We start from the raw sequence: 111,000 nt of genomic DNA on the forward strand, positions 1-111,000 counted from the left end.
TTGTGTGCTCAGTGGCTGCCGAGCGTGGCGGCCGCGACTACGAGGAGCAGGGTTCCGGAGACGGCCGAGATCCGGCGGGCGGCCTTCGGGGTTCGAGTCAGGGCGTGGCCGGCCCGTGCCGTGGCCAGGAGGCGTACGTCGTGGAGCACCTTTCCGGTTCCGGTGTCGATGGTGACCAGCCGGGCCGGGCGGATGTCGGCACCGTCGGCCGGGAAGTTCCTGGAGACGATCTGCGCGGCCTGACCCGTGCCGTTCGGGGTCAGGGTGCCGGTCGCCTCGACGGCGCGGAGCCGGGCCGGTAGCGGTGTCGTGGTGGTCCCCGAAGCGTCGATCACCGAGAACGACTTGTCACTCGCGACCAGGACCCTCGACCCGTCGTCGTCCAGCCTGATCAGCTGTGAGTTCCCGGGCAGCCGCCACACCGTCCGGCCGGTGGCGGCGTCCACCACGAAGCCGGGAGGCTCCTCCACGTCGTCCTGTCACACGGCGTACCCCACGTACAGCCGGCGCCCCTTGTCCAGCAGCATGGGCCGGTACGCGAGCCGGTCCCCGTCCACCCCTGGCGCGGCCTCCTGGGCCGCGCGGACGCTCCCGCCCACCAGGTCCCGGACCACGAGGCGACCGTCGCCGGCCCGCTGGTAGGCCAGGTAGCGGCCGTCCGCGGTGAGGTCGACGTAGTCACCCTTCACCGCGTCCGTGAGCTGCCAGGTCTTCCCGCCGGACGTCACCACGAACCAGTGGTCGCACTTCTCGTCCTCGCTGTCGCACAGGTACGCGTAGGCGGCGGGCTCGCCGGCCTGCGGGGCGGGCCGCGCGCGTACCGGCTGATCCGGGGCGCGGGCGGCGGTCCACACCAGGATCGGGGCCGCGCACGCCGCCACCGCGGCGGCGATCACTGCAAGTCTTCTCATGACATCCCTCCCGTCAGGTTGGATGCCGCCGAGGTTCTAGCGGTTTTCGAGGAGGGGTTCGACGCGGTAGGGGATCTGGGTGGACAGGGCGATGGTCGTGTCCGTGCGTCGCACCGCCGGGGACGCCAGGATGCTGGCGATGATCTCCTGCAGGTGTTCGGTGGTGTGCGCGACCACCCGGCACAGCAGGTCGTGCTGGCCGCTCGTGCCGTGCACCTCCAGGATCTGCGGCACGGCACGCAGCGCTTCCACCGCCTCCGCCAGCCGCCCCTGGGCGATCTGCAGCCACACGAACGCCAGGATGGGGTAGCCGGCCCGGGCCGGCGACACGTTCGGGCCGAAGTCCTCGATCACCCCGCGCGCCGTCAGCTTCTCCACCCGGGCCTGTACGGTGCCGCGCGCCACTCCCAGCAGCCGGGCCAGCTCCGTCAGTCCGACGCGGGGATGGGCGCGCATGGTCACCAGCAACCTGACATCGAGATCGTCCATGGCGGACCCTCCCCGGACTGTGCGATTCGACCAGAAGATGCGGGCTTCGGGGTGCAGAATCAAGCGTATCGCGCAGCAAAACTGGGCGCTCTTGCCAGGAAAACCCAGAGTTGCTGTCATTTGGAGCATGTTTGAGGAAGCACAGTACTTCGCCCCGGTCGCTGCCCAGGAGGACGGGTCGGTGGTGGTCGAGCTGTCCGCGTCCCACCCGGGGTTCGCGGACGAGGTCTACCGGGCGCGGCGGAACGCGATCGCGGGGCTGGCGGTCGACTACCGTCCGGGGACGCCCATCCCGGCGGCCGAGTACACCGAGCAGGAGCACGGGGTCTGGGCCCTGGTCACCAGGGAGCTGGCGGTCAAGCACAGCAAGTTCGCCACCGCCGAGTACCTCGACGGCGCCGCGCGACTGGGGCTGCCGCAGGAGCGGATCCCGCAGCTCGAAGAGGTGTCGCGGCTGCTGGAGCCGCTGACCGGGTTCCGGTATCTGCCGGCCGCGGGGCTGGTGCCGCTGCGGGCCTTCTACGGGGTGCTGGCCGACGGCCATTTCCACTCGACGCAGTACATCCGGCACCACTCCGTGCCCTTCTACACGCCGGAGCCCGACGTCATCCACGAGGTGATCGGCCATGCCAACGCGCTGGCCGGTGATCGGTACGCCGCCCTGTACCGCCTGGCCGGGCAGGCCGCGCGGCGGGTCCGGTCCGACGAGGCGCTGGAGTTCGTGTCGAAGGTCTTCTGGTTCACGATGGAGTTCGGGGTCATGGCGGAAGGGGGCGAGCTCAAGGCGTACGGTGCCGGGATCCTGTCGTCGTACGGGGAGATCGAGGAGTTCCGCGGGATGGACATCAGGCCGCTGGACGTGTCCGCCATGGGGACGACGCACTACGACATCACGAAATATCAGGACGTGCTGTTCCGGGCCGAGTCCCTCCAGCACCTGGAGGACGTCGTGGGGGACTTCTGGGCCACGTGCGACGACGACTCGATCGCGAAACTTACCGCCGCTGCCGTCTAGCGGCCTGTCACGATTTTTCGTGATAATGCGTCAATGATCGCGGGCCGCGGCCAGGCGATACCACGAGCGGTCATCGCCCTCGCCCTGCTCACAGCTCTCGTACCGATGCCTGCCCGGGTCCAGGCCCGGTCACCGGCGCCCGCGCGGCGGGAGCCCCAGGCGGCCCTGGGCGTGCGCGAGGCGGCCTTCGGGGCGCGGCTGGAGGAGATCTCGGCCGAGGAGAACCTGGCGCCGATCCCGGCCAAGCGGATCGGCGAGCGGCTCGACCGGTATCTCGCGGGCCGGTCCGGGCGGGTCACCGCCATGGTCAAGGACCTGGCGACCGGCCGGCTCTATCGCTACCACCCGGGCGAGCGCCTGATCACCGCCAGCACCGCCAAGGTGCAGATCCTCATGGCGCTGCTCCTGAGGACCTCGTGGAAGAAGCTGCCGGCGGCCGTCCGGCACGACGCCGACCTCATGATCCGCTACAGCGACAACCACGCCGCCGACCGCCTCTGGTTACGCGTCGGCGGCGCGCCCGGCTTCACCAGGGCAGGCAGGACGTTCGGCCTCAAGGACACGCAGGGCGTCCCGGGTGAGTGCGTGGACCTGTACTGCTGGGGAATCACCCGGACGTCGGTGGACGACCAGATCCGCCTCATGCGGGCCCTGGTGTCCGGCAAGAGCCCGCTGAAGGCCAAGGAGCGCGGCCACGTGCTGAATCTCATGGGGCGGGTCGTCGACGGCCAGAACTGGGGCATCAGCGCCGCCGCGTGCGCCGGCGACCGCGTGGCCCTGAAGAACGGCTGGCTCAAGCGCGTCTCGACGAAGCTCTGGGCCACGGTCAGCGTCGGCCTGATCAGGGGCGACGGCCACGACTACGCCGTTGCCGTACTCACCGAGGGAAGTCCCGAGGTGGGGTACGGCATAGCGACGGTCGAAGGCGTGACAAAGCGGATCATGCAGGATTTTCGGAAGTGCCCGGGGTGACCAGGCGGTAGCCGACGCCCCGCACGGTCTGGATGAGCCGGTCGTCCTCGTCGCCCAGCCGGGCGCGCAGGCGTTTGACGTGCACCGCGATCGTGTTCGTCGAGGTGTTGGCCGCGGCATGCCATACATGGCGCATGATCTGCTCGCGGGTCACCGTGCGATCGGCGTTGCGCATCAGGTACTGCAGTAACTCGAATTCCCGCAGGGGGAGGTGGACGGCCCGGCCGCCCACCCGTACCTGGTAGGCCTGCACGTCCAGCTCGACCCCGCCCACGGACAGCACCTGGCGGGTGCCGGGCGAGGCCGCGTGGATGAACGGCAGCAGCTCGGCGATCCGGTAGGGCCTGGCCACGCAGGCGGCCGCGCCGGCGGCGAGCGCGCGTACCGCCTGCTCGGCGTGGCCCTCGCCGACGCCGAGCAGGACGGGCACGGCACGTGCGAGCCGTACCGCGCGGACGAACTCCACCGCGTCTATGACCGGCAGAGTGGCCGAGACGAGCACCACGTCAGGCTGCAGGGCTCCCGCCTGGAGGAGACCCTGGGCCCCGTCGGGCGCGCCCGTGACGGACACGCCCTCCCTTTCGAGAGCCGTGGCGAGGTCTTCCACGACCGCGCCGTCGGGGTCGGCGATAAGCAGTACGGGCTTCGTCCGCGCGTCCCCGAACACCGTGGATGCCGCCTGCTGTTGGGTCATCAGCCGAAGCGCCCCGTGATGTAATCCTCTGTTGCCTTCTGGGACGGATTCGTGAACATACGGGACGTCTCGTCCATCTCGATCACCTTGCCGGGCTTGCCCTGCTCGGCGAGGTTGAAGAACGCGGTCCTGTCGCTGACCCGGGCGGCCTGCTGCATGTTGTGGGTGACGATGACGATGGTGTAGTCGTCCTTGAGCTTGGCCATCAGGTCCTCGATGGCCAGCGTGGAGATCGGGTCGAGCGCGGAGCACGGCTCGTCCATCAGCAGGACCTGCGGTTTGACCGCGATGGCCCGGGCGATGCAGAGACGCTGCTGCTGACCGCCCGACAGGCCGGCGCCCGGCTTGTTCAGGCGGTCCTTGACCTCGTTCCAGAGGTTGGCGCCCTTGAGCGACTCCTCCACGATCCCGTCGAGCTGCGACTTGCCGACCCGGCCGTTGAGCTTGAGGCCGGCGGCCACGTTCTCGTAGATCGACATCGTCGGGAACGGGTTGGGGCGCTGGAAGACCATGCCGATCGACCGGCGCACCGAGACGGGCTCGATGGTGGGGGCGTACAGGTCCTCGCCGTCGAGCAGGACCTTGCCCTCCACGCGCGCGCCCGGGATCACTTCGTGCATGCGGTTGAGCGTGCGCAGGAACGTCGACTTGCCGCACCCTGACGGGCCGATGAACGCGGTGATCGAACGGGGTTCGATGGTCATCGACACGTCTTCGATCGCCTTGTGCGACCCGTAGTACGCGTCGAGACCCGAGACCTGGATCTGCTTGGACATTGCGGCGGAAACCCCCTATCGGCCCCTGGCGGGCGCGCGCCACCAGGCGATCAGGCGCGCCACCAGGTTGAGCAGCATGACGATCAGGATGAGCGTGAGGGCGCCGGTCCACGCCCGGTCGATGGCGGTGTCGTTGGGGCGAGCCGCCTGGTCGAACACGAAGAGCGGCAGGCCCATCTGCGGTCCGGTGAACGGATCGTTGTTGATGGAGTTGGTGAAGAACACCGTCATCAGCAGCGGCGCGGTCTCGCCGGCGACGCGGGCCACGGCCAGCATGACGCCGGTGACGATGCCGGTGAACGCCGTCGGCAGCACGACCTTCATGATCGTGCGCCACTTGGCCACACCCAGCGCGTACGAGGCCTCTCGCAGGTCGTTGGGCACCAGCCGGAGCATTTCCTCTGCCGATCTGACCACGGTCGGCATCATCAGGATCGACAGCGCGAGCGCGCCCGCCCAGCCGGAGAACTGGAAGCCCAGGACGAGGATCCAGAACGCGAAGACGAACAGACCGGAGACGACCGAGGGGATGCCGGTCATGACGTCCACGAAGAAGCTGATCGACCGGCTCAGGCGGCCGCCGTTGCCGTACTCGACCAGGTAGATCGCGGTGAGCAGGCCGATGGGGACCGAGATGGCCGAGGCGAGCAGGACCTGCTCCAGCGTCCCGATGATCGCGTGGTACGCGCCGCCACCCGCGTCGCGGGCGCCGATGCCGCGCATCGAGTGGGTCAGGAACTCGAGGTCGAACCGGGCCATGCCGTTGGAGATGACCAGCCAGAGCACCGAGATGAGCGGCACCACGGCCAGCGCGAACGCCAGGTAGACCAGCCCCTGGACGATCTTGTCCTTGATCCGGCGGCTGGTCGAGATGTGCTGGAGTGCTGTCATGCGCCGGCCCTCGAGTATTCCTTGCGGCGGTTGATGATCAGGCGCGCTCCCATGTTCACCAGCAGCGTGATGATGAACAGCACCAGACCGGAGGCGATCAGCGCCCCGCGGCCGATCTCGGTCGCCTCGCCGAAGCCGTTGGCGATGTTCGCCGCGATGCTGTTGGCGTGGGGCGTGAGGATCTCGAAGGAGATGTCGAAGGTAGCGGGGAAGATCAGCGCGACCGCGATGGTCTCGCCCATGGCGCGGCCGAGGCCGAGCATGGCGGCGCTGATGACGCCCGGGCGGCCGAACGGCAGCACGGCCATCCTGATCATCTCCCAGCGGGTGGCGCCGAGCGCCAGGGCCGCCTCTTCGTTCATCTTCGGCGCCTGGAGGAAGACCTCACGAGAGATCGCCGCGATGATCGGCAGGATCATGATCGCCAGCACGATCGAGCCCGCGAGCATGGTCTTGCCGCCGATGGCGCCTTCCCCGGCGAACAGCGGGAACCAGCCGAAGGTCTCGTTGAGCCACTGGGACGGCTCTCGGATCAGCGGCACCAGGAACGCCAGGCCCCACAGGCCGTAGACCACGCTGGGCACGGCGGCGAGCAGGTCGACCAGGTAGCCGAGCCCCGCGGCCAGGCGGCGGGGCGCGTAGTGGGAGATGAACAGCGCCACGCCGACCGCGATCGGGGTCGCTATGACGAGCGCGAGTGCCGAGCTGAGCACGGTGCCGAACGCCAGGGCGGCGATGCCGAACACCTTCTGGCCGTTGGGGTCCCAGGTCAGCTCGGTAAAGAAGGATGCCTTGTTCGCCTGCAGAGCGGGGATCGCCTCGCTGATGAGGAACACGGCGATGGCCGCCATGATCCCCAGCAGGACGACGCCCGCCGCCGTGGAGAGGAAACGAAAGGGTCCTTCACCGTGGCTGCGCCGCGAGGCGGACCGGCTCTTGGCCGGTCCGCCGTCGCGGGTCTTCAGATCGGTGGTCATCGGTTGTTAGGAGATCGCCTCGACAGCGGTGCGGACCTTGACGAGCAGGTCGCCGGCCAGGGGAGCGTAGCCCAGCTCCTTCAGGGCCGCCTGACCCTCGTCACTGGCGGTGTAGGTGAGGAAGCCCTTGACCAGCTTCGTCTCCTCCGCCGACAGGCCCTTCTCGCAGGTGATCTCGTAGGTCACCAGGACGATCGGGTAGGCGCCCGGGGTCTTGGTCGCGTAGTCGATCGACAGGGCGAGGTCGTTGCCGGTGCCCTTGATCGTGGCGGTCTCGATGGTCTTCGCCGCGCTCTCGGGGGTGAGCTCGACGAACTCGTTGGCGCCGTTGGAGACCTTGGCCTTCTGCAGCGCGGAGTTCTCGGCGTAGGAGAGCTCGACGTAGCTGATGGCGCCCTCGGTGTCCTTCACCGAGGAGGCGATGCCGTCGGAGCCCTTGGCGCCCTGGCCCTTGGCCTCGGCGGGCCACGCCTTGGCGGGCTCGTAGGCCCAGCCGGCCGTGGCCTTGAGGAACTTGGTGAAGTTGTCGCTGGTGCCCGACTCGTCCGAGCGGTGGAACGCCTGGATCGGGGTGGCGGGCAGCTTGGCGCTGGGGTTGTCGGCCTTGATGGCGGCGTCGTCCCACTTGGTGATCTTGCTGTCGAAGATGCCCCCGAGGGTCTTCGGCGACAACTGCAGGCCCTCCACACCGGGCAGGTTGTAGACCACCGCGATGGGGCCGGTCACCATGGGGATGTTGATCGCCTTGCCGGTCTTGCAACGGGCGTCGGCCTGCGCGGGCTGGTCATCCTTCAGCGCCGAGTCGGAGCCGGCGAAGGCCACCGTGCCCTGAATGAACGACTGCACACCCGCGCCGGAGCCGCTGGGCTGGTAGTTAATGGTGACACCGGGGTTCGTGGCCGTGAAGTTCTTCGTCCACTCGGTGATCGCGTTGGCCTGGGCCGAGGAGCCCGCGGCGTTGATCGTACCGCTCAGACCATTGTCATTGCCTGCGGCGGGCGCGCTGGCGGACGAGGTGCTCCCCGCAGGGGCATTGTTGTCTGTGCCGCACGCAGCGAGGGAGAGCGCGCCGACGACGGCGACGGCGGCGAGCCGGCCTGCATACTTCACGGTTGGGTTTCCTCCCACTTGGTCCTTAGTCGCCATGAAAGCTATGCAGCCAAGGTGACCGCAGCCCCCTGACAAGGGTGAACGTTCGGTGAACGGGCCCGGTCGCCCCCATGATGGGAGTTATGACTTATCGCGTATGCCTGGTGTGCATGGGCAACATCTGCCGATCCCCCATGGCGGAGGTGGTGCTCCGCCAGACGCTCGCCGAGCGTGGTCTGGGTGACCGCGTCACCGTGGAGAGCGCCGGAACCGGCGGCTGGCACGCCGGAGACCCCATGGACGAGCGGGCCCTGGCCATCCTCGAACAGCACGGCTACGACGGCTCGGCGCACCGGGCCCGGCAGTTCACCAAGGACTGGTTCGACCGCTACGACCTGGTGCTGGCCATGGACCGGGACAACCTCGCCAATCTCCGGCGGATGGCGCCCGTGGGGGTGGAGGTGCGGCTGTTCCGCTCGTTCGATCCCGCGGCGGAGGACGGGGCCGAGGTGCCTGATCCGTACTACGGGGGCCGCGAGGGGTTCGAGGAGGTGCTCGGGCTGGTCGAGTCGGCCTCCGAGGGCGTGGCCAAGCACATCGCCGATGAGATCGGCTGAGGAACTTGGCGCGTCGCACGGCTGGCGGCTGCTGCGGGGCGTGCTGGACGACGGGCGCGAGGTGTTCGCCAAGACCGGGGCGGCCTCCGAGGTGTTCGCCTCGGAGGCCGCCGGGCTGCGGTGGCTGGGCGAGGCCATCGAGGTGCCCGAGGTGGTGGAGGTGGGGCCCGATCGGCTGGTGTTGTCATGGGTACGGGAGGAGGCGCCCAGCGCGGCGGCGGCCGAGCGGTTCGGGCGTTCGCTGGCCCGGTTGCACCGGGCGGGGGCCGCGGACTTCGGGGCGCCGTGGCCGGGGTTCATCGCCGAGCTGTCGATGGACAACTCGCCCGCGCCGGGCTGGCCCGCCTTCTACGCCTCCCGGCGGGTGCTGCCCTTCGTGCGGCAGGCGCGGCTGCCGGCCGCGGACGTGGCGCTCATCGAGCGGGCCGTGGAGCGGTTCGCCGAGATCGCGGGGCCTGCCGAGCCGCCCGCGCGCATCCACGGGGACCTGTGGAACGGGAACGTGCTGTGGTCGGGCGGGTCGGGTGTGCTGATCGATCCGGCGGCCCATGGTGGGCACCGGGAGACCGATCTGGCCATGCTGGCGCTGTTCGGGCTGCCGTACCTCGATCGGGTGCTGGGGGCGTACGAGGAGGAGTTCCCTCCAGCGGAGGGGTGGCGGGGGCGGGTGCCGCTGCACCAGCTGCATCCGCTGCTCGTTCACGTGGTGTTGTTCGGCGGGTCCTATCGTGACGGGTTGATGAACGCGGTGCGGGCGGTGCTGGCGCCCTAGCCGTTCTGGCGCTTGCGGTAGGCGCGTTGCCGGCAGGCGCGGGAGCAGTAGACGCGGGGACGGCCGGACGGCGCGGGCTCCAGCGGCGTGCCGCACTCCGGGCAGCTGGAGTTTTCGTCACGGCTTTCGTCACGCTTGTGGATGAGGGCCTCGATGCCGTCGAGCTGGCGGCGCAGGCCGAACTCGAATGAGTCCTCCGGATGATCCCAGCCGCCCTCCTCCCAGAGGCGGGAAAGGGTGGGGAAGCGGTCGAGGCGCTCGTAGAGGGCGTCCTGCGCGCCCCACCACTCCTGCTCGGACACGCCGCTGCGCCGCTCCTCGCGCCGGGTCTCGACCAGGGTCAGGGCCTCGGCGTCCACGAACCGGCCCAGCATGTTCACGACGGCGATCACCTCGGAGGGGGTGAGGCCGGTGCCGGTGAGGGTGCTCAGCATGTGGTCGAAGTGGGCGATGACGTTGGGGCCGGGCAGGTGGCGGGTGCCGCGCACCTCGGCCAGCCAGGGGTGTCGCCGGCGCAGCCGCCATCCCTGCCTGGCCGCGGCCTCCAGCCGCTCCCGCCACCCCTGCCCTTCTCGGGGCGGGTTCGGCCGCTCGCCGTAGGCCTCGTCGAGCATCAGGTCCACGAGCTGGTCACGGCCGGGGACGTGGCGGTAGAGGGACATGGTCGTGAAGCCGAGCCGGTCGGCGACCTTGCGCATCGACAGGCCCTCCAGGCCCTCGGCGTCGGCGATCTCGATGGCGGCCCGCACGATCCTGCCCACGCTCAGGCCGGGTCTCGGCTCGCGATCCTGCTCCCGCCAGAGCAGTTCGACGTCGGGGTCGGTTGTCATCATCGCCTCCTTCTGTTTATAGTGTCTACTACGTGTACGCCATAAACAGCAAAGGCGGTCTTCGGTGTTCCACTTCCATGTCTCACCCTCCGGCGACGACTCCGGGCCCGGCTCGGCCGATCGCCCGTTCGCCACTCTTTCACGCGCGCGCTCCGCGGCCCGCGAGGCGGCCGGCGGCGTCCTCGTACACCTCCGCGGCGGGACCCACGTGCTCACGGAGCCGTTCTCGCTCGGCGAGGCCGACTCCGGGACGGTGTATCAGGCGTACGGCCACGGCACGCCCGAGCAGGAGGAGGCGGTGGTGAGCGGCGGCCGGCCGATCATGGGGTGGCAGGTGCGGGACGGCGTCTGGACGGCGGAGGTCGGCGACCTCGACACGCGCCAGCTGTACGTCGACGGCCGCCGGGCCGAGCGCGCCTGGATCCCCGGCCTGCCCGGCGACGCGAAGCCGACCCCCACCGGTTACGTCACGGACGAGCCGCTCGGGTGGCGGAGCCCGGGGGACGTCGAGTTCGTCCACCGGGGCGTCTACCCGTGGACCGAGGCCCGCTGCGGGGTGGCGTCGGTGTCCGGGGCCACGGTGATCACGATGGCGCAGCCGGCGTTCGGGTGGGCCGCCGAGCTGTACAACTCCACCTGGGAGGGGCAGACGTCGAGCGGCCCGGGGCTGCCGACCAGGATCGAGAACGACCCGAGCTTCCTGCGCGAGCCCGGGACCTTCGTGCTCGACCGCTCGCGTCCCGGACGGCACGTGCTGCTCTACCTGCCCCGGCCCGGGGAGGATCCCGCTCGTACGCGGGTGGTGGCGCCGGTGCTGGAGACGCTGGTGAGCGTGGTGGGGGCGCGGGACGTGGCGTTCAAGGGGCTGGTGTTCGCGGACGCGACGTGGCTGCGGCCGAGCCGCCCGGAGGGGTTCCTGCACTATCACGGGAACGGTTACTACGAGGGCGGGGGTGTCGAGACGGCGGTCCTCGGCGAAGGGGCGTCCGTGACGTATCCGGCTGCTTCCGTGACGATTCCCTCCTGCGTCACGTTCGAGGACGCGGTCGGGGCCGAGATCGAGGGCTGCCGGTTCACCCGGCTCGGGGCCACGGGGCTGGGGGTCTCCGGCGGCGCCGATCTGGTGGTGCGGGCGTGTGACTTCGACGCCCTGTCGGGCGGCGGCGTCGTGGTGTCCGGGGCGCGGAACGCCTCGATCGAGGACAACAGGGTTCACCACATCGGGCTCGAATACAGCGGCTCACCAGGGATCGGCGTGACGGGCACGTACGGATGCGTGGTCGCGAACAACGAGGTCACGGACGTCCCGCACTGCGGCATCGTCGTCGGCCCCGGAGAGGGCGCGCGGGTCCTCCGCAACCTCACCAGGGACACCATGGGGGTGCTGGCCGACGGTGGCGGCGTCTACCTGTCCGGGCCGCAGGGCGACTCGCCGGAGAACCAGGCCCTGGTGCAGGGGAACGTCATCAAGGACACGCGGACGCCGTACAACTTCGCGCTCTATGCCGACTACGGCGCCTCGTGGGTGACGATCGAGGGGAACGTCGTCATGCGGGCCGACAACACCGCCGTCCTGGAGGTCGGGCCGCCGCTGGAGAACGTGGTCTTCCGGGGCAACTTCTGGGACGCCGACCCCGTCGGTCACGACAACCCGCCGAGCGGGGTCAGCTACGAGGGTAACACGACGATCAAGGACGGCACTGAGCTCGACGCCGCCACCGCCGACATCCAGTCCCGGGCGGGGCTCAGGAGAGCAGCGAGGTCCCGTTGAGGCGGTCGATCACCTCGGTGTGCAGGATGCCGTTCGTGCAGACCAGGCTGCCGCCCTCCAGGCCCTTCACGCCGGAGACGTCGGTCCACTTGCCGCCGGCCTCCTCGACGATCACGGTGAGCGCCGCCATGTCCCACGGCGACAGCTCGGGCTCGGCCGACAGGTCCACCGATCCCTCGGCGACCATCATGTGCGACCAGAAGTCCCCGTACGCCCTGGTACGCCAGCAGGCTCGGCTGAGGTCGAGGAAGTTGTCGAGCTTGCCCGTCTTCTCCCACCCGCCGAAGCTGGAGTAGGAGAACGACGCGTCCTCCAGCCTCGACACCGAGGACACCTGCATCCGGGACGCCTTGGTCAGGCTCTTGCCGGTCCACGCGCCGCCCTCGGACGCCGCCCACCACCGCCGGCCGAGCGCGGGGGCCGACACCAGGCCGACGACGACCCTGCCGTACTCCATGAGCGCGATGAGGGTCGCCCAGACGGGGACGCCGCGTACGTAGTTCTTCGTGCCGTCGATGGGGTCGATGATCCACGAACGGGCGCCCCAGCCGGTCTTCCCGAACTCCTCGCCCACCACGGCGTCGCGCGGCCTGGCGCGGCGCAGCGTGCCGCGGATGGCCTCCTCCACGGTGCGGTCGGCGTCGCTGACCGGGGTCAGATCGGGCTTGGTGTCGACCTTGAGATCGACCGCCTTGAACCGCCGCATGGTCAGGTCATCGGCGGCGTCCGCCATGACGTGCGCCAGCCGAAGATCGTCGTTGTAACCCTGCACGATCGCCCACGCTACCGTGTCGGCCATACAGAACATCAGTCACCAACGCCCCTTTTCTGGTAACGGTGTCCATCTCGCGCGTGTCGTCACCGCTCCGGAGCGTGGCGCTGTGGCGGGATGGGACGGCGCTTCGACCGCTCCCGGCGTGGCGCTGTGGCGGGATGAGACGGAGCTTCGCCTGCTCCCGGTGCCGCGCTGCACGCCGTTCCGGCCGCCGACCTCTTGCGTCGCGTGGCTCCTCATCGGCTCGGTGCTCATACTGCGTGAGAGCCGCGCGGTCGTGCCTTCGGGACGCGCTGGTTGGTGCGCGGAGGGCGTGCGCGATGTCGGCGAGAGCGCCGTGATCGGCGTGGTGCGAGCGGCGCATTGCCCCCGAGCGCATTGCGTCGGTGCGACGCCCCCTGCACGACAGACGTGGGTCGGTGGCTGGTGTCCCGGATGTTGTTCGGCGGGCTGGGCGTGGGCGGGTGGATGTCCCGGAGGTGACTGGTGGGTGGGGCATGGGTGGTGGACGGCTCGGAGGTGACCCGTGGGAGGGCCCTGGTCGGCGGGGTCAGGGGGTGTCGTCGAGGGTGCCTTCGCGGCTGGAGAGGAGGCGGCGGAGGGATTCGAGGCGGGCGGGGCCGGCGTTGCCGGCGGCGACCCAGGCGTCGAGGGCGCACTCCGGGCCCAGGTGCGTGCAGCCCTTCGGGCAGTCGACCGTGCCCTCCACCAGGTCCGGGAACGCGGCCAGCACCGTTTCCATGGACACGTGGGCCAGGCCGAAGCTGCGCACGCCCGGGGTGTCGATGATCCAGCCGCTCTCCGGCAGCTCCAGGGCCACGGCCGAGGTGGAGGTGTGGCGGCCGCGACCCGTTACGGCATTGACCTGGGAGACGGCGCGGTTGGCGTCCGGGACCAGGGCGTTGACCAGGGTGGACTTGCCGACGCCCGAGTGGCCGACCAGAACGCTGACGCGGCCCTTCAAATGGTCGCGGAGCTCCTCCAGGGAGCCGCCCTTGTGCACCACGACGTGCGGGACGCCCAGGGGCTCGTACAGGGCCACCAGCTCGTCGGGCGGGGCGAGGTCGGACTTGGTGAGGCAGAGCAGGGTGTCGATCTCGGCGTCGAAGGCGGCCACCAGGATGCGGTCGATCATGCGGGGCCTGGGCGGCGGGTCGGCCAGGGCGGTGACGATGACGAGCTGGTCGGCGTTGGCCACGACCGGGCGCTCGATGCCGTCGGTGTCTTCGGTGTCGTCGGCCGAGCGGCGCAGCATCGACGTGCGGGGCTCCACGCGGACGACCCTGGCCAGGGTGTCGGGGCGGCCCGAGACGTCGCCGACGAGGGCCACCCGATCGCCCACCACGATGCCCTTGCGGCCCAGCTCACGAGCCTTCATGGCCACCACCAGGCGGCGCTGCGGCTGCTGCTTGCGTTTCTGCGCGGACCCCTTCGAGCGCTCCGGCTCGACCAGCGTCGTGTAGCGGCCGCGGTCTACGGCCACCACGAAGCCCTCCACGGCGTCCTCGTGCGCAGGGCGGATCCGGGTCCGCGGCCTGGAGCCCTTGCCCGGCCTGACCCGTACGTCGTCCTCGTCGTACTCCCGCTTCCTCAGCGGTCTGCTCCCATGCCCTCGCTCGCTTTCCCTCGCTGACCTGTGCGGTGTCCCCCGGCTCGGCCAGGGGGGACGTCGGCCGGTCGGTGCTGATGGGGGATCGAGCGCCGCCGCGGGCAGGCCGGGGTGGCGCCGTGCTGGTGGATCTCTGCCTCGCCGTACGGGTGGCGGACCCTCACGGGTCGCCCATTTCCGACGTGCCCGGCGTTTCCAGCGCGAAACCCGCGCCAGAGGGCAGGCGCCGCCGGGTCACCGCGCCTCCAGCATGCCTGCCCACATCTGGACGAACTCCGGCAGGGTCTTGGCGGTCGTCGCGATGTTCTCCACCTCGACGTCGGGCACCCTGAGGCCGATCACGGCTCCGGCCGTGGCCATGCGGTGGTCGTCGTAGCTGTGGAAGGTGCCGCCGTGCAGCGGGCGGGGGCGGATGATCAGGCCGTCGGCGGTCTCCTCCGCGTCGCCGCCCAGCCGGTTGATCTCGGTGGCGAGCGCGGCCAGCCGGTCGGTCTCGTGGCCGCGCAGGTGGGCGATGCCCCGGATGCGGCTCGGGGTGGTCGCGAGCGCGGCCAGGGCGGCGATCGTCGGGGTCAGCTCGCCCACCTCGTGGAGGTCGGCGTCGATGCCGATGATCTCGCCCGTGGGCCGCCCCGTGACCACCAGGTCGGCACCGTCGGGGGAGCGGGTCACGGTGGCGCCCATCGCGGTGAGCAGCCCGCGCAGCGCGTCGCCGGGCTGCGTGGTGTGGATCGGCCAGGTGGGGATCGTGACGGTGCCGCCCGTGACCAGGGCGGCGGCCAGGAACGGGGCCGCGTTGGACAGGTCGGGCTCGACCGTCATGTCCCTGGCCGCGATCGGGCCGGGCTCGACGCGCCACACGTCGGACTCGCTGTCGTCCACGGTGACGCCCGCCGTCCTGAGCATCTCCACGGTCATCTCGATGTGCGGCTGCGAGGGCACCGGCGGGCCCACGTGGCGGATCGTGATGCCCTTCTCGAACCGCGCCGCCGTCAGCAGCAGCCCCGACACGAACTGCGACGAGCCCGACGCGTCCAGCGTGACCTCGCCGCCCGCCAGCGGCCCGCTGATCGTGAACGGCAGCGCGTCGTTGTCGATCCTGGCGCCCAGCGAGCGCAGGGCGTCGAGGATGGGGCCCATCGGGCGCTTGCGGGCGTGCGGGTCGCCGTCGAAGGAGACCGGCCCGTCGGCCAGGGCGGCCACCGGCGGGACGAACCGCATGACCGTGCCGGCCAGGCCCGCGTCGATGCTCGCGCCGCCCCGGATCGGCCCCGGCGTCACATGCCAGTCGACCGCCGTGGCGCTCTCGTCGGCGGGCGCCAGGGTGGCGCCCAGGGCTCGCAGGGCCGACGCCATCAGGTCCGCGTCGCGGCTGCGCAGCGCCCGGCGCACCACGCCGGGGCCGTCGGCGAGCGCGGCCAGGACGAGCGCGCGGTTGGTCACCGACTTGGAGCCGGGCAGCGGGACGGTGGCGGTGACCGGAGCGGTCGCCGTGGGCGCGGGCCAGTGCGGAGCGGGCATGGTCAAAGAGTACTGGGAGTGGTAGGGCGAGGGTCACAGCCTGTGGACAGCGCGCGATCGTGCCGTCTTGCCTGTGGACAACACCCTCCCGGGGTGGCGCGGGTCGGTGAGGCGAACATGCGGGCGAAAGCCGTACGTGGCAGTGTGGGGTCATGTGCGGTAGATACGCGTCGGCGCGCAAGAAGCACGAGTTGCTCGAGGAGTTCCAGGTCGAGCAGGACGGCGACCCCGACAAGGAGCTCGGGGCCGACTACAACGTCGCGCCGACCAAGAACGTCTACGCCGTGCTGAGCCGGGTGCCCAAGGACGCACAGCGGGCGGTGCGGCAGCTCAGGATCGTCAAGTGGGGCCTGGTGCCCGCGTGGGCGAAGGATCCGTCGATCGGGTCCCGGCTGATCAACGCCAGGATCGAGACGGTGGCCGAGAAACCGTCGTTCCGCCAGGCGTTCGCCAAGCGCAGGTGCCTCCTCCCGGCCGACGGCTATTTCGAGTGGATGCCGGTCGAAGGCGAAAAGAAGAAGAAACAGCCGTACTTCATCCATCCGGAGGACGGCGGGGTGCTGGCGATGGCGGGCCTGTACGAGTTCTGGAAGGACCCGTCGCGGGCCGACGACGATCCCCTCAAATGGCTGGTGACCTGCACCGTCATCACAACGGACGCCGAGGACGAGCTCGGCCGCATCCACGACAGGATGCCCATGATGATCGAGCGGGATCGCTGGGCCGAATGGCTCGACCCCAAGGTCACCGACGTCGAGCAGGCCTCGCGGCTGCTGGTGCCCGCCGAGCAGGGGCGGCTCACGGCGTACCCCGTCTCCGCGGACGTCAACAACGTCAGAAACAACGGCCCGGACCTCATCAAACCTCTACCGGAAGAAGGGGAAACCGCACTTTTCTAAAGGTGTAAGAAGCGCGGTAAGTGGGCATTCGGTGAGGAAAGCGATGCATCCGTTTACTCGGTGTCACCGCCATAAATGCCCCCAAATTGCACCGGGCGGGACAACCGGGGAGTCCTAGCCGCGGGTTGCCGTGATTCACCCGGAGGTGCGGATTCGTGGACGTCACGACCGCTCGTGAGCGGCTGGAAGACATGCTCGCGGAACTGGACCGATCGATCGGGGTCCTCCAGGGCGACCCCGTCGCCGTCCGCGAGCATTCGGCGGCCGACGCAGGCTCGGACCTGACGGACGCCGATCGGGCCCAGGCCATGCTGACCGTGGCCACATCACAGCGGCGCGCTGTGGTCGAGGCCATCAAACGCCTGGAGCAAGGCGTGTACGGCCGGTGCCTCGACTGCGCCAAGCCGGTGCCGGAAGGGCGGCTGGAGGCCCGTCCGGAGGCCGCGCGGTGCGTGCAGTGCCAGGGCAAGCGCGAGCGACGCCGCTGACCGGGCCGGGAACCTCGCCGGACACGAAGAGATGCCGCCGGACACGAAGAACGGCGGCACACCTCTCTACAGGCGGGCGGAGTCAGCTTTTGCGGCAGCTGGCGACCAGATGGATGCCGACGGTGTCGTCGTCGTCCGGATGGGCCTCCAGCTCCGTACGCACCAGATAGTTCAGGGCGCGTGCGTCGGCCCCGAGCACGTGGTCGACCGTGGACGGCGACAGCACCGTGCGCGGCCGCATCCACTCCACCTCGAGCCCGGCGCCCACCAGCAGCTCGCGCAACTGCCCGCTGCTGAAGCACCGCGTGATGCTGCCGTCCGGCCACGGCACGAGCATGACCTCGCCGGTCTGCCGCAGGTGCTGCCACTGCTCCTGCTCGGCCAGGATCGCCATGCCCAGCACCAGCGAGTCGACGCACACCAGCGCCCGCCCGCCCGGCCGCAGCACCCTGGCCACGTCGCTCATCGCCGACTCGGCCATCAGCTCGATCGACATCACGCGCTCCTCGGCGAGCACGGCGTCCACGCTCGCGTCGGGCAGGAACGCCAGATCGTCGGCGCGTACATGACGGACCCGGTCGGCGTCCCGCAATCCGGACCGGACCTCGACGGTGCGGCGGAAGTCGAGCACCTCGATCACCTTGTGCCCTGCCTTGGCCACCTGGCCGGACCAGCGCCCCCGGCCGCCGGAGAGGTCGAGGACGACGGAGGGCTCGCCGGGGAGCCAGCGGTTGAGTTGTTCGGCGGCGACGGCGCGGTAGAAGGTCCAGTACGGCCCAAGCGTCCCTGAGCCGTTCAGTTCCTCGGCCGGAATGGGCAGCACACGCGACTCCTGAGTTCCGGGTAAAGGGCTACCAGCCGGTACGTATGGACGTTCCCCGCACCGGGTCCTTCGTACCTTCTATCTTGCGGGAACAGACAAGGGCGCGGGCGTGTTGCGACGAGCATGCTCACTATGGCGAGATCCCTCCCCACTGACCGGCAAGGCACCGGCCAGCGGGTATCCTCCCCTGAGTACGGTGTTCCGCAACAGCCGGCCACCGGTGATCTTAGGGGGGTGGGTCCGGTGCCCGCGACAGGCGCGGAGACGCTGGAGCAGCGAAGCGAGCGATTCGAGCGCGATGTCATGCCGTATCTCGAGCAGCTCTACTCCGCCGCGCTCCGGATGACCCGGAATCCCGCGGACGCGGAGGACCTGCTACAGGAGACCTTCGCCAAGGCGTTCGCGTCGTTCCATCAGTTCCAGCAGGGCACCAACCTCAAGGCGTGGCTCTACCGGATCCTGACGAACACGTTCATCAACAGCTACCGCAAGAAGCAGCGTGAGCCGAAGCAGTCCGGCACTGAGGAGATCGAGGACTGGCAGCTCGCGCGGGCGGAGTCGCACACCTCGACCGGGCTGAAGTCGGCCGAGGTCCAGGCCCTTGAGCACCTGCCCGACGGCGACATCAAGCAGGCGCTGGCGGCCCTGCCGGAAGAGTTCAGGATCGCGGTTTACCTGGCCGACGTCGAAGGCTTCCCCTATAAAGAGATCGCCGACATCATGGGCACTCCGATCGGCACTGTGATGTCGAGGCTGCACAGAGGACGCAGGCAGCTCCGGGGCCTCCTTGAGGACTATGCTCGTGAGCGGGGTCTGGTCCCGGCGGAGGGATCGAAATGAGCTGTGGCAACCCGCACGACACCGACTGTCGTGAGGTGCTCGACAAGGTCTACGCCTACCTCGACGGCGAGCTGACCGAGAACGACGTCGTCGAGATCCGCGTGCATCTCGAGGAGTGCGGTCCGTGCCTTGAGGAATACGACCTGGACAAGGCGATCAAGGCCCTCGTGCACAAGCACTGCGGCTGCGACCCGGTCCCCGGCGATCTGCGCTCCAAAGTGCTGGCGCGCATCGCGCAGGTGAGGGCGGAGCTGGCCGACTAGGATTCCCCCATGCGCGTGTTGGTCACCGGGGGTGCCGGGTTCATCGGGTCCAATCTCGTCGATCGCCTGCTGTCCGAGGGGTACGAGGTCGACGTGGTGGACGACCTGTCGTCGGGATCCAGGGAAAACCTGGCCGGGGCGGCCTCCAGCGATCGTTTCCGGCTGCACGTGCTCGACGTTCTCGACCCCGCGCTGACCGGCCTGGTGGCCGAGCTGCAGCCGGAGGTCGTCTGCCACCTGGCCGCGCAGATCAGCGTGCGCAAGAGCGTGGCCGATCCGAGGCGCGACGCCAGGATCAACGTCGAGGGCACCGCCTCCGTGCTCGCCGCCGCGCACGAAGGGCGGGCCCGCAAGGTGCTGTTCGCCTCGTCCGTGGCCGTCTACGGCAGGCCCGCCACGATCCCCGTGCCCGGTGACGCGCCCACGGACCCGCGCTCGCCGTACGCCGCCTCGAAGCTGGGCGGCGAGACCTACCTCGCCGCCTTCCGCGCGCTGCACGGCATCGAATACACCACGCTGGTGCTCTCCAACGTCTACGGCCCGCGCCAGTCGCCCGAGGGCGAGGCGGGCGTGGTGTCGATCTTCACCGACGCGCTGCTCGGCGGCACGCCCACGGTCGTCTACGGCGACGGCACCCAGACCCGCGACTACGTCTACGTCGAGGACGTCGTCGACGGCTTCGTCAAGGCGCTCGGGCAGCGCGGCAACGGCTGCCGGTTCAACCTCGGCACCGGCATCCAGACCACCGACCGCCGGCTCCACTCGCTCATCGCCGACGCGGCGGGCGCTCAGGACAAGCCGGGGTTCGCGCCGCCGCGCCTGGGCGACCTGCCCGCGATGGCGGTCGATCCGGTGCCGGCCCACGAAGGGCTCGGCTGGCAGCCGCGTACGGACCTGCCGACAGGTGTGAAGAAAACAGTCGAATGGGCCCGAAATCGTCGCGTGAAGTAGTGGCTTGATTACGCTTTGCTTGCGATTTCCGACTACGCCCATGCGGCGACGTCGTCTTCTGTAGCGTTGAACCCCAGAACTCGACGTGGAGGCATGTGGATGTTCAAGGCACTGGTCGCCCGGCTGTTCACAGCCGCCGTCATGCTCACTCCTGTGGTCATGCTGATCGGGGGAGCGGTTCCCCCAGGGGTGTCCTGGACCTGATGTCCGTAGGGGGCCGCAATGCGTGATCTGCCGTGGCCTGCGAGGGTCTATCTGGTCGCCGTGATCGGCGCGGCGGTCGCTCTCCTGGTGCGCAGCGTCATGGTCTCCGGGGCCCCCGTGGCCCCGGAGGACCTTGACGTCCTGCTGGTGCTCGCCCTGCTGTTCCTGGTGTGCGAGTCGATGCCGACGTTGCTCAACGTGGAGCAGTTCGCGGTGTCGGTCAGCTTCTCCGCCTCGCTGGCGGCGGTGGTGCTGATCGGCCCCGAGGGCGCGGCACTGGTGGGGCTGACCGCGGTGGTGAGCGTTCGGCCCGGGCTGCCGCTGATCAAGCGGCTGTTCAACGGCGCGCAGTTCGCCATCTGCGGCTACGTGGCCGGGCGGGTCTACGAGGCGCTCCACGGTCAGGTCGGCGTGCCCCTGGTCAACGCGTTCGACGATCTCATCGGCCCCTACGCCGCCGCCATGGCGGTCTTCGTGCCGCTCAACATCGCGCTCACGCTGACCATGATCGGGCTGGCCACGCGGGTGCGGGCCACCGAGGTGCCGCTGCGCGGCATGGCCCAGTTCCTGCTGTCGTACCTGGGATACGGCACGTTCGGGCTGCTGGTGGCCGGGCTGTGGGCGACCGTGCAGTCGATCTCGGCGGTGCTGGTGCTGCTGCCGCTGTTCGTGGCGCGGTGGGCGTTCGGGCAGTATCACGCGCAGCAGCGCTCGTACGACGCCACGATCGCCGCGCTCTGCCAGGCCGTCGAGACGAAGGACTACTACACCCGGGGCCACTGCACGCGGGTCTCGCTCGCCTCCTCCATGATCGCTCAGGAGATCGGCATGGGCCCCGAGCGCGTGCGGGCCATCCGCTACGCGGGCATGCTGCACGACGTGGGCAAGCTCGGGGTGCCCACCAAGGTGCTGCAGAAGGACGGGCCGCTCACCGAGGAGGAGTTCGCCGCGATCCAGCTCCACCCGATGCGGGGCCTGGAGATCGTGCGCGGCATCGGCTTCCTCGACGAGGCGTACGCCGGGATCATGCACCACCACGAGCGCCACGACGGCACCGGCTACCCGATGGGGCTGGCCGGTGACGAGATCCCCGAGTTCGCCAAGGTCATCGCGGTGGCCGACGCGTTCGACTCGATGACCTCCGACCGCTCCTACCGGGGCGCCAGGCCCGTCGCGGAGGCGCTCGACGAGCTGCGCAAGACCGCGGGCACCCACTTCGACCCCGTCATGGTCGCGGCCTTCATCCGCGTGCTCGACCGGGAGCCGTGGCAGCCGCCGCGCAAGGTCGAGGCGCCGCCGCCCGACGAGACCCCGATCAAGGACCACGACGACCCGACCATGCCCATCGAGGTCGTGACCGGGCAATGATCACCACGGAGCGCCCGAGGCGCGCAGAACGCTCCCTGAACACGGTCTTCCGCCGGCTCGACTCCGGCCAGCTGCTGCTCATCTGCGCGGCGGGGCTGGTCGCGATCGCGGGCGTCGCCCACACCGCCGCCGTCGGGCTCGACCGCACGGAGATCGCGGTCGGGTTCGGGGCGCTGATCGCGGTCGGCGAGCTGGCCAGGCTCACCATGCCGGGCAACAGGGAGGTCGCGCCCATCGGCGCCGCCGCCGCGCTGGGCTACACGCTGCTGCTCGATCTCAGCCAAAACCCGCTGCGCCACTCCGCGCTGCAGGTCGTCGCCGTGATCGCGGTCGGCATGGCGGCCGGCGCGCTCCCGCACCTGGCGGTCGGCCGCCCGCCGCGGCTGGACGCGATGGCGCGGCGGCTGCTCACCGGCGCGCTGCTGGCCTTCGCGTTCCGGCCGCTGGCCGACCCGCTCTACCTGCTGACCAAGCCGCCGACCAGCACCTGGTGGCCGGCGCTCGCGGTGATGGTCACGCTCATCGCGATCACCCTGATGATCGACGTGCTGATCGCCGCGCTGCTGCGGGCCGAGCAGCTGCGCACCTCGTTCCGGGTGGCCGTGCGCGACGAGGTCAACATGGCCTTCCCGCTGGGCGCGGCCGTGGCCTCGTCGGGCGTGCTGCTCGCGCTGGCCACGCACAGCATGGACCTGGTGGCGCTGCTGGTGTTCGCGGCGCCGCTGCTCGTCACGCAGGTGGCCTTCCGGAAGTACGCCGGGATCCGCGCCACCTACCTGCAGACCGTACGCGCGCTGTCGCGGGTCACGGAGGTCGGCGGCTACGTCGAGCCCGGCCATTCGCGCAGGGTGAGCCGCCTGGCCGTGGCGATCGGCAGAGAGCTGGGCATGGCCGAGCCCGAGCTGCTGGAGCTGGAGTACGCCTCGCTGATGCACGACATCGGCCAGCTTTCGCTGCGCGACCCGATCCCCGGCGGCGCCACCGTGCTCACCGAGCCCGACCAGGCGCGGCGCATCGCCGAGCTGGGCGCCGAGGTGATCAGGCAGACCGGCGTGCTCGACCGGGTGGCCGACGTGGTGCGGCGCCAGTGCGACCCGATCACCGACGACCCGCCCCTGTCGAGCCGCATCATCAAGGTCGCCAACGCCTACGACGACCTGGTGGGGCCCTCGACCGACCGCGACCGCGCCGGGGCCGCGCTGGAACGCATCCGGCTGTCGTCGGGCAGCGCGTACGATCCACATGCGATCGAGGCGCTCACCCGGGTGATCGGCCGCGGGCGCGTCTAGCCCGCACCAGTGCTGCGGGGTTTTTGTCCGTTCACAATTGTGGGGTTCCTACAGATCATGATCTCCGGATCGGTGGTTTAGGGGGAAAGGAGCCGCGGCGGTCGCGGCCGTAGGGTGGTCGGCGTGCTTACTGAGACGCTCGGACCCGTTCTGATCGCGAACCGGGGGGAGATCGCGCGGCGGGTCATCCGTACGGTCAAGCGGCTGGGGCTGCGCGCCATCGCCGTCCACTCGGATGCCGACGGCGAGTTGCCGTTCGTGCGGGAGGCCGACGAGGCCGTGCTGATCGGTCCGGCCAGTCCTGCGCAGAGCTATCTCGACGCCGACAAGGTGCTGGAGGCGGCCCGCACGACCGGTGCCAGGGCGATTCACCCGGGTTACGGGTTCCTCGCGGAGAACGCCGCGTTCGCCAGGGCCGTGATCGATGCCGGGCTGGTATGGATCGGTCCCGCGCCCGAGGCCATCGACAGGATGGGCGACAAGATCAACGCCCGGAACCTCATGGAGAAGGCCGGCGTGCCGGTCGCCGCGGGCACCCGCGAGCCGGTCACCGACCTGTCGCTGGCGCTCAAGGCCGCCGACGCCATCGGCTACCCGGTCATGGTCAAGGCCGCGGGCGGCGGCGGTGGCATCGGCATGAGCGTGGCCCACGACGACGAGGGCCTGGCCAAGGCGTTCGAGCAGGCGGCCAGGGCGGCCGCGAGGTTCTCGGGCGACGCGCTCGACGGGCCGGCGGTGCTGCTCGAGCGCTACATCGAGCGGGCCCGCCACGTCGAGGTGCAGATCCTCGGCCTGCCCGACGGCCGGGTCGTGGCGCTGGGCGAGCGTGACTGCTCGGTGCAGCGCCGCCACCAGAAGGTCGTCGAGGAGTCGCCGTCCCCGGGCATCACCCCCGAACTGCGCGAGCGCATGCTGGCCGCCGCCGTGCGCGCCGGCGAGGCCGTCGGTTACCTCGGTGCGGGCACCGTCGAGTGCCTGGTCGACGCCGACGCGCAGGACTTCGTGTTCCTGGAGATGAACACCCGGCTGCAGGTGGAGCACCCGGTCACGGAGCTGGTCACCGGGCTCGACCTGGTCGAGCTGCAGCTGCGCGTGGCGGCCGGGGAGAGCCCCGAGGTGCGGCCCGCGACCACCGGGCACGCGATCGAGTTCAGGGTCTACGCGGAGGATCCCCAGCGGTTCTTCCCCGGGCCTGGCACGATCACCGCATGGGTCGAACCGGACGGAGAGGGCGTACGCGTCGACTCCGGCTATGCGGCCGGTAACACGGTCACCCCGTTCTACGACCCGCTGATGGCCAAGCTCTGCGTCCACGGTGAGACCCGTGCCGACGCGCTGGAGAAGGGGCGCAAGGCCGTGGCGGCCTTCGTCGTCGAGGGGCCCAAGAACAACCTGCCGTTCTGCGCGGAGCTGCTGAACAACGCGGAGTTCGTCACCGGCGACTACGACACTGGACTTGTCGGCCGGATGCGAGCCTAAGGTGAGTACATTGACGACAGATGGGAGTCCCGGTGGCTGAGGTACGCGCTGAGATGGTGGCGAACGTGTGGAAGGTCGTCGTCAAGGAGGGCGACACCGTTTCCGACGGCGACACGCTGGTCATCCTCGAGTCCATGAAGATGGAGATCCCGGTGCTCGCCGAGGACGACGGCGTGGTGGCGCAGCTCAAGGTGGCCGAGGGCGACGTGATCCAGGAAGGCCACCTGATCGCCGTCATCGAGTAGGGTGTGGCGCTCTCCTCAGCGACGTTGCGACCTTGCCAGGAACCTGGCGCGGTCGACCACGACGCGTTCGATCGTGCCGCGGCCCACGACGGCGTGCTTGTCGTGGGCCTCGAAGGCGAAGACCAGGCGGCGCCCGTCGACCTCGGTCAGCTCGACGCCGATCTGCACGTGCGTGCCCAGCGGGCTGGCGGCCAGGTGTTCGAGCGTGACCCTGGTGCCGACCGACGTCTCGCCCGGCGCGAGGTGCTTCTCCAGGGCCCGTACGGTCGCCGCCTCGGCCAGCGCGAGCAGCCGGGGGGTGGCGAGCACGGGCACGTCCCCGCTGCCGATCCTCTTCGCGGTGTCCTCCATCTCGACCATGATGAGCAACTGGGCGCGGAGACCGGGAGCGAGCGTCATGGGGGTCAGCCTACGGCGGGCCGGGTTCCGTGACGGAGATCGCACCTCTCTAATGGGCCCGCTGACTTCCCGGAAACGCGGACAAGTGCGGGCATAAGGCCCCAGGATAGGGTGTGTACGGCTTAAGACATTTGAGTGGCATGTGAGACAGGTGAGTCGTACACTCTCTGAGTTCCGTGACCACTGTGTGACCTGACCGCGACAAAAGTTCGCTTTGTTGGAGAGCCGCGGGGTGCAAGAGGTTACAGGTATAGGGGGGTAGCGGGGGAGTCATGGTGGCCCAAGGGACGACGCTGGCGGGGCGGTATCGGCTGGATACCCGCATCGGCGCCGGCGGCATGGGCGAGGTGTGGCGCGGAGAGGACATCGTCCTGGCCCGCACCGTCGCCGTCAAAGTGCTGCTTCCCGGCCGTACGCAGGACCCTGGGTTCGTCGCTCGCTTTCAGGGGGAAGCGCGGGCGATGGCCACGATCAATCACGCCGGTGTCGTGGACGTCTACGACTACGGTGTCAGCGGTGACACCGTCTATCTGGTGATGAAGTTCGTCGACGGGGAACCGCTCGACCGGCTGCTGGCCAGGCTGGGGCGGATCCCGCCACAGGCGGCCATGGAGCTGATCGCGCAGGCCGCGTCGGCGCTGCAGGCCGTGCACGATCAGGGGATCGTGCACCGCGACGTGAAACCGGGCAACCTGCTCGTCCAGCGCGACGGCACGCTGGTGCTGACCGACTTCGGCATCGCCCGATCCGACCTGGCCAACCGGCTGACCGACGCCGGCATGGTGCTCGGCACGGCCGCCTACTGCGCCCCCGAGCAGGCCGAGGGCGCCCCTGTCACGCCCGCGGTCGACATTTACGCGCTCGGCGTGGTCGCGTACGAGTGCCTGGTGGGGCAGCGGCCCTTCGACGGCGACAGCGCGGTCACGATCGCGCTCAAGCACATCCGCGAGGCCCCGCCGCCGCTGCCCGCCGACATCCCCCAGGCCGTGCGCACGCTGGTCGAGGTCGCGCTGTCCAAGGACCCGGCCAGGCGCTTCCCGACCGCCAGGGCCATGAGCGAGGCGGCCAAGGCCATCGCCAGCGGGCAGGCGCCCGCCGCGCTCCCCGAGCCGCCGGTGCTGTCCACCGGGGCCACCATGGCGCCGCCGGTGGACGCGTACCAGACGGGTGCCCACCAGGCGCGTCCCGCCGAAGAGACGACCACCGTGACCGAACGGCGCCCGGGCGGCCGTCGCGCGGCCAAGGCGCCGCGCAGGACCGGGCTCATCGCGGGCATCGCCGTCGCGGCGGTGCTCGGCGCGGGCGCCACCGCGGTCGCGCTGACGGGCATGACCACCACGGGCGAGCCCGTACCGACGAGCACCACTTCTCAGATGGCTGACGGCTCGCAGAGCAGCCCCAAGCCCCCCAAGCCCAGGCCCACGAAGACCAAGCCCCCCTCGGAGGAGCCGACCCCGGACCCCGAGCCGACGACCACGAGGCCGAGGCCCACGGTGACCGAGGAGACCAAGCCGCCGACGAAGACGCCCTCCAGCACGCCGACCGTCACCAAGACGCCGACCAAGACCCCCACGAGCACCCCCACGTCGACCGTCAAGAAGGTGCGCGTGCCCAAGGTGGTCGGGTTGCCGTTCCAGCAGGCGCAGGAGATGGTCGAGGCGGCCGGCTTCGAGGAGATCATCCCCGACGACCGGACCGCCACCTCCAACGGCATGCGCTGTGGCAAGGTCACCCAGATCGTGCCGGGCGCCGGGACGGTGCAGGAGGTGACCAAGCCGGTCAGGCTGGTCATCATCGACGGCGTCTGCCCGGAGGACAGCACGGGCAGCCCCTCGCCCAGCGCCACGCCCAAGTCGTAGCTCTCACACCCCCGTGGTGTTGCGGGGATAGGCGATCTGCGGGTCGGTGGCGATGTTCACCATGTACGGGATGCCGGAGTCGAACGCCCTGCGCAGCGCCGGCCCGATCTCCGACGGCTTGGTGACCAGCTCGCCGCCCCCGCCGAGCGCGGTCACGACCTGGTCGTAACGGCACTGCGACTGGAGCTCGGCGGCCACGTCGTAGCCGTACAGGAGCTGCATGGGGTGCTTCTCCAGGCCCCAGATGCCGTTGTTGCCACAGATCATGACGACGGGCAGCTTGTGGCGTACGAGGGTGTCGACGTCCATGAGCGAGAACCCGGCGGCGCCGTCGCCCAGCAGCAGCACCACCTGTGAGGACGGCCGGGCCAGGCGGGCGGCGATCGAGTAGCCGAGGCCGGTGCCGAGGCAGCCGTACGGGCCGGGGTCGAGCCAGTTGCCCGGCTGCTTCGGCTCGACGTACTTGCCCGCGTAGGAGACGAAGTCGCCGCCGTCGCCGATCACCACGGCGTCGTCGGCCAGGACCTTGCCCAGCTCGCCGTACACGCGCATGGGGTGGATCGGGTCGGAGTCGGAGGCCAGCAGCTCGGCGTCGTCCGCGACGGCCGCGGCGGCCGTGTCGGCCAGCTTCGAGACCCAGGAGGCGTACGCGTCGGGCTTGACCCCGGCGTCGCCGCAGGCGGTGCCGAGGCTCCAGAGCACCACGGACAGGTCGCCGGCGGCGGACGCGGCGGGCTGCATGTGGGTGGCCAGCTGGGACGGCGCGTCGGCGATGTGCACGACGCGGGCCAGCGCGTCCCTGCTCCCGAACCACCCGTAGCCCAGGCGGAAGTCGAGCGGCGTGCCGATCACGATGACCAGGTCGGCCTGCTTGAACGCCAGGCCGCGGGCCCGCGTGACCAGCAGCTCGTGGCCCGAGGGCAGGATGCCGCGGCCCTGGCCGTTGGGGATGACCGGCAGCCGCCACGTCTCGGCGAAGTCCCGGGCGGCCTCCTCGGCCCGGTCCATCCACACGTCGGACCCGTAGACGAGCACGGGCCGCTCGGCCTCGGCCAGCAGCCGCGCGATGGCGGCCAGGTCGTCGGGGTCGGGTTCGAGCGGCGACGGCGTCTGCGTCCGCACCTCGTGCTCGGGCGAGGAGGAGAACAGGTGGTCCATGTAGAAGTCGAGGAAGACCGGGCCGCGGTGGGGGGCGACCGCGGTGCGGAAGGCCATCTCGACGTCCTGGCCGACGGACTCGGCGTCGGTCGCGGTGAACGACAGCTTGGTGATCGGCTTGAGCAGCGGCGGGTGGTCCAACTCCTGGAGGGCGCCGCTGCCCCAGCGCGCCTGGGGCGCCCGGCCGCCCATGACGACGACGGGGGAGCCGTTGAAGTGGGCGGTCGCGACGCCGCTGACGCCGTTGGTGATGCCGGGGCCCGCTGTCAGCACGGCCAGGCCCGGTCTTCTGGTCAGGCGGGCCGTCGCCTCGGCGGCGAAGACCGCGCTCTGCTCGTGGCGTACGTCGAGGATGCGCATCTCCTCGTGCACGGCGCCGTCGTAGAGGGGGAAGACATGCCCTCCCGACAGCGTGAACATGGTCTCGACGCCGTAGGCCTTGGAAACGGCGACGGCGGCGTCACCGGCGTGCTTCGCAGACTCCATGCCGGGAACTTACCAACCAGTCACCAGAGTAAACAGATCTTAAGGATCTTCAGTCGCAGCAGACGGACACCCTGCCCTTCGGCGCCCTCGCGATGATCTTCCGCGGTGACGTGGGGTTCCGGTCGACGTCGACATCGGCGTCGACCCCCTCCGCCGTCACGTCGTAGACCGTCCTCGGCAGGTCGAGGTTGACGCTGCCCGCGGTCCGCACCACTGCCTTGACGGTCGTCGGGGCGCTGATGAACGACAGATCGACGTTCCCCGAGCCGATCTCCACGTCGGCCGCCTCGACGTCGAGCCCCTTGGCATCGACATCGCCCGTACCGCTCCTGGCCCAGATGGCGCCGGAGAGGTTCCTGACATTGACGTCGCCGGCGACGGTGGACAGGCGTACCTTGCCGAAGAGATCGCTGACGTTGAGCAGGCCGCTGCTCGTGCCGGCCTCCAGGTCGGTCTCCGGCGGCACGAAGATCATGTAATCGGCCAGGCAGATGGGGCCGTTCGGCTGCTCCTCGCCAGGGCAGACGGCGTCGAGCCGCAGGGTGCTGGAGCGGGCGTCCCAGTCCTCGGTGACGGTCGGCCGGTCTCTCGACCAGCGCAGCGACCTATCGATGAGCAGCTCGCCGGCCCTGCCCGGCATGACGGTCAGGTCGACCTGGGTGCCCTTGCCCGTCTTGATGCGGAGGTTCTTCTGCTCGAAGGCGATGGACCTCTGCGTGTGCTCCTCCGGAACCCTGGCCCGCGCGAACCCGCGCCAGAGCGCCGTGGTGGAGATGATCAGCGCGATCACGGTCGCCACCGCGCCCGCCGCCAGCCAGGCGGCTCTCATGGCAGGCTCCTGATCTTGAGGAACTGCAGGACGGCCAGTACGCGCCGGTGGTCGCCCTCGGCCGGTGACAGGTCGAGCTTGGCGAAGATGTTGCCGATGTGCTTGCCGACCGCCCCTTCGCTGAGCACCAGGGCCTGGCCGATGCCGGCGTTGGACCGGCCCTCCGCCATCAGCTGGAGCACCTCGTGCTCCCTGGGCGTGAGCCGTTCGAGCGGGTCGCTGTTGCCGCGCAGCAGGAGCTGGGCCACCACCTCGGGGTCGAGCGCGGTGCCGCCGGCGGCCACCCTGCGCAGCGCGTCGATGAACTCCGTCACGTCCGCCACCCGGTCCTTGAGCAGGTAGCCGACCCCGCCCGTCGCGGCCGAGGCGAGGAGCTGGGCGGCATAGCGCTCCTCGACGTACTGCGAGAGCACCAGGACGGGCAGCCCCGGTTGCTGGCGGCGCAGCACGAGCGCGGCCCGCAGGCCCTCGTCGGTGTGCGTGGGCGGCATCCTGACGTCGGTGATGACCAGCTCGGGCTTGTGCTCCTCGGCCGCCCGCAGCAGCCCCTCCGCCTCGTCCACGGCCGCCACCACCTCCATGCCGGAGGCGTCCAGGAGCCTGATCAGCCCCTCGCGCAGCAGTACGGAGTCCTCGGCGAGCACTACTCGCACGGCAGCTCCACCTCGATCGTCGTAGGGCCGCCCAGCGGGCTGGACAGCCGGAGCGCCCCGTCCACCGAGTCGATCCGCTGGGCCAGGCCGCGCAGCCCCGTGCCGCCGTCCAGCCGGGCGCCGCCGCAGCCGTCGTCGTACACGAGCATGTGCAGGCGGTCGCGCTCGCGCCGCACGCTCACCTGGGCCTTGGTGGCCGCCGCGTGCTTGGCGATGTTGGTCAGTGCTTCGGACACGATGAAGAACGCCACCGCCTCGATGGTCGGAGAGGCACGCCGCTCGATGTCGACGTGAAGTTTCACGGGGAACGGCGCGCGGGCCGCGACGCCGGACAGCGCCGCGTCCAGGCCCTGGTCGTTCAGCACGGCCGGATGCAGGCCCCGTACGAAGTCGCGCAGCTCCTTGAGCGCCTGCTTGGCCTCCTCGTGCGCCTGCGCGATGGCCTCGCGGGCCGGCTCGGGCAGGTCGGTCAAGGTGGCCCTGGCCAGGCCGAGGTTCATGGCCAGGGAGACGAGCCGCTGCTGGGCGCCGTCGTGCAGGTCACGCTCGATCCTGCGCCGCTCGGCGTCGGCCGCGTCGATGACCCCCGCCCGGCTCTCCGTCAGCGTCTCGATCCGCTGGCCCAGCTCCGAACGGCTGGGCCCGAGCAGCGTACGCGCCACCGACAGGTCCAGCGCCGCCATGCCGCGCGCCAGCACCGGCGCGAGCAGCAGCAGCACGAGCCCGATCGCCATGAAGACCGCCACGACCTTCCCGTCCCTGAGGTCGAACTCGAACTCCAGCGGCGGAGGCTGCATCGTCCGCGGCAGGAACGACAGCAGCCCCACGATCGCCCCGCCCCACGCCATCGCCACCAGGAACGCGCCCGCGGCCCCCACGAACGGCGACAGCAGGTGATAGCTGATCTGCCGCCACGTGGCCGGGCTGCGCCAGCTGCTCGGGGAGCGCACGGGCGGGATGCGCGCGCCCAGGAACGCCTCGAACCTGGACCGCTGCACCCTCGTGAACAGCGGCACGCTCCGCATCAGCAGGGGCGGCCACGCGGCCAGGACGAGCGTCAGCCCGCCGAGCAGCACGGCGACCGGCAGACCGATCATCACGTGGGCCGTGTCGAGCCACGCCCGCGCCGACCACGGACGGGGGACTTTCATGCCCTCAACGGTATTGAGCAGCGGGGGAGACGCGAAATAGCCCTGGTGTGCCGATGAATGGTGGGGTTTTCCCCACCTCCCCCTTTCGGCCCGCGGATGCCCTCTCACCACGGGCGCCCTTTCATAGGGCGGCCTCTCACAGGGCGGTTTTGAACCCCGCCGGATCGAACACGCCCCCCAACATCACCCCCAACCCCTGACGAGCCACCTCGGCGAACTCCTCCCTGCCCAGCCCCCCGGCCCCTTCCGGCAGCACCCCGGCCAGCGGCCGCGCGGCCAGCATCTCGAGGTCACACACGCAACTCCGCTCGACGACCCCGGGCTCACCGGGCCAGCGCCCGATGACGATCCCCGTCGGCTCCAGCCCTCGATTGGCCATCGCCTCCAGGGTGAGCGCGGTATGGTTCACCGCCCCCCGCCCGGGCCGGACCACGACGACCACCTGCGCGCTCAGGGCCCGGGCCAGATCCCCGATGGTCCCGCCGTCCTCGTCGAACCGCTCCAGCAACCCTCCGGTGCCCTCCACGACCACCATCCGATTGCTCTCGGCAAGCTCCCGCACGAGCAGCGCCACCTCGGCCAGCGACACGGGCGCCACCCCGGCGACCCGGGCGGCGGCGGCAGGCGGCAGCGGCTCGGCGAACCGCCGTACCTCAAAGGTCGTGCTGACGCCGGCCAGCCGGATCACCTGATCCACATCCCCGGCCTCCCCGGGCGAGACCCCGGTCTGCGCGACCTTCACCACGGCCACGGACGCCCCACGCCGCCTGGCCAACACCGCAAGCGCCGCTGTCACGACGGTCTTGCCGACCCTGGCATCGGTACCTGTGACGACGAGGATGCTCACATGACCAGCCTAGATGCGGTAGCCGCTAACGGGCTTTCATCGGGCCTCGCCGCGCAAGATCTGCTCGAAGGTATGTCTGGCGACCGCGCTCAAGGTCCACGAAGTTTCGTGGATAGTCTGCTTGTCGCGGTCAGTACGGCGGACGAATCCCTGGCCAGCGGCACTACACAGCTCGTACGTCGTCGGCAGGCATTCGCAGGTGTGCGAGACCACGCGGATGCGCGGCGCCCGGCGGTCTGGTTGGTACCAGGTCAATATCAGGTGGCCCGGCAGGAGCGGCGCGGCGTGCGGGCCGTGGAAGTCGAGGATCTCGCACGCCATCTCAGCAGATCCTTCCTTCGAAGATCTCGACGAGGTTCTTGAGTGCGATGTCGACGCGGGCCATGACGAGTTCGCGGATGTGATCGCCGCCTGGAGGCAGCTGGTACCCGTGCTTCTCGAGAACGGCTCTGATCTCGGCTGTCAGGCGAGGATCGAATCGTAGGTCTGTGGTTGTGTTTGCAGCCATGGGCCGGACCTCCATTGTCCGATCAAGGGCCCGACCAGCAGGGCCTGTTGGTGGGGCCCCGACTTCGAAGACCGAGGGATGAAAACATGGTAGCTAACCAGGCCCTGGCTGGCCATGGCCGGGCCTGCCTATCTTGGGATGATCCTGGCCGCCTAGCCTTCAAATCGTGAGAATCGATCCGGATGGGCTGCGAGCGCCCTACCTCCAGCTTGCGGACGCGCTCCGTGCCCGCATCGAGGCAGGCGAGATCCCACCTGGCCGCAAGGTGCCATCTCAGACGGAGTTGGAAGAAGAGTCCGGGCTGTCCCGGAACACCGTGAAGAAGGCGCTCGACGTACTCAAGAACGAGGGTCTTCTTATCACCGCGCCTGGCCGCGGGCTGTTCGTCGCTGAACGCCACGACACCAAACCGGCCTGATGTCGAGGGCTCGTGGCCGTCGGAGTTCTCTGATCGGCCGGACCCAGTAGCTATGCCAGCACTTGAGGCATTTACCTGTATTGCCCGCTGTGTTTAACTCCCGCCCTGTAACCCACACCCTCTGGGAGGAGACCCATGGGGGAGTTCGTTGGGATCGACCCCGGTAGAGCCGATCAGCTCATCCAGCAGATGGAAGCCGGCAAGAGAGTCCTGGCCAGCACGCGACCTGGACTCGAAGCGGCCATCGACGAGGCGAGGGAGGCATGGACCGGTCAGCAAGGCGTAATCGTCATGCACAGGTCCTGGGCGTTCTTCGACGAGAGCCAGCGAGACCTTAAATGGCGGATCGACACGATCCGGCGCATGGTTCCGAGCGGGGCACAAGGCCTGGTGACCGCGTTCTTCACCTTCGCCACCGAGTCCGAGGCTGCCCAGCAGGGAAAGACAGACGCCGCGACTGTTGCCGAGGTGCTAAAGCGGCACAACGTTGAGAACACCGTGGAGAGTTGGCGCAAGGTAGCCGACGCGCTGGCGGCTACCGGCGAGAAGGTCGACGATCCCGCTTACGCCGCTGCTCTGCTGGAATCTCTCGGTCCGGACAGGTTCCGGGCCACGTTTATGCATTGGATGAAGGACAAAGGACCGGCTGCCATGCAGAAAGGCGTGCCGCCGGGCACCCTCGCGCAGGTGCAGGGCAGCCTGGGCCAGCTCGCTCGGGCCTACAGCAGTGCGGAAGGTGTCGGGCGGTTGGGCGAGGAGTGGCGCGAAAAGCTAGTGGAAACAACTGAGCTTAGTGTCCTGACCTCGCTGCTCACGCTGGCCAAGCAGTCTGAGACGTTCCTCAACCAGGTGGCGACGCGTCTGCTGAGCCGCCCTCTTACCGTCGAATCCTCGGCTGGGCAGAACTGGAACTTGAACGCGCTGGTAGACGCCTACGACGCCAACCCGCAAGCGCTGCAGAGGCTGCTCGCCGAGAGCAAGCTGGTCCCGGGCTGGTTGCTGCACCCTGGGCGATTTCGTACGACTGGAATTGCCGGCTTCGAAGAGAAGCTGGCGGGCGTGCTGGACAAGGCGTTGAAACCAGGCGCTGGTGTCGCTGACCTGCGCGACCAAGCGTGGCTCAACCTCGTCAACAGCCTCGGCGCCGAGGACACTCCCTGGATCGGCGGGCAATGGGGAACCTTCAAGGACTCTCCGGTCAGCCGATCATTGGCCGAGAACGTCACGCCCTATCTTGACCAGCTCGCCCGAGGCCAAGCCAAGCTCTCTTCGCCGGATCTCGTCACGCTGTATCCAACTTCTCCCTGGGACAAGGTCGATCCAGACGTGGCTTCCCGGTTCATGGGGGCGTTGATGCAGGACAAGGCGGCCGCGAGCGCTCTGATGAGGGCATCACAGAACTACATGCTTGGGCTCGACATCGGGCGCTTCCGGCCGTTTGGTGACGAAGGCATGCAGGCGGAGTACACGTCGCGGAGCGCGCTCGCGGGCGGGGTCGCGAACCTGATGTTGAGCGGGTCCACACATGCGGAGTGGAGCGATGACGAGTACGCGGACTGGCTTGCGGACACCATGGCGCTGCCCATCGATTGGCTTTCCAATAAGTACTGGCCGATCAACGATCCGACGACAGCCACGGCTCGAGACAAGGGCTTGGACGACGCCAAGGACATCTTCAAAGACATAATCACGGGTTACTTCGACGAAAAGACCCCCGAGAATGCGAGAAATGTCGCAGACAGGCTCGTGGAGCAGCAGGCCCAGTGGGTGATGAGTTCGTTGGAACAGCACGGCCAGAAGCCGCTGACCATCTATCAGCAAGATGAGGTGCGCATGGCGTTCCGAGGAAGGCTTTACAACGCGCTGATCGACGCGCTGGAAAAGAGGGGAGGGTGAGTTGACGGTACCAACGCATGGGCAAATTTCCCGTCAGGCCGCCGAAAGGGACCTCCTTGCTGCCGCCTTCATCCGGTATGCCAAGGAGTTGGAGGAAGTCTTCGGTGGAAACCTAGCAAAGCCGCGAGATATCGACACGTTTTGGAAGGGGGCGACTGCTGACCGATTCATCACCCAGGCCATGCAGTTGCAGCGAGAGGTCGTCCAACTGCGGGAATCCTGTATGGCGACGGCTGAGCACCTACGCAGACAAGCCGACCTTCTACGAAGGGAGGCGGCCCAACTGCCGCCCGGCTAAGGCTAGGACTCATTCGCTCCGCTCATAGCAATTGGTCTTTCCGACAATCATGATATTGGGTTCCGGCGACCTGCGCACAGCTACCAGGAAGATGATCCCCGTCTTCGGATTCTGCGCCAACGTCACACTTAGATTCTCGTCGCGAATATCTAGGCTATCCATAATCTTGTCATAGCCTAGATTTCGGAGCGCGCTAAGCATCAAGCCAGCCGAGTTGCCTGCTGAATGCGCGCTCGGTGATCCTGCGAGATCTCCTTGAGCCCGGAAGAAGCGCTGAACTTGGCCTTTCAGGCACCCCAATTCGCCATCCTGGTCCGCGCGTTCGGTTACGGTTACCGTTCCTGCGGCGGTCAACTCCCGGGACGCCACCAACTTCTCACCGTCGGCAACGAGCTGTGCCGCCGCCGCCTTCAGCGAGGGTCTCTCGGGCTCTGCCGAACAGGCTGACATGACGGCGAGACACGCAAGCAACGCAGCAACAGACACACAACGGCCACGAAGTCGCACGCCCCGGACCCTACCGAATCCTCACCCTGTCGTATACGCGCTATGCCGATTGCGGTTTCATCCGTTGGCCGGCCGAGACTTCAGGCTTGGACAGAGTTGGTCCTCCTCCGGCCCGGCTGTGTCGGCCCACGTGCCCGGTCATACGACCACGTGGGCACACTGCCCCACAGGCCGCTCCGCCAGGCCACCAGAACGCCCCGTCGGTAGGCCCGAGAAACTCTACGGCCGCCGCAGGCGGGTGACGAACTTGTACCGGTCGCCGCGGTAGAGGGATTGGGCCCACTCGACGGGGTTGCCGTCGGCGTCGAAGGCGTGGCGGGTCAGGAGGAGCATGGGGAGGCCGACGTCGACGCCGAGGGCCTTGGCGTCGTACGGGGTGGCCAGGACGGTCTCGATGATCTCTTCGGCGTCCGTGAGCCGGACGTTGTAGGCGTTGTGCAGCGTTTCGTACAGGGACGCGTGGACCTCGAGCTCCCGCCGCAGCCGGGGGAAGCGGCGTGCGGACAGGTGGGTGGTGTCGATGGAGACCGGTTCGCCGTTGGCCAGCCGGAGGCGGTGGATGCGCAGCACGCGGCCGCCAGGGTTGATGGCCAGGCGCCTGGCCAGGGCCTCGTCGGCGGTGATGTAGCCGATCTCGAGTATCTTGGTGTCCGGTTCGAGGCCCGCCGTGCGCAGGTCGCCGATGTACGAGGTGAGCTGCAGCACCTGCGCCACCTTCGGCTGGGCCACGAACGTGCCCTTGCCCTGGATGCGCAGCAGCCGGCCCTCCACCACGAGCTCGGTCAGCGCCTGCCTGACCGTGGTGCGGGAGGTCTCGAACCGTACGGCGAGCGTGCGCTCCGGCGGCAGCGCCGTGCCCGCGGACAGGGTCTTCGTGAGCTCCAGCAGGCTGCGTTTGACGTCGTAGTACTTCGGTACGCGGGGGCTGTCGTCTGTCACGCGCTCACCTTCACTTCTGCCACGGCGGTGAGGGCGTGTCTGATCACCGCGAGATCATCGGAACTCACATCGGCCCGAGCGGTCAACAGCCGACTGTGGCGGCAGACCGGCACCGGGCGGGTACGGTTGCCGGCACGCACGGATCCGGGCAGCTCAGGCTGATTGTGAAGGATATCCACAGCGGCGTGCGCGATCACAACCGAGGCCGGTCCGTGAGCCGTGTCGCGGCGGAACCACCTGCCCGTGTCGATCACCTCCGAATCGCCCGGCTGCGGTTCGGGCAGCTCTCATGATGTGACGGTTCTCACAATATGAGATTCCCGATATGTCGAGTTGGGTGCACGATGCCGTATATGCCGTCACTGTGCGAATGAGCGGGTGTGCGGCTCCGTCATGCGGAGTCCTGCCCCCGCATCCGGGCGCGCATTCAGCCAGGGAGCCGGTTTGGTTGTTGCGGGGAAAAGCACGCATGATGCACCTGTGCCGACTCTCAGCGACCTCGTAGCCCGCCACACCGCCCTCGACGAGGCGGATCTCGACTGGCTGCACTCGCTGGTCTCCGACTGGCAACTGCTGGCGGACCTGTCGTTCGCCGATCTCATCCTGTGGGCGCCGCTGCTGGGCGAGAGCGGCTGGATCGCGATCGCGCAGATGCGCCCGACCACCGGCCCCACCGTCTACCACGACGACATCGTCGGCAGCGTCGCCGCCAAGGGCGAGCGCCACCTCATCGACACCGCCTGGAACGAGCGCCGCATCTGCCGCGAGGGCGACCCCGACTGGTCCACGGGCGTGCCGGTGCGCGAGGAGACCATCCCCGTGCGGCGGACCGTCGAGGGCGGCGAGGGGCGGTTCCTGGCGGTGATCCAGCGCTCCACGAACCTCTCCTCCGCCCGCACCCCGTCGCGGCTGGAGCTGACCTATCTCCAGAGCGCCTCCGACCTGGCGCAGATGGTGGCCGAGGGCCGGTTCCCGTTCTCGGGCGAGGAGCCGATCCTGGTGCGCTCGCCGCGCGTCGGCGACGGCCTGCTGCGGCTCGACCGGGCCGGGCGCGTCACGTACGCCTCGCCGAACGCCCTGTCCGCCTACCGGCGGCTCGGCCTGCACGCCGACCTGGTGGGGGCCGAGCTGGGCCGCGTCACCGCGACGCTCTGCTACTCCGACGAGCCGATCAACGAAGACCTCATGATCGTGGCCAGCGGGCGCGCGGCCAAGGAGACCGAGGTCGAGTCGGGCGGCACGATCGTGCAGCTCAGGGCCATCCCGCTGATCGTCGGGGGCGGCCGCATCGGCGCGCTCGTGCTCATCAGGGACGTGACCGAGCTGCGGCGCCGCGAACGCGAGCTGATGACCAAGGACGCCACGATCCGCGAGATCCACCACCGGGTGAAGAACAACCTGCAGACCGTCGCCGCGCTGCTGCGCCTGCAGGCCAGACGGCTGCAGGTGCCCGAGGGCCGGGAGGCGCTGGAGGAGGCGGTGCGCAGGGTCGGGTCGATCGCGATCGTGCACGAGACGCTGTCCCACGCGCCCGAGGAGTTCGTGGACTTCGACGAGATCGCCGACCGGGTGTTCGCGATGGCGGGGGAGGTGTCGGCCGCGGAGGTGGGGGTCACGCCGCGGCGCGTCGGCGGCTTCGGCGTGCTGCCTTCGCTCATCGCCACGCCGCTGGCCATGGCGCTGACCGAGCTGCTGCAGAACGCGATGCAGCACGGGCGGCCCAAGCGGCTGGAGGTGGTGGTCGAGCCCACGCTCGACCGGCTCAACGTCACGGTGTGGGACGACGGCCGCGGGCTTCCTGAGGGCTTCGACCTCGACAGCTCCACCAGCCTGGGGCTGCAGATCGTCCGTACGCTGGTCGAAGGGGAGCTTTCCGGCCGGCTGTCCATCGAGCCGCGGCTTGAAGGGGGTACGGAGGTCACGCTGTCGATCCCGCTCCCGGCGGCCTGATCCCGGTCCGTACGCGTCCGTCGGGGTTCGACGGGAGTACGGGGGCCCGGCGCGTCGGGTGCGGGCACGTCGAATGGCGGCGGTGCGTCGGCCGAGGTTACGGCTTGGGCGGTGGCGCGTCCGGCGGGTGGCGCGGCGGCCGGCGGCGACGCATCTGGCGGGGAGGGGTGCGGCGGCGCGGGAGCCGATCGGGGCTCGGGCGTCGCAGGGTCAGCTGAAAGTCGCGGCCAGATGAGAGGTCGCGGTCAGATGAGAAGTCGCGGCCAGATGAAGGTGGCGGTCAGATGTAAGGTGGCGGGTCAGGCGGTGAGGCGTGCGCGGTGGCGAGCGGTGCGGCGCTTGAGAGCGCGGCGCTCGTCCTCGCTGAGGCCGCCCCAGACGCCGGCGTCCTGCCCGGACTCCAGCGCCCACTTCAGGCAGGCTTCGACGGCCGAGCAGGAACGGCAGACCTGCTTGGCTTCTTCGATCTGCATGAGTGCCGGGCCGGTGTTGCCGATCGGGAAGAACAGCTCGGGGTCCACGTCACGGCAGGCAGCTCGGTGGCGCCAGTCCATGCGTCCACTCCTTAGTAGATGGAGCCTCTGGTCGGCTCCGTGCGGCTACTACTTTGTGAAGAGTTTCACTAACTCGCGCGAACAATTACCCGGACCTGTGTGGACCGGGATTGCCCGCTGACACTCGGGGAGAACCTTGGGGTTGTTAAAGGTCCTACGTTCCGACGTCAGTCTTGAGACTGTCAGCCACGCTGAGTGCACGCAAGAGGGTTGACGGGAAGTTTTGGCTGTTATGGATGTCGGATGCGTCACACAATGACCGAATGTAACCGTCTAGACCAAAACTTGTAACGCGTTCGGTGTAGACCGAAACGTTACGGTCTCGCATTCGCCCAGGTAGTCCCCGTCCAGTTGGAAGGCCACGGGCCGGTTTGCGGTGAGCGTGAACTCGGCCTCGTCATGCAGCTGTACGAGGTGCCGGCCGCCCGGAAGCGCGTCACTCTCCGTGAGAATCTGCCGGATCACCGACCCGATCGACATCGGCCCCATCCGGCGCAGCCCGAGAAGGTCGAGCCCGGTCTCGAAGCTCGCCCACGGGGTCGGGTGCACGGGCCTGCTGCCGACGTACGTCCATGGTGAGGTGTTCGAGATGATCGCCATGAACAACCCCCGGGCCGTCGGGATCCCGGGACCGGTCAGGGTCATCGGTGGATGCCGCTTGTCCGTGGCCAGATAGTGCCGTAGGGCGGTGTTCACGTACCGTGCAGGTGTTGCTTTACGGCCGGTGCCTCTGAGGCCTTCCACGGCCCGTACAACCTCGGCGTCGTAGCCCATGCCCGAGCAGAAGGTGAAGTATCGGCTCCGGCCCTCCCAAAGGGCTTGCCCCAAACCCACGGTCCTGCGCCGGCCCTCCCGGAGCGCCTCCAGCACCGCCCCCGTGGACTCCACCGGGTCGTTCGGCAGCCCCAGCGCCCGGGCGAACACGTTCGCGCTGCCGCCGGGGATGACGATCAGCGCGGGCCGGCCCTCGCTGCCGGTCGGGACGTCGTCGCCGTTGACCGGGTTGAGCAGGCCGTTCACGGCCTCGTTGATCGTCCCGTCGCCGCCGAGCACCGCCACGACGTCGTACCCCTTGGCCCGCGCGGTGGCGGCAAGCGCCGCGGCGTGCCCGCGGTAACGGGTCTCCTCCACCGTCAGCTCCACGGCCGCGCCGAGTGCGCGGATCAACACGTTACGCGTACGGGCGTTCGTGGTCGTGGCCTTGGGATTCACCAATAGCATGGTGCGCATATCGCCAGCGTATCCGCTGGACTTGTGGGCGTTATCGGCCGAACGTCCTATTTCTCGGACCGGCTTGCCCGGGAGGTAGGGTACGGGCGTGAATCGTCGTCCGGTCACCCTCGTCATCGCCGCCGCCATCGTCGCCCTGGAAGGCCTGGTGGCGGTCGGGCTCGGCATCTACGTCGGCGTGGAGACCCTGGTCAGCACCCCGGACAACCTCACCACCGCCATCGCGGAGTCGGCGTTCGGCGTGCTGATCGGAGCGGGGCTGCTCTGGGTGGCGTGGGGCGGGCTGTTCAAGATGGAGCGCTGGGGGCGGTCGCCCGGCGTCCTGACGCAGATCTTCATGGTGCCGATCTCCGTCACGCTCATCCAGTCGGGCCAGCCCCAGCTCGGGATCCCGCTGATCGTGATCGCGCTGGCGGGGTTGGCGACGCTGCTGGCGCCGCCCACCACCCACGCCCTCTACGGAGACGGCTAGTCTTCGGCGGTCAGGCCCTCGCGCAGCTGCGCGAGGGTGCGGGCCAGCAGGCGCGAGACGTGCATCTGTGAGATGCCCAGCTCTGTGGCGATCTGCGACTGCGTCATGTTGCCGAAGAAGCGCAACAGCAGGATGCGCTTCTCCCTTGGCGGCAGCCGTTCGAGCAGCGGTTTCAGCGACTCGCGGTATTCGACGCCCTCAAGCGACTCGTCCACGATGCCGAGCGAGTCGGACACCGCGGGGGCGTCGTCGTCGCCGGAGTCGGGCGCGTCGAGCGACACCGTCGAGTAGGCGTTGGCCGACTCGAGGCCCTCGAGCACCTCCTCCTCGGTCATCTTCAGGTAGGAGGCCAGCTCGGCCACGGTCGGCGCGCGGCCCTCGCGCTGCGAGAGATCGCTTATCGCCTTGGTCAGCGAGAGCTTCAGCTCCTGCAGGCGGCGCGGGACGCGGACCGCCCAGCCCTTGTCGCGGAAGTGGCGCTTGATCTCGCCGACGATCGTGGGCGTGGCGTACGTGGAGAACTCCACGCCGCGGTTGAGGTCGAACCGGTCGATCGACTTGATCAGGCCGATGGTGGCGACCTGGGTCAGGTCGTCGAGCCACTCGCCCCTGTTCCGAAAGCGGCGGGCCAGGTATTCGACCAGGGGAAGGTGAAGCTCGACCAGCTCGTCTCTGATGCGCTGGCGGCGCGGCTCCTCGGGGCCCAGCTCGGCCAGCTCGGCGAAGAGCATGCGGGCGCGCACCCGGTCGGGCACGGCGTGTTCGCTGGTGGCCATGGCTCCAGTCCTTTCCGTCACGCCGGCCTCGCTGCGCCTCGGCGCTTACGCAGGACGATAGCCATGCGATCTGGGGAGTCGGTCACCGCGTCGACGTCGTCGGCCAAGGCGGTCAGCACCATCCAGGCGAAGTCATCGCGTTTGGGCGCGGAGCTGCCGACGGTGGCCACTTCGACCCTGACCTGCATCTCATGGCCGGTCAGCTCGAACTCGGCGGTGAGGTCGGTGCCGGGCACCGCCTCGCTCAGCAGCATGGCGCACGCCTCGTCGACCGCGATCCGCAGATCCTCGATCTCGTCGAGCGTGAAGTCAAGCCGCGCCGCCAGCCCGGCGGTAGCCGTACGCAGCACAGACAGGTAGGCACTGGCGGCGGGGAGCCTGATGCTCACCACGTCGCGGATGCCGGCCACGCCCTCCGCGCGCGTCTCGGTTTCCTCGGTCACGTTCCTCCTCGCGTTTCCGACGCCAACTGCAACTTACCGCCCCGGGGAGGTGCTTGGACGATTCAGACTCGCCATCAACAGAAAAGGCTCTGTGCGACCTGCTGCCGCACAGAGCCTTATGTGCCGTTTTAGGCGGCCTTGGTCTCCCAGAAGATCTTGGAGATTTCGTCGATCTTGCCCAGCAGGTCCTCGGCCTTGGCGACGTCGACCGTGCCCTTGGCGCCGGCGGCGCCCGCGAGCTTGGTGGCGTCCCAGAAGAGCTGGTGAAGCTGAGGGTACTGCTCCAGGTGCGGAGGCTTGAAGTAGTCGGTCCACAGCACCCACAGGTGGTGCTTGACCAGCTCGGCCCGCTCCTCCTTGATGGACAGCGCGCGGGCGCGGAAGACCGCGTCCTCGTTGGCCGCGTACTTTTCCATGATCGCCTTGACCGACTCGGCCTCGATGCGGGCCTGAGCGGGGTCGTAGACCCCACAGGGCAGGTCGCAGTGTGCGGAAGCGACATGCTTGGGTCGTAGCAGTCGTGCGAGCATCAGAAAGTCCTTCCTTGATGCTGAATCAGCTTGGTCCACAACCGACCTTACTCGGGTCCGAACGCCTGCGGAGTAGGGGGTCATTGCCCATGAGAGTGCGTGTCGAAGGCGATTCGATGCGCCCCGCGCTGGTTCCCGGCGACTGGCTCCTCGTAAGGCGGGGCGCCACCGTCCACCCGGGCGATCTCGTGGTGGCGAGGCTTCCCGGCGATCCCGGCCGGCTCATCGTGAAACGGGCGCAGTGGCACGGGCGGGACGGGTGGTGGCTGGAGAGCGACAACCAGCGGGCCAGTGGCCGGCGGGACAGCTGGGACTTCGGGCCGGTCCACGACATCGTGGGACGGGTCGTGCTGCGTTACTGGCCCCTCCTGCGGCGGCGGCGTTAGGAGCCGGTGCGCCGGCGGGCGCGGAAGGCGGCGACGTTCGCGCGGCTGGCGCAGCGGGCGGAGCAGTAGCGGCGGGAGCGGTTGGACGAGGTGTCCAGGAACGCCTTCCCGCAGTGCGGCTCCTGGCACCGGCCGAGCCGGTCCGCGCCCAGCTCCGCCACGACCGCGGCCAGGCCCATGACGGCGCAGGCGGCGGAGTCGTCGGCCAGGTGGAGGTGCCAGCCCCCGCCGTCGTGGTCGGTGAGTTGGGGGCGTACGGGATAGCGCACGAGCAGGGCGTTGAGCCGCTCCGCCACGGCCCGCTCGTCGTCGGCCCCGTCGAACGCGGCGGCCAGCTCGTCCCGCAGCGGCCTCAGCTCCGGCGGCGGGTCCGGATCGTTGACCAGCCGGACGGCCCACTCGGCGTAAGAGGTGAGGTCCATGCGGGTGTATTACATCACGGGTCCCGGCGGCCATGGCCCAGGTTCCGCCGTGGGCGAGCCGCGGGCGGGCTTCGAGAAGTGCGGTCAGGCGCGGCTGAGACGGCGCTTCAGGCGCGGCGCGCGCCCCCGGGCTCCACGAGACGCCCGGGCGGGGCCGTGACGCGTGCTGGGGCCACGAGACGCCGGGGCGGGGCCGTGACGTGTGCTGAGGCCACGAGGCGCCGGGGTGGGGCTGCGACGCGTGCTGGGGCGCTGGAGCCCGGTGGGCGGGGCGCTCCCCGTACCAGGCGGGCGCCCCGCACGGGTCACTCCTCGGGGTGCAGGACGCGGTGGAGGAAGGTGCGCGTGCGTTCCTGCCGCGGGTCGCCGATCACCTGCGCCGGCTCGCCGTCCTCGACGATCACGCCGCCGTCCATGAACACCACCCGGTCGGCCACCTGCCGCGCGAACCCCATCTCGTGGGTGACCACGAGCATGGTCATGCCCTCCTCCGCCAGCTTCCGCATGACGGTGAGCACGTCCCCGACCAGCTCGGGGTCGAGCGCCGAGGTGGGCTCGTCGAACAACATCAGCTCGGGGTTCATGGCCAGCGCCCTGGCGATCGCCACCCGCTGCTGCTGGCCGCCCGACAGCTGCGCCGGGTAGGCGTCGCACTTGGCGCCGACGCCCACCTTGTCCAGGTTCTCCCTGGCGACGATCTCGGCTTCCTTCCTGCCCCGCTTCAGCACCCGCTGCTGGGCGATCATCACGTTCTGCAGCGCGGTCATGTGCGGGAACAGGTTGAACTGCTGGAAGACCATGCCGATGCGGCGGCGTACGGCGTCGATGTCCACGTCGGGGTCGGTGAGCTCGACGCCCTCCACGAACACCTTGCCCTTGGTGGGCACCTCCAGCAGGTTCACGCAGCGCAGCAGGGTGGACTTGCCGGAGCCCGACGGGCCGATGACGCAGACCACCTGGCCCGGGTCGATGGTGAAGTCGATGCCCTTGAGCACCTCGTTGGCGCCGAAGTGCTTGTGCAGGTCCCTGATCTCGACGGCGTGCGTCATCGCGCCCTCTCCGCTCGTGCCTCCAGCCGCCGCACCAGGTAGCCCAGCGGAATCGTGACGATGAGGTACGTCACGCCGGCGACCATGATGGGCGTGGCGTTGGACTGCTCGGAGGACAGGTCGTTGCCGAACTTGGCCAGCTCCACGTACTCGCCGGAGACCCCCAGGAAGAGGATCAGCGACGAGTCCTTGAGCAGCGCGATGAACTGGTTGGTGGTCGGCGGGATCACGATGCGGACCGCCTGCGGGATCACCACGGTGAACAGCGCCCTGGTCGCCGACATGCCGAGCGACCTGGCCGCCTCGGTCTGCCCCTTCGGCACGGCCTGCAGACCGGCGCGGAAGACCTCCGCCTGGTAGGCCGAGCCGACCAGGGTGAGTCCGAGGATGCCCTCGCCGTACTTGCCTCCTGGCACCTCGAACCCGGGAAGCGCGATGGGGAGGAAGAGGATCAGCAGGAAGATCAGCAGCGCGGGGAGCCCGCGGAAGATCTCGATGTAGATGCCGGCGATCCAGCGGTAGGGGCGGACCTGTGACAGCCGCATGAGCGCGAGCACGAGGCCGAACACGAAGGAGAAGAAGAAACCGCCCACCGAGTAGATGATCGTGTTCTTCAACGCGATCGTGAACAGCTCGGGGAAGGCCTTCTCCGCGATGTCGGGCCTGGCGAAGTTCTCCGCCAGGCTCGTCCAGTCCGCGTAGAGGACGAGCGCGACGACCGCGACGACCAGGACGGCGTACTGGACGCCGCGGATGACGCGTTGTCTCTTCCGAGGGCTGAGCCCGGCGTGCGCAGGCTCAGCCGTCTTCGGCTGGTCGGCCATGGATCAGCCCAGCTCGCCGGGCTTCTTGCCGAACCACTTCATGTAGATCTTCTCGTAGGTGCCGTCTTGCTTGGACTTGGCGATCTCTTCATTGATCGTCTTGAGCAGCACCGGGTCGGCGCCCTTCTTCAGGCCGAGGCCGTACTGCTCGCCGGTGTCCAGGCTGCCGATCAGCTCGAACTTCGCGGCGATCTCCGGCTTCTTCAGCCAGGTGAGCACCACGGGCAGGTCCTGGACGATCACGTCGGCCTGCCCGGCCTGCAGGGCCAGCAGTTCCTTGGCGGAGTCGGCGTACTCGGTCGGGTCGAAGCCCTGCTTCTTGACGTAGTCGAGGCCGGTGGTGCTGGCCTGGGCGCCCAGCTTGAGGTTCTTGGCCTTGACGTCGGCCAGCGACGTCGCGCCGGTGCCCTTCTTGGCGAGCAGCGCCTGGGTGGCGTCGAAGTACGGGTCGGAGAAGTCGATGTTCGCCTTGCGCTCCGGCGTGATCGTCATGCCGGCCGCGGCCAGGTCGCACTTCTTCGCCGCCATGGCGGCGCCGCTCTTGATCACCGCGAAGTCGATGTCCACGATCTCCTGGGTCACGCCCAGCTTCTTCGCGACAAGGTCGACCATGTCCACGTCGAACCCGACGATCTTGCCGCTCGCGTCCTTGAACTGGAACGGCTCGTACGGGATGTTCGTGCAGACCGTGAGCTTGCCCGGCTGCACCAGCTGGGCGCCGCCGGCGGCGGAGGCGCTCGCGCTCGTGGTGGAGCTCGTGCCGGCGCCACCGCTGTTCCCGCACGCGGTCAGCGTCAGGGCGGCGGTCAACGCGAGCGCGCCGGCGGCGTAGCCACGGCGGCCCTTGGGGCTGAGGGCCATGTACGGCCTCCTCGATCTGAAAAGCAATGAAACTTGCGTTTTGTGCAGTTTAAATGGGGTTTTGCACCGCTCCGTCATCAGACATTTAACGATGCGTCAACGGAACGGCGTCGGCACTGAGACCGACCCCATCTCAGCATGTGGCACGATAGGGAGACGGGTGACCCCCGTACCCCTCTGAGACGACTGACGAGGGGATCCTGGCAGCTACCGAAGCCAGCCCGCTCGCGCTCGTTCGCCGAAGGTTACTTCCGCTCCCGATGACTACAGGGGTCGCTGTGGCTGTCACGCCCGCTTCTGCTTCCGTCTCCGTCGAGAAGCTCGATCTCGATCCGGCCTTCGCGCTGCACCGCGGAGGAAAGCTCGAGATCCGCTCCACTGTTCCCGTCCGCGACGCGGACGACCTCTCCCTCGCCTACACGCCCGGGGTCGCCCGGGTCTGCACCGCCATCGCCGACACGCCCGAGCTGGCCAACGACTACACCTGGGTCTCCAACGTGGTCGCCGTCGTCTCCGACGGCACGGCCGTGCTCGGCCTGGGCGACATCGGCCCCTCGGCCGCCATGCCGGTCATGGAGGGCAAGGCGCTGCTGTTCAAGCAGTTCGCGAACGTCGACGCCGTCCCGATCTGCCTCGACTGCACCGACGTCGACGCCCTGGTCGAGACCGTCGTGCGCCTCGCGCCGTCGTTCGGCGGCATCAACCTCGAGGACATCAGCGCCCCGCGCTGCTTCGAGGTCGAGGACCGGCTCCGCGAGCTGCTCGACATCCCCGTCTTCCACGACGACCAGCACGGCACCGCCATCGTGGCCCTCGCCGCGCTCAAGAACGCCGCCCGCCTGACCGGGCGCTCGCTCGGCGACCTGCGCGCCGTCGTGGCCGGCGCGGGCGCGTCCGGCGTCGCGGTCTCCCGCATCCTCCTGGAGGCGGGCATCGGCGACATCGCGGTCGCCGACTCCAAGGGCATGATCTACGAGGGCCGTGAGGGTCTGAACCCCGTCAAGGAGGCCCTCGCCCGCGACACCAACCGCGCCGGCCACACCGGCTCGACGGAGGACGCGCTGGCGGGCGCCGACGTGTTCGTCGGGCTGTCCGGATCGACCGTGTCCGAGGCGGCCATCGCCTCCATGGCACCCGACGCCATCGTCTTCGCCCTGTCCAACCCCACCCCCGAGGTCCACCCCGAGGCGGCCGCCAGGCACGCCAAGATCGTGGCCACCGGCCGCTCCGACTTCCCCAACCAGATCAACAACGTGCTGGCGTTCCCCGGCGTGTTCAGGGGCGCCCTGGACGTGCGCGCGTCCGCCATCACCGAGAACATGAAGGTGGCCGCGGCCGACGCGCTGGCCGGGGTCGTCGGCGACGACCTCTCGCCGACGTACATCATCCCGAGCCCGTTCGACGAGCGCGTCGCGCCCGCCGTGACCGCCGCGGTCGCGACCCAGGCCCGCGTGGACGGCGTCGCCCGTAGCTGACCTCTTCGCACGGGGGCCTTCCGATTACTTGAGGGAGGCCCCCGTTCGCCATTAGTTGGGGTGTCCTTTGAGAACCGGCCTGAAACCTTTACTCAAGGTGCTATAACAGTAGCTCTCTGTAAGGTGTGGGCGCCCACTCCTGTGATGAGGAGAGCGATGGAACGCGAGCCGAACCGACCGCTGCAGCAGCTCATCGCGGAAGCGGGCTTCTCCCACAAGGGACTGGCCAGGTGCCTGAACGATTGGGGAGCCGCCCGTGGCACTCCGGGCCTCAAATACGACCACAGCTCAGTGTTGCGCTGGATCGGTGGTCAGAGGCCACGTGACCCGGTGCCCTACCTGCTCGCGGAGATCTTCGCGATGCGGCTGGGCCGACCGGTTACCTCGGAAGATCTGGGAATGCCGGCGATCCTCACACCCCTCGATCTCGGGCAGGAGTTCACGCACACGTGGCAGGAGGGGGTCGCGACCGTGACGGCGCTTTGGCGGGCCGACGTGGAGAGACGGAGGTTCCTGATCGACTCGACGTTCGCGATAGGGGCGGGCTCCGTGGGAGCCGTCCGCTGGCTGACGTCCCCTCCTGGGGGACACCTGAGCGGCACGGGCGCGCGGCGGGTGGGCCGCGCGGACATCGCCGCCATCCATGAGGTCACCCGATCGTTCGGGGAGCTCGACAACCGCTTCGGGAGCGGGCGGGTCCGCTCCTCCGTGATCAAATACCTCGACACCGCCGTCTCGCCGCTGCTCAAGGACGGCCAGTACGGCGAGTCCACCGGCCGCCGGCTGGCCGCCGCGGCCGCCGAGCTGACCCGCCTGGCCGGCTGGATGGCGTACGACATGGAGCAGCACGGTCTCGCCCAGCGCTACCTCATCCAGGCGCTGCGCCTGGCCAGGGGCGCCGACGACCACACCCTGGGCGGCGAGATCCTGGCCGGCATGGCACACCAGGCCATCTACATGGGCCAGCACTCCCATGCCCTCGACCTGGCCAGGGCCGGCCAGATGGCGGCCCGCCGCGCCGGCGTGCACACGCTCCTGGCCTCCGCGCACGTCCTGGAGGCGCACGCCCACGCGGGCCTGGGCGACGCCCGGTCCTGCGGGGCCGCCCTGCACGAGGCGGAGCGCGCCTTCGACGCCCGCAGGCCCGCCGACGAGCCCGCGTGGCTCAGTTACTTCGACGAGGCCTATCTGTCGGCCAAGTTCGCCCACTGCTTCCGTGACCTGGGGGAGGGAGAGCGGGCCGTGCGTCAGGCCCGGCGCTCGCTCGACATGGACTCCCGCTACGTCCGCGGGCGGATGTTCAACCTGTCGCTGCTGGCCGCCGGGCTGCTGCAGTGCGGGGAGCTGGAGGAGGCGTGCACGACCGCGGGCACCGCCTTCATGCTGGCGGGGGAGCTGCAGTCGGCCCGGTCGCGGTCGTACGCGGCCGACCTGCGGCGGCGGTTGGAGCCGTACAAGAACGAGCGGCCCGTGCTGGCGCTGCGCGAGCGGACGCGCGAGCTCACGTCGGTGTGACGTGGAACGGCCCGGGTGCGCTCGACGTGAGCGCGCCCGGGCCGTCCTTCTTCGTGCGGTGGTCTACCTTCGTACGGTCCGCAACTTTCGTACGGTCCGCTACCTTCGTGCGGTCGGCTACTGGAGGAGCTCGCCGTTCGGGCCGACGATCTTCTTCGTCTCCGCGTAGTTGGCCTTGTTGTAGACGTCGGCCACCTCACCGTCGAAGATCGCCGAGCTGATGTAGTCGACCCGGCCGTTGCCGTCGTTGTCGTGGAACAGGCTGGTCACGCCGTTGACGTAGCCGGTGCGCTTGTTGTTGTCGTACTTGATGAGCCACGGGCCACCGTCGGCGCCGGGGGTCATCGAGCACTTGAGCAGCTGGTGCGTCTCGACCCTGAACGTGTTGACCTGGTAGCTCTTGGTGGCGGTCTTGCCGGAGCACCACTTAGGCGTCACACCGGTGAAGGGGCGGTCGCCGTCGGGGTGGGGGGCGGAGGGGTAGCCGAACGCGGTCACCGCCTGGCCGAGCGGCTGGTTCCAGGCGACACCCTGCCCGCCGACGACGTCACCGAGCCGGCCCATGTCCTTGGCGATCCCGATGATGTAGTGGGCCTCGTAGTACTTACGCGACGTGCCGGGCTTGACCCACTTCTGCGTGTAGTAGTGGGTGATGGTGTAGTTACCCAGCTTGTCGGTGCCCGTGGTGCCGGGGCCCTTGTAGGCGTCCTGCTGAGGCTTGGTGACCTGCTCCACGATGGGCTCGCCGAACTTGAAGCCCTGGCCCTTGCCGACCTTGGCGGCTTCGTACGCGGACTTGCTGACCTCGAGCTTCTCCAGGACGGCGTCGGGGTGGTCGGGCCCTACGAGGTCGCTGGGCTTGTCCTCGCCCTCCGACCAGCAGTCGCCGAGGGTGAGCTGGCACTTGAGGAACTCCGCGGAGCTGATCTCGCGCGGCTTGACCCACTTGTCACCGGCCCACGCCTTGAACTGGTCGCGCGAGACCTCCTTCTCGCCCGCCAGCCCGAAGCCGTTGTGCACCGCCACGAAGGCGAAGTCGCCGTCGTAGTCGTCGTAGGTGTCCAGGTCGTACGCGGTGAAGGCGTAGGCGCCCGCGTAGACGCCGAAGGGCGCCTTGCCCTGGTAGTAGCCGGGAACGAAGATCCACTTGTCGTAGACGTCCTCCTTGCCGTTCGCGAAGACGCAGTGGCCCGCGGTGGCGACCAGGTTGCGGTTCCTGGACTGGATGGACGTCGCCGAGCACCAGCGGTACTTGCCGGACTTGTCGAGGAAGAACACCTTGCCGATGGTCTTGGGCAGGTTGACGTTCTTTGACACGGTCGGCTTGGTGGTACCGGTCGGGCCGGTCATGCCCGGCTTGCCGTCAGGAACGCCCTTGCCTCCCGTCGACACCAGCTTGGAGACGTTCTTGACATCGAGGTTGTACTGGGTGGCCTTGCGCAGGGCGGCTCCATTGGAGTCGAGCCAGAAATAGGCGGCGCCGTACGCGTCGGCCGGCTTGGGCTCGAGATTGTCGGTCGCCCAGCTCGGTGCGGCGGTGGCTGGGACGGCGAGGGCGGCGGCGCTCAGGCAGGCGGCGGCCAGGGGGATGAGCAGGCGCTTCACGGGAGGCTCCACAGTTGTCAAAAAGGGTGTAAAGACCCTATCGACCCTTTGGTCACTCTGGTAAGGGGAATAACCAGATTTCTCAGCAAAAGGCCGAAGGGCCCGGCAGGATGCCGAGCCCTTCGGTATTGCTAAAGAACGACGAACAAGTCTTCGTTCCGATCCGCAGCGAACTACGGGATGAGCTTGCCGCTCCACGAGGCCGCAGCGGCCTTGTAGACGACGTTGGTCTCACCGTCGAAGTAAGCCGAGGTGATCGTGTCGTAGCGCTTGTTGCCGTCGGTGTCCGCGATGAGGCTGGTGACACCGTTGACGTAGCCGAGACGCTTGGCGTTGCTGTACTTGTACAGCCAGGGGCCACCGTCGTAGCCGGCGGTCACGGTGCACTTCATCGACTGCTGCTCCTCGACCTTCTTGGACGGGATCAGCAGAGCCTTCTTGGCGGTCTTGCCGTAGCACCACTTCGGCGTCACACCGGTGAACGGCTTGTTGCCGTCCAGGTGCGGGCCGTAGGGGTAGCCGAAGGTGCGGACGTACTTGCCGGACGGCTGGTTCCACGCGAAGCCCTGGCCACCAACGTTGTCGCCGAGGCGACCAACGCTCTTGACCTCGTGGACGACGATGTACGGCTCGAGGCGGACGTAGCGAGCGACCTTACCCTGCTTGTACCACTTCTGAATGTAGTAGTGCGTGAGGGTGGAGTTGCCCTTCTCGTCCAGCTTCACCTCAGCCGGGAACTTACCAGGGTTCTTCTTCTTGTCCTGGAGGTACTTCCAGGCCTCCTGGTAGGTCACGTTCTCGACGATGGGCTCGCCGAACTTGTAACCCTGACCCTTGCCGACCGCAGCAGCGTCGTAGACACCCTTGCTGACCTCGAAGCGGTCAACCACCGCGCCGGGGTAGTCCGGACCAGAGGCCTCGTCGGCCTTGCCCGGGTCCACGTCGTAGTACTCGGTGGTCTTGGGGTCGAGCTTGCCCTTCTTGTACTCGTCCTCGGTGACCGTGACGTCCTTGACGAACTTCTCGCCCTGGTACGCCTTGTAGGCGTTCCAGTCGACCAGCTTCGGCTTGTTCAGCGTGCCGCCGATGCCGTCGTAGACGGTGACGAAGGCGTAGTCGCGGTCGAAGTCCTCGTAGACGTCGAAGTCGTAGTGGGTGAAGGCCTGCTTGCCCACGTAGAGACCGAAGGGAGCCTTGCCCTGGTAGTAACCGGGGACGAACACCCAGCGGGACACGACCTCGTCGTTGCCGGCGATGTCGTAGACGCAGTGACCGGCCGTGGCGACCAGGTTACGGTACTGCGACTGGATCGAGGTGCCGGAGCACCAGTAGAGCTTGCCATCGCGGCCCTCGAAGAAAACCTTACCGATGGACTTCGGCAGGTTCACGTTCTGAACCTTGATGGTGGCCTTCTTCTCCTCGCCGATGGGGGCGGTGGAACCCGGCTTGGTGTCCGAGGTATAGCCACCACCGGAGGAGATCTTCTGAACCTCGAGCGCGTCGGGGTTGAAGGCAACGGCCTGCTTGAGGGCCGCGTAGTCGGACTTGGACCAGAAGTCCAGCGTCTCGGCCGCCTTCTGCTGGCTCGCCAGCACGTCGGCGGAGACGGTGTCGTCAGCCTGAGCCGTGGTGGCCAGGCCGGCGGCCAGAAGGCCAGTGGCCAGAATGGCGCCACCGGCGGGGAGGAGGATGCGCTTCACGGTAACTCCTTGCGCTGTCGTGGAACGCCTCTTGCGTCCCATGCGTCAGTAAAGGGATAGCCAGGAACATACAGTGTGGATCTTGCTCGCGGGTAGCCGCTTTGACAGGAAAAGAGGCGACAAGCCGGGCGTGACCGTTCTGTGATGTTTAAACGGATGATGCGCAGGAGTCGAGGAAAGCTGACTTCGGGACCGTTTGCCCTGATCAACATAAGGAAGTTGTCAGTGCGATCTGTGGGGCCCGAGCGCCTTCTGGATCATGGTCGAGAAGGCTATGTGACGCAGATCACATTGGATTGATGGCACCGTCTGGGCGTGCCGTGCGTCCAAACGCCCTTCACTTTTGGCGGGAACGCGGAAGGGCCCGGCGGGATGCCGGGCCCTTCGCGGGAACGTATGTACGAACAGTCTAAGACCGGTCGCTATCCGTTACCTCAGACAAGCTTGCCGGACCACGAGGCCGCGGCGGCCTTGTAGACCACGTTGGTCTCACCGTCGAAGTACGGCGAGGAGATGTAGTCCACGCGGCCGTTGCCGTCCTGGTCGTTGAAGGTGCTCACGACACCGTTCACGTAACCGAGACGCTTGCTGTTGCTGTACTTGTACAGCCACGGACCACCGTCGGCGCCCTCGGTGAAGGCGCACTTGAGGGCCACGTGCTCCTCGATCTTCTTGGCAGCAGAACCGACCAGCTTCTTCGTGGTCTTGCCGTAGCACCACTTCGGAGTCACGCCGGTGAAGTTCTTGTTGCCGTCGGGGTGAGGAGCGGCCGGGTAGCCGAACACGCGGACGTACTTGCCGGTGGGCTGGTTCCAGGCGAAGCCCTGACCGCCGACGTTGTCACCGAGACGGCCCGCGTCCTTGGCGAAGCCCTCGACGATGAAGAAGACGGTCTTGTAGTACTTGGCCTCCGAGCCCGGCTTGTACCACTGCTGGACGTAGTAGTGCGTGATCGTCCAGTTGCCGCGCTCGTCCTTGACGACCTTGGCGGGGTACTTGTCGGTGGGCTTGTCGCCCTGCTTCGCCTTGTAGGCAGCGGCCTCGGCGTCGGTGACGATCTCGGTGACGGGCTCACCGAACTTGAAACCGTTGCCCTTGCCGACCTTGGCGTCCTTGTAGACGTCCTCGGTGACCTCGACCTTGCCCACCGCGGCACCCGGGTAGTCGGGACCGGTCGCCTCAGGCGCCGTGCCCTCCTTGACCCAGTACGCCTCGGTCCTCGTCGGGTCAAGCTGACCCTTCAAGAACTCCTCGCGGCTGATCTCGACGTCCTTGGCGTCCTTGATGCCGGTGTACTTGTCCCAGTCGGCCTTGGAGACCTGCTTGGGGGTACCGCCACCGAGCTTCACGCCGTTGTACACGGTCACGAACGCGTAGTCGCGGTCGTAGTCCTCGTACACGTCGAAGTCGTAGTGGGTGAAGGCCTGCTTGCCCACGTAGATGCCGAACGGCGTCTTGCCCTGGTAGTAACCGGGGACGAAGACCCACTTGGACAGGACGTCCGAGTTGGTCGCCGTGTCGTACACGCAGTGACCGGCCGTGGCGACCAGGTTGCGGTACTGGGACTGGATCGAAGTGGCGGAGCACCACTTCTTCTCGCCCTTGCTGTTGACGAAGAACACCTTGCCGATGGTCTTCGGCATGTTGACGTTCTGGACCTTGACGGTCGTCTTCTTTTCCTGGCCGATCGGCGCCGTCGAGCCGGGCTTGGTGTCGGCGCTGTAGCCGCCCTTGCTCTGCAGCTTCGCGACGTCGCTCTTGTCCCAGTTGTTGGACTCCTTGGCGGCCCGGAGGGCGGCGCCGTTGTTGTCGGCCCAGAACTCGGCAATGGCCTTGGCGTTCGCCGCACTCGTCGCCATCGGGTCGGACGCGACGTCGCTGTCGGCCTGAGCGGTGCCGGCCAGGCCGGCAGCCAGAAGGCCGGTAGCCACGAGGGCGCCACCGGCGGGGAGGAGGATGCGCTTCAAGGGAACTGCTCCTTGCTCTGTCGTGGGTCGCAAACTTGCGTCCCATGCGTCAGTAAAGGGATGGCAAGGAACATAGCGTGGTGATCTCCGCAGGTGGAACCCGGTTTGGGCAATCCGGTAGCCGCCCTTACCGCCGTTACCGTGCTGTTATCTGTCAGAGATCTTCGCATCCGGTGATTGGATAGTTACGTTTTCGCTGGGTATAGAGGGGTTGTGGCTGATGGGACCCGAGTGCCGTTAGTAGCCCGCCACCGACTGTAGCCGTCAAAACGTGACTCAGATCACAGGAACCGGATTGACGCCTTGTCCGTCTAACTCGTTCCAATCCTCACAGGAGATCTTCAGGTTGGGGCTGTGGGGGGTCCGAGCGGCGCCATCGGGCCCCTGCGGATGCCAAAAAGGAGGCCGTCCTCGCCGGGAGGAGGGGCGGCGAGGACGGCTGTCGAGCGCCAGGGGTGAGGTCGTGGGGGAGAGACCCATGGCCTGGCCTATTTGGACTGGGGCGCCCGGGGGCGCCTCAGTGTGCTGTGTCGGCGGGCGAGGAACTCGTTGGGGTGCGCCTCGGCCGCCGGAGGAAGGCGAGCCGGTCGTGCCGGCTATCGGCTGGGCCGGGGCCGGACGCGCGTCTCGCCGTCAAGTAGGTATGGCAGGGACTAGACGTCCCTCCGTCTGACGACTGCCGCCAGGTGGGTGCGCAGGCTCAGGAGTACCGGATCGCATTCGAGGGCTTCCTGGTGCGGGTGCCGGGCGATCCGGGCCGCGGGGCCGCCGTCGGTCATCGGGGCGTCCTCGGAGGTCTCGATCGCGGTGAGCAGGCGTCGCCAGGTGCCGTCGGCCGTCCAGTGGCGGTGGTGCCGGTAGATGGTCACCCAGCAGCCGAACCGGCCGGGCAGATGGCGCCAGCGCAGTCCGGTCCTGGCCTGGTAGAGCACACCGTTGATCATCATCCGATGTTCATCCCACCGCTCCCCGTGCCTTTCGCCCGGGGGTAGCAGTGACGTTAGCCGCTCCCACTCGGCGTTCGTCAGATCGCCTCGATGCATGCGCCTATCGTGACAAGGCAAATACTCTGTGTCAGCAGATCCAAAAAAGATCTTCATGGCGATCCTCGGCCGCAGGTATAAGGAGGCTCCACGACGGACCGGGCCGAGAGGCGGACAAAGTGTCACATCCCGCGTGGAGTAGCCGTGGATACGGTGAGTGGGCGGAGGCCGTCGGCCAGTGTGGCGTAGTCGGCCTGAGCTTTGCCGTGAGTTATGAGATCATGACGGGCTACGTACGCTGGAAGGACCTTCGTGCCGAGTCTGTCAGCCGCGCCGGCGGTGAGGCGGTTGTGGAGGCGGGGAGTAGGTAGGGGCGGCAGCTGCTGACCGGCAGGCTCGTCCTGGTCCTGGAGTCGTGTATCCATGCGATGAGTTGATGCCGACTCTCGTCACTTTGCGTACTCGACATGTGACAATGGGTGCCATGCGGTCCCCCCGACATGACGCCCTCGTCAAGATGTTCGAGCATCGCCCCGAGCTAGCGGTGGAGATCCTGCGTGATCTCATGGGGGTGGAACTGCCCGACACCCCGCTGGTCCGGCTGGAGAACACCACCTTCAATACCCGTCGCTCCGACGACATCCACGCCGACATGGTCCTTGTCCTGGGGCCATCGCAAGATCCCGCGCATGCCATCATCGTGGAAATCCAGCAGGACAAGTCCAAGGTTCCCCGGCAGTTGGCCCGCTATGCCGCCGTTCTGTGGCTGATGCTGGGCTGCGATGTCACGGTCCTGGTCATCTGTCCCGACCGTACGACGGCCGCCCACTATGCGCAGCCGATCGAGTCCGGGCTGACCGGTTACCGTCTGCAGGCCCTGGTTCTGGGGCCGGACGGCATTCCAGCCTTCACCGATCCCCAGGAGGCCGCCGCTCACCTGGGGTTGGCGGCCATGTCGGTCATGGTCCACGGCCGCGACCGCAAGGTGGTCGAAGCATTCGCCGCGGCGCTGACCGACACCGACGACGATCACGCTCTGAAGTACACTGAATACGCCTACAGCATGGCCACGCCAGAAGTACGCCGCCTCATGGAGGAGATCATGACGTCCACCGACTGGCCCGTCTACACCCCCTTCGCTCGCGAACACTTCGGCCGTGGACGTGAACAAGGCAAGGCGGAAGGGGAGGCCAGGGCGGTCCTGCTGGTGCTCGCCGCCCGCGGCTTTGATGTTCCAGAAGACGTACGAGCCCGTATCACCGCGTGCACCGATCTTGCGCAACTGGAGACCTGGACCACCCGCGCGGCCACCGCCCAGGCCCTTGAGGAGCTGTTCGACGAAGCTGGCGGGCAGCAGAGTTAGTGCCAGCATCGGCGCGTGTGGGCGCCCTTGCGAGGACGCTTGCATCCCTCACCCGGCGACGGGGCCTGCATGGGTGGCGAGGCGGATCTCTTCCACCGTGCTGGCTTACCAACTTTGTTGGTTCGACTCGATGGTCAAAGGTGGTGGCTGGTCTTCACATGGCTCACGCCGGGGTGCGCGAGGGGCGGGAGCGCCTCGCCTGGGCGGAGCCCTAACCGGACAGTCCGAGCGCTAGCGAGGTCCGCTCAGGGCGGGCTCCAGCGGGCCAAGCCGGTAACCAGGCAACGGGTGGGGATGGCGAGCGGGGTTTCGGGGGGTCGAAGGGGGCGTCAGCTCCCTGGGAGGCGCTGTCTGGAGCTCTATGGCGCGTAGCGCCTCTCAAGGCGGAAGACCGTGCTTCTGGGCCCCCGGACGTACAAAGCGAGGGCCTCGGGGGTGCCGAGGCCCTCGCCTTTCCCCTGGAAGGGCTTACTTGTACAGCTCGCCGTTCGGGCCGACGATCTTGCCGGACCAGACGTTCTTGGCCGCGTTGTAGACCGCCGCCGTCTCACCGTCGAAGTAGGGCGAGGTGATGTAGTCGATGCGGTCGTTGCCGTCCTGGTCGGCGAAGGTGCTGGTCACACCGTTCACGTAACCCAGGCGCTTGCCGTTGCTGTAGTTCTGGAGCCAGGGGCCGCCGTCGTAACCGGGGGTCACGGCGCACTTGAGGCCGATGTGCTCCTCGATCTTGAGCCAGGGGGCGCCGACCGCCTTGGCGGTGGTCGTGCCGTAGCAGTTCTTCGGCGTGACGCCGCTGTACACCTTGTTGCCGTCCGGGTGCGGAGCGGCCGGGTAGCCGAAGGCGCGGACCGGCTTGCCGGTGGGCTGGTTCCAGGAGAAGCCCTGGCCGCCGACGTTGTCGCCGAGGCGGCCGGCGTCCTTGGACAGCAGGAGGTAGTAGCGGCCGCCCCACGCGCGCTTCGGGCCGGTGAAGCCCTGGTAGTCCTTGCGGTCCACCTGCTTCACGCGCTCGAACTGGATGCCGTTGTAGACGGTGACGAACGCGTAGTCGCGGTCGTAGTCCTCGTACGTGTCGAAGTCGTAGTGGGTGAAGGCCTGCTTGCCCACGTAGATGCCGAACGGGGTCTTGCCCTGGTAGTAGCCGGGGACGAAGACCCAGTTGTCGAGGAGCGCCGTGTCGCTGTCCGTGTCGTACACGCAGTGACCGGCCGTGGAGACCAGGTTGCGGTAGTTCGACTGGATGGAGGTCGCGGAGCACCAGCGGAACTTGCCGGAGCCGTCGACGAAGAAGACCTTGCCGACGGTCTTGGGGATGTTCACGTTCTGGGCCCTGCCGATCGACTTCGTCTCGCCGGTCGGTGCCGTGGTGCCGGGCTTGCCGTCGGGGCTGTAGCCGCCCTTGGAGACGACCTTGCGGACTTCTTTCGCGTCCCAGGTGTACTGGGTGGCCTGGCGGAGCGCGGCCCCGTTCGAGGCGAGCCAGAACGAGGCGACGGAGGCGGCCTCGGCGGTGTTGTTGGCCATCGGGTCGTGGGAGACGTCGCCGTCGGCCTGGGCCGTACCGGTCAGACCTACGGCGAGCAGGCCGGTCGCGAGGACGGCCCCACCGGCGGGCAGAAGGATTCGCTTCAAGGTAACTCCAGGTTGCGCTGACATGAGGCGCCTCATGCACCTCCATAACTCAGCAAACGGACAGCCCGGAACTTACCGGTTTGACTATGCCTATGTGAATTTCAGGTAGATCATGTCAACGTTCCAAGGGGGCGTCGTGACCTTGCCGAGACAAGGGAACCGCTGATCACCGGCAGTGACCGGACGGTTGCAGTGATTTAGGTCACATTTGGCGGCGTGGTCTGCGCGGCGGCGCGCCGGTAGACCTCTCCGGCGGTGGTGTCGAAGTAGGGAGACGACACCGCGTCGTACGAGCCCTTGGCGTCCCTGTTCCAGGTCAGGCTGTTGACGCCGTTGAGGTAGCCGTACCAGCGCTCCTTGTTGAAGCCGATCAGCCACGGGCCGCCGCTCGCGCCCGGGCTGAAGTCGCAGGCCAGCAGCTGCACGCCCTTCTGCAGGTCGAGGCTGACGGCGGAGGTCCAGCGGGTGGGGCCTTCCTTGCACATCTCCAGGCGCTTGCCGTCGAACGGGCGGCTGCCGTCGGGCTGCGCGCCGGCCGGATAACCGAACGCGGCCACCGTGTACGTGGTCGGCTTCTTGTTCAGCTCGATGCCCTGGCCGCCGACGTTGTCCTGGAGCCGGCCCACGTCCTTCATGACGTAGCGGCCGTCCTTGGCCTCCCACTTGAAGCCGCGGTGCACGGTCACGAACGCGTAGTCGAAGTCGTAGTCGCCCTTGCCCGTCCAGTCCTCGTGCATGCTGATCGAGGAGCCCACGTAGATGCCGTCGGGCGTCTCGCCGTTGGGGCCGGGGTTGGGGACGAAGATCCAGAAATCGGCCGCCTTGGCCTGCCTCGGGTCGTACGCGCAGTGCCCGGCCGTCGCGACGACGCTGCGGTTCCTGGCGGCGACCGCGCTGGCGGAGCACCAGTACTCCTTGTCCCCGAACCGGAAGAAGACCTTGCCCATGGTCCTGGCGACCGAGCCTTTGCGCGGCAGCACGGGCGCCACGGCCTGTGCCGCGACGGCCCTCGTGACGGTGGTCGCGGCCTGCGTGGCGGGGTTGGAGGCCTGCGTGGAGGCCGAGGGCGCCGGGGTGGCGGCCTGGGCGCCCGGCGTCGCGGGGCTGTAGCTGTCGGCCTTCTTGAGCTGGTCGGGTGTCCAGTAGTCGGCGACCCGCTTGACGTCCGCCGCGGTCTTGGCCAGCGAGACGGCGAAGACCTTGCTGTCGAGCGCGGCGTTCGCGATCCCCGTGAAGGCAGGCGACAGCAGCAGCGCGCTGCTGAGCGCAGCCGCCACCAAGTGCCTGGCCCGGGGGATCATGAAATAGCCTTTCTTGGGGTCGTAACGGTGGATTTTTCCAGATGTACTGGTGGTATTGCAGCCAGGATAGAGATTCGTTACCTGATCAAGAGTGCACCGTGCACTATAAGGACATCGTCAGACAGATCTCTAAATGATCATTGTGAGTGGTTGTTTCCGCAGGTCGGAGCGGGTGTAGGCGCTTGTTGAATTGCACTCATTCCGCGCCTGACCAAGTGACGCACGCCTCAGTGGAAGGCCCCGGTTCCGAGCGGAACCGGGGCCCAGGGTGCCACCTCGATCAGCGGAAGTTGCCGGTCCAGCGGTTGGCGGCGGCCTTGTAGACCTTGTAGGTGTCGGTGTTGAAGTACGGGGACGAGATGTAGTCGTAGCGGTCGTTGGCGTCGGTGTCCCACGCGACGCTGTTGACCCCGACCAGGTAGCCGGTGCGCGACGCGCTCTTGTAGTTGTAGAGGAACGGCCCGCCGCTCGCGCCGGCGGTGAAGGCGCACTTGAAGCCGATGTGCTCCTGCAGGTTGTACCTCTTGGCCTCGGGCATCGGCCTGGTCTTGCCGTAGCAGAACTTCATCGTGCGGCCGGTGAACGGCTTGTCGCCGTCGGGGTGCTCGCCCGCCGGGTATCCGAACGAGAACACGTTCAGCTTCGTGCTCCTGTTCCAGGTGAAGCCCTGGCCGCCGACGTTGTCACCGAGGCGGCCGACGTTCTTGACCGTCCACTGCCACTTGTTGTTGACCTTCTCCCAGTTGACCTTGATGCCGTTGTAGACGTTGACGAACGCGTAGTCGAAGTCGTAATCCTCCTTCACCACGAAGTCGTCGTGCGCGTTGAACGTCTTGGCGGCGTAAATGCCGTAGGGCGCCTTGCCCTCCCAGACATTGTTGCCGTCCCAGTACGACGGAATGAAGATCCAGTTGTCGTAGAAGGTGTTCTTGGCGGTGTCGTAAACGCAGTGGGCCGAGGTCGCCACGAGGTTGCGGTACTTGCCCTGGACCGAGCTGGCCGAGCAGTACCGCCAGCTCCTCGGGTCGCGCGGGTCGGCCTTGGGGAGCGTGAAGAACACGCGGCCGACCGTGTTGGGCAGATTGACTTGCTTGCTCTTCTTGGCCTTCGTCTTCTCCTCGCCGATCGGCGGGACGGATCCCGGGGGGCCGTCAGGTGCGTCGTTGCTGCCCTTGACGCCCTTGGAGGTCAGGTCGAGGCCGGCGTCGTAGTCGGTGGCCAGCTTGATCCGGTCGGGCGTCCAGAACTGGACCGCCTGCTCGGCGGGGGTGACGGCGTTCCGGGAAACGACGTCGGAGGGTGCCTTGGCGTTGGCCGGGGTGCCGCCGACCATGCCCGCGGCCAGCCCGACGGCCATCAGGCCGGCGAGCGGGAACGCGATGCGCCTTGCTCGGGAAAACATGGAGCTCCTCTCAGCTTTCGGCGGCCCAGAGCGGGGTACTGCGCCCCGGTGGGCCAGGAAAACGATCGAAACGTTAATGAATGGCGCAAGGGGGTGGCCATGAAACGACGCGAAAAAGCATGGCCCGGTTCCGTTCCGTTATAGAAATAGCGAAACCGCATGTATTCATAATTGGCATCTCCGCAGGTCGCGACGTCCGTTTTATGTCTTGCGCAACAGCGGTAACACGCATTATCAAATGCCACTTCTTATCAACCGAATCTTGTTCTGGTTAGATGGATTCATGGATCCTCGCACCCCCTGTCTCATCGGCATCGCACAACGCACCATCCGCGAGCAGCCCGGCCCCGAACCGCTCGATCTGTGGGAGGAGACGGCCCGCGCGGCCGCCGCCGACGCCCGGCTCCCCGCCGAGCGGCTGGACTCGATCCAGATCGTCTACACCGACTCGTGGCAGTACGACTCGCCGGTCGGCCGCCTCGCCGAGCGCCTGGGCGCGACGCCGCGCCACCGCGCGTACTCCAAGGTCGGCGGTACGGCCCCGCAGCTGCTCATCGGCGAGGCGGCGGCCAGGATCGCGGCGGGCGAGCTCGACTCCGCGCTGGTCGCGGGGGCCGAGGCGCTGGCGACGCGCAGGGCGTACCGGCGGGCGGGCGAGCACGTCCGGTGGAGCCACCCCGCCGAGCCAAAGCCTCCGTACGGGTGGGAGCGCCCGCCGCACCCGCACGCGCTGGCCCACGGGCTCTTCCTGCCGGTGCACACGTACGCGATCATGGAGACGGCGCGGCGGGCGACGTTCGGGCTCACGATCGAGGAGGAGATGCGCGACCGGGGCCGGATGATGGCGCCGATGACCGAGGTGGCCGCCGCGAACCCGTACGCCTGGCGCCGGACCGCCCGCACCCCCGGCGAGCTCGCGAAGGGCGACCGCTTCGTCGGCTGGCCGTACACCAGGGACACGGTGTCCGTGCTGGAGGTGGACCAGGCGGCGGCCGTAATCCTGGCCAGCTCGCGGCTGGCCGACCGGCTCGGGGTGCCGGCTGAAGGGCGGGTCTACCTGCGCGGGTGGGCGTACGGGGAGGACACCTGGGAGGTGGCCGCGCGGCCCGAGCTCGGGGCGTCCCGGGCCATCGCGCACGTGGCCGAGGCCGCTTTCCGCCGGTCCGGGCTCGGGCTCGGCGACATGCACGCGCTCGACGTCTACAGCTGTTTCGCGGTGGCGCTGCGGCAGGCGTGCGACGCGATCGGGCTCGATCCCCTGGACCGGCGCGGGCTCACGGTCACCGGCGGGCTGCCGTACGCGGGCGGGCCGGCCAGCGACTACGTCCTGCACTCCACGGCGACCATGGCGGGGCTGCTGCGGGCCCAGTCCGGGCACGGGCTGGTGAGCGGGGTGGGGATGCATCTGACCAAGCACACGTACGCGGTGTGGTCCAGCGAGCCGGGGGGCCGGCTGGGGAGCGCCGAGCCGGTGTTCGTGGCCGAGGAGGTGCCCCTGGCGGGGGCCTGCGCGGGGGAGGGGGTGGTGGCCGGGTACACGGTGGCGCACGGGCGCGACGGCGCCGCCGAGAGGGGCGTCCTCGTGGTGGACGTGGCTGGTGGACGGGCCTATGCGGTCGTGGAGGAGGCCGGGCTGATGGCGGACGCGGAATCGCGGGAATTGGTGGGGCAGGTGGTGCGGGTGTCCTCCGACGGGAAGGTCAACGTGGCCGCGTGGTGACGCAAAGTTGATGCAAAAACTGTGACCGTGTGACTACTATCTGGTGTTGACATTTATATGTCGTCGGCGGACGCTGGAGTCATGCGGAGGACAACGGTGCGCATCGACGAGACGCTCCTCAACGAGGCGAAGGCGTACGCGGCACGTAACGGACGCAGTCTCAACTCAGTGATGGAGGACGCCTTGAGGCAACTGCTCAACCGCTCCATGGAGGTGGCCGAAAGGCCGCGCATCGAGCTACCCGTCTCCGGATCCGCGTCAGGGCCGAAGCTGACCTGGGCCGAGATCAAGGAGATTCTCGAGCAGGAAGACATCGAGCGCGCTATGAGGACCTGCCATGCGGATGCTTGACACGAACGTCCTCGTCAACGCGCAGCGGCGTGACATGGAGCACCACGAGCAGTGCCATGCCGTGCTCACCGAGATTCTGCATGGCGACGAGGCCTATGCAGTGAGCGACTTCGCGCTCAACGGCTTCATCCGCGTGGCGACGCGCATCCCGCGCCCCACCTCGTTCGAGACCGCGCGGACGTTTGCCGAGATCGTCCGCCACCAGCCTCATGCGGTGGTAGTGCACGCCGGCCCGAGACACTGGGAGATCTTCGTCAAGCTGTGCGAGCAAACCGGCGCGGTTGGCAACCTCATCCCCGACGCCTACCTCGCCGCACTCGCCATCGAGCACGGTTGTGAATTTGTGACCTGCGACAAGGATTTCGCCAGGTTCCAGGGCTTGCGCTGGCGGTCGCCGCTCAACTGAACTGGATGAAAGGGCGCAAGCCCGCACTTCTCGGCTGGGAACGTCGTGGTTGACCGGTTCGACGTCATCGAGGTGGGCGAGCGCGGTCGCCGCCGGTGGATCGGGCTGGTGGTGGTACTCGCGCTCCTGCTGATCCCTGTCGTCAGCCTGATGGTCAGCCGGGATCCCGAGCCCGGACCGCCGGCGGGCCCGACCTCCGAGCCGATCCGGTCGCTCACCAAGATCGAAAGTGCCCCGAATATCCTCACCGTCCGGCCCGCGCCCAAGGGTGGTGACGAGATCATCGAGGTGGTGTTCCCGAACGGGGTGCGGGCCGAGGTGCGCTACCCGGCCGGGCTCGGTCTCGCCGACCTGGGGGTGCGGCCCTTCCAGGGAGTCTGGGTCGACGGGCTGTACCGGCAGTTGTCCGCCCCGTACAACGGCGAGTTCGAGGTGACCGCGGGCGGCCGGCCGATCAGGAACTACGCGCCCAACGTCACCCTCTGGCCCCGCCGGGCGGGCACCGGATACTACGGGCAGGTGCTGCTGTTCGCGTTCGGGCGCTGGCGGCTGGCGATGTACGACCGGGGACAGGGGCTGACGTTCGAGCAGCGGATCGCCCTCGCGCAAGGAGTGAAGGGCAGGGAGACGAAGGACGGCTACCTCGTGCTGTCGGCCAAGGCGCCCGTGCGGCTGGCCAGGCCCGGGGAGATGGCGCAGGGGGAGCCGGCGGGGCCGCAGCTCTGGTTCGGCGGCGGCGCTGGGGAGATGGTCGCGCTCGTGCCCACGCCCGGTTGCCGGAAAAAGGCCGTCATGCCGAGGGCGATCGAGGGGCGCGGGCGGCCGGCCGAGTCGGTGTGCAAGGGTGACGTGCTGGTCGCCGTCACGGGGGCGCAGCCGTTCAGGAAGCAGGCCCTGGCGGGAATCCGGATCACGCTGAAGTAAGGTGCGGCCATGTTCGCCGTAACCGCCACACAGACCGACCCCGACAACCCACTCGCCGGGCTGACGCTCGGAGAGCACCCGGAGCCGAAGGTCCCGGACGGATGGACGACCGTCTCCGTGCGCGCGGCCGCGCTCAACCACCATGACCTGTGGACGCTCAAGGGCGTCGGCATCAGGCAGGACCGGCTGCCCATCGTGCTCGGCTGCGACGCCGCGGGCGTGGACGAGGACGGCAACGAGGTCATCGTGCACGCCGTGATCGGCACGGGAGCCGACGAGACGCTCGATCCCAAGCGAACGCTGCTGTCCGAGGTGCACGACGGCACGTTCGCCGAGCGCGTGGCCGTGCCGCGGCGCAACCTCGTGCCCAAGCCGGCCGGGATCGGCTTCGAGCACGCCGCCTGCCTGCCCACGGCCTGGCTGACCGCGTACCGGATGTTGTTCGACAAGGCCGGGCTCGAGCCCGGCTCGACCGTGCTGGTGCAGGGCGCGGGCGGTGGCGTGGCCACCGCGCTGATCGCGCTCGGCCGGGCCGGCGGCTACCGGGTCTGGGCGACCAGCCGCTCCGAGGACAAGCGCGCGCGTGCCCTCGAACTCGGCGCCGACCAGGTGTTCGAGCCGGGCGCGCGGCTGCCCGAGCGGGTCGACGCGGTCATGGAGACCGTCGGCCAGGCCACCTGGGACCACTCTCTCAAGTCGCTCAGGCCGGGCGGGCGCATCGTCGTCAGCGGCGCCACCAGTGGCGCGGTCCCGCCCGCCGACCTGAACCGGGTCTTCTTCCTGCAGTTGTCCGTCGTCGGCTCCACGATGGGCACGCGGGAACAGCTCCACCGGCTGGCGGTCTTCATGGAGCAGACCGGCGTGCGGCCCGTCGTCGACAGGGTGCTGCCGCTGGCGGAGGCGCGGGACGGGTTCGCCGCCATGGCCGAAGGGGAGATCTTCGGAAAGATCGTCTTTGCCGGCTGAATAAGTAAAGGGTTACTTCCCGGCGTTCCGGGTGATACAAGCAGGAGTGGGCTTGTCTCACCCGGGAGGCCGTCATGATGGAGGTCCAACCCTTCGGTCCAGGTTCGATGCACTGGGACACCACCGGCGAATACCGCAATCTGCTCGTCGCCGGCAGCGCGCTGGTCATGCAGACGATGCACCCGGCCGTGGGTGCGGCCGTCGCCGAGCACTCCACGTACAAGGACGACCCGTGGGGGCGGCTCACCCGCACGCTCGTCTCGATCCAGAAATGGGTGTACGGCGGCGCCGAGGGCCCGGCGGAGGGCGAGCGGCTCAGGAGGTTGCACCGGCCGATCAGCGGGGTGGACGAGCTCGGCCGGCCCTACCACGCGCTGAACGGCGAGGCGTGGGCCTGGGTGCACCTGTCGCTGTTCGAGCGCTTCATCGCGCTCAACCGCTGCTTCGGCACCCCGTTCACCGTCGAGCAGGAGCGGCGGCTCTACGCCGAGTCGCGGCAGCTCGGCGCGATCCTGCGGGTGCCGGAGCGGGAGATGCCGGCCGACCTGGAGGCGTTCTGGCGGTACTTCGACACGATGGTGGCCGACCGGCTGGAGGCGCATCCGACCGCGCTCGACGTGCTGTCGGTCCTGCGCGGCACGCCGGCGCCGCCCGGGTTGCCCAGGCCGCTGCGGCGGTTGTGGACGCCTGTGGGGGCCGGATCGGGGGAGTTCAACTACTTCGTGACGGTCGGCACCCTGCCGCCCGCCGTACGGCGGAAGCTGGGGCTGCGGTGGACGGCGCGGGAGGAGCGGCGGCTGCGGCACCTCGGGCACGCGGTGGCCGTGCTGACGCCGCGCCTGCCCGAACGCCTGAGGTACATGCCCATCGCCTACCACGCCCGCAAGGCCGCCCGCGGCGCGCGCCGCCAGGAGCGGCACCTCCGCTCGGCGTGACGGCCTCTCGGCGCCTCAGCCTTCGAGGATGTCGCGGACGCGGGCGCGGGCCTCGTCGAGCACCGTCCGCAGCTCGGCCAGCTTCTCCGGCGTCAGCCGGGCCTCGGACGCCTCCTGGCGGGCCTCGGCGACGAAGTCGGCCAGTAGCTCGCCCAGCTCGGCGTCGAGGTCGGCCCGGCTGTGCGGCGAGCCCCCCAGCGTGGCCCAGACCTCGGACCAGATCCTGCGCCACTCCCCGCTGAGCCGCTCGCCCTCGTCCTGCCAGTGGTAGGCGTGCTCCATCCACTGCCGCTTCTGCTGCTCCTTGAGCCGCCTGAAGTCCTCCTTCTGCTGCTCCTTGAGCCGCCGGGTGTCCTCCTTGGCCCCCGTGCGGACGTCCTTGGCCATCCGCGTCAGCTCGTCGCGCAACGACCTGACCGTGTCGCGGACGTCCTCCTTGACCTCGCGGGCGATGTCGCGTACCGAGGCGGAGATCTCCTGCTCCAGGTCGTCGAGCTCGTCGAGCCGGGCGTTCAGCTCGTCGCGGCCCTTGTCGGTGATCGAGAACACCTTCTTGCCCTCGACCACCTCGTGCGTCACCAGGCCTTCCTCCTCCAGGCGGGCCAGGCGCGGGTAGATCGTGCCGGGAGAGGGCGAGTAGACCCCGAGGAAGCGGTCCTGGAGCAGCCTGATGACCTCGTAGCCGTGACGCGGGCTCTCTTCCAGCAGCTTGAGCAGGTACAGCCGGAGCCGGCCGTGACCGAAGACAGGGCTCATTCCTTCTCCCCCTTGAGCAGCGTGGCCTCGCCGGAGACCGTGATCACCGACAGCGACGCCATACCGCCGCCCAGCCTGCCCGACATCGACTTCGTGCCGGGGCCGTTCGAGTTGAACAGTTCTTTGAACGCGCTGCTCAGCCTGCCGGAGGTGGACCTCATGCTCACGTCCGCCTCCACGTTCTCCGGCAACCTGACAAGGATGTCACCGGAGACGCTGTTGAGCGTCACATGGCCGGTCGGCCGCAGCGCCAGATCCGCCGTGATCCGGCCGGAGACGGTGTTCGCCCTGAGCCGGCGCGGGGTGCCGTCGGCCACGGTCAGGTCGCCCGAGACGCTCTTGAACGCCAGGTCGCCGTCCATCGCCCGGCTCTCCACGGGGCCCGAGACGGTCGTCGCGTTGACGTCGCCGCTGACGCCGTCGAGCACGACCTCCCCGGACACGCTCCTGACCTGCGTCACCCTCTCGAACCCGGCCACCACGGCGGGCGCGGAGACCACCCCGGCGTTGACGGTGCAGTTCTTGGGCACGGCGATCGTCAGGACCGTCCTGCGCCGGTCGCGCCGCAGCCAGCCGAGCAGGCCGTCCCAGGTGAGGTCCTTGTAGGTGATGGAGAGCTCCTTGGCGTCCTCGTCGTAGGTGACCAGCAGCGGGGATGCCGACTCGATCTCGGACACCTCGACCGTGGGCGGGCCGTCGCTGGCGAGCACGTCGAGGCGGCCGGCGACGATGCGCACGTCCAGCGCGTCCACTTGGCCGAACATCAGCTGTTCGGGTCCGTCGATCGTCCACTGTTGCATGATCCCCCCGCCCCTCCTGGCGACACGTTCCATCTAGATAACACGATATGTCGCGTTACCGGGAAACTCAAGATGTATCGCGTTGCCCTTAGGGGGAGAGGGCGGGCGCTCAGTCGTCCTCGTCGTCGAGCCGCGCCAGCCAGGTGGCCAGCCGCTCGACCGGGGTCTCGAACTCCGGGTTGAGGTCGACGAACTCGCGCAGTCGCTCGCCGAGCCAGAGCAGGCTGACCTCCTCCTCGCCCCGCCGTTCGACCAGCTCCTCGATCCCCCGATCGGTGAAGTACATCTTCTCAAGCCCTCCTGAAACGACAGTGAGCCCCCAGCCGGGGCCGGGGGCTCACTGTGTGGTGGTTCAGCCGAACAGCTCGTGGAGGATCTCCTCGAGCTCGGTGTCGTGCGAGTTGTGCGAGCCCGTCGCCGGCGAGCTGTTGGGGCGGCGCGAGACGCGCCGCACCGGGCGGCCGCCCAGCGTCTGCGGGTCCTCCGCCAGCTTGAGCGTCAGGTACGGCCACGGCCCCATGTTGGCCGGCTCGTCCTGCGCCCAGATCAGCTCCGCCTGCGCACCGTAGCGCGACAGCTCGGCGGCCAGCTCCTCACCCGGGAACGGGTAGAGGCGTTCGAGCCGCACGATCGCGACGTCGTCGCGGCCCATCTTGTCGCGCCCCGCCGCCAGGTCGTAGTAGAGCTTGCCGGACGTGAGCACGACCCTGGTGACCTTTGCCGGGTCGACGGTCGAGTCGCCCAGCACCGGCTGGAAGGTGCCCGTGGTGAAGTCGGTCGCCTTGGACGTGGCCGCCTTGTGGCGCAGCAGCGACTTCGGTGTGAAGACCACCATCGGCTTGTGCCGCTGCGACTCCACCTGCCAGCGCAGGAGGTGGAAGTAGTTGGCCGGGGTCGAGGGCTGCGCGACCGTCATGTTGTCGAGCGCGCAGACCTGAAGGAACCGCTCGATGCGGGCCGAGGAGTGGTCGGGGCCCTGGCCCTCGAAGCCGTGCGGCAGCAGCAGCACGACCGAGGACTTCTGGCCCCACTTCTGCTCGCCCGACGAGATGAACTCGTCGATGATCGTCTGGGCGCCGTTGACGAAGTCGCCGAACTGCGCCTCCCAGAGGACCAGGGTGTCCGGGCGGACGACGCTGTAGCCGTACTCGAAGCCGAGCGCCGCGAACTCGCTGAGCAGCGAGTCGTAGACGTAGAACTTCGTGGTGCCCTCGTTGAAGGTCTTGAGCGGCGTGTGGTCGGCGCCGGTCATCCGGTCCACCAGGACGGCGTGGCGCTGCGTGAACGTGCCGCGGCGCGAGTCCTGGCCGACCAGGCGCACCGGGTGGCCGTCGATCAGCAGCGAGCCGAAGGCGAGCGTCTCGCCCATCGACCAGTCGATCGAGTCGTGCTCGACCATCTGGCCGCGGCGCTGCAGCACCGGCGCCAGGCGCGGGTGCGGCGTGAAGCCCTCGGGCAGGTTGAGCTGGGTGTCGACGATGCGCTTGAGCGTCTCGTCGCTGATCTCGGTCGGCGTGTCGTCGTGCGACCACTTGACGACCTCGGTCGGCGGCACCCGCATCGCGGCGGCCTCGGCCGGCTTCTTCGCCGCCTCGCGGGTCTCGGTGAACGCCTGCTCCAGCTTGGCCTGGTAGTCGCGCAGCGCCTGCTCGGCCTCCTCGACCGTGATGTCGCCCCGGCCGATCAGCGCCTCGGTGTAGAGCTTGCGGGTCGAGCGCTTGGCGTCGATCAGGTCGTACATCAGCGGCTGGGTGAAGGCGGGGTTGTCGCCCTCGTTGTGGCCGCGGCGGCGGTAGCAGATGAGGTCGATGACGACGTCCTTGCGGAACGACTGGCGGTATTCGTAGGCCAGCTGGCCCACGCGCACCACGGCCTCGGGGTCGTCGCCGTTGACGTGGAAGATCGGGGCCTGGATCATCCGGGCCACGTCGGTCGCGTAGACCGAGGACCTGGACGAGGCGGGCGAGGTGGTGAAGCCCACCTGGTTGTTGACCACCACGTGCACGGTGCCGCCGGTGCGGTAGCCGCGCAGCTGCGACAGGTTGAGCGTCTCGGCCACGACGCCCTGGCCGGCGAAGGCCGCGTCGCCGTGGATGAGGACGGGCAGGACGGTGAAGCCCTCCTCGCCGCGCTCCAGGAGGTCCTGCTTGGCGCGGACGACGCCTTCGAGCACCGGGTCGACCGCCTCCAGGTGGGAGGGGTTGGCGACCACGGAGGAGGTGATGGTCTTGCCACCCGGCGAGGTGAACGTGCCCGTCGCGCCGAGGTGGTACTTCACGTCGCCGGAGCCGTGCGCCGTGCGCGGGTCGATGTTGCCCTCGAACTCGCCGAAGATCTGCGCGTACGACTTGCCCACGATGTTGGCCAGCACGTTGAGGCGGCCGCGGTGGGCCATGCCGATGACGACCTCGTCGAGGTCCTCGTCGGCAGCGTCGCTGAGCACCGAGTCGAGCAGCGGGATCAGGGACTCGCCGCCCTCCAGGGAGAAGCGCTTCTGGCCGACGAACTTCGTCTGCAGGAACGTCTCGAACGCCTCGGCGGTGTTGAGCCGCGACAGGATGTTGAGCTGCTCGGCACGCTCGGGCGACTTGTGCGGCTTCTCCACCCGCGCCTGGATCCAGGCCCGCTCCTCGGGGTTCTGGATGTGCATGTACTCGATGCCGACCGTGCGGCAGTAGGAGTCGCGCAGCACGCCGAGGATCTCGCGGAGCTTCATCAGCGGGCGGCCGCCGAAACCGCCCGTGGCGAACTCGCGCTCCAGGTCCCACAGCGTCAGCCCGTGGGACTGGATGTCCAGGTCGGGGTGCTTGCGCTGCTTGTACTCCAGCGGGTCGGTCTCGGCCATCAGGTGGCCGCGCACGCGGTAGGCGTGGATCAGCTCGATCACGCGGGCGGACTTCGACACGTCGTCGTCGTGGGAGGCCGAGACGTCCTGGACCCAGCGGACCGGCTCGTACGGGATCCGCAGCGCCTCGAAGATCTCGTCGTAGAAGCCGTCCTCGCCCAGCAGCAACCGGTGGATCTGGCGCAGGAAGTCGCCCGACTGGGCGCCCTGGATGATCCGGTGGTCGTAGGTGCTGGTGAGCGTCATGACCTTGGAGACGGCCAGGCGCGAGAGCGTGTCGGGCGAGGCGCCCTGGTATTCGGCCGGGTATTCCATCGCTCCGACGCCGATGATGGTGCCCTGACCGGGCATCAGGCGCGGCACGGAGTGGACGGTGCCGATCGTGCCGGGGTTGGTCAGCGAGATGGTGGTGCCGGCGAAGTCGTCGACGCCCAGCTTGCCCGCGCGGGCCTTGCGGACGACGTCCTCGTAGGCCGACCAGAACTGGCGGAAGTCCATCTCCTCGGCGCCCTTGATCGAGGGCACGAGCAGCTGGCGCTCGCCGTTGCTCTTCTGGACGTCGATCGCCAGGCCGAAGCCCACGTGCTCGGGCTTGATCAGCGTCGGCTTGCCGTCGACCTCCGCGTAGGAGTAGTTCATCTCCGGCATGGCCCTGAGGGCCTTGACGATCGCGAAGCCGATCAGGTGGGTGAAGGACACCTTGCCGCCGCGACCCCGCTTGAGGTGATTGTTGATCACGATGCGGTTGTCGATCAGCAGCTTGGCCGGGATCGCGCGCACGCTGGTCGCCGTCGGGACCGTCAGCGACAGGTCCATGTTGGCGGCCGTGCGTGCGGCGGCGCCACGCAGCTTGACCTCCTCGGCGCCCTTGGGCACCGGGGCGGCAGGCTGCTTCGGCTTCTCGGCGGCCGGGGGCGCCTTGGGCGGCGCCTGCGGGGGAGCGGGAGCGGTCACGGTGCCGTTCGCCACCTCCCTGACCGGTACTGCCCGGCCCGGTCCGGATTCAGGGTTGTAGTCAGCGAAGAAGTTCCACCATGCCTTGTCGACAGACTCGGGATCTTGGAGGTACTTCTGGTACAGCTCGTCGACAAGCCACTCGTTCTGACCAAAGCTTGCCAGCGGGTTTGTCCGCGACGACTCTGACGACACGGCGGAAATCGCCCTCTTCCGCAGATCGGCGTTGATGTTAGAGAACCTGTCCAAGGCTACTCGCCCGGACCGGCAGCGCGCGCCGAAGAGCCCGTGCCGCCTCGAACGATCCTCTCAGGACAGTGCAAAGAGGTCACGCCCCCCTAGTCAATCCGGGTGGTGCAGCAATTATTACTCTTTGGTATCAACAACACGGCGAGGGGTTTATTTCCCGTGGGACACCAATCTGCTAGCGATCCTCACCTCTGGTGACATCTCGGACAGCAGGTCGGCCAGCTCCTCGCCTGCCTCCTTGAGCTCCTCCAGCGACATGGGCTCAAGGCGTTCGAGCAGGAAGATCGCGTTCGTGGTCTCCTCGGTGAGCCGGGTGCGCACGACCTGACGCCAGTTCCACCTGCGGCAGGTGACGCCGACGTCGTCGCGCCAGATCACCTCGCCCGGCTCGGGCGTGCCGAGCGCCTCCTCGGACGCCTCGTCGCCGGTCGCCCGCAGCAGCCGGGCCGGGCCCACGTAGTGGTCGAGGTCCTCGCCGCCGATCGGCAGCGCGTGCTTCACGCTGATCGAGTTGTACGCGTCGACGGCCCGGTTGATCTCCGGCAGCGGCATCCTGCGGGTCAGGGCGTCGACCGAGGGCCTGGTCCGCTGCGGTTTGGCGCCGAACGCCCGGTAGGCGTCCTTCCAGGCGTCGATCTTGTCCGCCTGCGCCTCGCACTCGGAGGCCGCCGCCAGCCACGCCCGGGACCGGTCGTCCGTGGGCCCGTTGCGCAGGCCGTGCGCGGTCATGACCAGCACCGCGAAGTCGGGGCGCAGCGCGAGGACGGAGTCGTCCACCCAGATGTCGTCAAGCATCCCCACAGTTTAGAAGCCGCCCAGGTCGCAAAATTCTCTTTGCAAAATTACCTTTGTGGTTTACGGTGAGGAGCATGACGGAGCAGTACAAGATCAGTGACCCGCGGGTGCTCAAAGCTGTCTCCCACCCGCTGCGGGTGCGCCTGCTCGGCCTGCTGCGCACCGACGGCCCCGCGACCGCGAGCGAGCTGGGGCGCAAGGCCGGCGAGAGCTCGGGCGCCACCAGCTACCACCTGCGGGAGCTGTTCAAATACGGCTTCATCGAGGAGGACGACGACCGGCGCGACGGGCGCGAGCGCCGCTGGCGGGCCCGCCACCGCTACACCTCGTGGGACTCCGGCGCGATGTCCGTCACCGCGGAGGGCCGCGAGGCGGTCCGGATCATGCACCTGCGGCAAGCCGAGATGGTCCAGCGGGTGCTGGGGGAGTTCGACACCGCCGAATGGTCGCGCGACTGGGCCGACGCGGCGGGGATGAGCGACCACATCGTCTCGCTGCCGCCCGCCGCGCTGCGTGAGTTCGACGAGAAGGCCGAGGAGCTGCTGCGCGACCTCGCCGCCAAATACGCCGGCGACCCCGAGGCCAGGCAGGTCAGCGTCTGGTACGGCGCCGTACCGCGATCGAAGGAGGAGGAGTCGTGACCGCTCGCTCGGCCTTACGCCGCTACATGCTCGTCAGCTTCCTGACCTGGCTGCCCGTGGGCCTGATGGGGGCCACCCTGGTGCTGCTCATGACCTCGCGGGGGCTCAGCCTGGCGGAGGTGGGCCTGGCGGTGACGGTGTACTCGATCGTCACCGCCACTCTGGAGCTGCCGACCGGAGGCTTGGCCGACGTCCTCGGGCGGCGCGTGGTGCTGGCCGTCTCCGCCGCGTTCACCGTGGCCGCGCTCGCGCTGCTCGCCGTCTCCACCACGTTCTGGATGTTCCTGGTCAGCGGCGTGCTCAAGGGCGTGGCCAGGGCGCTGTCCAGCGGCCCGGCCACCTCCTGGTACGTCGACACGCTCCACGGGATCGAGGGCCGCGAAGCCGACCTCAAGCCGGGGCTGGCCAGGGGCGGCGCGATGGAGTCCGTGGCGCTGTGCGTGGGCGTGCTGGCGGGCGGCGGCCTTCCGCTCCTGGTGCCGGCGCAGGTGATCTTCCCGCTGGCCGCGCCGCCGCTGGTCGGCGCGGTGGCGGCGGCCGTGCTGTTGGTCGTGGTGGTGTTCGCGATGCCGGAGCCCGCGCATGACCGCAGGTCGCTGGCGAGCGTGCTGCGCGAGGTGCCGGCCACGGTCGGGTCGGGTGTCCGGCTGGCGGCCGGGGTGCCCGTGCTGCGCCGCCTGATGGCCGCCGCGGCGGCCTCCGGCGTGATCCTGTGCAGCATCGAGCTGCTCACCCCCGGGCGGCTGGCCGAGCTGGCCGGCACGGCCGAGCGGGGCAGCCTGGCCTACGCCGTGGTCGCGGCACTCGGGTTCGCCGGCAGCGCGGCGGGCAGCGCGCTCGCGCCCCGGGCGGCGCGGCTGGCCGGTAGCTCGGCCAGGGGCGCCATCGCCGGCACCGTGCTGGCCGCGCTGTCCGTCGGCTCGCTCGCCGCGACCGCGGGGCTCAGCGGCCCGGCGGGGCTGGTGAGCGCGGGGCTGGCGTACGTGACGCTCTTTGTGGGGCTCTCGGTGGCGGGCCTGCTCTGCCTGGAGATGACCCACAACGCGGTCAGCGCGGCCGAGCGCACCACCGTCACCTCGACCGGCTCGCTGTCGCTGCAGGCGGGCGGGGTCGCGGCCAACCTGACGCTCGGCTCGCTGGCCGGACAGTCGGGCGCGGCCGTCGCGTGGGCAGGGGCCGCGCTGGTGGCGCTGGCCTCGGCCCTGCTGTTCGTACGGATGCCCGCGCCGCCTACAGGCTCCAGTCGATCTCCGGCCCGACAGGCACGAGCCCACTCGGGTTGATGTTGGTCTGGGTGATGTAGTAGTGGCGCTTGATCTGGTCGAAGTCGGTGGTTTCGCGGAAGGCCGGGATCGCGTGGAGCCGCCGCGCGTACGCCCACAGCGCCGGATAGTCGATCAGCCGCCGGACCGAGCACTTGAAGTGCGCGTAATAGACGGCGTCGAACCTGGCCAGGGTCGTGTACAGGCGCACGTCGCTGTCGGTGAGGACGTCGAAGAGGTGCTCCGACTCGGCCAGGCGCACCTCCAGGAAGTCGAGCGTGGTGAAGACCCGGGCCACGGCCTCCTCGTACACCTGCTGGTCACGGGCGAAGCCCGCCTCGTAGACCGCGTTGTTGAGGCCGTGGTAGAGGCGGTCGTTCATGATGTCGATGTCGGGGCGAAGGCGTTCCGGATAGAGGTCGGGGGAACTTCCCCATGACATCTCCAGATCGAGGGTGATCTGCGGGAAGTCGTTGGTGACGATCCGCTTGTCCTGGGTGTCCCAGACGCACGGGACGGTGTAGCGGCCCGTGTAGTCCGGGTCGGTCGCGTGGTAGAGCTCCGACAGGTACTCGGGGTCGCCGCCCGGGACGCGCCAGCCCTTCTCGTCGCGGATGGGGTCGACGATCGTGACGTCCAGCACGTCCTCCAGGCCGAGGAGGGCCCGGACGATCAGCACGCGCTGGGCCCACGGGCAGGCGTAGGAGGCGTAGAGGCGGTAGCGGCCCGGCTCGGGAGGGCCGAGGCGGTCGGTGAAGCGGTTCGGCTGCCGTACGAACCGGCCATCTTCGGAGAGCTCGCGGCGCAGCTTCATGACCCCTAGTAGAACATGATTCGGACACAGAACTATATTCGGCATGTGTCGAAATTTGTGGTGACTCCCGCGAGCCAGGCGCAGCGGGAGGCGTGGGTGGGCGGGGCGATCCCCGAGGTCGAGCGGGTGCGTCCGGGGCTGTGGTCGGTCCCGGTGCCGATCCCCGTCAACCCCCTGCGGTACGTGCTGGTCTACGTCCTCGAACTGCCCGACGGCGTGGTGATCGTCGACGCCGGGTGGAACACCGACGAGGCGTACGACGCGCTCGTCGCCGGCCTCGGCGTGGCCGGGTACGCGATCACCGACGTCAAAGGCGTGCTCGTCACCCACATCCACCCCGACCACTACGGCCTGGCCGGGCGCATCCGCGAGATGTCGGGCGCCTGGGTCGCCCTGCACCCGGCCGACGCCCGTCTGATCCGCGAGCGCTACGACGACGAGGTCATCGACTCGCTCGTCGAGCGGGAGCGCGCGCTGCTGGTCCGCTGCGGCGTGCCGCCGCTGACGCTGGACGAGCTGGCCGGGGCGTCCATGATGATCAGGCACGTGGTCTCGATGGCCAAGCCCGACCTGCTGGTCGAGGACGGCGACGAGCTCGGCCTGCCCGGCTGGGACCTGCGGGCGATCTGGACGCCCGGCCACTCGCCCGGCCACCTGTGCTTCGTCTCGCCCGCGCGCAAGCTGCTGTTCTCCGGCGACCACGTGCTGGCGAAGATCACGCCCATGGTGGCCGTCCATCCCCAGTCGGGCCCGAACCCGCTGGCCGACTACCTCGACGCGCTGGCCGCCGTGCGCAAGCTGGACGTGGAGGAGGTGCTGCCGGCCCATGAGTACCGGTTCCTGGAGCTGGCCGAGCGGGTGGACTACGTGATGGCGCACCACGACGCGCGGCTGGCGGAGATCGAGCAGGCCGTGGGCTCCCTGGACGGCGTCACGTGCTGGGACGTGGCCACCCGCCTCTCGTGGTCGCGGCCGTGGGAGACGATCCCGCCGTTCATGCGGCGCGCGGCCAACAACGAGACCCTGGCCCACCTGGCGTGGCTGGAGGCCAGGGGCCGGGTACGCCGCGAGCCCGGCGAACCGGACCTTTGGCTCCTGCCCTGACACGGAGCGGCGACCGTTCAACGCGTTATCGTAGCTCTGACCAGAATGTTGTTCTCCTGCGTGGGAGGTTCGATGCTTCGGTTCGATGACAGGGTCGCGATCATCACGGGGGCCGGGCACGGTCTGGGCAGGTCGCACGCGCTCCTGCTGGCCGAGCGGGGCGCCAAGGTCGTCGTCAACGATCTCGGCGGCGCGCTCGACGGCACGGGCGCCTCCGCGGGGCCCGCCGTCGACGTGGTCGAGCTCATCACGAAGAACGGCGGCCAGGCCGTCGTCAACGCCGACAACGTCGCCACCCCGGAGGGCGCCAGGGCCATCGTGCAGGCCGCCGTGGACGCGTTCGGCAAAGTGGACATCGTCGTCAACAACGCGGGCATCCTGCGGGACAAGTCGTTCGGCAAGATGACGGTCGAGGACTTCGACGGGGTGCTGGCCGTGCACGTACGCGGCTCGTACCTGGTCAGCCAGGCCGCGTACCCGCTGATGAAGGCGGCCGGCTACGGCCGCATCGTCAACACCTCCAGCCCGGCCGGCCTGTTCGGCAACTTCGGCCAGGCCAACTACTCCACCGCCAAGATGGGCCTGGTCGGGCTGACCAAGACGCTCGGCATCGAGGGCGCCCGCAACGGCATCAAGGCCAACGCCATCGCTCCCATCGCCTGGACCCGGATGACGGAGGCGCTGCTGCCGGCCGAGTTCGAGGCCAAGTTCACGCCGGAGCGGGTGAGCGCGCTGGTCGCGTACCTCGTGCACGAGACGTGCGAGGCGAGCGGCGAGGTGTTCACCGTGGGCGGCGGCCGGGTGGCGCGGGTGTTCGTGGCGGAGGGACCGGGCTGGAAGACCGACGACCTCACGCCGGAGGCCGTCGCGGACAACTGGGAGGCCGTCATGGCCGAGCAGCCCTACGTGCTCACGGCCGCCGACTCGATGAAGGCGATGCTCTAACGCTCGCGGGTCCCCGCCGCCGGGCACTTCACGTCGGCGGTGGGGATCGCTCCGTCCAGCAGGTACGCGTCCACGGCCTCGTTGACGCAGCGGTCGCCGGTCCGGTACGCGGTGTGCGAACTGCCCTTCAGCGTCACCATGACCGAGCCGGAGAGCGTGGACCTGAGCTCCTTCACGTTCTCATAGGGGACGGCGGGGTCGCCGACGGTGCCCACGACCATGATCGCGGCGATCTGCCGGGTCGGATCGGCCAGCCAGGCGTCCCCTGAGACCGTGTCCCAGCCCGTGCACCGCAACCAGGTCCAGGCCAGCCACGCGCCGAGGATCGGAGCCTTCTCCCGGGCGGTCTCCGCCGCCTCCGCGATGCGCTCCGTCCTCGGCCGTGTCGAGGTGTCGTTGCAGTCGATCGCGGTGAAGGCGTCCCTGGAGAAGCCCTCGCTCTCCTCGAACTCCATGGCCGCGTCGTAGAGCGCCTGCCCGTCGCCCTTGAGCCCGTCCGCCAGCGCGCGGCGGAGCCGCGGCCAGTCGTCCGTGGTGTACAGAAGCTCGCTGATGCCCGCGGCCGCGAGGGCGTCGGTGAGCTTGCCGCCGGAGACGTCGAGGGGGAGGCGGTCGCGAACCTTGACGAACTCCTCAAGGCGCCCGAGTGCCTGGTCGAGGTCGCGGCCCAGCGGGCAGCCGCGCCGTTTGACGCAGTCGGCGACGAACGCCTCGATCGGCTCGTCCGAGACGTTCTCCGGACTGCCGGTCTCCGGCCCTCCTCCGGCACTGGCGCTGGGGGCGTCCAGGACCATGCGGCGCACCTTGCTGGGGTAGAGCTGGGCGTAGGCGGCACCGAGGCCGCCGCCGTAGGAGTAGCCGAAGTAGGTCAGCTCGGGCTCATCCAGCGCCGACCGCAGGATGTCCAGGTCGCGGGCGGTCGCGTCGGTGGTGAGGTGCGGCACCAACCGGCCGGCCTGTCGCCTGCAGGCGGCCGCGTACTCGCTCACGGCCTTGACCAGGGCCTCGCGCTCCTTCGGGGTGTCCGGCGTCTGGTCCACCGAGAGGTACGGCAGGGGCTCGCCCTTGGGGCGGCAGTTCAGCGGAGAGCTTCTGCCCACGCCGCGCGGGTCGAAGGCGACGATGTCGTAGCGGGAGCGCAGCGTGTTGAACGGTTCGGGGTCCGCGATGAACGTCGCGACGCCCGAGACCCCGGGGCCGCCGTAGTTGACCACGAGTGAGCCGATCCGCTGGTCGGGGTGGCGCGCGGGGAGCCGGGCCAGCGCCATGTCGATCGGGTGCTCCTGCGGGGCGGCGTGATCGAGCGGGACCTTGATGGTCGCGCATTCCACGTCGAGGCTGCCGGGACAGCGCGTCCACACCGGGCGCTGGGCCCGCAGGGCTTCGTCGGTCTGGGTGGTGAGGACCCCGTAGGCCCACCAGGCCAGCAGGCCGACGATGATCGCGGTCGGCAGGGCGACGCGGATGAAGCGACGTAACAAGCCAGGCTCCCGGGAGGACTTCTGTCAGAGGGCGACGCCGATGCCATCGCTCTTCGGGGGACCTTAGCGGAAGACTGCCGCTCCGAAAGATGACCAAAAAGTCGGAAAAACCGGGCTTTGTTCGATCTTCGGCGGAAGTCGGCGGAGTTTTGTCGATGCTCGCTCTTGATTTGCCGCATCGGTGATCTTATTGTCGCGGCATGACCCCCCAGCCGGGCTCTGCCGGAGATGTGCTGACGTTGATCAGCGCAGGCTCGGCCACGACCCGTTCCGATCTAGCACGGCTCACCGGCCTGGCCAGATCCACGATCTCCCAGCGCGTGGACGCGCTGATCGAGCGCGGGCTGGTCGAGGAGACCGAGAGCGGTGAGTCCACCGGCGGCCGGCCGCCGCGCCAGCTGCGCCTGCACACCGAGGACCACGCCTTCGCGGGCGTCGACCTGGGCGCCACCCACTGCCGGGTCGCGCTGATGGACATCTCGGGCAACGTGCTGGCCGAGTGCGAGGACTCGCTGCTGATCGGCGAGGGGCCGGAGAAGGTGCTCGCCCACGTGGACCAGCGCCTAGGCCGGCTGCTCGGCGAGGTGGGCCGGCCGCGGTCGGCGCTGCGCGCCATCGGGATCGGGGTGCCGGGGCCGGTGGAGTTCGCCACGGGACGGCCGAACAACCCGCCGATCATGCCGGGCTGGAACGACTACCCCATCCCCGAATACTTCGAGGGCGTGTCGGTGCTGGTCGACAACGACGTCAACGTGATGGCGCTCGGCGAGCACCGCCACTCCTTCCCCGGCGCCGGCCACCTGCTGTTCGTCAAGGTCGGCACGGGCATCGGCTGCGGCATCATGGCCGAGGGCAAGCTTCACAGGGGCGCGCAGGGTTCGGCCGGCGACATCGGGCACATCCGGGTCAGCGGCCACGAGGACGCGGGCTGCCGGTGCGGCAACAGCGCCTGCCTGGAGGCCGTGGCCGGCGGCGCCGCCATCGCGCGGCGGCTGAGCGAGCTGGGCCTGCCGGCCGAGTCGGGAGCCGACGTCGTGGCGCTCGTGCAGGCGGGCAACACCCAGGCGCTGCGGCTGGTCAGGGAGGCCGGCCGGCTCATCGGCGAGGTGCTGGCCAGCCTGGTCAACTTCTTCAACCCCGAGGTCATCGTCATCGGCGGCGCGCTGTCGCGGGTGCACGAGCATCTGCTGGCCGGGATCAGGGAGACGGTCTACCGCAGGTCGCTCCCACTGGCCACGCACCACCTGTCGATCACGCCGAGCCGTACGGGCATCAACGCGGCCGCGCTCGGGGCGGGGATCCTCGCCATCGAGCACTACCTCTCGCCGGAGAACATCAACCGGATCGTCAACGCCTGAAAGGGTCCTCCCCGATGCTGGTCATGAAGGGCATCGTCAAGCAGTTTCCCGGAGTGCGCGCGCTGGACGGGGTCGACCTGGACGTACGGGCGGGCGAGGTGCACTGCCTGCTGGGCCAGAACGGCGCCGGCAAGTCCACCCTGATCAAGGTCCTGGCCGGAGTGCACCAGCCGGACGAGGGCACGATCGTCTTCAACGACAAGGAAGTGCGCCCGAGCAGCCCGATCGACGCGATCAGGCTCGGTTTCGCCACGATCTACCAGGAGCTCGACCTGGTCGACGGGCTCAGCGTGGCCGAGAACATCTTCCTCGGCCACGAGCACGCCCGCTTCGGCTTCGTCAACCGGGCGGCCGCCAGGCGCGCCGCCCGCGAGGTGCTCGAACGGCTCGGCCACGGGGAGATCCGCCCGTCGGCCGAGGTGGGGCGGCTGTCGCCGGCGGCCAAGCAGGTCGTGTCCATGGCCAGGGCGCTCTCCCACGACGCCCGCCTGATCATCATGGACGAGCCGTCCGCCGCCCTCGCCCACGACGAGGTCGCGAACCTCTTCCGCATCATCCGCGAGCTGACCGCCCAGGGCGTGGCCGTCGTCTACATCTCCCACCGCCTGGAGGAGATCCGCGAGATCGGCGACCGGGTCACCGTGCTGAAGGACGGCCGCACGGTCGCCGTCGGCCTGTCCGCGCGCGACACCCCCACCGGGGAGATCGTCTCCCTCATGACCGGCAGGAACGTCGAGTACGTCTTCCCGCCCCGGGCCGGCCGCTCGCCGGGGGAGGAGGTGCTCAAGGTCGAGAACCTGTCCTCGCCGGGCGTCTTCTCGGGCGTCTCGTTCGCCGTGCGGGCGGGGGAGATCATCGGGCTGGCCGGGCTGGTCGGCTCGGGCCGCTCGGAGATCCTGGAGGCGGTGTACGGCGCCCGCCCCGCCTCGGGCCGCGTCCTGCTCGCCGGGGCCCCCGTGCGCCGCAGCGTCGTCGGCACCGTCAAGCGCGGCATGGGCCTGGCCCCCGAGGAGCGCAAGGCCCAGGCCCTCCTCCTCGACCAGAGTGTCACCGCCAACATCACGCTGGGCAGCCTGCCGGGCTTCGCCAGGTTCGGCTGGATCGACCGCAAGCGGGAGCGGGCCGAGGCCCAGCGCCTGGCGGAAATGCTCGACATCCGCCCACCCGACCCCGACCGCCCGATCAGGACGCTGTCCGGCGGCAACCAGCAGAAGGCCGTGCTCGCCCGCTGGCTGCTCGGCGGGCGCAAGCTGCTCCTGCTCGACGAGCCGACCAGAGGCGTGGACGTGGGCGCCAGGGCCGAGCTGTACGCGGTGATCCGCGACCTGGCCGAGCAGGGGATCGGCGTGCTGCTGGTCTCCAGCGAGGTGCCCGAGGTGCTCGGCCTGGCCGACCGGGTGCTCGTGTTACGCGAGGGCACGGTCATCCACGAGGGCGACGCCGCTGAACTGGACGAGCACCGCGTACTCGACATGATCATGAATGGGAGGGCGGCGTGATGAGCGAGCCCACGACGGACCGGTCGCTCGCGGAGGTGGGGGCGTCCCCGCCACCGGGCGGCTTCCGCTTCAGTTTCGGAGAGATGCGACATCTCGGGCTGCTGGCGGCCCTGGCGCTGCTGATCGTCGTCGGCCTGGTCACCCGGCCGGAGAACTTCGCCACCGCCTCCAACCTCGTCAGCATCCTCTCCCTGGCCGCCACGATCGGCGTGATCACGGTCGGGGCCACGTTCGTGATCATCGGCGGGGGCATCGACCTGTCGGTCGGCGCGGTCATGGCGCTGGCCTCGGTCTGGGCCACGACGTTGGCCACGCAGTCGTACGGGCCGGTGGTGATGGCGATCTGCGCCATCCTCGTCGGCACCGGGGCGGGGCTGGTCAACGGGTTACTCATCGCCTACGGGCGACTGGTGCCGTTCATCGCCACGCTGGCCATGCTCGTCGCCGCCCGAGGGCTGGCGCAGCGCATGTCCGACCGCAAGACGCAGCTCATCCAGTCGGAGAACTCCGCCATCGTGGACCTGTCGACCACGCGCCTGCTGGGCATCCCGCTGCTGGTCTACATCTTCGCCCTGGTGGTGGTGCTCGGGTGGATCGTGCTCAACCGCACGACGTTCGGGCGGCGGACGTACGCGGTCGGGGGCAACCCCGAGGCGGCCAGGCTCGCCGGCATCGACGTGCGCAGGCACACGATGCTGCTCTACGCCCTGTCGGGGCTCTGCTGCGGCATCGCCGCGGTGCTGATCATGGCGCGTACGACGACGGGTTCGTCCACCCACGGCGACCTGTACGAACTCGACGCCATCGCCGCCGTGATCATCGGCGGCACGCTGCTCACCGGGGGCCGGGGCACGATCGTGGGCTCGATCCTGGGCCTGCTGATCTTCACCCTCATCACGAACCTGTTCATTCTCAACGGGCTCAACACCAGCGACCAGCTGATCGCCAAGGGCCTGATCATCGTCGTCGCCGTCCTTCTCCAGCGGCGGAACCTGAAGGAGAGAGCACCATGAGTGAGAAAGTCGCGCGCAGGGGATTCCTCGTCGGCGGAGCCGTACTCTTAGCGACGGGCTGCACCAGCAACGAGCCCGTCGCCGCGCCCAGCAGCAGTGCGGCCCCCGCGCCCGCCCCCGTGGCCAGCGGCAACGACCAGCCGGGGGACAAGGTCACGATCGGCTTCTCGGCGCCCGCCGCCGACCACGGCTGGATCGCGGCCATCGCCAAGAACGCCGAGAGCGCCGCGAAGCAGTACTCCGACGTCGACTTCAAGCCCGTCGAGCCGACGAACGACATCAACCAGCAGATCTCCGCGGTCGAGTCGCTCATCGCGGCCAAGGTGAGCGCGCTGGTCATCCTGCCCAACGACGGCCAGCAGCTGAACCAGGTCGCGCTCCAGGCCACCCAGGCCGGGATCCCGGTCATCAACCTCGACCGCGTCTTCCCCGACAAGCTGGCCTACCGGACCTGGATCGGCGGCGACAACTACGGCATGGGCGTCGCGGCCGGGCACTACATCGGCAAGCAGCTCAAGGACAAGGGCGTCGCCAACCCCGTCATCGTCGAGATCCAGGGCATCGCCACGCTGCCTCTGACGCAGGACCGCAGCAAGGGCTTCGCCGACGCGCTGAAGACGTACGGGTTCAGCGTCACGGCCAAGCAGGACGCCAAGTTCACGGTCGAGACCGGCAACCAGGTGGCCACGTCGCTGCTCCAGGCGCACAAGAAGATCGACGCGCTCTGGAACCACGACGACGACCAGGGCGTCGGCGTGCTGGCCGCGATCAAGGAGGCCAACCGGAACGAGTTCATCATGGTCGGCGGCGCCGGGTCGCTGAACGCGATGAAGGAGATCCAGTCGGGCACCTCGGTGCTGAAGGCCACGGTCACCTACAGTCCGACGATGGCCTCCTCGGCGATCAAAATCGCACGTCTGATCGCGCAGGGGAAGGGCATGAGTGATCTGGTGGAGAACCAGGTTCCACAGTCAATCACGCTCGCATCCGAGACCATTACGAAGGACAACGTCGAGAAGTACCTGGCGCTCGGCTTCGAATCCTGATCGGGGGTTGCATGTCAGACAAGACCACCATCGGCGTGGGCATGATCGGCTACGCCTTTATGGGCCGCGTCCACTCCCAGGCCTGGCGCAGCGTCTCGGCCTTCTTCGACCTGCCTTTGGTGCCTCGCATGGCGGTGCTCGGCGGCAGGTCGAAGGAGAGCACCGAGGCGGCCGCCGCACAGCTCGGCTGGGCCGACGTCGAGACGGACTGGAGAGAGCTGATCAAGCGCGACGACGTGCAGATCGTCGACATCTGCACGCCCGGTGACTCGCACGCCGAGATCGCCATCGCCGCGCTGCAGGCGGGCAAGCACGTGCTCTGCGAGAAGCCGCTGGCCAACACCGTCGAAGAGGCCGAGGCCATGGTCCGGGCCGCGCAGGCGGCGCCGTCCTCGGTCAAGAGCATGGTGGCCTTCAACTACCGGCGGGTGCCCGCGATCGCGCTCGCCCGCCGGTACGTCGAGGAGGGCCGGATCGGCGAGGTCAGGCACGTACGGGCCGCGTACCTGCAGGACTGGATCGTCGACCCGGAGTTCCCGCTGGTCTGGCGACTGCAGAAGGACAAGGCGGGCGCGGGCGCGCTGGGCGACATCGGCTCGCACATCGTGGACGCGGCCCAGTTCATCACCGGGCAGCAGGTGGTGGGCGTCTCCGCGCTGACGGAGACGTTCATCAAGGAACGCCCGATCGCCGCGGCGTCCTCGGGCCTGGAGGCCACCGGCACCGCCGACATGGGCGAGGTGACCGTGGACGACGCAGCCCTGTTCATCGGCCGGCTCTCGGGCGGCGGGCTGGCCTCGTTCGAGGCCACCCGGTTCGCCTTCGGCCGCAAGAACGCGATGCGCATCGAGATCAACGGCTCGCTCGGCAGCCTGGCGTTCGACTTCGAGGCCATGAACGAGCTGTGGTTCAGCTCCGACGGCGGCGGCTTCGAGCGGATCCTGGTCACCGAGCCCGACCATCCGTACGTGGGCGCCTGGTGGCCGCCCGGGCACGGGCTCGGCTACGAGCACACCTTCACCCACGAGATCAACGACTTCCTGGAGGCGATCGCCACCGGCGCCGACCCGACGCCGTCGTTCGCCGACGGGCTGCGGGTGCAGCGGGTGCTGGAGGCGGTCGAGCGGAGCGCGGCTCAGGGCAGCCGCTACATGAACGTGGAGGACTGACACATGCGACCTGTCACCCTGTTCACAGGGCAGTGGGCCGACCTGCCGTTCGAGGAGGTGTGCCGGCTGGCGGCCGAATGGGGCTACGACGGCCTGGAGATCGCCTGCTCGGGCGACCACTTCGATGTGGCCCAGGCCGTGGCCGACCCGTCGTACGTGGAGCAGAAGCACGCTCAGCTCGACAAGCACGGCCTCAAGGTCTGGACCATCTCCAACCACCTCGTCGGCCAGGCGGTCTGCGACCTCATCGACGAGCGCCACAAGGCCATCCTGCCCGCCCGCATCTGGGGCTCCGGCGACCCCGAGTCGATCCGCCAGGCGGCCGCGGAGGACATGAAGAACACGGCCCGCGCGGCCTCCCTGCTGGGCGTGGACACGGTGGTCGGCTTCACCGGGTCGTCGATCTGGCACACGGTCGCCATGTTCCCGCCGGTGCCCGCGTCGATGGTGGACGCCGGTTACCAGGACTTCGCCGACCGCTGGAACCCGATCCTCGACGTCTTCGACGAGGTCGGGGTGCGCTTCGCGCACGAGGTCCACCCGAGCGAGATCGCGTACGACTACTACACCACCGTGCGGACCCTGGAGGCCATCGGTCACCGTCCCGCCTTCGGCCTGAACTGGGACCCGTCCCACATGGTCTGGCAGGACCTGGACCCGGTCGGGTTCATCCTGGACTTCAAGGACCGGATCTATCACGTCGACTGCAAGGACACGCGCATGCGCGTGGGCGACGGCCGCAAGGGCCGCCTGTCCTCGCACCTGGCCTGGGCGGACATGCGCCGCGGCTGGGACTTCGTCTCCACGGGGCGGGGCGACGTGCCCTGGGAGGACTGCTTCCGGGCGCTCAACTCGATCGGGTACGAAGGGCCCATCTCGATCGAGTGGGAGGACGCGGGGATGGACCGGCTGGACGGGGCCAGGGAGGCGCTGGGCTACATCCGCAAGCTCAACTCCATCACCCCGCCGACCGCCGCCTTCGACGCCGCCTTCTCCACGACATAACGGCAAGACCTTCCACAAGGGGGCGCTGCGCACCTCGGGCTTCCGGCCAGCGCCTCCCAAGGTCCTTTCGAATCCCCGCTCGCCATCCCACCCGTCGCCTGGTCACGCGGTGGGCCGTGGGAGCCCGCGCCGAGGCGGGGGATATCCTTTTATCGCGTGTGGCGGCGTGTAAGGATAATCGCCGCTTCTAGCGGAGGGCTGACGCGTAGTCGCACCTCCACGACAGCAAGTTCGGCGTACCCGCAGCCCTGATTGGACAGCGCTTTTAGTGCGCTTCAGATCGGACGCCAATTAGGTTGTATTATCCAGACCTGTGCTGATGTTGGGTTGATTCGGGCTGACCGCCAATGGTGCTTGATCGGGAAGCTGAGCACCCCGCCGGTCGCCGTCATCGAGCCACACCGGAAGCATCTCTGATGCGCATCCGCCCGGCGGGGTCCGCTCGGTCATAGACAGGCGCCACTGGGAAAGGCCGACTCCAGGAGTTCCAGGTGGCTCGGACGTTGGGGACGTGGGCTCGGCCGTCGCCACCCGCACGGCGAGCGCTTCTGCTATCCATGACGTGGAGCGTTGACATTGGGGAGATGGCGATGGCTGAACATCTGGCAGAAGCGTTGGGGTTTCGTTGGGACCGAGAGTCGGTCAGGAACGACGTGGGTGTGCACACGGTCGAGCGTGCGGTTTGGCGGTATCAGCGTGCGCTTCCGGAGTTCGTGTGGGACGCCGCGGCGCTGGAGGGCAATCCCTTCACCTACCCGGAGGTGCAGACCTTGATGGACGGCATCACAGTGGGAGGCCGGAAGGTGACCGACGAGCGTCAGGTGCTGAACCTTGCCGAGTCGGCCAGAGAGCTGGTCAGTGTGGTGAAGTCGGAGAACTTCAAGCTGGACAAGCCCACGTCGGATCATTTCCATCACCTGATCGCCGAAGGTGAGGCCCTGGAGGTGGGACATTTCAGAGGAGAGGGCTCGCTGACCCTCACTCCGGGTGTCAGCCTAGGGGAGCATGGTCGCTATATGCCTCCTGCCACGGAGCCTGGTGGAGAGAACCTCCATCGTATGTTCTCCGACGGAGTGGGGGCTATTCAAGCCGAGATATCATCTCCGCTTGAGCAGGCGCTCGTCTATTTCTTGTTCGCCGCCCTGCAGCAATTCTATTTCGATGGAAACAAACGCACCGGCCGGACCATGATGAACGGTCATCTGATGTCGCACGGAATCGACGCCATCAGCGTTCCAGCGCTCCGGCGAGCGGAATTCAACGCCACAATGGTTGGTTTCTACCGGACCAAGGACGCCACCGCTGCGCTCGCCTTCCTTACCTCTTGCCATCCGGACTTCGAGGAGCCTCCGGGCGTCCTGTGAGCTCGCTGGTGCCTCGGCGGATCGGGGCATCGTCGTCCTGTCGTCTTGAGAGGGGACAGGACGGCACGCACCAGCCAGGCAACGCGGACAAGACGGGGATGGGGCCTCTGGCCAGGCTCCTATGAATTCACAGGCGCCACGTCCAGTGAGTGCACACGCGCACTTCCCGGTCAGGGTGGGCAGATCCCGTTGAGGACCGCGAGGCCAGTCGGACCCTGACCGGGAAGTGCTCATCTACATCATCACCGTCAGTCCATGACGACGATCTGGCGGAGGACCTCGCCGCCCCGCAGCGCCGCCACCGCGTCGTTCAGGTCCGACAGGCGGATGCGGGCGCTGATCATCGACTCCAGGTCCAGCTTGCCGGCCTTGTGGAGCTTGGCGAAGTAGGGGAAGGCGTGGCGCACGTCCGCCTCCCCGTACAGGCTGGACAGCAGGTTCTTGCCCTCGAACAGCAGGCTGAACGCCGAGATCGACACCATGTCGTCCAGCGCGCCCGCCCCGACCACGATGACGTCGCCGCCCTGCCGGGTGATCTGCCAGGCGCTCTGGATCGTGGCCGCCTTGCCGACCACCTCGAAGCCGTAGTCGAAGCCGGCGCCGGCGGTGAGCTCGTTCACGGCGTCGGGGATCTGCTCCGGGGTGACGGCGTGCGTGGCGCCGACCTTCTTGGCCAGCTCGTGCTTGGACTCCAGCGGGTCGACCGCGAGGATCGTCCGGGCGCCGGACAGGCGGGCGCCCTGGATGACCGACAGGCCGACGCCGCCGCAGCCGATCACCGCGACCGTGGAGCCTGGGCGGACCTTCGCGGTGTTGATCGCGGCGCCCACGCCCGTGGTGATGCCGCAGCCGATCAGGGCCGCCGCCTCCCACGACACGTCCTCGTCGATCTTGATCGCGCCCTGCCACGGCACGACGATCTCCTCCGCCCAGGTGCCGCACCCGGCCATCCCGTAGGCGGTCGCCCCGTCGCCGCCGAACCGGAAGTTGCCCTTGCTGAACGCCTCGACCACGTACTTGATGCACAGGTACGGCTGGCCGCCCAGGCACAGGTCGCACTCCTGGCAGCCGGGCCGCCAGTTGATGACCACGTGGTCGCCCGGCTTGAGCGAGGTGACGTGCTCGCCCACCTCGACCACCTCACCCGCGCCCTCGTGCCCGAGCACCAGCGGCACGGGCTGCGGCAGTATGCCGGTCATGGCCGACAGGTCCGAGTGGCAGACGCCCGTCGCCTTGATCCGTACGCGTACGTCCGCCGGCCCAACGGGGGCCAGGGTGACGTCGTCGCGGATGTCCAGCTTGTCGTTGCCTACGGCGTGCAGGATCGCGGCGCGCATGGGGTTCCTCCTCCGGCTGGTGCCTAGCGGGGCTATTCCTCGAGGGAAAGAGCGGCTTTGGGGCAGGACCTGACGGCGTGGCGGACGCGGTCCCGCATCTCGGGGGGTGGTTCTGGCAGCAGGATGTGGAGCTGGTCGTCGTCGTCCACCTCGAACACCTCCGGCGCGAGCCCCATGCACACGGCGTTGGCCTCGCAGACCAGTTCGTCGAATTTGACTCTCATGCGAGCCTCCTGTGATCCCATGAGACCACTTTGGTGTTCTCGACGATGTACGCAACGCGCTTTCGCCCGGTCTGCTCCACGTAGGGGCGCAGCAGTTCGTCCGGTACGCCCGGGGTCATCCGGCGGGCGACCATCATCCCGATGTCCATGACGCGGTCGCGGTCGTCCACCCGCTCGGCGTTCCCGTACACCAGGACGCCCCGCAGCTCGGCGTAGTCCTCGCCGGTCTCGATCAGGCAGCTCACGCGAGGATCGCGGGCGAGATTGTGGGCTTTCTGGGCTTTCGCGTAGGTCCAGAAGGTGATGCGTCCCTTGTCGAGCCCGTAGAACATGGTCACCAGGTGGGGGGTTCCGTCCGCGTTGATGGTGGCCAGCTGCAGCTTGCGCGAGCTCTCCAGGAAGGCGGTGACGTCGTCGTCCGACATGGCGATGCGAGCGCGCTGATTCACGTTGTAAGTAGAACAGGTTTCAGAACGGCCCTGCAAGGGTCCCCTGGAATGTTGTTCGGTTCGGCTAGGGTGCATGCCTATGACGATGCCGTCAGACCTGCTCTACGCAGCTAAGCACGCCAAGGGATTCATGCCGCACAACGAGGGCCTGGCCCTGTACGAGGCCGCCTGCCGGTACGGGACGCTGGGCCCGGTCTGCGAGATCGGCACCTACTGCGGGAAGTCGGCCGTCTATCTCGGCGCGGCGGCCAGGCAGGCCGGGTCGGTGGTCCTCACCGTGGACCATCACCGGGGCTCCGAGGAGATCCAGCCCGGGTGGGCCCACCACGACCCGACGCTGGTGGATCCCCGGTTCGGGAAGATGGACTCGCTGCCGACGTTCAGGACCACGATCGCGGCCGCCGGCCTCGAAGATGAGGTGATCGCGATCGTGGGCCGGTCGGAGCGGGTCGCCGCGCTCTGGAGGACGCCTCTGGGGATGCTGTTCATCGACGGAGGGCATTCCGAGGAGCCGGTGACCCGCGACTACGAGGGCTGGGCGCCGCACGTCATGCAGGGCGGGGCGCTGGTCTTCCACGACGTCTACCCCGATCCCGCCGACGGGGGGCAGGCGCCGTACCGGGTCTACCAGCGGGCGGTGCGGTCGGGCGCCTTCAGCGAGGTGTCGGTGGAGGGCTCGCTCCGGGTGCTGGAGCGCGTCGGCCCGGGAATCTAGCGTCGGCCCGGGAATCCAGGCGTCACCGGCGACGGTCAGCAGCGGTGGCGGTGGGCCCAGGAGCGGCGGGTCTGCGACTGCCAGCGCTGGAAGTCCTCGTGCGTGTGCGCCTCGTGCCCGAGCGCGAGGAGCGCCTGGTCCGTCCACGAGGCCGCCTCCTCGGGTTCGGCCCCGGCGAGGATCGGCACGGCCTGCGCCGTGTGGTCCGGCAGCGTCCCCGACCGCAGCCGGGCGGCGACGGCGAACGCGCACCCCTGCGCCAGATAGGCGCGGAACCCGTCGGCCCCGGCGTGCTCGGTCAGCCACCACAGCTCGTCGCTCTCGGCCCCGCCCGTGTACGTCGCCGCGAACCCGATCCCGCTCCACAGGTCGCCCCGCCGTCCCGCCGGATATCCACCGATCCTGGCGGCGACGTCGTCGGGCGCGGCGCAGTCGTGGTACCAGAGCAGCCGTCCCAGCCCCTGGTCGAACACCGCGCAGTGCGCCCTGGTCAGCAGGTCGGGCATCGTGCGCTCGCCCACCATGCGGTCGGCCCTGGCCAGGCTCCACTGGAACCCGAACCCGTCCACCGCCAGCCAGCGCAGCAGCGGATGGGCGCGCCGCGCGCCCCACAGCGGCCGCAGCCGCAGCAGGGCGTAGCCGCGACCGGCGCCGACGTAGGCGGCGTGGCGATGATGCTGGGCGGGGCCGGTGAGTAGCTCGTGAAGGCGCCGGCCCCGCGTCAGCGTGAGCAGGTCGAGAACGGTGCTGGCGGCGGCCGCCCCTTCGTAGCCGAAGGGCCGCTGCTCAGCCGATATTTCCTCGACCTTCTCGATCTCCCGGGACATCACCGCGTTGAAGCCGAAAACATACGACCTCTCGGCGTCGGTGAAGACCGCCCGGGAAGTTCCTCCTCTGAGCCGGAACCGCCGCCGGCTCAGATCGGACTCCAGCGGATCCTTGGCCAGGAACCTCCGCAGCCCCCTCGCCCGGGACAGTGTCGGCTCGGTCCTGACCTGGTCCAAGAACGATGTTGTGCCCGTGTCGCCCACGCTTCCCCCGAAGACGCCTCGTACGAGTCACTCAGAAGCTAGTAAGCCCATTGCGTCGATCATCGGCGGCGCACCGGATTTCGGCGGCAAAGAACCCGCAAAAGCGCTTGTGCGAGGTGAAGTCAGGTCAGAGGTCGTCGCGGCGTACCAGGCCCGTGCCGGCGGCGCAGCCGCAGGTCTCCGGGTCGGACACCGACGTCCCCGCGATGTCCCTGAACAGTCCGGACCCCGGCGTCAGCCCCAGCAGCGCGTCCGCCGCGAGCACGACGGCGGCGGCGGTGTAGCCGGATCGTTCGTGGGGGAAGTGCCTGCGGTTGGCGAACTGCCAGCCCGTCCAGTACGAGCCGTCCTCGTGCCGCAGGTGCTGCACGTCCGTGAACAGCGTGACCGCCCGCTCCCGGTCCCCCAGCGCGTCGAGCGCCAGCACGAGCTCGCACGTCTCCGCGCCCGTCACCCACGGCTGGTCGGACACGCACCTGATCCCGAGCCCGGGCACCACGAACGAGGCCCACTCGCGCGCCAGCAGCTCGAACGCCTGCCGCCCGCGCACCGCGCCGCCGAGCACCGGGTAGTACCAGTCCATGGAGAAGCGGCTCTTGTCGGTGAACGCCTCGGGATGCGCCGCCAGCACGTGCGCCAGCCGGTCGGCGGCCAGCTCCCAGTGCGGCTGCGGGTCCTGCAGGTGCTCCGCGAGCAGCACGCCGCAGCGCAGCCCCTGGTGGACGGAGGAGCAGCCGGTGAGCAACGCGAACGTCGAGGCGACGCCGTGCGCGTCGCGCTCCCAGACGATCTCGCCCCGCTCGGTCTGCAGCCCCGCCACGTAGTCGAGCGCGGCCTTCACCATGGGCCAGTGTTCCTCGGTGAACGCCTGGTCGCCGGTAACGAGGTGGTGGTGCCAGAGCCCGGCGGCGACGTAGGCGGCGTGGTTGGTCTCGCCGCCCGGCTCCGTGGGCACGCCGTCGACCAGCTTCATCGGCCAGGAGCCGTCGGGGCGCTGGTGGCGGGCCAGCCACGCGTAGCCGCGCCGTACGGGATCGGCGAGCCCCGCGACGGACATGGCCATCAGGCACTCGACGTGGTTCCACGCGTCGACGTGGCCCTCCGGCCACGGCACGCCGCCGTCGTCCTGCTGGATCCCCGCGATGCTCTCCGCGGTCCGCACGACCTCCGCGTGGGAGATCATGGCTTCCTGACGTAGAGGACCACGCTCTTGCCGATGATCGGGTTGAGCACGGCCTCGGCGATCCTGGTCGCGGCCGGGCGCTTCATGATGTCCCAGACCAGCAGCTCGTGGTACGCCTTGGCGAGCGGGTTGTCGTCGTTGTTGACGCCGACGGCGCACTTGATCCACCAGTACGGCGCGTGCAGGCCGTGGGCGTGGTGGTGGGGGCCGATCTCGAACCCGATGGACTTCAGCTTGGCCGACAGCTCAGCCAACGTATAAATCCGGACATGTCCCCCGGGGGCCGTGTGGTAGTCCTCGTCCAGCGCCCAGCAGATCCGCTCCGGCAGGAAGCTCGGCACGGTCACGGCCGCCGTGCCGCCCGGCTTGAGCACGCGGAAGATCTCGCGCATGGCCGCCATGTCGTCCGGGATGTGCTCCAGCACCTCGGCCGCGATGATCCGGTCGAAGCTGCCGTCCTCGAACGGCATGTCCAGCGCCGTGCCCTGGACGATCTGCCCGCTCGCCCCCGGCGGAACCTCGCCCGCCTTGTCCATCGCCACGAACATGGCCGCCACGCCGTCCAGCTCCGCCTGGTCCATGTCGAACGCGATCACGTCCGCTCCCCGGCGCAGCACCTCGAAGGCGTGCCGCCCGCCGCCGCAGCCCAGGTCGAGCACGCGCACGCCGGGGCCGACGGGAAGCCGGGCGAAGTCGACGGTCAGCACTGGTCAGCCTCTCCTCTTGTGGTTCTCGATGGCCTCGAAGTACGCCTCGACGGTCCTCTTGGCCACGACGTGCCAGGTGTAGCGCTCCATGACGCGGTCGTATCCGGCCTTGCCCACGCGCTCGCGCTCCTCGGGGGAGTCGTGCAGGCGGCGCAGCACCGTGGCCAGCTCCTCGGGGTCGCCCGGGGCCACCTGGATGGCGGCGTCGCCCACGACCTCGGGCAGCGCTCCCGTACGGCTGGCCACCAGGGGGGTGCCGCAGGCCATGTGCTCGACGGCGGGCAGCGAGAAGCCCTCGTAGAGGGAGGGCACGACCGAGATCTCCGAGGTGGCGATCAGCTCGCCCAGCTCGTCGTCGGAGATGCCGTGCACGAACCGCACCCGGTCCTCCAAGGACAGCTCCTGGACGAGCTGCTCGGTCGGGCCGCCGGGGGTGGGACGGCTGACGACGGTGAGGTGCACGTCGCGCTCGGTGGCCAGCTTCGCGACCGCCCGCAGCAGCGTCGCGACGCCCTTCATGGGCGAGTCCGCGCTGGCGACCGCCACGATCGAGCCCTTGCGCTTGGGCTTGTCCGGGCGCGGGTGGAAGTAGCGGGTGTCGACGCCGAGGGGGATCAGGCGCATGTTCGCCTGGGGGACGTTGAAGTCGCGGTGGATGTCGGCCAGCGACGACTCGCTGACGGTCAGGATCGGGCTCAGGCGGGGCGCGACGCGCGACTGCATCTTCACGAACCCGTACCAGCGGCGCAGGCTCAGCCTCTTCCCGCCGGTGGCGGCCTCGAGCTCGATGCGGCGGTCGACGCTGATCGGGTGGTGGATGGTGCCGACCACGGGGAACATCCGCTGGATGCCCAGCAGGCCGTATCCGAGGGTCTGGTTGTCCTGCACGACGTCGAAGTCGCCGACGCGCTTCTTCAGCTCGCGGTAGGCCCGCAGCGTGAACGTCAGCGGCTCGGGGAAGCCCGCCGACCACATCGTCCCGACCTCCAGCCAGTCGATCCAGTCGCGGTATTCGTGCAGCTTGGGCGTCCTGAACGGGTCCTCGTCGCGATAGAGGTCGAGGCTGGGCACCTCGCGCAGGATGACGCCCTCGTCCAGCTCGGGATAGGGCTGGCCGGAGAACACCTCGACGTGGTGCCCCAACGCGACCAGTTCGCGGCTGAGGTGGCGGAGATAGACGCCCTGGCCCCCACAGGTCGGCTTGCTGCGGTAGGACAACAACGCGATCCGCAGCGTTCGCTCCCGCCGGGCTGGCTCTTCCACGGACACCCCTTTCTCCGCCGGTAGGGCCCTTGAGATGGGCGTGTACCGTGAAGATGACCTTAGTCCGAAAAGGCTACCATTCGGTAGGTCGGGTGGAATTGTTCACAATTACGGTTAAACGTCGTGCGAACTGCGACGTTGCTGTAACCGAGCGTGGTTCGGTGGAACGAGTTCTAGGTGGCTTGGTGTCCCGTCTGGGTGCTTAGCTGTACATTCCGTCCCAAACAGATTGCTATACGCGATAGCTGGAGGACCCTTGGCCAGGCGAGCTCTGATCACCGGCATCACCGGCCAGGACGGTTCTTACTTGGCGGAGCACCTGCTCGACCAGGGGTACGAGGTGTGGGGGCTGGCGCGGGGGCAGGCGAACCCGCGGGTGTCCCGGATGCGCAAGCTGCTCTCCGACGTCCAGGTGGTGCGGGGGGATCTGCTGGATCAGGGGTCCCTGATCTCGGCGGTGGAACGGGTTCAGCCGGACGAGGTGTACAACCTGGGGGCGATCTCGTTCGTGCCGATGTCGTGGGAGCAGGCGGAGCTCACGGCAGAGGTGACCGGGATGGGCGTGCTGCGCATGCTGGAGGCGATCCGGGTGTGCTCGGGGGCGTCGCGGGGCTCGGGCGCCTCCCGACAGATCCGCTTTTATCAGGCTTCATCCTCTGAGATGTTCGGGCAGGTCGGCGAGACGCCGCAGAACGAGCGGACCGCCTTCCACCCGCGCTCGCCGTACGGGGTGGCCAAGGCGTACGGGCACTTCCTCACGCAGAACTACCGCGAGTCGTACGGGATGTTCGCCGTGTCCGGGATCCTGTTCAATCACGAGTCGCCGCGCCGGGGGGCCGAGTTCGTCACCAGGAAGGTGTCGCTGGGGGTGGCCCGGATCAAGCTGGGGCTGGCCACGGAGCTGCGGCTGGGGAACCTGGAGGCGCGGCGGGACTGGGGGTTCGCCGGCGACTACGTGAAGGCGATGCACCTGATGCTGCAGGCCGCCACCCCCGAGGACTACGTGATCGGGACCGGGCGGATGAAGTCGGTCAGGGAGCTGGTGGAGGCCGCGTTCGCGGCCGCGGGGCTGGACTGGGAGCGGTACGTGGTGACGGACCAGACGCTGCACCGGCCGGCCGAGGTGGACCTGCTGTGCGCGGACCCGAAGAAGGCGCGGGCGCAGCTGGGGTGGGAGCCGGGCGTGTCGTTCGACGAGCTGGTGGCGATGATGGTCGAGTCGGATCTGCGGCTGCTCACCGACGGCGGCGATCCCGACCAGGACAGCTCCTGGCCGTGACCCCTATGCCCCTGTGATGGCCTGGCGGTAGGCGCCCGGGGTCAGGCCGAAGTAGCGGGTGAACCAGCGGGTCAGGTGGCTCTGGTCGGCGAAGCCCGTCTCGGTGGCCGCCTCGCTGATCGCCGTGCCGCCGGAGATCAGCGTACGGGCCGCTCTGAGCCGTAGCTGCCGCTGGTAGTCGCTGGGGGACAGCCCGTACTCCGCCTGGAAGGCCCGGTAGACCGCGTAGCGGCTGGCGCCCGTGGCCCTCGCCAGGTCGTCGCTCGTGAGGTCGTCACCGAGACGGTCGTGGAGGAGCTCCCTGGCCTGCCGCGCCATCCTCACCGACCTTCCTGGCCTGCCGTCCGGGCGGATCGGGACCGTCGCGGCCCGCCGTACGATCGCCGCGACCGTGGCGGTGAGCAGCTCGTCGCGCCGTAGGGCCGTCGCGTCGTCGCTCAGGAGCGCCGCGTGCAGCGAGCGCAGCGCCTCCGCCAGGACGGGATCCTCGACCACGGGCTCGGCGAACAGGGGCAGGCCCAGGCGGCGGCCCGTCGTGTCCGCCAGGGCGTCCGACACGAGCTCGGGACCGATGTGGACGATCCGGTACGTGAAGCCGTGCAGGTTCGTGGCGTGGCCGTCATGGGGGTCTTCCGGGTTGAACGCCATGACCATGCCCGCCGAGCTCGTGTGGGCCGAGCCGCGGCAGGTGAACGACTGCGCGCCGGTCTCCGTGACCCCGAACGAGTACGTGTCGTGGCTGTGCCGGTGGTAGACGTGCCGCTCGAAGTGGGCATGCATGGCCTCCAGCGGCCGGTCGGGCGACCGCCAGTATCGGGACCAGTCATGCACCACCACCCTCCCATTGTCCCCGGCTCCATTGACAAACCAAATTTTTACGTAAAGGATTGTTTTTGCGATGAGAGACGTCCTGTACCTGGAAGAGATCGAGCAGGCCGAGGCCCTGCTCAAGCCGCAGCGCGTGGAGGTGCTGCGGCAGCTGGCCGAGCCGCGTACGTGCTCGGAGGTCGCCGAACGGCTCGGCCAGACGCCGCAGCGGGTCTACTACCACGTCAAACGGCTGGTCGAGGCGGGCCTCGTGGACCTCGTGTCCGAGCGCAAGGTGCGCGGGATCCACGAGGGCATCTACCAGGCCGGTGCGCGGTCGTACTGGCTGTCGCCCCGGCTGGTGGGCCGGATCGGGCTCCGTAAGGCGCGTGACGAGCTGAGCCTCGGTTACCTGCTGGATCTCATGGAGGAGGTCCAGTCGGACATCGCGGCGCTCGACAGGAGCGCGCCCGAGTTGCCGTCGATCGGGCTGTCGGGGGAGATTCACGTGCGTCCTGAGCGGCGCCAGGAGTTCCTGAACGATCTGCAGACGATGCTGCGGGAGCTGTTCACGCGGTACGGCGGGGCGGAGGGGGACGCGTTCAAGCTCGCGGTCGCCTGCTACCCGAAGGCTGCCGACGAAAGCCCCACAGACCACCCCGAACCCATCGCCCCTCCTTCACCATCCCCACCGGCTTCACCGGCTTCACCAGCGTCACCGGCTTCACCAACGGACCCACCTGCCGCCACCCTCTCGCCACCCACGAACCAGCCCGACGTCGACTCTCCGGCCTCCATCGACCGGCCGGCCACCGCCTCTTCGCCACCCATGGACCCGCCTGCCGGCGCCACCTCTACGGCACCCACCGGCCGGCCCGACCCTGACGCCGCTCCACCCCGCAGTCGCCAAAGGAGAAGATGACCATGACCGAGCCCATGATGTTTCGTGCCCGTATCCAGGCGCCTCTCAAGGACGTGCGCCACGCGCTCACCGACCCGGCCGCGCTGCGGATCTGGCTGGCCGAGCATGCCGAGGTGGAGTTGCCCGACCGGTTCGGGTTCTGGGGGCGTACCACGCCTGAGGGGGACGCGCCGCACCAGCGGCTGCTGCACGCGGACGAGCGCACGGTGCGCTTCGCGTGGCTGCTGGACGGTGAGGAGACGACCACCGAGTTCCGGCTGGAGGAGGACGGGGACGCGACCGTCCTGTCGCTGTCGCAGACGCACTACGACTTCCAGGACGTCATCACGGGCAAGAGCATCCGGGGCGTGCTGCAGACGTACTGGTGCCTGGCCATCTTCAACCTGGCCGAGCACCTAGAAGGACGCGAGCTCACGCCCAAGATCGACTTCTCCTCCGTGGACCTGCGGGCCCAGGTCACGATCGACGCCTCGCCGTCTCAGGTGTTCGAGTCGCTGATCGACTCGGAGACGGTGACGAAGTGGTTCGGGTACCCGATCGAGATCGAGCCGCACGTGGGCGGTCGCTTCGCGATGGGCGGCCTGGCCAACGACCCCAGCCCGGCCAAGGTGCTGGAGCTCGAGCCCGGCCGCAGGTTCTCCCTGGACTGGGGCGCCCCGGGGGTCGGCACGTGGGAGCTGGAGGGCTCGGACGGGAAGACGCGGCTGACGCTGGTGCAGAGCGGGTTCGACACGGAACGTCCGCCGTACGCGGCGTGGGGCGGGATCCTGTCGGGGGTCGCGGAGCTGCGGCGCTACCACGAGGTGCCGGACTGGCAGCCGGTCGTCATGGCCTGACGCCACCGCACCAGCGTTCAAGACACGGTGGGGGCGGGACGTGGAGACTCGTGGCCATGCGTTTCGACACCAAGATCGGCATCGTGGTCCGCGCGGATCTGGCCGCATGGCAGAAGCTCAACGTCACCGCCTTCCTGTCCAGCGCGGTGGCGGGCGGGGTGCCGGGGCTCATGGGGGAGCCGTACGAGGACGGGTCCGGCAATTCGTACCTGCCGATGCTCCGGCAGCCCGTGCTGGTTTACACGGCTGACCTGGAGGAGCTCCGGGGCGTCCGGGAGAAGGCGATGGGACGGGAGATGGACGTGGCCGTCTACATCGAGGAGATGTTCAAGACGGGACACGACGCGGACAACCGGGCGGCGGTGCGGGCGGTGGAAGCCGACGAACTGGCGCTGGTGGGGGTGGCGGTCCACGGACCGAAAAACGGCGTGGACAAGGTCCTGAAGGGCCTCGCCCTACACCCCTGACCCAGAAGCCACCACCGCGCTCTCTACAGCTCCAGCACCACGGGGGTCGCGTTCTCCGCAGTCTCAGCGCCACGGGCGGCCGGGCCCGCGCCCACAGCTGCCACGCGCTACGGGCGGCTGGATCCGCGCCCACAGCTGCCACGCGCTACGGGCGGCCGGACCCCGCCCACAGCTGCCACCACGCTCTTAGTAGCTCCAGCACCACGGGCGGCCAGGCCCTCCGCCGCCCCTCCCGCCGTACGCTCTCGCCCACACCACCGCCCGGCCCCTCCTGACCCCCACCACAGTCGTCCCTCCTGACCGCCACTCGCGGTCGTCGCTCCGTGTCTGCGGTCGTCCCTCCGTGTCTGCGGCTCTCCTCAGCCCTGTGGATAACTCGCCCGCATCCACAGAACCCCATTCGGCCACCTACCGCCGGGGCCCGCCGTAGCACCCTGGGCGCCATGCACCGCCCACACCCCACCACCCCCCTCACCGCGCCCGGCGATCCTCCAGCCCACGCGGCACCCCGTTCGGGACCTGTAGCACCTGAGGGAGAAGCACCGACACCCAGGGCAACACTTCGGGAGGAGACACCTCCCACGCTGGGAAAAGCCGATCGTGGGCTCCCAAGCCCAGCGATGCCACCCACCCCACCATCACTCGCCCACCGGACCGCCCGAATCACCCGAGCGATCTCCCAGGCCGTCGCCTGCCGCCAGACGGCCGCCCACATCTGGGGCCTGAACGTCCTCAACACCCGGGAAGCCGACTGGCCCATTGAGCTGACCGCCCCCGCCCACCTGGCTCTCCCCGGCTGCGTCACCTACCCGGCACCGCTCCCACCCGAAGACATCACCATGCACAAGGGAGTCCGCCTCACCACCATGGAACGCACAGCCCTCGACTGCGCCCGCTGGCTACCCCGCATGGAGGCGGTGGCGATCCTCGACCAGTTCGCACGCCGGGGCGTCGATCTCGATGCCCTGTGGCATCGCCCGCTCAACTCCTGGCGCCTACGCGACACCCTCAGCCTCGCCGACCAGGGGGCCGCCTCACCCAGGGAGAGCTGGCTCCGGGTCATCCTCGTGGAAGGCGGCCTCCCCAGACCCACCACCCAGATCGGGGTCGAGCTGGGCGACGACCGGCTCGCGTACCTCGACCTGGGCTGGGAGGAGTTCAAGGTCGCAGTCGAGTACGACGGCCAGGAACACCACACCTCACCCGCCGACCAGCAACGCGACGCGGACCGCCGAGAAGAGCTTCGCCGACGCGGCTGGCGCGTGATCGCCGTCCGCCGCGCCGTCATCCCCGGCCAGATCGCCGACCTCCTCCATCACGTGGCCAACACCCTGATCGAACGCGGCTGGCAACCCGGCCCGGAGCGCACCAACCACATCCTCCGCCGCATCCGAGCCGCCCGCCGCCGCTCCCGCTTCCGATTAATCAGCCATCCGCCACCCCATCCCGCTGTGCTGGGGTAGCGAGCGCCTGAACGTCGTCCGGGCGCCGCGCCGGGGGTGATGGCCGGGCGGCCACACCTGAACGCCACCCCTGCGTCACACCAAACCACCGGCTGGGCGTGACGCAGGACGGTCGGCCGGACGTCTCACCGAATGGGCGGCTGGGCGTCACACCGAAGAGTCGGCCGGGCGTAATGCCGGCGTGCCGGTTGGCCGTCGCGCCGGAGTGTTGGTCGGGCGTTATATCCGAGTGCCGGCCAGGCGTCACGCCGGAGCGTCAGCGGCTCGTTCATGGCGGACGTCAAATGGACGTCTGCGACGGAACGTTGGGTGGGCGCCGTGCCGGAGTGTCGGCCATGCGTCACGCCGGAGCGAGACGGTCGGGCACCACGCCAGAGTGACCGCCGGGGCACCACGCTGGAACGTCAGCCGGGCGTTCATGGCAGAACGTCAGCCGGGCGCCATGGCTGGATCCCAGCCCGGCGTCACGCTGGCGTGTCGGCTGGCAGTCACGCCGGAGTGTCGGTCGGTTGTCACGCCGGAACGTCTATTGGGCGTTCGTGGCGGAACGTCGGCTGGCTGGCCGTTGTGACGACCGTCTAGCAGCCGGAAACCAGGCGGGTTGTGGCGACTGGGAGTCCGTCGTGGTGGGGGTGGAGCTGGGTGCTGGTGGCCGCTGTCAGGTCAGCCGACTGCGACAGGGAGCTCCTTGATGCCGTTGATGAAGTTCGAGCGAAGGCGGCGAGCCGGGCCCGTTTGGCGGAGTTTGGGGCGGCGGCGGGCCAACTGCTCGAAGAGGATCCGGAGTTCGAGTTTGGCCAGGTGGTTGCCCAGGCAGAAGTGGGCTCCACCACCGCCGAAGCCGATGTGTGGGTTCGGGTCACGGGTGATGTCGAAGACTTCGGGGTCGGAGAAGACGGTGGTGTCGCGGTTGGCGGAGGCGTAGAAGACCACGACCTTGTCGTCGGCCTTGATCTCCTGCCCGCCCAGCACCTGGTCGGCGGTGGAGGTGCGACGGAAGAGGTTGACAGGGGAGACCCAGCGGACGATTTCGTCGGCGGCGGTCTTGGCAAGTGTGGGGTCGGCGACCAGGCGGGCCCACTGGTCGGGGTGCTCGAAGAGAGTGAGCATGCCGCCGGAGGCCGCGTTGCGGGTCGTTTCGTTGCCGGCGACCGCCAGAAGGAGGACAAAAAGGTTGAACTCGTTCTGATCCAGCGTCTCGCCGTGCTCGTTGGGCTGGAGGAGCTTGGTGACGATGTCGTTCTTCGGGGTGTCTCTGCGTCGCGTCGCGAGCTCGTTGGCGTAGGCGTAGACCTCCATGGCGGCGGCCGAGCCTCCCTCGGGAGACTCCGAGTAGTCCGGGTCCTGGCTGCCGATCATGCGGTTGGACCAGGTGAAGAGCTTGTCGCGATCGGCCACGGGCGCGCCGAGTAATTCGCAGATCACGTACAGAGGGAGCGGTGCGGCGACTTCGGTGACGAAGTCGATCTCGCCGGTGCACTTGTCGAGGAGGTCGTCGCAGATGTCGCGGATGTGTTCTTCGAGGGCGCTGATCGTGCGCGGGGTGAAGCCGCGGTTGACCAGGGAACGCCGTCTCGTGTGCTCAGGCGGGTCCTGGTTGAGCATCATGTGCCGCTGGAGGTCGATCTGTTCCTGGGTCAGCTCTTCGAACAGGGCGAGCTTCCTGTGCGAGGAGAACCGGTCGGAGTGCCGCGATATGTGGACGACGTCCTCGTATCGGGTGACGGCCCAGAATCCTGGCTCGCCCTCGTGCCAGTGGACGGGGGAGTTCGCGCGGAGCCAGGCGAGCTGCTCGTGTGGTGGTCCGGTGGTTGCGTAAATGTCCCTGTCGACGAGGTCGATGTGCACCAGATTCACCCTCTTGATCAAGCGCTTGGTTAAATGCTACTTGAAACGTGTTCTATTACGTCCCTGTACGACCGTCAAGGGGCAATGTAGTGGCGAAACGGCTCCACAAGCGGCTCGCTAGAGTCGGGCGTTCGCCGGGTGGCATGGCTTGTGCCAGGTCCCCGCGGTCGCCGGCGATGGCGGCCCCGCTCGGTGGCGGGTGCATATGAAAGTCATCGGTCGGGTGCGGTGACTTCATCGGTCGGGTGCATGTGCAGTCATCGGTCGGGTGTGGTGACTTCATCGGTCGGCTGCGCGCGAGCCATTGGTGGTGTGGGAGCTGTCGGGTGAGTGCACGCGGGCCATCGGGCTGGGGCGTGGGGGTGATTGGGCGGGTCCGTGCGAATCATCGGGGCGGGTGTGCGGGAGCTGTCAGGTGGGTGTGTGGGAGTTGGGCGGGACTGTGCGAGCTGCCGAGTGGGTGTCTGGGAGCCATTGGGTGGGTGTCTGGGAGCGGCTGGGTGGGTGCGTGCGAGCTTCGGCTGGTTTCGTGCGCGATGAGGAGGGTCTGTGTGCCGGGTGCGGCTTGGGTTTGGTGCGCGCGGTGCGGCTGCTCGAGGGGCACGCTCGCCTCTCACCAGTCGCCGTGCCCCTTCTCTGCCGCACACTTCGCCGCTACTGCGAACCATCGCCTCCCAAGTCATCACCCCCCACATCACCTCCCGGGCCTCGTCCCCGGGCCTCGTCCCCGAGCCGTTGCCCCTGAGTTGTCGCCCCCGGGCCTGCTGTTGCCGAGTCTCTGTCCGTCGAGTCGTTGCTCGCCTGGCCGTCGCCTGGTCGAGCCGTCCCCTCCGTTGCCGTCCCCACGGCATCCCCGCCCAAAGGTCTCAAGCTTCCAGGCCGCAGCGGACCGGGCCTTTGGGCGGCGCCCGGACGTGCAGGATGCCGCTGTCGGAGATCGAGGCCCCGCCTGCCGCCATCGTCGGTCCGTTGTGCCGGCCGTGTCGTCGTCGCGGTGCTTCATGTCGGCCGGGTTGTCGTTGCGGTGCTTCGTGTCGGGCGGGTCGTTGTCGCGGTGCTTCGTGTCGGACGTGGTCTGCCGTCGTGAGCCTTCACGTGGGGTGTCTCGTTCATTGTGTGGGCTTGACGTTGGGTTTACCTCCGATGTTTTTGGGGGCATGAATCCGTGTATGTGAACGTAGCCATCGGAGCGGTAAAGTCGCTTCACAGGCGTAGTCCACGCCTCAAGGGTGTCTTTCGAGGTCACGGATCGGATGTATCCGCATTGACGCCCTTGACATGCTCTGCCTGGTCGCACGAGCATCATGAATCGAGACATCCGATGTATATGTGAAGGATGCGGTGTGAAGCTGCTGCGAGTAGGACCTGTCGGTCAGGAACGTCCGGTGGTCATGGATGACGCCGGTAACCTGCGCGACATCGGAGAGCCCGAGATCAATGGGGCTTTCCTCGCTTCCGGGGGAGTGGCGCGCGTCCGGGACGCGCTCGAGCGCGGTGCCCTGCCCGTCGTCGACGCCGAGGGGCTGCGGATCGGCGCCCCGATCGCGCGTCCAGGAAAGATCGTTTGTATCGGCCTGAACTACAGCGACCATGCCGCCGAGTCCGGGCAGGACGTGCCGGCCGAGCCGGTCGTGTTCATGAAGGCCGCGAACACCATGGTCGGCCCGTACGACGAGGTGCTTGTGCCCAGGGGCAGTGTGAAGACCGACTGGGAGGTGGAGTTGGCCGTGGTCATCGGTCAGGAGGCGCGCTACCTGGGCAGCCGGGAGGAGGCGCTCGGCGTGATCGCCGGGTACGCGATCTCCAACGACGTCTCCGAACGCGAGTTCCAGCTCGAACGCGGTGGGCAGTGGGACAAGGGCAAGTCGTGCGAGACGTTCAACCCGCTCGGCCCGTGGCTGGTGACGGCGGACGAGGTGGGCGACCCGCAGAGCCTGCCGCTGCGCCTCTGGGTGAACGGTGAGCTGCGCCAGGACGGCGACACCAAGAACATGATCTTCGATGTGGCCGAGATCGTGCGCTACCTGAGCCAGTTCATGGTCCTGGAGCCGGGTGACGTGATCAATACGGGTACGCCGGCCGGCGTGGCGATGGGCATGCCGGGGCAGCCGTACCTGCGTGAAGGTGACGTGATGGAGCTGGAGATCGAGGGGCTCGGGCGGCAGCGCCAGATGGTGGGGCAGGCATGACGACTCCTGGCGCGTACCGGATCGTCGGGATGGAGACGCACGACGTGCGGTTCCCGACCTCGCGCGAGCTGGACGGCTCGGATGCGATGAATCCGGATCCCGACTACTCCGCGGCCTATGTCGTGCTCACGACCGATGACGGGTTCGAGGGGCACGGGTTCGCGTTCACGATCGGGCGCGGGAACGACATCCAGACCACGGCCATCAGCGCGCTCGAGCCGTACGTGGTCGGCAAAGACGTCGAGGACCTCGGCGCGCTCTACAAGGACATGGTCAACGACTCGCAGCTGCGCTGGCTGGGGCCGGAGAAGGGCGTCATGCACATGGCGATCTCCGCCGTGGTCAACGCTCTGTGGGATCTCAAGGCCAAGCGGGCGGGCAAGCCGTTGTGGCGGCTGCTGTCCGAGATGTCCCCCGAGGAGATCGTCGACCTCATCGACTTCCGCTACATCGGCGACGCGCTGACGCCGCAGGAGGCCCTCCAGATCCTGAAGAGCCAGGAGTCGGGCAAGGCGGAGCGGATCAACCGGCTCATCGAGGTCGGCTACCCCGCTTACACCACCTCCCCCGGGTGGCTCGGGTACGACGACGACAAGCTGCGCAGGCTCTGCAAGGAGGCCCTTGATCAGGGCTTCAAGCAGATCAAGCTCAAGGTCGGCGCCGACCTCGAGGACGACCGGCGCAGGTTCAGGGTCGCCCGCGAGGTCTGCGGTCCCGACTTCCCGATCGCCATCGACGCCAACCAGCGCTGGGACGTCGGATCCGGCATCGAGTGGATCAACGCGCTGGGCGAGTTCCACCCGCACTGGGTCGAGGAGCCGACCAGCCCCGACGACGTGCTCGGCCATGCCGCCATCGCCAGGGGCATCGCGCCCATCCCCGTGGCCACCGGCGAGCACGTCCAGAACCGCATCGTGTTCAAGCAGCTCCTGCAGGCCGATGCCATCTCCTACCTGCAGATCGACTCGGCCAGAGTCGGCGGCGTCAACGAGAACCTGGCGATCCTGCTGCTCGCGGCCAAGTTCGGCGTGCCGGTGTGCCCCCATGCAGGCGGCGTCGGGCTGTGCGAGCTGGTGCAGCACCTGTCGATGTTCGACTATGTAGCGATCACCGGCTCCATGGACAACCGCGTGATCGAGTACGTCGACCACCTCCACGAGCACTTCGTGGACCCGGTGGTCATCCGCAACGGCCGTTATGTCGCACCGTCCGCGCCCGGCTTCAGCGCGGAAATGCATGCAGTGTCGATCGCCGCCCATACATTCCCCGGCGGCGAGGTCTGGAGGGACGCGTGAGCCTGAAAGCGATCGTGACCGGCGGCGGCTCCGGCATCGGGCTGGCCGCGGCCACCCTGCTCGCCGAGCGCGGCATGAAGGTCGCCTGCCTTGACGTCAACCCGCCCGGTGACCCCTTCATCGGGATCAAGGTCGATGTCACGGACGACGCTGAGGTACGGGCGGCGGTGGCGGAGGCCGCCGACCGTCTGGGTGGCATCGATGTGCTCGTCAACAACGCGGGCATCGGCGCGCAGGGCACCATCGAGGACAACCCGGACAGCGAGTGGCAGAGGGTGTTCGACGTCAACGTGCTCGGCATGGTCCGGGTCGCGCGGGCGGCGCTGCCGTACCTCAGGCAGTCCGAGCACGCGTCGATCGTCAACACCTGCTCGATCGCGGCCACCGCGGGCCTGCCGCAGCGCGCGCTCTACAGCGCGACCAAGGGCGCGGTGCTGTCGCTGACCCTCGCGATGGCCGCGGACCACATCCGCGAGGGCATTCGCGTCAACTGCGTCAACCCCGGCACCGCGGACACCCCGTGGGTCGCCAGGCTGCTCGACCTGGCCGACGACCCAGAAGGGGAGCGGGCCGCACTGAACGCCAGGCAGCCGATGGGCCGCCTGGTCAGCGCGGAGGAGGTGGCGGCGGCCATCGCCTACCTCGCCAGCCCCGAAGCCGGTGCCACCACCGGGGTCGCACTCGCGGTCGACGGAGGTATGCAAGGGCTCCGGCTCAGAGCATCGAGCTAAGGAAGGTAACCCCCCATGAAGTTCGGATCGGCAGTCGCGGCAGCGGCCCTCTTGGCGGTCGTCACCGCGTGTGGCTCGGGCACGACAACAACCGGAGAAGGGGGCGGCGGCGGCAAGGTCGGCATCGACCACCCGCGGGCCGACTCCGACTTCTGGAACTCCTACATCAAGTACGTCCCGCAGATGGCCGGCGAGCTCAAGGTGGACCTCATGCCGCCGACGAACTCGCAGAACGACGTCTCCAAGCTGGTCAACAACGTGCAGGCGCTGGTCGGACAGGGGGCCAAGGCGATCATCATGGCCCCACAGGACACCGGTGCCATCGCCAACACGCTGCAGCAGCTGGAGAACAAGAAGATCCCCGTCGTGACCGTCGACACCCGTCCGGACAAGGGCAAGGTCTACATGGTCGTACGCGCCGACAACCGCGCGTACGGGACCAAGGCCTGCGAGTTCCTCGGCGAGAAGCTGGGCGGCAAGGGCAAGGTCGTGCAGCTCCAGGGCGCGCTCAGCTCCATCAACGGCCGTGACAGGTCGGAGGCGTTCCTGGAGTGCATGAAGAGCAAGTTCCCCGGCATCACGGTGTTCAGCGAGCCCACGGAGTGGGACGGCACCAAGGCGGCGTCCATGCTGCAGACCCGCCTTGAGCAGAACCCCGACATCAAGGGCATCTACCTGCACGCCGGCGGTGTCCACCTGGCGCCGACACTGCAGGTGCTGAAGCAGAAGAGCCTGCTGGTCCCGCCGACCGACCCCAAGCACATCTTCGTGGTGTCGAACGACGGGATCCCGCAGGAGTTCGAGGCGATCCGCAAGGGCGACATCGACGCCACGGTGTCGCAGCCGGCCGACCTTTACGCCAAGTACGCGCTCTACTACGCCAAAGCCGCGTTGGAGGGCAAGACGTTCAAGGCCGGCCCGACCGATCACGACAGCACGATCATCCAGCTCCCGAACGGCCTGGAGGACCAGCTGCCCGCGCCACTCGTGACCAAGGAGAACGTGGACGACAAGAGCCTTTGGGGTAATCAGGTCAAGTGATGAAAAATCACGTTGAGGCCCGAAACGTCGTCAAGCGCTTCGGTCCCACCGTCGCGCTCAACGGCGCGGGGATCGCGATCGCCGAGGGCGAGACCCACGCGCTCGTCGGCAGGAACGGCGCGGGGAAATCCACCCTGGTGTCGATCCTCACCGGGCTTCAGCCGGCCGATGAGGGCGAGGTGCTGTTCTCGGGAGAGGCCGCGCCCGCCCTCGCCGACCGTGACGCCTGGCGGCAGCGCGTCGCCTGCGTCTATCAGAAGTCCACGATCATCCCGGCGCTCACGGTCGCCGAGAACCTCTTCCTCAACCGCCAGTCCGCCAGGGGCACCATGATCAACTGGCGCGCGCTGCGGGTCAGGGCGCGCGGGCTGCTGGACACGTACGAGGTGGACGTCGACGCGCAGGCGCTGGCCGGCGACCTGACCGTCGAGCAGCGCCAGCTGGTCGAGATCGCCCGGGCGCTGTCGTTCGGGGCGAGGTTCATCATTCTCGACGAGCCGACCGCCCGGCTCGACGGCCCGGCCATCGAGCGGCTGTTCACGCGCATGCGCTCGCTGCGCGAGCAGGGCGTCACGATGATGTACATCTCCCACCACCTCGACGAGGTCTACGAGATCTGCCAGAGCGTCACGGTCTTCCGGGACGCGCGGCACGTCGTGACCAGGCCGGTCGCCGGCCTCCCTCACGACGAGCTGGTCGCCGCGATGACGGGGGAGGCCACGGTGGCGTACGAGCCCCGTCCTCGCGCGCCCGGCGACAGGATCGTGCTGTCGGGCGAGGGTCTCTCACTCGGCGGCCGCTACGCGGATATCGATATTTCCGTGAAATCGGGCGAGGTCGTCGGCCTGGCCGGATCCGCGAGCAGCGGCAAGGTCGGGCTGGCCGAGACCCTGGTCGGGCTCCGCAAGGCCGACTCCGGCACGGTCACGGTCAACGGCACGCGGGTCAAACCGGGTGACGTGCCCGCCGCCATGAGGGCGGGCCTCGGGTTCGTGCCGGAGGACCGCCACCACGAGGGCTTCGTCTCGCTGCTCTCGGTGGGGGAGAACGCCACATTCCCGATCGCCCGCAAACTGGGCCGGTACGGGATCGTGTCGCCGGCCCGCCGCAGGGCCAAGGGCAGCCAGATGATCAAGGAACTCGACATCAAGACGGAGGGGCCTGACCAGCCGGTCGGCGACCTTTCCGGGGGGAACGCGCAGAAGGTCGTCTTCGCGCGGGCCCTCGTGGACGACCCGACAGTGCTGGTCGTGATCAACCCGACCGCCGGCGTCGACGTCAAGGCCAAACAGGCCCTGCTCGGCGCCGTCGAGGACGCGGTCGAACGGGGCGCGGGGGCCGTCGTGGTCTCCGACGAACTCGACGATCTGCGCATCTGCGACAGGGTGCTGGTGATGTTCCACGGCAGGGTTGTCAAGGACGTGCCGCGTGGCTGGACGGACCACGAACTCGTGGCCGTGATGGAAGGCATGGAAGATTGACCACTATGACTGCGCCGGTCCCACGGGTGCGCCTGGCCAGGTTCCGTGACCTGACGCTGGTGCCGGTGATCGTGATCCTGCTCGTCGTGGGCGCGTTCCTCGACCCGACCTTCCTGACGGCGGGCAACCTCACGAACGTGCTCCAGCAGCAGGCGGCGATCTCGCTCCTCGTGCTGGCCGAGGCGATGATCCTCATCGCCGGCAAGTTCGACCTGTCGCTGGAGTCGACGGTCGGCACCGCGCCGGGCATCGCGGTGATGCTGGTGATCCCGGTGGCCGCGGGCGGGTTCGGCATCGGGCTGCCCGGCGCGCTCGTGATCCCGCTGGCGCTGCTGGTCGGCGCGGCCATCGGGGCGTTCAACGGTTTCCTGATCATCAGGTTCCAGCTGTCGGCGTTCATCGTGACGCTGGCCATGCTGATCATCGTGCACGGCTTCCTGCAGGGGCCGACCGAGGGCAAGACGCTGTTCCAGCTCCCCGACTCGATCCTCTACCTGGGCAGCGCCATGTGGCTCGGCCTGCCGGCGGCCGTCTGGATCGCCGGCGTGCTGTTCGCGGCGGGCATCTTCGGCCTCGGCTACCTGCGGCTCGGCCGCGCGCTCTACGCGATCGGCGGCAACATCGACGCCGCCCGCGCCGCCGGCATCCGGGTGGATCGGGTGCTGTACGGGGTGTTCATCCTGGGCGGGACGCTCGCGGCGCTCGCCGGGATCCTGGAGACCGGCCGCCTCGGGGCGATCGGCAACAACCAGGGCGTCGGGTGGATCTTCATGGTGTTCGCGGCGGCGGTCATCGGCGGCGTGAGCATGGACGGCGGCAAGGGCACGATCCTGGGCGCGCTCACCGGCGTGCTGGTGATCGGCCTGGTGCAGAACATTCTGACGCTCATCGGCGTCTCCGGCTTCTGGCAGCCGGTGATCTACGGCGGGATCATCCTCATCGCCCTGATGATCAGTCGGATCGCGGGCGGAAAGGCACAGGATTGAACGGGATCGACGAGCCTCCGGCCGGATCGGAGACCGACACACCGGCCGACACACCGGCTGGGCCTCCGACCGGCCGTGACGGTGCCGCGTTGGCTGGGCGTGACGGTGGTGAGTCGGCTGGGAGTGATCATGGCATGACGGCTGGGCGTGACGGTGTTGGGGCGGCTGGGGGTCAAACCGGCGTGGCCGGTGATTCTCTGAGCGGATATGAGGGCGGCGAGTCCATGATTGAGGGCAGTGGGTCTTGGGTCGGGCGTGACGGCGGCGGGGTCGAGGTGTCGCGGCACGGCTTCGGCGGGGCGCCGATCGGCAACCTGTTCAGCGAGGTGTCGGAGGAGCAGGCACGCGCCACCGTCGACGCGGCGTGGGACGCCGGTGTGCGCCTGTTCGACACCGCGCCCCACTACGGGCTCGGCCTGTCGGAGCGCCGCCTCGGCGCCGCCCTCAAGGGCCGCTCCGGCTACGTACTGTCCACCAAGATCGGCCGCCTGCTGGTGCCCGCCTCGTCGTCGGGCAGTCGCGACGAGCAGGGCTTCGATGTGTCCGCCGACCTTCAGCGGGTGTGGGACTTCTCCGGTGACGGTGTTCGCAGGTCCTTGGAGGAGTCCCTGGGACGGCTGGGGCTCCCGGCCGTCGACATCGCGCTCATCCACGACCCGGACGATCACATGGACCAGGCGCTGGCGGAGGCGTACCCGGCGCTGGCGGAGCTGCGGGCGCAGGGTGTGGTGAAGGCCATCGGTGTCGGGATGAACCAGTGGCAGGCACCACTGCGCTTCGTCCAGGAGACCTCCATCGACGTCGTGATGCTCGCGGGCCGCTACACCCTGCTCGACCAGTCGGGCCTGCCGCTCCTGGAGGAGTGCGTGCGCCGCGGGGTGAGGGTGCTGGCGGCGGGCGTCTTCAACAGCGGCATCCTGGCCACCCCCCGGCCGACCGGCACGTACAACTACGAGCCCGCGTCGGCGGCGGTGGTGGAGCGGGCGACGAGGATCGCGGAGGTCTGCGAACGACACGGCGTCACGCTGCCCCAGGCGGCCATGGCCTTCCCCCTCCGCCACCCGGCCGTCGCCTCGGTCGTCCTGGGCGCCCGCTCGCCCGAGGAGGTCACCGCGAACGCCGCCCTGCTGTCCCGTCCCGTTCCGGAAGTGGTGTGGGACGAGCTGACGGCGGAGGGGCTGCTGCCCAAGGAGGGCTAGCGAGGCGCTGAACCCTCCGGGCTCGGCGTCCCTTCCCGCGACCGGGGCGAGTGAGGCACCTTCGTCTGGCGAGGTGGGCAGTACGACGTCGTCGGCAGTCGGGGTGCCGCGGCGTGGGCGGACGCGGTGCTTTCGTCGGGCGGGGATCCGGCGCGATGGCCGGCACGTCGCTGTCGGGCGATGTCACGTGGCGTGGTGG

109 protein-coding genes are annotated in these 111,000 nt (G+C 68.8%); 53 read left to right on the forward strand and 56 right to left on the reverse strand.

Annotated elements, in window-relative coordinates:
- Positions 1-8: 8 nt before the first annotated feature.
- Genes ACIBQ1_RS21205 through ACIBQ1_RS21215 form a run of 3 tightly spaced genes read right to left on the reverse strand, consistent with a single transcriptional unit; the run spans position 9 to position 1,400 of the window.
- Complete coding sequence (locus ACIBQ1_RS21205) at positions 9-470, reverse strand: hypothetical protein (RefSeq protein ID WP_397279773.1); 462 nt, start codon at positions 468-470, stop codon at positions 9-11.
- A gap of 9 nt (positions 471-479) precedes the next feature.
- Positions 480-911, reverse strand: coding sequence for a hypothetical protein (locus ACIBQ1_RS21210; protein ID WP_397279775.1), 432 nt, complete (start codon positions 909-911; stop codon positions 480-482).
- Between the two features lie 36 nt (positions 912-947).
- A complete protein-coding gene (locus tag ACIBQ1_RS21215) occupies positions 948-1,400 on the reverse strand; it encodes an Lrp/AsnC family transcriptional regulator (RefSeq protein WP_397279777.1) in 453 nt (150 codons plus the stop codon).
- 127 nt (positions 1,401-1,527) lie between these two features.
- Here ACIBQ1_RS21215 and ACIBQ1_RS21220 point away from each other — a divergent pair, with 127 nt between their 5' ends.
- The gene (locus ACIBQ1_RS21220) at positions 1,528-2,415 is read left to right on the forward strand and encodes a phenylalanine 4-monooxygenase (RefSeq protein WP_397279779.1); all 888 of its coding nucleotides are present in this window, start codon (positions 1,528-1,530) and stop codon (positions 2,413-2,415) included.
- Positions 2,416-2,448: 33 nt separating this feature from the next.
- Complete coding sequence (locus ACIBQ1_RS21225) at positions 2,449-3,387, forward strand: serine hydrolase (protein ID WP_397279781.1); 939 nt, start codon at positions 2,449-2,451, stop codon at positions 3,385-3,387.
- Here the strand turns inward: ACIBQ1_RS21225 and ACIBQ1_RS21230 are convergent.
- The 5 genes from ACIBQ1_RS21230 to pstS are packed head-to-tail and all read right to left on the reverse strand — an operon-like array spanning position 3,356 to position 7,835.
- The gene (locus ACIBQ1_RS21230; RefSeq protein ID WP_397279782.1) at positions 3,356-4,081 is read right to left on the reverse strand and encodes a response regulator transcription factor; all 726 of its coding nucleotides are present in this window, start codon (positions 4,079-4,081) and stop codon (positions 3,356-3,358) included. The genes ACIBQ1_RS21225 and ACIBQ1_RS21230 overlap by 32 nt on opposite strands.
- Positions 4,081-4,857, reverse strand: a complete 777-nt coding sequence (gene pstB, locus ACIBQ1_RS21235; protein WP_397279784.1) for a phosphate ABC transporter ATP-binding protein PstB — start codon at positions 4,855-4,857, stop codon at positions 4,081-4,083. The genes ACIBQ1_RS21230 and pstB overlap by 1 nt, the downstream gene beginning before the upstream one ends.
- A gap of 15 nt (positions 4,858-4,872) precedes the next feature.
- The gene (gene pstA / locus ACIBQ1_RS21240; RefSeq protein ID WP_397279786.1) at positions 4,873-5,748 is read right to left on the reverse strand and encodes a phosphate ABC transporter permease PstA; all 876 of its coding nucleotides are present in this window, start codon (positions 5,746-5,748) and stop codon (positions 4,873-4,875) included.
- The gene (gene pstC, locus ACIBQ1_RS21245) at positions 5,745-6,725 is read right to left on the reverse strand and encodes a phosphate ABC transporter permease subunit PstC (RefSeq protein ID WP_397279789.1); all 981 of its coding nucleotides are present in this window, start codon (positions 6,723-6,725) and stop codon (positions 5,745-5,747) included. Before pstC ends, pstA begins: the two co-directional genes overlap by 4 nt.
- A gap of 6 nt (positions 6,726-6,731) precedes the next feature.
- Positions 6,732-7,835, reverse strand: a complete 1,104-nt coding sequence (gene pstS / locus ACIBQ1_RS21250; RefSeq protein WP_397279791.1) for a phosphate ABC transporter substrate-binding protein PstS — start codon at positions 7,833-7,835, stop codon at positions 6,732-6,734.
- Positions 7,836-7,957: 122 nt separating this feature from the next.
- Here pstS and ACIBQ1_RS21255 point away from each other — a divergent pair, with 122 nt between their 5' ends.
- Together ACIBQ1_RS21255 and ACIBQ1_RS21260 are read left to right on the forward strand one after the other, a co-directional pair.
- Entirely contained in the window at positions 7,958-8,431 is a 474-nt protein-coding gene (locus tag ACIBQ1_RS21255) for a low molecular weight protein-tyrosine-phosphatase (RefSeq protein WP_397279793.1), read from the forward strand.
- A complete protein-coding gene (locus ACIBQ1_RS21260) occupies positions 8,418-9,203 on the forward strand; it encodes a fructosamine kinase family protein (protein WP_397279795.1) in 786 nt (261 codons plus the stop codon). Before ACIBQ1_RS21255 ends, ACIBQ1_RS21260 begins: the two co-directional genes overlap by 14 nt.
- Here the strand turns inward: ACIBQ1_RS21260 and ACIBQ1_RS21265 are convergent.
- Positions 9,200-10,036 (reverse strand): TetR/AcrR family transcriptional regulator, encoded by an 837-nt coding sequence (locus ACIBQ1_RS21265; protein ID WP_397279797.1) that lies wholly within the window; start codon positions 10,034-10,036, stop codon positions 9,200-9,202. The two genes, ACIBQ1_RS21260 and ACIBQ1_RS21265, sit on opposite strands and share 4 nt — an antisense overlap.
- 61 nt (positions 10,037-10,097) lie before the next feature.
- Here ACIBQ1_RS21265 and ACIBQ1_RS21270 point away from each other — a divergent pair, with 61 nt between their 5' ends.
- Positions 10,098-11,804 (forward strand): right-handed parallel beta-helix repeat-containing protein, encoded by a 1,707-nt coding sequence (locus tag ACIBQ1_RS21270; protein WP_397279798.1) that lies wholly within the window; start codon positions 10,098-10,100, stop codon positions 11,802-11,804.
- Here the strand turns inward: ACIBQ1_RS21270 and hisN are convergent.
- From hisN to aroA, 3 genes are all read right to left on the reverse strand, one after another.
- Complete coding sequence (gene hisN, locus ACIBQ1_RS21275; RefSeq protein WP_397279800.1) at positions 11,779-12,612, reverse strand: histidinol-phosphatase; 834 nt, start codon at positions 12,610-12,612, stop codon at positions 11,779-11,781. The genes ACIBQ1_RS21270 and hisN overlap by 26 nt on opposite strands.
- 517 nt (positions 12,613-13,129) lie before the next feature.
- A complete protein-coding gene (gene rsgA, locus ACIBQ1_RS21280; protein ID WP_397280342.1) occupies positions 13,130-14,173 on the reverse strand; it encodes a ribosome small subunit-dependent GTPase A in 1,044 nt (347 codons plus the stop codon).
- Positions 14,174-14,422: 249 nt separating this feature from the next.
- Positions 14,423-15,709: a 3-phosphoshikimate 1-carboxyvinyltransferase gene (aroA, locus tag ACIBQ1_RS21285; protein WP_397279802.1), complete on the reverse strand. Its 1,287-nt coding sequence runs from the start codon at positions 15,707-15,709 to the stop codon at positions 14,423-14,425.
- A 152-nt stretch (positions 15,710-15,861) separates the two neighbouring features.
- Between aroA and ACIBQ1_RS21290 the strand changes: the two genes are divergently transcribed.
- Positions 15,862-16,608 carry an SOS response-associated peptidase gene (locus ACIBQ1_RS21290; RefSeq protein WP_397279803.1) on the forward strand — a complete coding sequence of 249 codons (747 nt, stop codon included), beginning with the start codon at positions 15,862-15,864 and terminating at the stop codon, positions 16,606-16,608.
- Between the two features lie 155 nt (positions 16,609-16,763).
- The gene (locus tag ACIBQ1_RS21295) at positions 16,764-17,096 is read left to right on the forward strand and encodes a TraR/DksA C4-type zinc finger protein (RefSeq protein WP_350729262.1); all 333 of its coding nucleotides are present in this window, start codon (positions 16,764-16,766) and stop codon (positions 17,094-17,096) included.
- A gap of 82 nt (positions 17,097-17,178) precedes the next feature.
- Here the strand turns inward: ACIBQ1_RS21295 and ACIBQ1_RS21300 are convergent, their stop codons facing one another.
- Complete coding sequence (locus tag ACIBQ1_RS21300; protein ID WP_397279805.1) at positions 17,179-17,919, reverse strand: class I SAM-dependent methyltransferase; 741 nt, start codon at positions 17,917-17,919, stop codon at positions 17,179-17,181.
- Between the two features lie 234 nt (positions 17,920-18,153).
- Here ACIBQ1_RS21300 and ACIBQ1_RS21305 point away from each other — a divergent pair, with 234 nt between their 5' ends.
- The 7 genes from ACIBQ1_RS21305 (at position 18,154) to ACIBQ1_RS21335 (ending at position 24,558) form a co-directional block, all read left to right on the forward strand.
- Positions 18,154-18,759 carry a sigma-70 family RNA polymerase sigma factor gene (locus ACIBQ1_RS21305; RefSeq protein WP_397279806.1) on the forward strand — a complete coding sequence of 202 codons (606 nt, stop codon included), beginning with the start codon at positions 18,154-18,156 and terminating at the stop codon, positions 18,757-18,759.
- A complete protein-coding gene (gene rsrA / locus ACIBQ1_RS21310; protein WP_397279808.1) occupies positions 18,756-19,022 on the forward strand; it encodes a mycothiol system anti-sigma-R factor in 267 nt (88 codons plus the stop codon). Before ACIBQ1_RS21305 ends, rsrA begins: the two co-directional genes overlap by 4 nt.
- 9 nt (positions 19,023-19,031) lie before the next feature.
- Positions 19,032-19,973: an NAD-dependent epimerase/dehydratase family protein gene (locus ACIBQ1_RS21315; RefSeq protein ID WP_397279809.1), complete on the forward strand. Its 942-nt coding sequence runs from the start codon at positions 19,032-19,034 to the stop codon at positions 19,971-19,973.
- A 222-nt stretch (positions 19,974-20,195) separates the two neighbouring features.
- Complete coding sequence (locus ACIBQ1_RS21320) at positions 20,196-21,545, forward strand: HD-GYP domain-containing protein (protein WP_397279811.1); 1,350 nt, start codon at positions 20,196-20,198, stop codon at positions 21,543-21,545.
- On the forward strand, positions 21,542-22,834 hold the full coding sequence (locus ACIBQ1_RS21325; protein ID WP_397279813.1) for an HD-GYP domain-containing protein: 1,293 nt from the start codon (positions 21,542-21,544) through the stop codon (positions 22,832-22,834). Before ACIBQ1_RS21320 ends, ACIBQ1_RS21325 begins: the two co-directional genes overlap by 4 nt.
- A 123-nt stretch (positions 22,835-22,957) precedes the next feature.
- Entirely contained in the window at positions 22,958-24,313 is a 1,356-nt protein-coding gene (locus ACIBQ1_RS21330; protein ID WP_397279815.1) for an acetyl/propionyl/methylcrotonyl-CoA carboxylase subunit alpha, read from the forward strand.
- Positions 24,314-24,345: 32 nt separating this feature from the next.
- Positions 24,346-24,558, forward strand: coding sequence for a biotin/lipoyl-binding carrier protein (locus tag ACIBQ1_RS21335; RefSeq protein WP_397279817.1), 213 nt, complete (start codon positions 24,346-24,348; stop codon positions 24,556-24,558).
- A gap of 15 nt (positions 24,559-24,573) precedes the next feature.
- Here ACIBQ1_RS21335 and ACIBQ1_RS21340 read toward each other — a convergent pair whose 3' ends face one another.
- On the reverse strand, positions 24,574-24,957 hold the full coding sequence (locus ACIBQ1_RS21340; protein WP_397279819.1) for a thioesterase family protein: 384 nt from the start codon (positions 24,955-24,957) through the stop codon (positions 24,574-24,576).
- 272 nt (positions 24,958-25,229) lie between these two features.
- On the opposite strand from ACIBQ1_RS21340, the gene ACIBQ1_RS21345 reads away from it, so the two are divergent.
- A complete protein-coding gene (locus ACIBQ1_RS21345; RefSeq protein ID WP_397279820.1) occupies positions 25,230-26,816 on the forward strand; it encodes a serine/threonine-protein kinase in 1,587 nt (528 codons plus the stop codon).
- A gap of 3 nt (positions 26,817-26,819) precedes the next feature.
- Here the strand turns inward: ACIBQ1_RS21345 and ACIBQ1_RS21350 are convergent, their stop codons facing one another.
- The 7 genes from ACIBQ1_RS21350 to ACIBQ1_RS21380 all read right to left on the reverse strand — a co-directional run bounded on the left by ACIBQ1_RS21350 (position 26,820) and on the right by ACIBQ1_RS21380 (position 32,448).
- Entirely contained in the window at positions 26,820-28,460 is a 1,641-nt protein-coding gene (locus tag ACIBQ1_RS21350; RefSeq protein ID WP_397279822.1) for an acetolactate synthase, read from the reverse strand.
- Between the two features lie 49 nt (positions 28,461-28,509).
- Positions 28,510-29,289, reverse strand: coding sequence for a DUF4097 family beta strand repeat-containing protein (locus ACIBQ1_RS21355; RefSeq protein ID WP_397279824.1), 780 nt, complete (start codon positions 29,287-29,289; stop codon positions 28,510-28,512).
- Positions 29,286-29,942: a response regulator gene (locus ACIBQ1_RS21360; RefSeq protein ID WP_397279825.1), complete on the reverse strand. Its 657-nt coding sequence runs from the start codon at positions 29,940-29,942 to the stop codon at positions 29,286-29,288. The genes ACIBQ1_RS21355 and ACIBQ1_RS21360 overlap by 4 nt, the downstream gene beginning before the upstream one ends.
- Positions 29,933-31,093, reverse strand: coding sequence for a histidine kinase (locus ACIBQ1_RS21365; RefSeq protein WP_397279826.1), 1,161 nt, complete (start codon positions 31,091-31,093; stop codon positions 29,933-29,935). The genes ACIBQ1_RS21360 and ACIBQ1_RS21365 overlap by 10 nt, the downstream gene beginning before the upstream one ends.
- Positions 31,094-31,229: 136 nt before the next feature.
- Positions 31,230-31,940: a dethiobiotin synthase gene (bioD, locus tag ACIBQ1_RS21370; RefSeq protein WP_397279828.1), complete on the reverse strand. Its 711-nt coding sequence runs from the start codon at positions 31,938-31,940 to the stop codon at positions 31,230-31,232.
- Positions 31,941-31,976: 36 nt separating this feature from the next.
- Positions 31,977-32,261 (reverse strand): hypothetical protein, encoded by a 285-nt coding sequence (locus ACIBQ1_RS21375; protein ID WP_397279829.1) that lies wholly within the window; start codon positions 32,259-32,261, stop codon positions 31,977-31,979.
- Between the two features lies 1 nt (position 32,262).
- Entirely contained in the window at positions 32,263-32,448 is a 186-nt protein-coding gene (locus tag ACIBQ1_RS21380; RefSeq protein ID WP_397279830.1) for a hypothetical protein, read from the reverse strand.
- Positions 32,449-32,614: 166 nt separating this feature from the next.
- Between ACIBQ1_RS21380 and ACIBQ1_RS21385 the strand changes: the two genes are divergently transcribed.
- Both ACIBQ1_RS21385 and ACIBQ1_RS21390 read left to right on the forward strand, forming a co-directional pair.
- On the forward strand, positions 32,615-32,866 hold the full coding sequence (locus ACIBQ1_RS21385; RefSeq protein WP_355386520.1) for a GntR family transcriptional regulator: 252 nt from the start codon (positions 32,615-32,617) through the stop codon (positions 32,864-32,866).
- Positions 32,867-33,001: 135 nt separating this feature from the next.
- Positions 33,002-34,762 (forward strand): hypothetical protein, encoded by a 1,761-nt coding sequence (locus tag ACIBQ1_RS21390; RefSeq protein WP_397279832.1) that lies wholly within the window; start codon positions 33,002-33,004, stop codon positions 34,760-34,762.
- Positions 34,763-35,069: 307 nt separating this feature from the next.
- On the opposite strand, the gene ACIBQ1_RS21395 is transcribed toward ACIBQ1_RS21390, so the two are convergent.
- The 3 genes from ACIBQ1_RS21395 to ACIBQ1_RS21405 form a co-directional block, all read right to left on the reverse strand.
- The gene (locus tag ACIBQ1_RS21395) at positions 35,070-35,567 is read right to left on the reverse strand and encodes a hypothetical protein (protein ID WP_397279833.1); all 498 of its coding nucleotides are present in this window, start codon (positions 35,565-35,567) and stop codon (positions 35,070-35,072) included.
- 219 nt (positions 35,568-35,786) lie between these two features.
- The gene (locus ACIBQ1_RS21400) at positions 35,787-36,506 is read right to left on the reverse strand and encodes a GntR family transcriptional regulator (protein WP_397279835.1); all 720 of its coding nucleotides are present in this window, start codon (positions 36,504-36,506) and stop codon (positions 35,787-35,789) included.
- Positions 36,503-36,760 (reverse strand): hypothetical protein, encoded by a 258-nt coding sequence (locus tag ACIBQ1_RS21405; protein ID WP_397279836.1) that lies wholly within the window; start codon positions 36,758-36,760, stop codon positions 36,503-36,505. The genes ACIBQ1_RS21400 and ACIBQ1_RS21405 overlap by 4 nt, the downstream gene beginning before the upstream one ends.
- A gap of 226 nt (positions 36,761-36,986) precedes the next feature.
- Between ACIBQ1_RS21405 and ACIBQ1_RS21410 the strand changes: the two genes are divergently transcribed.
- A complete protein-coding gene (locus ACIBQ1_RS21410; RefSeq protein WP_397279838.1) occupies positions 36,987-38,456 on the forward strand; it encodes a histidine kinase N-terminal domain-containing protein in 1,470 nt (489 codons plus the stop codon).
- Positions 38,457-38,755: 299 nt separating this feature from the next.
- On the opposite strand, the gene ACIBQ1_RS21415 is transcribed toward ACIBQ1_RS21410, so the two are convergent.
- Together ACIBQ1_RS21415 and ACIBQ1_RS21420 are read right to left on the reverse strand one after the other, a co-directional pair.
- Positions 38,756-39,010 carry a WhiB family transcriptional regulator gene (locus ACIBQ1_RS21415; protein ID WP_185068358.1) on the reverse strand — a complete coding sequence of 85 codons (255 nt, stop codon included), beginning with the start codon at positions 39,008-39,010 and terminating at the stop codon, positions 38,756-38,758.
- A gap of 273 nt (positions 39,011-39,283) precedes the next feature.
- On the reverse strand, positions 39,284-40,231 hold the full coding sequence (locus ACIBQ1_RS21420) for a diacylglycerol/lipid kinase family protein (RefSeq protein ID WP_397280343.1): 948 nt from the start codon (positions 40,229-40,231) through the stop codon (positions 39,284-39,286).
- A gap of 97 nt (positions 40,232-40,328) precedes the next feature.
- On the opposite strand from ACIBQ1_RS21420, the gene ACIBQ1_RS21425 reads away from it, so the two are divergent.
- Positions 40,329-40,712: a hypothetical protein gene (locus ACIBQ1_RS21425; RefSeq protein WP_397279840.1), complete on the forward strand. Its 384-nt coding sequence runs from the start codon at positions 40,329-40,331 to the stop codon at positions 40,710-40,712.
- Here the strand turns inward: ACIBQ1_RS21425 and ACIBQ1_RS21430 are convergent.
- The 3 genes from ACIBQ1_RS21430 to sodN all read right to left on the reverse strand — a co-directional run bounded on the left by ACIBQ1_RS21430 (position 40,709) and on the right by sodN (position 42,461).
- Positions 40,709-41,488, reverse strand: a complete 780-nt coding sequence (locus tag ACIBQ1_RS21430; protein ID WP_176573444.1) for an RNA polymerase sigma factor SigF — start codon at positions 41,486-41,488, stop codon at positions 40,709-40,711. The two genes, ACIBQ1_RS21425 and ACIBQ1_RS21430, sit on opposite strands and share 4 nt — an antisense overlap.
- Before the next feature lie 17 nt (positions 41,489-41,505).
- Complete coding sequence (locus ACIBQ1_RS21435; RefSeq protein ID WP_127936220.1) at positions 41,506-41,931, reverse strand: anti-sigma factor; 426 nt, start codon at positions 41,929-41,931, stop codon at positions 41,506-41,508.
- A gap of 128 nt (positions 41,932-42,059) precedes the next feature.
- Complete coding sequence (sodN, locus tag ACIBQ1_RS21440; protein ID WP_350729297.1) at positions 42,060-42,461, reverse strand: superoxide dismutase, Ni; 402 nt, start codon at positions 42,459-42,461, stop codon at positions 42,060-42,062.
- Between the two features lie 89 nt (positions 42,462-42,550).
- Here sodN and ACIBQ1_RS21445 point away from each other — a divergent pair, with 89 nt between their 5' ends.
- Positions 42,551-42,847, forward strand: a complete 297-nt coding sequence (locus ACIBQ1_RS21445; RefSeq protein WP_397279842.1) for a S24 family peptidase — start codon at positions 42,551-42,553, stop codon at positions 42,845-42,847.
- Here the strand turns inward: ACIBQ1_RS21445 and ACIBQ1_RS21450 are convergent.
- The 4 genes from ACIBQ1_RS21450 to ACIBQ1_RS21465 form a co-directional block, all read right to left on the reverse strand.
- On the reverse strand, positions 42,844-43,269 hold the full coding sequence (locus ACIBQ1_RS21450) for a CGNR zinc finger domain-containing protein (protein ID WP_397279843.1): 426 nt from the start codon (positions 43,267-43,269) through the stop codon (positions 42,844-42,846). The two genes, ACIBQ1_RS21445 and ACIBQ1_RS21450, sit on opposite strands and share 4 nt — an antisense overlap.
- Positions 43,270-43,574: 305 nt before the next feature.
- The gene (locus tag ACIBQ1_RS21455; RefSeq protein ID WP_397279845.1) at positions 43,575-44,318 is read right to left on the reverse strand and encodes an amino acid ABC transporter ATP-binding protein; all 744 of its coding nucleotides are present in this window, start codon (positions 44,316-44,318) and stop codon (positions 43,575-43,577) included.
- A complete protein-coding gene (locus ACIBQ1_RS21460; RefSeq protein ID WP_397279846.1) occupies positions 44,315-45,142 on the reverse strand; it encodes an amino acid ABC transporter permease in 828 nt (275 codons plus the stop codon). Before ACIBQ1_RS21460 ends, ACIBQ1_RS21455 begins: the two co-directional genes overlap by 4 nt.
- A gap of 3 nt (positions 45,143-45,145) precedes the next feature.
- On the reverse strand, positions 45,146-46,003 hold the full coding sequence (locus tag ACIBQ1_RS21465; RefSeq protein ID WP_397279848.1) for an ABC transporter substrate-binding protein: 858 nt from the start codon (positions 46,001-46,003) through the stop codon (positions 45,146-45,148).
- Positions 46,004-46,263: 260 nt separating this feature from the next.
- On the opposite strand from ACIBQ1_RS21465, the gene ACIBQ1_RS21470 reads away from it, so the two are divergent.
- The gene (locus ACIBQ1_RS21470; RefSeq protein WP_397279850.1) at positions 46,264-47,478 is read left to right on the forward strand and encodes an NADP-dependent malic enzyme; all 1,215 of its coding nucleotides are present in this window, start codon (positions 46,264-46,266) and stop codon (positions 47,476-47,478) included.
- A 156-nt stretch (positions 47,479-47,634) separates the two neighbouring features.
- Positions 47,635-48,993 carry a hypothetical protein gene (locus tag ACIBQ1_RS21475; RefSeq protein ID WP_397279852.1) on the forward strand — a complete coding sequence of 453 codons (1,359 nt, stop codon included), beginning with the start codon at positions 47,635-47,637 and terminating at the stop codon, positions 48,991-48,993.
- A 117-nt stretch (positions 48,994-49,110) separates the two neighbouring features.
- On the opposite strand, the gene ACIBQ1_RS21480 is transcribed toward ACIBQ1_RS21475, so the two are convergent.
- The 4 genes from ACIBQ1_RS21480 to ACIBQ1_RS21495 all read right to left on the reverse strand — a co-directional run bounded on the left by ACIBQ1_RS21480 (position 49,111) and on the right by ACIBQ1_RS21495 (position 55,365).
- The gene (locus tag ACIBQ1_RS21480; RefSeq protein ID WP_397279854.1) at positions 49,111-50,598 is read right to left on the reverse strand and encodes a trypsin-like serine peptidase; all 1,488 of its coding nucleotides are present in this window, start codon (positions 50,596-50,598) and stop codon (positions 49,111-49,113) included.
- Positions 50,599-50,771: 173 nt separating this feature from the next.
- Positions 50,772-52,298 carry a trypsin-like serine peptidase gene (locus tag ACIBQ1_RS21485; RefSeq protein WP_397279856.1) on the reverse strand — a complete coding sequence of 509 codons (1,527 nt, stop codon included), beginning with the start codon at positions 52,296-52,298 and terminating at the stop codon, positions 50,772-50,774.
- A 434-nt stretch (positions 52,299-52,732) separates the two neighbouring features.
- Entirely contained in the window at positions 52,733-54,265 is a 1,533-nt protein-coding gene (locus ACIBQ1_RS21490; RefSeq protein WP_397279858.1) for a trypsin-like serine peptidase, read from the reverse strand.
- A gap of 653 nt (positions 54,266-54,918) precedes the next feature.
- On the reverse strand, positions 54,919-55,365 hold the full coding sequence (locus tag ACIBQ1_RS21495; protein WP_397279860.1) for a transposase: 447 nt from the start codon (positions 55,363-55,365) through the stop codon (positions 54,919-54,921).
- Between the two features lie 400 nt (positions 55,366-55,765).
- Between ACIBQ1_RS21495 and ACIBQ1_RS21500 the strand changes: the two genes are divergently transcribed.
- Complete coding sequence (locus ACIBQ1_RS21500; RefSeq protein ID WP_397279862.1) at positions 55,766-56,611, forward strand: hypothetical protein; 846 nt, start codon at positions 55,766-55,768, stop codon at positions 56,609-56,611.
- 468 nt (positions 56,612-57,079) lie between these two features.
- On the opposite strand, the gene ACIBQ1_RS21505 is transcribed toward ACIBQ1_RS21500, so the two are convergent.
- From ACIBQ1_RS21505 to ACIBQ1_RS21515, 3 genes are all read right to left on the reverse strand, one after another.
- Positions 57,080-58,243, reverse strand: a complete 1,164-nt coding sequence (locus ACIBQ1_RS21505) for a trypsin-like serine peptidase (protein ID WP_397279864.1) — start codon at positions 58,241-58,243, stop codon at positions 57,080-57,082.
- 197 nt (positions 58,244-58,440) lie between these two features.
- Complete coding sequence (locus ACIBQ1_RS21510) at positions 58,441-59,544, reverse strand: trypsin-like serine peptidase (RefSeq protein ID WP_397279866.1); 1,104 nt, start codon at positions 59,542-59,544, stop codon at positions 58,441-58,443.
- Positions 59,545-59,824: 280 nt separating this feature from the next.
- Positions 59,825-60,946, reverse strand: a complete 1,122-nt coding sequence (locus tag ACIBQ1_RS21515; RefSeq protein ID WP_397279867.1) for a trypsin-like serine peptidase — start codon at positions 60,944-60,946, stop codon at positions 59,825-59,827.
- A 283-nt stretch (positions 60,947-61,229) separates the two neighbouring features.
- Here ACIBQ1_RS21515 and ACIBQ1_RS21520 point away from each other — a divergent pair, with 283 nt between their 5' ends.
- The 6 genes from ACIBQ1_RS21520 (at position 61,230) to ACIBQ1_RS21545 (ending at position 66,248) form a co-directional block, all read left to right on the forward strand.
- A complete protein-coding gene (locus ACIBQ1_RS21520) occupies positions 61,230-62,666 on the forward strand; it encodes an acetyl-CoA synthetase (protein WP_397279869.1) in 1,437 nt (478 codons plus the stop codon).
- A gap of 96 nt (positions 62,667-62,762) precedes the next feature.
- Positions 62,763-63,017 carry a hypothetical protein gene (locus ACIBQ1_RS21525; RefSeq protein WP_397279871.1) on the forward strand — a complete coding sequence of 85 codons (255 nt, stop codon included), beginning with the start codon at positions 62,763-62,765 and terminating at the stop codon, positions 63,015-63,017.
- A complete protein-coding gene (locus tag ACIBQ1_RS21530) occupies positions 63,004-63,423 on the forward strand; it encodes a type II toxin-antitoxin system VapC family toxin (protein WP_397279873.1) in 420 nt (139 codons plus the stop codon). Before ACIBQ1_RS21525 ends, ACIBQ1_RS21530 begins: the two co-directional genes overlap by 14 nt.
- Before the next feature lie 45 nt (positions 63,424-63,468).
- Positions 63,469-64,347, forward strand: coding sequence for a hypothetical protein (locus ACIBQ1_RS21535; RefSeq protein WP_397279875.1), 879 nt, complete (start codon positions 63,469-63,471; stop codon positions 64,345-64,347).
- Between the two features lie 9 nt (positions 64,348-64,356).
- A complete protein-coding gene (locus tag ACIBQ1_RS21540; RefSeq protein ID WP_397279877.1) occupies positions 64,357-65,313 on the forward strand; it encodes a zinc-binding dehydrogenase in 957 nt (318 codons plus the stop codon).
- A 74-nt stretch (positions 65,314-65,387) separates the two neighbouring features.
- A complete protein-coding gene (locus tag ACIBQ1_RS21545; protein ID WP_397279879.1) occupies positions 65,388-66,248 on the forward strand; it encodes an oxygenase MpaB family protein in 861 nt (286 codons plus the stop codon).
- A 15-nt stretch (positions 66,249-66,263) separates the two neighbouring features.
- Here ACIBQ1_RS21545 and ACIBQ1_RS21550 read toward each other — a convergent pair whose 3' ends face one another.
- From ACIBQ1_RS21550 to ACIBQ1_RS21570, 5 genes are all read right to left on the reverse strand, one after another.
- Positions 66,264-67,004 (reverse strand): helix-turn-helix transcriptional regulator, encoded by a 741-nt coding sequence (locus ACIBQ1_RS21550; protein ID WP_397279880.1) that lies wholly within the window; start codon positions 67,002-67,004, stop codon positions 66,264-66,266.
- A complete protein-coding gene (locus tag ACIBQ1_RS21555; protein WP_397279882.1) occupies positions 67,001-67,804 on the reverse strand; it encodes a DUF4097 family beta strand repeat-containing protein in 804 nt (267 codons plus the stop codon). The genes ACIBQ1_RS21550 and ACIBQ1_RS21555 overlap by 4 nt, the downstream gene beginning before the upstream one ends.
- 109 nt (positions 67,805-67,913) lie before the next feature.
- Positions 67,914-68,090, reverse strand: a complete 177-nt coding sequence (locus ACIBQ1_RS21560; RefSeq protein ID WP_225301873.1) for a DUF6104 family protein — start codon at positions 68,088-68,090, stop codon at positions 67,914-67,916.
- 66 nt (positions 68,091-68,156) lie between these two features.
- Positions 68,157-71,798 (reverse strand): multifunctional oxoglutarate decarboxylase/oxoglutarate dehydrogenase thiamine pyrophosphate-binding subunit/dihydrolipoyllysine-residue succinyltransferase subunit, encoded by a 3,642-nt coding sequence (locus ACIBQ1_RS21565; protein WP_397279884.1) that lies wholly within the window; start codon positions 71,796-71,798, stop codon positions 68,157-68,159.
- A gap of 204 nt (positions 71,799-72,002) precedes the next feature.
- On the reverse strand, positions 72,003-72,647 hold the full coding sequence (locus tag ACIBQ1_RS21570) for a B3/4 domain-containing protein (protein ID WP_397279886.1): 645 nt from the start codon (positions 72,645-72,647) through the stop codon (positions 72,003-72,005).
- Between the two features lie 74 nt (positions 72,648-72,721).
- Here ACIBQ1_RS21570 and ACIBQ1_RS21575 point away from each other — a divergent pair, with 74 nt between their 5' ends.
- Both ACIBQ1_RS21575 and ACIBQ1_RS21580 read left to right on the forward strand, forming a co-directional pair.
- Entirely contained in the window at positions 72,722-73,288 is a 567-nt protein-coding gene (locus ACIBQ1_RS21575; protein WP_397279888.1) for a winged helix-turn-helix domain-containing protein, read from the forward strand.
- On the forward strand, positions 73,285-74,571 hold the full coding sequence (locus ACIBQ1_RS21580; protein ID WP_397279889.1) for an MFS transporter: 1,287 nt from the start codon (positions 73,285-73,287) through the stop codon (positions 74,569-74,571). The genes ACIBQ1_RS21575 and ACIBQ1_RS21580 overlap by 4 nt, the downstream gene beginning before the upstream one ends.
- On the opposite strand, the gene ACIBQ1_RS21585 is transcribed toward ACIBQ1_RS21580, so the two are convergent.
- On the reverse strand, positions 74,519-75,364 hold the full coding sequence (locus ACIBQ1_RS21585; protein ID WP_397279891.1) for a glutathione S-transferase family protein: 846 nt from the start codon (positions 75,362-75,364) through the stop codon (positions 74,519-74,521). The two genes, ACIBQ1_RS21580 and ACIBQ1_RS21585, sit on opposite strands and share 53 nt — an antisense overlap.
- Before the next feature lie 45 nt (positions 75,365-75,409).
- Here ACIBQ1_RS21585 and ACIBQ1_RS21590 point away from each other — a divergent pair, with 45 nt between their 5' ends.
- Both ACIBQ1_RS21590 and ACIBQ1_RS21595 read left to right on the forward strand, forming a co-directional pair.
- The gene (locus ACIBQ1_RS21590; protein ID WP_397279892.1) at positions 75,410-76,468 is read left to right on the forward strand and encodes an MBL fold metallo-hydrolase; all 1,059 of its coding nucleotides are present in this window, start codon (positions 75,410-75,412) and stop codon (positions 76,466-76,468) included.
- Between the two features lie 72 nt (positions 76,469-76,540).
- Positions 76,541-77,413 (forward strand): SDR family oxidoreductase, encoded by an 873-nt coding sequence (locus tag ACIBQ1_RS21595; RefSeq protein ID WP_397279894.1) that lies wholly within the window; start codon positions 76,541-76,543, stop codon positions 77,411-77,413.
- Here the strand turns inward: ACIBQ1_RS21595 and ACIBQ1_RS21600 are convergent.
- Positions 77,410-78,894 (reverse strand): alpha/beta hydrolase, encoded by a 1,485-nt coding sequence (locus ACIBQ1_RS21600; RefSeq protein ID WP_397279896.1) that lies wholly within the window; start codon positions 78,892-78,894, stop codon positions 77,410-77,412. The genes ACIBQ1_RS21595 and ACIBQ1_RS21600 overlap by 4 nt on opposite strands.
- A gap of 200 nt (positions 78,895-79,094) precedes the next feature.
- Between ACIBQ1_RS21600 and ACIBQ1_RS21605 the strand changes: the two genes are divergently transcribed.
- From ACIBQ1_RS21605 to ACIBQ1_RS21635, 7 genes are all read left to right on the forward strand, one after another.
- Positions 79,095-80,252, forward strand: a complete 1,158-nt coding sequence (locus ACIBQ1_RS21605) for an ROK family transcriptional regulator (protein WP_397279898.1) — start codon at positions 79,095-79,097, stop codon at positions 80,250-80,252.
- Positions 80,253-80,266: 14 nt separating this feature from the next.
- Positions 80,267-81,751, forward strand: coding sequence for a sugar ABC transporter ATP-binding protein (locus ACIBQ1_RS21610; RefSeq protein WP_397279901.1), 1,485 nt, complete (start codon positions 80,267-80,269; stop codon positions 81,749-81,751).
- Positions 81,751-82,764 (forward strand): ABC transporter permease, encoded by a 1,014-nt coding sequence (locus ACIBQ1_RS21615; protein ID WP_397279902.1) that lies wholly within the window; start codon positions 81,751-81,753, stop codon positions 82,762-82,764. Before ACIBQ1_RS21610 ends, ACIBQ1_RS21615 begins: the two co-directional genes overlap by 1 nt.
- Positions 82,761-83,810, forward strand: a complete 1,050-nt coding sequence (locus ACIBQ1_RS21620; protein ID WP_397279904.1) for an ABC transporter substrate-binding protein — start codon at positions 82,761-82,763, stop codon at positions 83,808-83,810. Before ACIBQ1_RS21615 ends, ACIBQ1_RS21620 begins: the two co-directional genes overlap by 4 nt.
- A gap of 11 nt (positions 83,811-83,821) precedes the next feature.
- Positions 83,822-84,979: a Gfo/Idh/MocA family protein gene (locus tag ACIBQ1_RS21625; RefSeq protein WP_397279906.1), complete on the forward strand. Its 1,158-nt coding sequence runs from the start codon at positions 83,822-83,824 to the stop codon at positions 84,977-84,979.
- Positions 84,980-84,982: 3 nt separating this feature from the next.
- Complete coding sequence (locus ACIBQ1_RS21630) at positions 84,983-85,984, forward strand: sugar phosphate isomerase/epimerase family protein (RefSeq protein WP_397279908.1); 1,002 nt, start codon at positions 84,983-84,985, stop codon at positions 85,982-85,984.
- A 590-nt stretch (positions 85,985-86,574) separates the two neighbouring features.
- Positions 86,575-87,348, forward strand: a complete 774-nt coding sequence (locus tag ACIBQ1_RS21635) for a hypothetical protein (RefSeq protein WP_397279909.1) — start codon at positions 86,575-86,577, stop codon at positions 87,346-87,348.
- A 248-nt stretch (positions 87,349-87,596) separates the two neighbouring features.
- Here ACIBQ1_RS21635 and ACIBQ1_RS21640 read toward each other — a convergent pair whose 3' ends face one another.
- From ACIBQ1_RS21640 to ACIBQ1_RS21650, 3 genes are read right to left on the reverse strand one after another with little or no spacing between them, the layout of a single operon-like run.
- Complete coding sequence (locus tag ACIBQ1_RS21640) at positions 87,597-88,685, reverse strand: Zn-dependent alcohol dehydrogenase (protein ID WP_397279911.1); 1,089 nt, start codon at positions 88,683-88,685, stop codon at positions 87,597-87,599.
- A gap of 32 nt (positions 88,686-88,717) precedes the next feature.
- A complete protein-coding gene (locus tag ACIBQ1_RS21645) occupies positions 88,718-88,909 on the reverse strand; it encodes a ferredoxin (protein ID WP_355386373.1) in 192 nt (63 codons plus the stop codon).
- Positions 88,906-89,358 (reverse strand): pyridoxamine 5'-phosphate oxidase family protein, encoded by a 453-nt coding sequence (locus ACIBQ1_RS21650; RefSeq protein ID WP_397279913.1) that lies wholly within the window; start codon positions 89,356-89,358, stop codon positions 88,906-88,908. The genes ACIBQ1_RS21645 and ACIBQ1_RS21650 overlap by 4 nt, the downstream gene beginning before the upstream one ends.
- Positions 89,359-89,437: 79 nt before the next feature.
- Here ACIBQ1_RS21650 and ACIBQ1_RS21655 point away from each other — a divergent pair, with 79 nt between their 5' ends.
- Positions 89,438-90,073 carry a class I SAM-dependent methyltransferase gene (locus ACIBQ1_RS21655; protein WP_397279915.1) on the forward strand — a complete coding sequence of 212 codons (636 nt, stop codon included), beginning with the start codon at positions 89,438-89,440 and terminating at the stop codon, positions 90,071-90,073.
- A gap of 35 nt (positions 90,074-90,108) precedes the next feature.
- Here ACIBQ1_RS21655 and ACIBQ1_RS21660 read toward each other — a convergent pair whose 3' ends face one another.
- The 4 genes from ACIBQ1_RS21660 to ACIBQ1_RS21675 form a co-directional block, all read right to left on the reverse strand.
- Entirely contained in the window at positions 90,109-91,077 is a 969-nt protein-coding gene (locus ACIBQ1_RS21660) for a DUF1702 family protein (RefSeq protein WP_397279917.1), read from the reverse strand.
- Between the two features lie 154 nt (positions 91,078-91,231).
- Positions 91,232-92,287 (reverse strand): prenyltransferase, encoded by a 1,056-nt coding sequence (locus ACIBQ1_RS21665; protein WP_397279919.1) that lies wholly within the window; start codon positions 92,285-92,287, stop codon positions 91,232-91,234.
- On the reverse strand, positions 92,284-92,994 hold the full coding sequence (locus tag ACIBQ1_RS21670) for a methyltransferase domain-containing protein (protein WP_355386362.1): 711 nt from the start codon (positions 92,992-92,994) through the stop codon (positions 92,284-92,286). The genes ACIBQ1_RS21665 and ACIBQ1_RS21670 overlap by 4 nt, the downstream gene beginning before the upstream one ends.
- Before the next feature lie 3 nt (positions 92,995-92,997).
- Positions 92,998-94,257 (reverse strand): glycosyltransferase family 4 protein, encoded by a 1,260-nt coding sequence (locus ACIBQ1_RS21675; RefSeq protein WP_397279921.1) that lies wholly within the window; start codon positions 94,255-94,257, stop codon positions 92,998-93,000.
- Between the two features lie 256 nt (positions 94,258-94,513).
- Between ACIBQ1_RS21675 and ACIBQ1_RS21680 the strand changes: the two genes are divergently transcribed.
- The gene (locus ACIBQ1_RS21680) at positions 94,514-95,536 is read left to right on the forward strand and encodes a GDP-mannose 4,6-dehydratase (protein WP_397279922.1); all 1,023 of its coding nucleotides are present in this window, start codon (positions 94,514-94,516) and stop codon (positions 95,534-95,536) included.
- 3 nt (positions 95,537-95,539) lie between these two features.
- On the opposite strand, the gene ACIBQ1_RS21685 is transcribed toward ACIBQ1_RS21680, so the two are convergent.
- Positions 95,540-96,367 (reverse strand): AraC family transcriptional regulator, encoded by an 828-nt coding sequence (locus ACIBQ1_RS21685; RefSeq protein ID WP_397279924.1) that lies wholly within the window; start codon positions 96,365-96,367, stop codon positions 95,540-95,542.
- 67 nt (positions 96,368-96,434) lie between these two features.
- Here ACIBQ1_RS21685 and ACIBQ1_RS21690 point away from each other — a divergent pair, with 67 nt between their 5' ends.
- The 4 genes from ACIBQ1_RS21690 to ACIBQ1_RS21705 all read left to right on the forward strand — a co-directional run bounded on the left by ACIBQ1_RS21690 (position 96,435) and on the right by ACIBQ1_RS21705 (position 100,031).
- Positions 96,435-97,265, forward strand: coding sequence for a helix-turn-helix domain-containing protein (locus ACIBQ1_RS21690; protein ID WP_397279926.1), 831 nt, complete (start codon positions 96,435-96,437; stop codon positions 97,263-97,265).
- Between the two features lie 2 nt (positions 97,266-97,267).
- Positions 97,268-98,101 carry an SRPBCC family protein gene (locus ACIBQ1_RS21695; RefSeq protein ID WP_397279928.1) on the forward strand — a complete coding sequence of 278 codons (834 nt, stop codon included), beginning with the start codon at positions 97,268-97,270 and terminating at the stop codon, positions 98,099-98,101.
- Positions 98,102-98,157: 56 nt separating this feature from the next.
- Entirely contained in the window at positions 98,158-98,568 is a 411-nt protein-coding gene (locus ACIBQ1_RS21700; protein WP_397279930.1) for a DUF2000 family protein, read from the forward strand.
- A 620-nt stretch (positions 98,569-99,188) separates the two neighbouring features.
- The gene (locus ACIBQ1_RS21705) at positions 99,189-100,031 is read left to right on the forward strand and encodes a DUF559 domain-containing protein (RefSeq protein WP_397279932.1); all 843 of its coding nucleotides are present in this window, start codon (positions 99,189-99,191) and stop codon (positions 100,029-100,031) included.
- A 663-nt stretch (positions 100,032-100,694) separates the two neighbouring features.
- On the opposite strand, the gene ACIBQ1_RS21710 is transcribed toward ACIBQ1_RS21705, so the two are convergent.
- Positions 100,695-101,900, reverse strand: coding sequence for a cytochrome P450 (locus ACIBQ1_RS21710; RefSeq protein ID WP_397279934.1), 1,206 nt, complete (start codon positions 101,898-101,900; stop codon positions 100,695-100,697).
- A gap of 1,322 nt (positions 101,901-103,222) precedes the next feature.
- Between ACIBQ1_RS21710 and ACIBQ1_RS21715 the strand changes: the two genes are divergently transcribed.
- The 7 genes from ACIBQ1_RS21715 to ACIBQ1_RS21745 all read left to right on the forward strand — a co-directional run bounded on the left by ACIBQ1_RS21715 (position 103,223) and on the right by ACIBQ1_RS21745 (position 110,801).
- Entirely contained in the window at positions 103,223-104,068 is an 846-nt protein-coding gene (locus ACIBQ1_RS21715) for a fumarylacetoacetate hydrolase family protein (RefSeq protein WP_397279936.1), read from the forward strand.
- Positions 104,065-105,363, forward strand: a complete 1,299-nt coding sequence (locus ACIBQ1_RS21720; RefSeq protein WP_397279937.1) for an L-fuconate dehydratase — start codon at positions 104,065-104,067, stop codon at positions 105,361-105,363. The genes ACIBQ1_RS21715 and ACIBQ1_RS21720 overlap by 4 nt, the downstream gene beginning before the upstream one ends.
- Entirely contained in the window at positions 105,360-106,094 is a 735-nt protein-coding gene (locus ACIBQ1_RS21725; RefSeq protein WP_397279938.1) for an SDR family NAD(P)-dependent oxidoreductase, read from the forward strand. The genes ACIBQ1_RS21720 and ACIBQ1_RS21725 overlap by 4 nt, the downstream gene beginning before the upstream one ends.
- Positions 106,095-106,109: 15 nt before the next feature.
- Positions 106,110-107,135: a sugar ABC transporter substrate-binding protein gene (locus tag ACIBQ1_RS21730; protein WP_397279939.1), complete on the forward strand. Its 1,026-nt coding sequence runs from the start codon at positions 106,110-106,112 to the stop codon at positions 107,133-107,135.
- On the forward strand, positions 107,135-108,616 hold the full coding sequence (locus tag ACIBQ1_RS21735; RefSeq protein ID WP_397279941.1) for a sugar ABC transporter ATP-binding protein: 1,482 nt from the start codon (positions 107,135-107,137) through the stop codon (positions 108,614-108,616). The genes ACIBQ1_RS21730 and ACIBQ1_RS21735 overlap by 1 nt, the downstream gene beginning before the upstream one ends.
- Before the next feature lie 5 nt (positions 108,617-108,621).
- Positions 108,622-109,602, forward strand: a complete 981-nt coding sequence (locus ACIBQ1_RS21740) for an ABC transporter permease (RefSeq protein WP_397279943.1) — start codon at positions 108,622-108,624, stop codon at positions 109,600-109,602.
- A 224-nt stretch (positions 109,603-109,826) separates the two neighbouring features.
- Positions 109,827-110,801 (forward strand): aldo/keto reductase, encoded by a 975-nt coding sequence (locus ACIBQ1_RS21745; RefSeq protein ID WP_397279945.1) that lies wholly within the window; start codon positions 109,827-109,829, stop codon positions 110,799-110,801.
- Positions 110,802-111,000: the final 199 nt, after the last annotated feature.

It is taken from the genome of Nonomuraea sp. NPDC050153 (genome assembly GCF_044460125.1).
Taxonomy (GTDB): domain Bacteria; phylum Actinomycetota; class Actinomycetes; order Streptosporangiales; family Streptosporangiaceae; genus Nonomuraea.

What these genes read in the sequence shown, in the direction of transcription:
- ACIBQ1_RS21210 (WP_397279775.1), bottom strand. Translation starts at nt 911, where the DNA reads ATGAGAAGACTTGCAGTGATCGCCGCCGCGGTGGCGGCGTGCGCGGCC.
- ACIBQ1_RS21215 (WP_397279777.1), bottom strand. Translation starts at nt 1,400, where the DNA reads ATGGACGATCTCGATGTCAGGTTGCTGGTGACCATGCGCGCCCATCCC.
- ACIBQ1_RS21220 (WP_397279779.1), top strand. Translation starts at nt 1,528, where the DNA reads ATGTTTGAGGAAGCACAGTACTTCGCCCCGGTCGCTGCCCAGGAGGAC.
- ACIBQ1_RS21225 (WP_397279781.1), top strand. Translation starts at nt 2,449, where the DNA reads ATGATCGCGGGCCGCGGCCAGGCGATACCACGAGCGGTCATCGCCCTC.
- ACIBQ1_RS21230 (WP_397279782.1), bottom strand. Translation starts at nt 4,081, where the DNA reads ATGACCCAACAGCAGGCGGCATCCACGGTGTTCGGGGACGCGCGGACG.
- pstB (WP_397279784.1), bottom strand. Translation starts at nt 4,857, where the DNA reads ATGTCCAAGCAGATCCAGGTCTCGGGTCTCGACGCGTACTACGGGTCG.
- pstA (WP_397279786.1), bottom strand. Translation starts at nt 5,748, where the DNA reads ATGACAGCACTCCAGCACATCTCGACCAGCCGCCGGATCAAGGACAAG.
- pstC (WP_397279789.1), bottom strand. Translation starts at nt 6,725, where the DNA reads ATGACCACCGATCTGAAGACCCGCGACGGCGGACCGGCCAAGAGCCGG.
- ACIBQ1_RS21255 (WP_397279793.1), top strand. Translation starts at nt 7,958, where the DNA reads ATGACTTATCGCGTATGCCTGGTGTGCATGGGCAACATCTGCCGATCC.
- ACIBQ1_RS21260 (WP_397279795.1), top strand. Translation starts at nt 8,418, where the DNA reads ATGAGATCGGCTGAGGAACTTGGCGCGTCGCACGGCTGGCGGCTGCTG.
- ACIBQ1_RS21265 (WP_397279797.1), bottom strand. Translation starts at nt 10,036, where the DNA reads ATGATGACAACCGACCCCGACGTCGAACTGCTCTGGCGGGAGCAGGAT.
- hisN (WP_397279800.1), bottom strand. Translation starts at nt 12,612, where the DNA reads ATGTTCTGTATGGCCGACACGGTAGCGTGGGCGATCGTGCAGGGTTAC.
- aroA (WP_397279802.1), bottom strand. Translation starts at nt 15,709, where the DNA reads ATGCCCGCTCCGCACTGGCCCGCGCCCACGGCGACCGCTCCGGTCACC.
- ACIBQ1_RS21290 (WP_397279803.1), top strand. Translation starts at nt 15,862, where the DNA reads ATGTGCGGTAGATACGCGTCGGCGCGCAAGAAGCACGAGTTGCTCGAG.
- rsrA (WP_397279808.1), top strand. Translation starts at nt 18,756, where the DNA reads ATGAGCTGTGGCAACCCGCACGACACCGACTGTCGTGAGGTGCTCGAC.
- ACIBQ1_RS21315 (WP_397279809.1), top strand. Translation starts at nt 19,032, where the DNA reads ATGCGCGTGTTGGTCACCGGGGGTGCCGGGTTCATCGGGTCCAATCTC.
- ACIBQ1_RS21320 (WP_397279811.1), top strand. Translation starts at nt 20,196, where the DNA reads ATGCGTGATCTGCCGTGGCCTGCGAGGGTCTATCTGGTCGCCGTGATC.
- ACIBQ1_RS21325 (WP_397279813.1), top strand. Translation starts at nt 21,542, where the DNA reads ATGATCACCACGGAGCGCCCGAGGCGCGCAGAACGCTCCCTGAACACG.
- ACIBQ1_RS21340 (WP_397279819.1), bottom strand. Translation starts at nt 24,957, where the DNA reads ATGACGCTCGCTCCCGGTCTCCGCGCCCAGTTGCTCATCATGGTCGAG.
- ACIBQ1_RS21345 (WP_397279820.1), top strand. Translation starts at nt 25,230, where the DNA reads ATGGTGGCCCAAGGGACGACGCTGGCGGGGCGGTATCGGCTGGATACC.
- ACIBQ1_RS21350 (WP_397279822.1), bottom strand. Translation starts at nt 28,460, where the DNA reads ATGGAGTCTGCGAAGCACGCCGGTGACGCCGCCGTCGCCGTTTCCAAG.
- ACIBQ1_RS21355 (WP_397279824.1), bottom strand. Translation starts at nt 29,289, where the DNA reads ATGAGAGCCGCCTGGCTGGCGGCGGGCGCGGTGGCGACCGTGATCGCG.
- ACIBQ1_RS21365 (WP_397279826.1), bottom strand. Translation starts at nt 31,093, where the DNA reads ATGAAAGTCCCCCGTCCGTGGTCGGCGCGGGCGTGGCTCGACACGGCC.
- ACIBQ1_RS21375 (WP_397279829.1), bottom strand. Translation starts at nt 32,261, where the DNA reads ATGGCGTGCGAGATCCTCGACTTCCACGGCCCGCACGCCGCGCCGCTC.
- ACIBQ1_RS21380 (WP_397279830.1), bottom strand. Translation starts at nt 32,448, where the DNA reads ATGGCTGCAAACACAACCACAGACCTACGATTCGATCCTCGCCTGACA.
- ACIBQ1_RS21390 (WP_397279832.1), top strand. Translation starts at nt 33,002, where the DNA reads ATGGGGGAGTTCGTTGGGATCGACCCCGGTAGAGCCGATCAGCTCATC.
- ACIBQ1_RS21415 (WP_185068358.1), bottom strand. Translation starts at nt 39,010, where the DNA reads ATGGACTGGCGCCACCGAGCTGCCTGCCGTGACGTGGACCCCGAGCTG.
- ACIBQ1_RS21420 (WP_397280343.1), bottom strand. Translation starts at nt 40,231, where the DNA reads ATGCTATTGGTGAATCCCAAGGCCACGACCACGAACGCCCGTACGCGT.
- ACIBQ1_RS21430 (WP_176573444.1), bottom strand. Translation starts at nt 41,488, where the DNA reads ATGGCCACCAGCGAACACGCCGTGCCCGACCGGGTGCGCGCCCGCATG.
- sodN (WP_350729297.1), bottom strand. Translation starts at nt 42,461, where the DNA reads ATGCTCGCACGACTGCTACGACCCAAGCATGTCGCTTCCGCACACTGC.
- ACIBQ1_RS21445 (WP_397279842.1), top strand. Translation starts at nt 42,551, where the DNA reads ATGAGAGTGCGTGTCGAAGGCGATTCGATGCGCCCCGCGCTGGTTCCC.
- ACIBQ1_RS21450 (WP_397279843.1), bottom strand. Translation starts at nt 43,269, where the DNA reads ATGGACCTCACCTCTTACGCCGAGTGGGCCGTCCGGCTGGTCAACGAT.
- ACIBQ1_RS21455 (WP_397279845.1), bottom strand. Translation starts at nt 44,318, where the DNA reads ATGACGCACGCCGTCGAGATCAGGGACCTGCACAAGCACTTCGGCGCC.
- ACIBQ1_RS21460 (WP_397279846.1), bottom strand. Translation starts at nt 45,142, where the DNA reads ATGGCCGACCAGCCGAAGACGGCTGAGCCTGCGCACGCCGGGCTCAGC.
- ACIBQ1_RS21465 (WP_397279848.1), bottom strand. Translation starts at nt 46,003, where the DNA reads ATGGCCCTCAGCCCCAAGGGCCGCCGTGGCTACGCCGCCGGCGCGCTC.
- ACIBQ1_RS21470 (WP_397279850.1), top strand. Translation starts at nt 46,264, where the DNA reads ATGACTACAGGGGTCGCTGTGGCTGTCACGCCCGCTTCTGCTTCCGTC.
- ACIBQ1_RS21475 (WP_397279852.1), top strand. Translation starts at nt 47,635, where the DNA reads ATGGAACGCGAGCCGAACCGACCGCTGCAGCAGCTCATCGCGGAAGCG.
- ACIBQ1_RS21495 (WP_397279860.1), bottom strand. Translation starts at nt 55,365, where the DNA reads ATGAAGATCTTTTTTGGATCTGCTGACACAGAGTATTTGCCTTGTCAC.
- ACIBQ1_RS21500 (WP_397279862.1), top strand. Translation starts at nt 55,766, where the DNA reads ATGTTCGAGCATCGCCCCGAGCTAGCGGTGGAGATCCTGCGTGATCTC.
- ACIBQ1_RS21510 (WP_397279866.1), bottom strand. Translation starts at nt 59,544, where the DNA reads ATGATCCCCCGGGCCAGGCACTTGGTGGCGGCTGCGCTCAGCAGCGCG.
- ACIBQ1_RS21515 (WP_397279867.1), bottom strand. Translation starts at nt 60,946, where the DNA reads ATGTTTTCCCGAGCAAGGCGCATCGCGTTCCCGCTCGCCGGCCTGATG.
- ACIBQ1_RS21520 (WP_397279869.1), top strand. Translation starts at nt 61,230, where the DNA reads ATGGATCCTCGCACCCCCTGTCTCATCGGCATCGCACAACGCACCATC.
- ACIBQ1_RS21530 (WP_397279873.1), top strand. Translation starts at nt 63,004, where the DNA reads ATGCGGATGCTTGACACGAACGTCCTCGTCAACGCGCAGCGGCGTGAC.
- ACIBQ1_RS21540 (WP_397279877.1), top strand. Translation starts at nt 64,357, where the DNA reads ATGTTCGCCGTAACCGCCACACAGACCGACCCCGACAACCCACTCGCC.
- ACIBQ1_RS21545 (WP_397279879.1), top strand. Translation starts at nt 65,388, where the DNA reads ATGATGGAGGTCCAACCCTTCGGTCCAGGTTCGATGCACTGGGACACC.
- ACIBQ1_RS21550 (WP_397279880.1), bottom strand. Translation starts at nt 67,004, where the DNA reads ATGAGCCCTGTCTTCGGTCACGGCCGGCTCCGGCTGTACCTGCTCAAG.
- ACIBQ1_RS21555 (WP_397279882.1), bottom strand. Translation starts at nt 67,804, where the DNA reads ATGCAACAGTGGACGATCGACGGACCCGAACAGCTGATGTTCGGCCAA.
- ACIBQ1_RS21560 (WP_225301873.1), bottom strand. Translation starts at nt 68,090, where the DNA reads ATGTACTTCACCGATCGGGGGATCGAGGAGCTGGTCGAACGGCGGGGC.
- ACIBQ1_RS21570 (WP_397279886.1), bottom strand. Translation starts at nt 72,647, where the DNA reads ATGCTTGACGACATCTGGGTGGACGACTCCGTCCTCGCGCTGCGCCCC.
- ACIBQ1_RS21575 (WP_397279888.1), top strand. Translation starts at nt 72,722, where the DNA reads ATGACGGAGCAGTACAAGATCAGTGACCCGCGGGTGCTCAAAGCTGTC.
- ACIBQ1_RS21585 (WP_397279891.1), bottom strand. Translation starts at nt 75,364, where the DNA reads ATGAAGCTGCGCCGCGAGCTCTCCGAAGATGGCCGGTTCGTACGGCAG.
- ACIBQ1_RS21595 (WP_397279894.1), top strand. Translation starts at nt 76,541, where the DNA reads ATGCTTCGGTTCGATGACAGGGTCGCGATCATCACGGGGGCCGGGCAC.
- ACIBQ1_RS21605 (WP_397279898.1), top strand. Translation starts at nt 79,095, where the DNA reads ATGACCCCCCAGCCGGGCTCTGCCGGAGATGTGCTGACGTTGATCAGC.
- ACIBQ1_RS21610 (WP_397279901.1), top strand. Translation starts at nt 80,267, where the DNA reads ATGCTGGTCATGAAGGGCATCGTCAAGCAGTTTCCCGGAGTGCGCGCG.
- ACIBQ1_RS21615 (WP_397279902.1), top strand. Translation starts at nt 81,751, where the DNA reads ATGAGCGAGCCCACGACGGACCGGTCGCTCGCGGAGGTGGGGGCGTCC.
- ACIBQ1_RS21620 (WP_397279904.1), top strand. Translation starts at nt 82,761, where the DNA reads ATGAGTGAGAAAGTCGCGCGCAGGGGATTCCTCGTCGGCGGAGCCGTA.
- ACIBQ1_RS21625 (WP_397279906.1), top strand. Translation starts at nt 83,822, where the DNA reads ATGTCAGACAAGACCACCATCGGCGTGGGCATGATCGGCTACGCCTTT.
- ACIBQ1_RS21630 (WP_397279908.1), top strand. Translation starts at nt 84,983, where the DNA reads ATGCGACCTGTCACCCTGTTCACAGGGCAGTGGGCCGACCTGCCGTTC.
- ACIBQ1_RS21635 (WP_397279909.1), top strand. Translation starts at nt 86,575, where the DNA reads ATGGCTGAACATCTGGCAGAAGCGTTGGGGTTTCGTTGGGACCGAGAG.
- ACIBQ1_RS21640 (WP_397279911.1), bottom strand. Translation starts at nt 88,685, where the DNA reads ATGCGCGCCGCGATCCTGCACGCCGTAGGCAACGACAAGCTGGACATC.
- ACIBQ1_RS21645 (WP_355386373.1), bottom strand. Translation starts at nt 88,909, where the DNA reads ATGAGAGTCAAATTCGACGAACTGGTCTGCGAGGCCAACGCCGTGTGC.
- ACIBQ1_RS21655 (WP_397279915.1), top strand. Translation starts at nt 89,438, where the DNA reads ATGACGATGCCGTCAGACCTGCTCTACGCAGCTAAGCACGCCAAGGGA.
- ACIBQ1_RS21665 (WP_397279919.1), bottom strand. Translation starts at nt 92,287, where the DNA reads ATGATCTCCCACGCGGAGGTCGTGCGGACCGCGGAGAGCATCGCGGGG.
- ACIBQ1_RS21690 (WP_397279926.1), top strand. Translation starts at nt 96,435, where the DNA reads ATGAGAGACGTCCTGTACCTGGAAGAGATCGAGCAGGCCGAGGCCCTG.
- ACIBQ1_RS21695 (WP_397279928.1), top strand. Translation starts at nt 97,268, where the DNA reads ATGACCGAGCCCATGATGTTTCGTGCCCGTATCCAGGCGCCTCTCAAG.
- ACIBQ1_RS21700 (WP_397279930.1), top strand. Translation starts at nt 98,158, where the DNA reads ATGCGTTTCGACACCAAGATCGGCATCGTGGTCCGCGCGGATCTGGCC.
- ACIBQ1_RS21705 (WP_397279932.1), top strand. Translation starts at nt 99,189, where the DNA reads ATGCCACCCACCCCACCATCACTCGCCCACCGGACCGCCCGAATCACC.
- ACIBQ1_RS21720 (WP_397279937.1), top strand. Translation starts at nt 104,065, where the DNA reads ATGACGACTCCTGGCGCGTACCGGATCGTCGGGATGGAGACGCACGAC.
- ACIBQ1_RS21730 (WP_397279939.1), top strand. Translation starts at nt 106,110, where the DNA reads ATGAAGTTCGGATCGGCAGTCGCGGCAGCGGCCCTCTTGGCGGTCGTC.
- ACIBQ1_RS21735 (WP_397279941.1), top strand. Translation starts at nt 107,135, where the DNA reads ATGAAAAATCACGTTGAGGCCCGAAACGTCGTCAAGCGCTTCGGTCCC.
- ACIBQ1_RS21740 (WP_397279943.1), top strand. Translation starts at nt 108,622, where the DNA reads ATGACTGCGCCGGTCCCACGGGTGCGCCTGGCCAGGTTCCGTGACCTG.
- ACIBQ1_RS21745 (WP_397279945.1), top strand. Translation starts at nt 109,827, where the DNA reads ATGATTGAGGGCAGTGGGTCTTGGGTCGGGCGTGACGGCGGCGGGGTC.